The sequence below is a fragment of the Vreelandella profundi genome, assembly GCF_019722725.1.
GTDB lineage: Bacteria > Pseudomonadota > Gammaproteobacteria > Pseudomonadales > Halomonadaceae > Vreelandella > Vreelandella profundi.
Genome location: NZ_CP077941.1, coordinates 3105050 through 3219535 on the forward strand (window position 1 = coordinate 3105050; position 114486 = coordinate 3219535).

Consider the following 114486-nt stretch of genomic DNA (forward strand, 5'->3'; position numbering starts at 1 on the left):
ACACTTTTGCGCAACCTATATGAAAAAACTGCCAGTTTCCTGGGTTACAGGTATTGGTCAGAACTTTTGCCAGACGATAAGCAGACCTATTTTAACCGTATTATTCAGTTTACCAGTCACTCAACATTGTCGAATGAGGTTATAGCTGAGCCCAGTGGGCCAGAAAAGAATACGGTAGCCTTACTACTGAAGCACTTGGTGAACAACTACGGCTTTTGGCAGCAGGAAGAAGAAGCGCATGGATAAAAATACTTTAAGTCTGCAGGATCAAACTTCCGACTTTCTGCTCTACACCGCGCCCAGTGGAGCGGTTAAAGTTGAGGTGCTGCTTAGTAACGAGACGATTTGGCTGACTCAAGAGCGCATGGCCGCCTTGTTCGGTGTTCAGCGCCCCGCCATTACCAAGCACCTTAAGAACATCTTTGACAGCGGAGAGTTACAAGAAGACGTGGTGGTTTCCATTTTGGAACATACCACTGAACACGGCGCCATTGCGGGCAAAACCCAAACCAAGCAGGTGAAATACTACAACCTCGACGCCGTTATTTCTGTTGGGTACCGAGTTAACTCGACGCAGGCCACCCAATTCCGCATCTGGGCAACAAAGCTGATTAAAGAATACATCATCAAAGGCTTTGCCATGGATGATGAGCGCCTCAAGAATGGCCGCTATTTTGGCAAGGACTACTTCAAGGAGCTATTGGAGCGGGTGCGCTCTATACGCGCGAGCGAGCGGCGCGTTTATCAGCAGATCACTGATATTTTTGCTGAATGTAGCATCGATTATGATCCTAAATCGAAAACCACCCAGCAGTTCTATGCCCACGTTCAGGATAAGTTTCATTTTGCCATTACCGGCCATACCGCAGCCGAGATCATTGCGCTGAAAGCAGATGCCAGCAAACCCTTGATGGGCATGAGCACTTATAAAAATGCACCGGATGGGCGAGTATTAAAGTCGGATACAATCGTCGCGAAAAACTACTTGAGTGAAAATGAAATAAAACAGCTGGAGCGCGCCGTATCTGCGTTTTTTGATTATATTGAGGGCATCATTGAACGGCGCAATACTTTTACGATGGAGCGCTTTGCTGAGAGTGTCGATAAATTCCTAACATTCAATGAGTATGAAATTCTTGAAGGCTATGGAACAGTGTCTCGCAAGCATGCAGAGCAAAAGGCTCATGCTGAATACGACCAATTCAATAAGCAGCAGCGTATTGAGTCGGACTTCGACCGAGAGATCAAACAGCGGCTGAGTAGGCAGGATAAAGACGCATGAGCTACCAGCCGCCTTTCACCATCACCAGCGAAATCCTGAATTTGGTGGCCGACATCAGCCAGCAAGTCGGTCGACTGGATGCCAGTGCGCTGAATGCTTCGCCGCAGTTACGCAAGCAGAACCGCATCAAAACCCTGGCAGGCACGCTGGCGATTGAAGGCAATACCCTCACCGAAGAGCAGATCACGGCGATGATTGAGGGTAAGTCGGTGCTGGGCAGCGTGCGTGAGCTGGCAGAAGTAAAAGGGGCCATTGCTGCCTATGATGCCCTGCCCACTTGGCAACCAGGCAACTTAGATCATCTGCTGACGGCACACGGCTTGATGATGTCGGAGATTCTGACCAACGCAGGGCGTTTTCGCGACAAGGCGGTAGGCATTCAAAAAGGCAAGGAGGTGCATCATGTGGCACCTCCCGCCCACCAGGTATCAGGCTTAATGGCGGATTTAGCCCAATGGTTGAAGCAGGCTAAGGATCATCCGCTGATTACCAGCAGTGTGTTTCATTACGAATTTGAGTTCATTCACCCCTTCAGTGATGGCAATGGGCGAATGGGGCGTTTGTGGCAAACTTTGATTCTGTCGCAGTGGCATCCGTTGTTTTTGTCTCTACCGCTGGAAAGTGTGATAAAAGATCACCAGCAGCAGTATTACCAGGCACTGGAAGACGCTGACCAGCATGCCGATAGCACACTCTTTATCCACTTCATGCTCTCGGTGATTGCCCAAACCCTGGCACAAAACGCCCCTGTAAACGTCTCTGTAAACGCCCCTGTAAATATCGATGGGCTGAAAACGCCCGAGGCTATCTTGCGTTTATTGCATGATGACAACCAACTCACCCGCCAAGAGCTTGCCGAGCGGATCGGCAAAGATGTTCGCACCATCGCCCGTGCCATCGCCAAACTGCAGCAAGCGGGCACGTTAACTCGAATTGGCTCGGACAAAGCCGGACACTGGGAGATCCACCTGTGACAACGTACACGCCCATCGCTGAATCCAACAATTTCATTGTCTTGGAAAGATACAGCAAGGATTGGAAGGTGGCCGAGAGCTACCAGAGTGAAGATGCCCTGGAGCAGGAGCTGATTCAGGATCTGGTCAATCAGGGCTATGAGTACCTGCCCGGCCTCAATAGCGCTAATGCGCTGTTAGCCAACGTGCGTGTGCAGCTGCAGGCGTTAAATCAGGTGGCGTTTTCAGAAAGCGAATGGCAGCGTTTTGTCGAAACCTACCTGGATAAACCCAGCGACAGCAGTGTGGATAAAAGCCGTAAGATTCACGACGACTACATTCACGATTTTACCTTCGATGATGGCCGCATCCAGAATATCTACTTGGTCGATAAGAAGACCATTGCCCGCAATAAGGTGCAGGTGATCAAGCAGTTTTCACAAACCGGCAGCCACGCCAACCGCTATGATGTCACCCTTTTGGTCAACGGCTTGCCCTTGATGCAGGTGGAACTGAAAAAACGCGGAGTGGCGATCCGCGAGGCCTTTAATCAGGTGCATCGCTACAGCAAGGAGAGCTTTAACAGCGAGCACTCCCTGTTCAAGTATTTGCAGTTGTTTGTGATTAGCAATGGCACCGACAGCCGCTACTTTGCTAACACCACAAAGCGCAATAAAAACAGTTTCGACTTCACCATGAACTGGGCGCAGGCAGATAACACCCTGATCAAAGACCTGAAGGACGTTACAGCGACTTTTTTACAGAAGAACACCCTGCTGAATGTTCTCCTGCACTATTCGGTGTTTGATATCGACAACACCCTACTGGTCATGCGCCCTTATCAGATTGCCGCCACCGAGCGAATTCTGTGGAAGGTGAGAAGCTCGTTTGAAGCCAAAAACTGGAGTACGCCTGAAAGCGGCGGGTATATTTGGCATACCACCGGCTCGGGCAAAACCCTAACCAGCTTTAAAGCGGCACGCTTGGCCACTGAGCTGGAATTTATCGACAAGGTGTTTTTCGTGGTAGACAGGAAAGACCTGGACTACCAAACCATGAAGGAGTACCAGCGCTTTTCCCCCGACAGCGTGAACGGCTCAGACAACACGGCAGGGCTGAAGAGGAACATTGAGAAAGACGATAACAAGATCATCGTCACCACTATCCAAAAGCTCAACAACCTGATGAAGAGCGAAGCCAGCCTGCCCATCTATAAAAAGCAGGTGGTGTTCATTTTTGACGAGTGTCACCGCAGCCAGTTTGGTGAGGCACAGAAAAACCTGAAAAAGAAATTCAAGCGGTTCTACCAGTTTGGTTTTACCGGTACGCCCATTTTCCCGCAAAACGCGTTAGGTGCTGACACCACCGCCAGTGTGTTTGGCCGCGAGCTGCACTCTTATGTCATCACCGATGCCATTCGGGATGAAAAAGTGCTCAAGTTCAAGGTGGATTACAACGATGTGCGACCCAAATTCAAGGCGTTAGAAACCGAGCAGGATGAGAAAAAGCTAAGCGCCGCCGAGAACAAGCAGGCGTTGCAACACCCGGATCGCATTCGGGAGATTTCTCGCTATATCCTGCATCACTACCGCCAGAAGACGCACCGTCTGCAAGGGAACCACCAGGGCTTTAACGCCATGTTCGCGGTGAGCAGCGTGGAAGCGGCCAAACTCTATTACCAGACGCTGAGTGAGCTTCAACGTGATAGTGACAGGCCGCTGAAAATTGCCACAATTTTTTCTTATACCGCCAATGAAGAGCAGGATGCCGTAGGCGATATTGTGGATGAAAGCTTTAATGTGTCGGCTATGAACGCCAGTGCCAAGGAATTTTTAAGTGCTGCCATCGACGACTACAACGTTTACTTCAAAACCACTTACAGCGTGGACAGCAACGGCTTTCAGAACTACTACCGCGACCTAGCCAAGCGGGTAAAAGCCAAGGAAATCGACCTGCTGATCGTGGTCGGCATGTTCCTGACTGGCTTTGATGCACCAACGCTGAACACCCTGTTTGTCGATAAGAACCTGCGCTATCACGGTTTGATGCAGGCATTCTCACGTACAAACCGCATTTATGATGCCACCAAGGCGTTTGGTAATATCGTCACCTTCCGCGATTTGGAAAAGGCCACGGTGGATGCCATCACCCTGTTTGGGGATAAAAACACCAAAAATGTGGTTTTAGAAAAGAGCTACAAGGAGTACATGGAAGGTTTTACCGACCTAGTGACAGGCCATGCAAGGCGCGGTTTTATGGAAGTGGTCGCCGACCTGGAGCACAACTTTCCTGATCCTGCTGCCATCGAAAAGGAAGCAGACAAAAAAGCTTTTGCTAAGGTCTTTGGCGAGTATCTGCGCGTAGAAAATGTGCTGCAAAACTACGACGAGTTTGCCAGCTTGAAAGCTTTGCAAAGCCTCGACACCAGCGATCAAGAGGCGGTTGAGGCCTTTAAAGCAGAACATTACTTGGACGATGAAAAACTGGCTGAACTGCAAAGCATTCGATTACCCGCCGAGCGTAAGATTCAGGATTATCGCTCGACCTACAACGACATCCGGGACTGGCAGCGCCGTCAAAAATCCGCCCAAGAAAAAGAAACATCCACCCTCGACTGGGATGATGTGGAGTTTGAGGTGGACCTGCTGAAGTCCCAAGAGATCAACCTGGATTACATCCTAGGGCTGATCTTTGAGCACAATAAAAAAACCAAAAGCAAAGCAGATTTGGTTCAAGAGGTGCGGCGAGTTATCCGTGCAAGCCTTGGCAATCGCGCTAAAGAAGACCTGGTCGTTGATTTCATCAACCAGACCGACCTGGATCAGATCGGTGAGAAAGCCAGTGTGATTGAGGCCTTCTTTACCTTTGCCCAGGCTGAACAGCACCGCGAGGCCGAAGAGCTGATTGATTCAGAGAATCTCAAGGCAGACGAAGCCCGGCGCTACATCACCACCTCGCTCAAGCGGGAATATGCCAGTGAGAAAGGCACCGAACTGAACAGCCTGTTACCGAAAATGAGCCCACTGAACCCACAGTACCTCACCAAAAAGCAGAGCGTGTTTCAGAAAATTGTGGCGTTTGTGGAGAAATTCAAAGGCGTAGGGGGGAGGGTTTGATAAGGCAGAACGCTATCTGTTACAGCGTGACGGTGTGGCTCATTGCGGGCTCCATTTCAGGAAAAGACGGCTATATTTTATTTAAAATATTGAAAAAAGATCTGCTGTTAAGCTTTACCAAGCCGGAGACGCAGCCCTCAAGTACGGAGCCGGGGCATGGATAACATCAGCCAGACCCAACAACTCGTCAGCGAGATCAATCGCCTGCATGCGGATTTTTCCAGAGATTATTTTGAAACCGGAAAAATCGCCAAACTCAATCTTTCCAGAACCATCCGACAGATTCCCGTCGCCCATATTTATCAATATCGCCTCACACTGCATGAAAGCATTAACGACTACCTGATGGCCGCCGATATAGACATCAGATACTTTTATCGCGTGAAAACCCGCGAAAGCATTGATGACATGATCGAGCGGTTTTCACACTGCGAAGATCAATATCCGGTGAATAACTGGCTGAATGATATTTTTGGTGCCCGGATTGTGCTCGCTCCTGATGACGTTAATACGGTGATGGAGCGGCTGGATGACTGGCAAGACGCGCTAGGGTTGAAGAACTGGTATTTGCGCGACAAGCCAGGTTACCGAGGCCTGCATGTTTACTTCAAAAACAAAAATAACTTTTACTTCCCGTGGGAACTGCAAATCTGGGACGCAGCCGATGTTCGTAGCAATATTGAAAACCACGAAAAATTCAAACGTCACTTTATGTAGTCAATGATCTGACATGAGCTACAAAACGCCCCAGCCTGAGCACCCCCAGTGTCAGGATAAGTGTCGCACCCTCTGATATTCTTTCTTAAACATTGATCAGGGGGTCAAAGGAGACACTCATGCCTCGCTATTCAGATGAACGTCGGCAAGCGGTGGTGGCCAAATTACTGCCGCCTCATGCCCTTTCACCCCATGAGATTGCAGCACAGGAAGGCATCTCATTAGCCACGGTTTATAAATGGCGTAAAGAAGCACGTATTAATGGAAAATGTTTACCAGATGCCTTGGGCAAAGGCGCTGATGGATGGTCTTCCCGTGATAAATTTAGCGCTGTTGTTGAGACGGCCTCAATGAATGCTCACGACGTGGCTGAGTATTGCCGCCGTCGCGGCCTCTATCCAGAACAATTGGAGCAATGGCGTTCTGACTGTGAACAGGCGGCCTGCTTGTCACAGTCAGAACGCCAGCGTGAGGCAGATGAGCTCAAACAGCAGCGCAAACATATTAAAGCACTGGAGAAAGAACTGGCTCGCAAGAACAGTGCGTTAGCCGAAACAGCGGCCTTGTTAACGCTGCGAAAAAAAGCAGCGGCGATCTGGGGGGACGAGGACGAATGATTAGCACCCCTGATCGCCGACATGCCATTGCGCTGATCGATAACGCCCGTGCTCACGGTGCACGTTTAGCAGCCGCCTGCCGTGAACTGGGCATGAGTGCTCGGACGTATCAACGCTGGACACGCGATGGTGAACTTCGCGAAGACCTGCGGCCTTTAGTTGAGCGGCCCACACCGGCGAATGCGCTCACGCCGATAGAGCAGCAGGAAATCCTCGACATTTGCCACCGGCCAGACTATGCCCACTTGCCGCCGGAACAGATCGTGGTAAGACTGTTCGATGAGGAAGCGCGCTACCTCGCCTCAGCTTCCACCTTCTATCGCGTGTTGCATAAACACAAAGAAGCGATCCATCGGGGCCGCGCCAAGTTGCCGAAGCGTCACGCCCGACCGACGACGTATCAGGCGACGGCGCCTAACTGCGTTTGGACGTGGGACGCGACCTGGCTGGGTGGCCCCATCAAAGGTGAGTATTACTATCTGGTCATGATGCTTGATATTTACAGCCGCAAAATCATCGGCTGGGAAGTCTTCCTCGCGGAATCAGCCCATAACTCCCGCACGGTGCTGGAACGTGCAGTGCTGGCCGAGCAGGTCGTCGATCAGCCCTTGGTACTTCATGCCGATAATGGCAGCCCGTTTAAGGGGGCCACGCTATTAGAGAAACTGCATGAGCTAGGCATCACCCCCTCGTTCAGTCGACCCCGGGTCAGCAACGATAACCCTTACTCAGAGTCGCTGTTCCGTACGTGCAAGTATCGTCCCTGTTATCCAACGAAGGGCTTCGCCCATGTTGATGCTGCACGGGAATGGGTAGCTGGCTTCGTTCAGTGGTACAACCACGAGCACCGCCACAGCGGAATCCGTCTCGTCACCCCCGCCCAACGGCACGCGGGTCAGGACACGGAAATACTGATTAAGCGCGATCAAATCAATCGAGCAGCGCGCAACGCCAACCCAGCGCGATGGAGCGGCAACACACGTAACTGGACACCCGTAAAGACAGTATCACTTAACCCAGAAAGAGAGCTGAGTGTGACGGTAAACGAACCAGAAAAGAAGGCTGCATAAATATAGTCAGAGACGACAACTTACTTGACGATTACCGAGCATTAATGCTGCCTAGTAATACATCAACCTTTCAAAAGCCGCGGGCCTGCTTGCCCGCGGCTTTTTATAGCGCGTCTTTTATAGGATGCTGTTTATAGAATATCTTGGCGGTTATACGTCTGGGCCAGTTCAATGAGGGCCGACACCTCACGGGCTGCCTCCGGCTCCATAATCAGGGCCTGGCCCATCAGCACGTTGCGGGCTTCAAGCTTGGCACGCAGGGCGGTGTCTTCAATCTCTTCAAAATCGGCATTATGGGCAAGTGAAAGTACCCGGCGGTGCATCTCGATGCCGCAGTAAGCCAGCGCGTCCAGGCGGATCTCATCAAGCAGCGCATCGCAGGCGTCATCGGCGCTATTGCCCTGCTCTTCAAATAACGCTTTCGGGAACAGAATCCCCGTCCGTTCGGTTTGCCATAGGTGGCGAAACTCGTCATCAAAGCTTGTGAAGCACGCCTCAATTACTTCAAGAATCCATGTCTGATAGCTTTCAAGCTCGCTTTCTTGACGGTGAGCAGGCTGGCTAAAGTAGGCCATCAGGAAGTTAGCCACCGCCATTCCCAGATCAAACGCCATCGGTCCGTATTGAGAGAACTCGGGGTCAATAACGCGTACGTCGGTATCGGTCGCCATAATCGAACCGGCGTGCAAATCACCGTGGAGCATGGTTTCGGTGTTGGCGGTGAATTTCATCAGCAGCCGCTGCACCTTGGCTTTTAGGCGAGCATTTCGGCGCAGTTCATCCACCACCGGTGAAAGCTCCGGCGTGTGGTGATTCATTTCAGCGGCGTAATAGGGGTCGGTAAACACCAGCGATTCGGTAATCGCGGGAATCGCCACGTTGCCAGAAAATAGACCTACATCCTGCTTTTTCTCAGGACTGCTGAGCGAAAGCTCTGAGCCACGAAACGCCGTGCGCGCGCAGAACTGGCCGATAGTGTCGCCAAGCTGCGCCACTCTCTCGCCAGCAATTAGCTTGCGCCGCAAAATCGTATGCGGATGAAGATACTCCATCACAAACAGCGCCTGAGGCTTATCGAAGTAGTAAACCTCTGGGGCAATGCCAGGTGCGCGCTTGGCCTGACGCACCAGCGCGTAATATTCAAAGTGAGCGCGATACGTCGGTAGCGGCCAGCTCTCGCCAACCATGCGAACATAGGGCAGTGCCTGCTTTACCACGACAATGCCGAGGCTTCCGGAGACAATAAACACTAGATTGAGATTGCCGTCGCCTACCTCGCGAATTTCCCAAGCGGCAGGCTCACCACCCACGCGACTGGCTACCGCGTCAATACTGCCGAGTCTTGTTGAAAGTGTTTCGACGCGAAGGGCGCGGTAATCTTGATCAAGTTCCAAAAGGTCAATCCTCACAATTTTTACACTGACTCATGCCTAAAAACAGTACTCGAATATAGCGTATTTACAAAGCGGCGCGACGCAGCAAGCCTATCGCCTAGTGATCAAGGCGTTGGCCTCCTGCTGACTAACGGCAATATTAACGCAACTGACTATCTTTACTACCTCGGCGGTTATAGCCACTGACGCTTGACTGCTTTTTATCAAGCTCTCCTTGGCAAGCGACACATAGCCTAACGCCCGGCATTGCCTGTCGGCGCGCGTCAGGAATGGGGTCGCCACATTCTTCGCAAATCTTCAGGCTGGCGCCGTGGGGTAGTTGGCTGCGTGCACGCTGTACCGCATCGTTCAAGGTGTTTTCAATCTGCTCCTGTTCGGCACCGTCTTTAGACCATCCGCCTGCCATAGCCGCATTCCTCGTCTCTATGATCACAATCTTCCAGCATAGCAGTCACGAAAGAGGAAAAGAGTCACATGGAAAGCATAGTGTCATTTTCTTGTAAGCAGATGGCCTTAATGTAAGGGCTCACTCAACGGAGAACCCTCATGCTGAAGCGTCCCTTAACGCTTTCTTTATCTACGGCAGCCCTCGTGGCCAGTTTGTTTGTTTCGACCCAAGCAGCCGCAGATAACACGCTAACGCTTTACACCAGCCAGCCCAACAGCGATGCCCAACAAACGGTGGATGCCTTTCAAGCGGCCTATCCCGACATTGAAGTGGAGTGGGTACGCGATGGCACTACGCGGCTGATGACGCGGCTGCGTTCGGAGCTTTCAGCGGGGGTAAGCAATCCAGATGTGCTGCTGATTGCCGACAGCATGACCATGGAGTCGCTCAAACAAGAAGGCCTTTTGCAGCCTTACTTAAGCGATGAGCGCCAGGCACATGACGCCGAGCTATACGACCCGGAGGGCTATTACTACGGCACCAAGCTGATCACCACGGGAATTGTGTATAACACCGGCGCTGAGCACCAGCCGCAAAGCTGGCAAGACCTATTGGGCCCCGATTATGAAGGGCTCGTCACCATGCCCAGCCCGCTTTACTCTGGCGCAGCGTTAATCCATATGGCGGCCATCAGCGCCAATCCGGCACTGGGGGCCGACTACTACGACGCGCTGCACGCCAATCGTACCGAAGCCCAGGGCGGCAATGGTGGCGTATTTAACGCCGTGGCCGCAGGCACCAAGCCCTACGGTATCGTGGTCGACTTCTTACCCATTCGTGAAGCGGCTAAAGGCTCGCCGGTCGCGTTTGTGTTCCCTGAAGAAGGCGTCAGCGCAGTGACTGAGCCAGTGGCGATTATGCAGGGTGCCAAGAATGTGGATGCCGCACAGAAGTTTGTGGATTTCGTGCTCTCCGAACAGGGCCAGGCACTGGTGAGCCAGCAGGGCTATCTGCCTGCGCGCAACGATGTAACGCCCCCCGAAGGCTTTCCTGCCCGCGACAGCATTACGCTGATGCCGGTGGATATTGAGCAGGCCCTGGAACAAGAAGCAGCGCTTAAACAGCGCTTTAGCGATTTATTCGGCGGGTGATCATGACTCCTGCCCTGACCTATAGCAGCCAGCACCGCTGGCTGCTTTCCAGCCTGCTAATCGGCATTGTGCTGCTCAGCCTAGTACCCAGCGTGCGCCTGCTGATAGAGGCTTTGAGCGACCTTGCTCAAGGCCGGCAGTCACCGCTATGGCAAGTACTCAACAGCGCCAGCACCTGGCGAGCCCTCTGGCACAGCCTGTATACCTCAGGGCTTGGCATGCTGATTGCGCTGGTGCTGGGCAGCCTGTTTGCGTTTGCCATCACGCTCACCAACGTGCGCGGTAAGTCTTGGCTGGTGTTCTGTTTCATGCTGCCCATGATGATTCCACCTCAGGTCACTGCGCTCAGCTGGTTACAGCTTTTTGGCCCGGCCAGCCCGCTATTAAAGAGCCTTGGCATGGCGCCGCCGCTCGGCAGCCCTCAACCGCTTTATTCGGCGGAAGGCATTGCCTTACTGCTAGGGATTCAAAGCGCTCCGCTGGTATTTCTGGCCCTGCGCACCAGCCTACTTTCGCTGCCCCGCGAGCTTATCGAAGCCGCGCGCATTAGCGGCGCAAAGCAAACTCAGGTGTGGGGCCATATTATCCTGCCCGTTACCCGCAGCGGCTTAGTGGCCGGGGGCTCAATGGCGTTTATTTCGAGCCTGGGTAACTTCGGCATTCCCGCCATGCTGGGCATTCCTGCCGGGTATTTTGTGCTGCCCACGCTGATCTACCAGCGTATGGCCAGTTTCGGCACTGGCGTACTGGCTGAAATGGCCGCCCTGTCACTGCTGATCGGGTTACTGGCGCTGGCCGGTGTAGCACTGCAGCAGCGCCTGATGAGCCGCAGCCGCTTTGGGTTAGGCGGCCATAGCGGCCGCTCGCATGATTTCACGCTTGGCCGCTGGCGCACGCTGGTAACTGCTACGCTGATCGGCATCTTGGTGGTTATTTTAGTCGCACCGCTACTCGCCCTTATCGCCAGCTCTCTGGTACCGGCCATGGGCGTGCCGCTTAACGCTGAGACCCTCACGTTAAATGCTTATGCCGACGTAATCGGTCGTCAGGGTGCAACGTGGCGGGCAGTCAACAATAGCCTATGGCTGGCGGGCAGCGCCGCCGTGGTGCTGATGCTGCTTAGTCTGCCGCTGGCGTATCGATTACAGCGCTTGCCTGAGCGCTTGCGTGGCGCGGTGCTCAGCGCGATTGAAATTCCCTACGCCCTTCCCGGCGTGGTGCTGGCGATTGCCTGCATTCTGCTGTTTGTACGCCCACTGCCAATTATTAATGTGGCGCTCTACGGCACGCTGGGGCTTATTTTCATCGCCTATTTGGCGCGCTTTTTGGTGGTTTGCCTCAAGCCCGTGGCCGCCAGCTTAGCGCAGCTTGACCCCTCGCTTGAAGAAGCCGCACAGCTAGCCGGCGCGGGCCCCTGGCGGCGGCTAGGCGGCATCGTGCTACCGCTGGTGGCACCCGCCGTGTTTGCCGGCGGGCTGCTGGTGTTTTTATTAGCAGTCAACGAACTCACCGTATCCGCGCTGCTTTGGAGCGCCGGTAACGAAACCCTCGGCGTGCTGATTTTCAATCTTGATGAAGGTGGCGAAAGCGTTCTGGCCTCCGCCGTTTCAGTGCTGGTGGTGATCATGGTTGCTGCATTAATGCTGGCACTTAGTTTGCTGGCCCCGCGGCTACCTAAAGGCGTTATTCCATGGCAGGGCTAATATGACAGGGCTAATATGGACAAAGCTAATATGACCGGGCTAACCATTGAGCGTGTCAGCAAACGCTTCGGCGAGCACACCGCCGTCGATGAACTATCCCTTGCGGTTGCCCCTGGTGAGTTTGTGGCGCTGCTCGGCCCCAGCGGCTGCGGCAAAACCACCATGCTGCGCATGCTGGCAGGCTTTGAGACGGTTAACGACGGCACTATTCGACTAGGCAACCGCACGTTGGCAGGCCCAAATATCCATATGCCGCCGGAACAACGCGATATGGCAATGGTGTTTCAATCCTATGCGCTGTGGCCGCATATGAGCGTCGCCGACAACGTCGGCTACCCAGTCAAACTTCGCGGCCTGCGCGGGGCGGCGTATCAGCAAAAGGTTCAGCAAGCCCTGGCCTTGGTAGAGCTTGAAGCCTACGCCGGGCGCACGCCCCAAGCTCTCAGCGGCGGCCAGCGCCAGCGAGTGGCCCTGGCTCGCTGCCTGGTTAGCGACCCATCCGTAGTGCTGCTGGATGAGCCACTGGCCAACCTTGACCGCCACCTGCGCGCCACCATGGAACACAGCTTTCGCGACTTTCATCAGCGCACTGGCGCCACCCTGGTTTACGTCACGCATGACCAAACCGAAGCGATGGCGCTGGCCGACAAAATTGCCGTCATGAAAGCCGGAAAACTGGTGCAGTGGGGCGCGCCAGAAACGCTTTACCGGGAGCCACGCACGCCGTGGGTAGCGGGGTTTATCGGCCAAGGGAGCCAGCTAAAAGTTGCCGCCGGAAGTCCCGGCAAACGCCTAGAAAGCACTGCCTTAATGCGCGGCCTGAGCGCCGTTGCATCGGAGCGCACTCAAACGGTACTGGTGCGCCCTGAGCATATTCAGATCAGCCCTTCTACTGCTACGGCAGATCAACTGCCCGCTCAGGTTGAAAGCATTATTTTTCGTGGCGAGCGCTTTGAGCTCAGCCTGCGTCTGCCCAGCGGCGAAACGCTGCTGGCCTATCATCACAGCGCAGCTGAATTGGGTAGCCAGGTCGCCGTCACCCTTCTTCAAGGCTGGTGCCTGGAGCCCGACCAATGAGCGTCGACATCGACATTCTAAGCGGTTTAGGCGACAAAGGGCCGGCCGCTATCGTGGTCGAGGCAAACGGTAAACGCCTGCTGCTGGATGCAGGCGGAGCGCTCCACCCCGGCGACACCATTACCTGGGCCAACCATCTTGATGTAGACGCAGTGCTGATTAGTCACGACCATATCGATCATATTGGCGGCGTGGCCCACCTGCCTAGAGATGTGCCGCTGTACTGCACGCCGCTGGTCGCCCAGGCGCTGCCACCTGGCCGCACGTGGCGGCCATTGCCCGAGCGCGGCTCGCTAACCGTCGCAGGCATTGACGTCACCACAGGGCAAGCCGGCCACTCGCTCGGGGGCGTATGGCTGCACCTTGCGATTGGCAGCGGCGTATTTTACAGCGGCGATGCCTGCTTTGAGTCGCGGGTGTTCCCGTTCGATACGCCGCCCAAAGCCGCCACTGCACTGCTGGACGGCTCTTACGGCAGCTACGATGCCCCGCAAGCAGCATGCTATCAGCAGCTACGCCAGCAGATTCATCGCCCGCTCGCGCTCCCTGTACCCACCTCCGGTCGCGCGTTGGAGCTGGCGCTATGGCTTAGCCAGCTAGCCCTGCAACAGGGAATAAGTTTGGCGATTGATCCAGCAATACGCAGCGCCTTGGCAAGCCTGCTTGCCCAGCCAGCCACGCTAAGGCGCCCGGGCATCGATGCCGCCATTGACCGCGTTTTGACAGGCAAGAATGATCCAAATGCTACGCTTCAACTGATTAGCGATCGCGACGACACGCCAGAGCAATGGCCCCATCATCATCTACTGCATACCGGCTATTTGACGCCCGAGCGCTGCGCCCAGCTCGCCGCAGGCAAGATAAGCGCGCAGCGCTGGAATGTGCACCTGCGTGCCTCGCACCTGGTGGCACTCGCCGATCAGCTAGGCGCTACCCGGACCGTTCCGCTATTTACTCAGCTCACTGATAATGCGTTAAACGCCTGGAGCAGGCTGCTGGGTAAGCGTCTATGTACGACTCGCCACCTTAAAGCCGGTACGCGCCCAACCACGTTGTCATCATTAAGGAGTTTTGCATGTCCGCAGTAATTGTCGACGTTGACGGTACCCTTGCCGAGTTTCATCCCCACCAGGTCAGCGATTGGGTGCTGGGTAGCCAAAAACAGTGGGAGCCGTTCTTCGCCCATATGGCCGAAGCACCGGTGATTGATGCGGTTGCCAAGCTGGTCACTATTCTCAAGACGCAAGGCCAGCAGATTGTGATTTGCAGCGGCCGCCCGGATAGCCACCGCGAGCATACTCAGCGTTGGTTAGAGCGTCACGCCATCCCTTTTGATGCCATGTACCTGCGCCCAGAAGGCGATGACCATGTGGATGATGAAGAGGTGAAAACCGCGCTGCTCAAGCAAATGCGCGACGATGGGTTCGCCCCCTGGCTGGTGCTGGATGATCGTGATGCCGTGGTTGCCCAGTGGCGCGCGCTGGGCCTTACCTGCCTACAGTGCGCGCCGGGGGATTTCTGATCGAGTACGTAAAGTCAGCAGCTCGTTAAAATATATAGCTGCTGTTTTGCCTCTATCTTGATCATCTCCTTCCCCACCCGGCTTCTCCTGCTTTCTGCGTGCCCCAGCATTTAATGCTGGGGCACGAGCAAGCACAGCTTTGCAAGCCATATCATATGTTATAACATAACAATAAATCAGAACATCGTTGTCTCCTTGCCCCCTTGGCTAGAGGTGACGCTGGCCTAACAACCTTTTGTATTGAGAATTTTCATGAACCTCATTCGCTCAATGCTGCTGGCAGTGTCTGGAGTGTCTGCCAGCTATGCCATGGCTGATACAACGGACTACCCGCTGACGCTGAATAACTGCGGCAAGCAGATTAGCTTTTCAGCAGCGCCCAACGGTACGGTCACCATCGGCCAGTCGGCAACCGAAATCCTCTATGCGCTGGGGCTGGGCGATCAGGTATTGGCCACGTCTGTATGGTTTACGCCCGTATTACCGCAATTTAGTGAGCTTAACACCGCCATTGAACGCATCGCCGATAACGACCCAAGCTTTGAGTCAGTGGTTAACCAACGCCCCGAACTAGTCGCTGTGCAGTATGAATGGCATGTTGGCGCGACAGGCAGCGTAGGAACGCGTGAGCAGTTTGACGATCTGGGCATTGCTACATACATCATGCCTGCCGACTGCGATACCAAAGATAACACCACCGGCGGCGACGGCATGCGTACTGCGCCGTTTTCGCCGGCTCACATTTACAAGGGCATTGTCGAGCTCGCCGAAATCTTCAATGTGCAATCGGCTGGGGAAGCGCTGATTGAGAGCCTTGATACTCGTGAAGCAGACGCGGTTGCCGCCGCCGCCCAACTTGATCTACCGGATAACCTTTCTGCAGTGTTCTGGTTCTCCTCGCCCGATAATGGCGTTGCCCCCTTTGTCGCGGGGCAACTGGGCGCGCCCGGCTATATGATGAAATCACTAGGGATACACAACGTCATCCAGTCCGATGAGGAGTGGCCCACGGTAGACTGGGAGACTATTGCTCGAGCCAATCCGGACGTGATTGTCATCGCGCATATGGACCGCCGCCGCTATCCCGCTGACGATATCGACGCCAAGCGTGCATTTCTGGAAAGCGACCCTGTGACGCGTGAAATGCAAGCGGTTCAAAACGGCCATATCATCGAGATGGATGCCCACGCCATGAGCGCGACAATGCGCACTCTTTTCGGGCTTGAAACATTATCAGATGCCCTGTCGGGGATGACCTTCGAGCGATGAACAGGGCATCTGCGCTCACGACATGGCCGTGCCTTCAGGTGCGTGGCCTTTGGTGCTGGCTGGCGCCGCTGATTCTCTTCTCGGCGCTCATCGCCGGAACCGCCATTGGCGAGACGTCGATACCGGTAGAAACGGTCCTGAAGGTGCTTGCCAATCAGTTGTTGGGAGCTGGCTATCCCGTTGATCGAATCGATGCCGGGATTATCTGGAGTTATCGTCTAAGCCGCGCAGTCGTCGCGGCATGCTGTGGTGCCGGGCTGGCGCTGGCCGGTGTTGTGCTTCAGGCGCTGCTGCGCAATCCGCTGGCCGATCCCTACCTGATGGGAATTTCCGCAGGCGCATCGACCGGCGCCGTTTTGGTCGCCGTTGCTGGGTTTGGCGCAGGCGTTGTAACCCTCTCGGTGGGTGCCATGGTCGGAGCCATTGCGGCATTCGGGCTGGTGGTAGTGCTCGCCTACGCAGCGTCTGATAGCGCCGGTGGTGGAACACAAGCATCCAGCACAATCATTTTGGCCGGTATCGCCGGATCGAGCCTGTTTAACGCGTTGACGGCGTTTATCATTGCCAAGTCGGCCAGCGCGGAGCAGGCCCGCGGCATCATGTTTTGGCTGATGGGCAATCTTTCCGGCGTTCGCTGGGACAACGCCTTTCTTGCCGTACCCACCGCGCTTGGCGGCCTGTTGATCTGCCTCTGGTATCGGCGAACGCTGGATGCCTTTACCTTTGGCGTCGACAGTGCGGCATCCATGGGCATCGCCGTGCGCCGTGATCGGGGAATCCTGATCGCCACCGTCGCGCTGATAACCGCTGTGATGGTTTCCATGGTAGGTGCTATCGGCTTTGTGGGGTTGGTAATTCCTCATGCCATGCGATGTCTAACGGGGAGCCGGCACACCCGCCTAGTGCCCGCCTCTGCATTGGCGGGCGCGGTATTTCTGATCGGCGCTGACGTGGTGTCCCGAGTACTGGTTGCGGGGCAGGTACTCCCCATTGGGGTTGTCACGGCACTGGTCGGCGCGCCGATTTTCGCTTTAATACTGATTCGCGGAGCAAGATCACGATGAAGCTCGCCGCAGAAAATCTGAGCTGGACAGTTCAGGGACGCACGCTGCTGAAGGATGTCAGCTTTGAAATTGCCGCTGGTGAGACCTTTGGGCTGATCGGGCCGAACGGCTCTGGTAAAACGACGCTGCTACGTCTGTTTGCCGGCCTGCAAAAATCTAAAGTGGGTCGCGTACGAGTCGGCGAGCAAGATATGGGCCGCATGCGTCAGCGCGACATAGCGCGCTTGGTGGCGCTGGTCGAGCAGCAGGCCAACACCACTGAGCGCATCAGCGTTCACCAGGCCGTATCACTGGGTCGTACCCCCTTTCTTTCGCCGTTTCACCCCTGGTCTGATGAGGATGAAGCCATCATCTCGCGCGCGCTGGCGGATGTGGGTATGCAGTCGATGGCTGAGCGTCTTTGGCATACGCTTTCCGGCGGCGAGCGCCAGCGCGCCCACATTGCGCGAGCCCTGGCCCAACAGCCTAGCGTGCTACTGCTGGATGAGCCCACCAACCACCTGGATATTCGCCACCAGCTCGCCATTCTTCAGTTAGTCAGGCAACTTCCCATTACGGTGGTGATTGCTCTCCACGATCTAAACCAGGCCATGGACTGTGACCGTATTGGCGTTATAGAAAGCGGTCGACTGGTCGATTTGGGCACGCCTCGGCAAGTGCTGACGTGCCGTCGGCTGCGCCAAACCTTTGGCGTGCATGCCGACATTATTGAAGACCCCATTGGGCAAGGACAGATTATGCGTTTTCGCCAAGCAGTCTAGGGCTAAACACTATTTGTTGAGCTTCTTTCGCCGCTGTTCGGCTCGCTTAAGGGTAGAGATTTTCTCGGGCCGCTTCATGGATTTCCAGTGGCGGATCTCTTCAATGCTGCGCCCACAGCTGGAACACATGCCGCCTTTCAACTGGCAAGTGGATATGCAGGGACTGTCAATTTTTTTGGCCATTAGTGCCTCGCAGCGCGTGAGCGCAATCGGCGCTGCCAGTCGCCACCGTGGCTGCGTTGGCACGCCTGCTCGCTATCAAAGTCGATATGATGGGTAACGCTATCGAGTGCTACGCCAGCCTCGGCCAGGGCGTTAGCCGTAACATCATGTAGACGCTGTTTGTCATCCTTCAGCGCTGAAGCTAAGTGGGCGTCGGTATCAAATACCCAGATAACGACAAGGCTTGCGGGGAAGTGCTGGTAGTCAACGCAGTGGGTTAGCCAGACAAACCCTGCCACCTCCACTTTGGCCTGCTCGCAGGCATCGGTCAGCGAAGCGATTAGCTGCCGCTCCAGTTTGCCGCGTTCCCGTTTGGCAATCATAAGTTTTCCTGGTTGGTCGTGTGTATAGATCAGTAGTGCGAGCCGCTAGCCCGCTACCGGGAGACGCCCGGCAAAACCTGTCTCAGTGCCAAACGCTAGCCAGTTGCCATCCGACGACCAGCACATGGTGGTAATTGCCCCATTGCCTGGTGGTTTAACGACGACTTCCTGCTCGCGTAGGGGCTCTGCGATAGTGATTTGACCGTTATCGTAACCGATCGCGAGGATCGCGTGTTTGGGGTCTCCGGCGACGGCGGTGACTAAGGCGCTGGCCGATTCACCCGGCGTTATCGGCTCACGTCCTTTAGGCCCTTTGCGGCCCTTGAATGACCAGCAAGGCGCACAAGGACTACCGCTGGTGGCCAAATAGCGTCCGCCATTGAACCAGACCATGACTTTACCTTAGCGCTATAGCCACTCATAAAAAGGGCATCATTGTCCTCGAGTCGCCAGCCGCGCAGACACTCCTCCTGCATTGCAGAAATAACAAAGCGACTATCCGGGCTCCAGGTAACCGCCAGGTGCGAGCCGGGACACTTGAGTGACACCGGCGCTGATTCTGCCGAACGCGTGGAGCAGAGCGTTACGCCACCGTAATGGGCCACGGCCATGCGGTAACCGTTAGGCGCAAAGCAGATGCCGCCTATCGTACTCGGGAATTCACGCACCAGAGGCTGGCCTTTCTCGGCATACAAATTTAGCCGATTGCCTTCGGTGCAAGCCATCATCCCATTGGCGTGGCTGGCCACGTGGTCAATCCAGCAACCCTGGAAAGCAGCCATCTCATTGGCCGTGCCATCGGCGTCAATGCGCCTAAAGCACCCATCATCGCCGCCGCTCAAAAACCCCGCTTTCGGCGCGCTGGAAAGACTTAACACGGCGCCTTGATGGGCTTGGGTCTTGATAGGCTCATTATCCGCATTAGCGGGTAACAGACGCACGCTGCCATCACCGAGCGCAAAGGCTAGATTGTTCGCTTTATCAAAACAGGCGGATAGCACATACGCCGACCACTGCCACTGACACCCCAACTGCTCAAGGATCGAGGCCGGCTGACTCATGACAGCCTCTGGGTGGCGCTAACCTTTTGGATACAAGCCTCGAACCCGGCCCGCAGTTTTGCTTCATCCAAATCACGACCAATAAACACCAGACGGCTATGGCGCGGCTCACTGCTCGTCCACGGCTGTGTAAAGATCCCATTGGCCAGCATATGCACACTTTGAAAAACATAGCGTTTGGGCTGATCCAGCAGATGTAAGATCCCTTTGCAGCGCAGAATATTCACGCCATCAGTACGCAGCACTTCCGTGACCCAGGCATCAAACCGCTCGGGAAGCAGCGGTTGATTCGCCGTCAACGAGATACTCTTGACCTGCTCATCATGCTCATGGGCGTGCTCCTCGGTCAGAAACCCCGGTTCCAACGAGATGATTCTTTCCAGATCAAAGGCCCCGAGGTCGAGCACCTCAGAAAGGTCGACATCGCAATGGTTGGCCGTCACGACTTTTACATAGGGATTGATGTTACGAATCCGTGCGACGAGCGCCTGCTGCTCCTGCTCATCGATAAGATCGATCTTGTTGAGGATAATAACGTCGGCAAACGCCACCTGTTCAGCTGCTTCTGGACTATCGCTAAGCCGAGCGGGCAGGTGCTTGGCGTCAGTGACCGTGACCGTGACCACCGCATCCAGCGCCGTTTTGCTGCGCACATCGTCATCAACAAAAAAAGTCTGCGCTACAGGCGCAGGATCCGCCAGACCTGTCGTTTCAATGATGATCGCGTCAAAACGATCAATGCGCTTCATTAAACCTGAAATAATGCGTATCAAGTCACCGCGAACGGTGCAGCAGATACAGCCATTATTCATCTCAAAGACTTCTTCATCGGCGCCAACGACCAGATCGTGATCAATCCCCAGTTCACCAAACTCATTGACGATCACTGCATAGCGTTTGCCGTGATCCTCAGAGAGAATGCGGTTGAGTAGCGTTGTTTTGCCAGAGCCTAAATAGCCTGTCAGTACGGTAACCGGGACTTTTCCCATGATGAGCTCCTGCTTACTCGAAATTTATTATATGTTATAACATTTCTTTAAAATCAGCATAACCATCTTTTTAGAAGACCAAGGGAATCGATATGAAGAGCTGGTAGACGCGTTGTGAAAATAGTAAATAGAAGCGTCGAACGAAAGCGATAAGCAGATAACGCGCAACAAAGTGTAGTGTGCGTCGAGAGATTTTTAAGCGTTTGCCAACCTAGTTCGATATTGCCAGACCAGCACCGCCAACTATTCCTAAGCCAATTACCCGATCACGCATTGGTGCGGAGACGGTCTCTACCAGCGAAAGCGCCATATCAATCTCCGCAGTGACGCCTGCGCAGATGTAGTGACCGCTGCTTTCGATAGAGAGAATGCCCGTGCAACGCGCCATGTCGGCAAGGACGATTACCCCACCGATATGGACAAATCTAACCGATATGCTCTAGCGGCCCCTCCATGCGCCGCACGCTAGAAACGAAGTCGCTAAAGCGTTCGCCTTGAATCAACACATGGTCGCTTAATGCCCGCTGCGCGGCTGCCGGGTCACCTTTCTCAATCGCTTCTACGATGGTTTGATGCTCGCTCAGTGAGCTATGCACCCGCTGTCGCACCTGCAGCTGCAGGCGTCGATAGGGCTTTAGGCGTTGCTTTAACTGACGCGCTTCGCTGGCCAAAAAAGTATTGTGGCTGGCGGCGTAAATGCAGTCGTGAAAACCTTCATTTTCGTAATAATACTCGTCGCTATCACCAGCTAAGGCAGCCGCTTCGCATCGCCGATGCGCGTCACGTAGTGCCGTCAGTTCCTGATCGGTGATCCGGCGGGCAGCCAAACGGCCGCACATTCCTTCAAGCTCGGCCATGACTTCAAACATTTCGATCAACTGGTCGATACCGACTTTTGCCACAAAAGTGCCTTTCTTGGGTGACACCGTTACCAGCCCGCTGGCAACCAGCTGCTGAAAAGCCTCACGTACCGGCGTTCGAGAGACCTGAAACGCCTGCCCCAAGGCCTCAGGATCGAGCCGCTCTCCGGGGACGCGGCGGCCATTAATAATGTCATCTTCGAGAGAATCTCTCAGTCGCTGTGCGTTTGAACGCTTAATGCCCGTCATGTTTTACCTCCTGAATCGCGGCTTATTTCACGCATTTAAAAAGACCATATAGTTGACATTAGCACAGTTAACCGCTATTGAAATATATATCAGCTTGCCTGATGAACACACAAAAGCTTATCCAAAAACATAACAACAAGTGTTGGAGATGCCACATGAAACGCTATTTGATCCCTACCGCGGCTGCACTAGGTCTTGCTATCGCGGCTTCTCATGCCTCTGCGGATACCGTACTACGTGCCTCGCACCAATTCCCTGGTGGCCAGGGGGATGTACGCGATGAAATGGTTCAGCTCATGGCCCGCGAAGTGGCCGACGCAGATGTCGGGCTGACCATCGAAGTTTACCCTGGCCAATCGCTGTTTAAAGCTCGCGAACAGTGGGGAGCACTGGCGAGGGGCCGCTTGGATATCACGTCGCTACCGCTTGATTACGCCAGCGGCCGCCATCCGGAGTTCTCTGCCACGCTGATGCCAGGACTGGTACGTAACCAAGCGCATGCTCAGCGCCTGAACGACTCTGAATATATGCGGCTCATCAAAGACGTCATTTTAGAAGGCGGTGGGCGCGTACTTGCCGATGCCTGGCTATCTGGCGGCTTTGCCTCAAGCGAGCAATGCATAACCTCACCTGAAAGCGTAAGCGGGCAAAATATTCGTGCGGCGGGTCCTGCGTTTGAAGAGATGCTGGAAGAGGCAGGCGCATCAATTGCCTCAATGCCCTCCTCTGAGATTTATACCGCCATGCAAACCGGCGTGCTGGAGGCTGCCAACACGTCCTCCATGTCATTTATCTCCTTTCGCCTTTACGAGCAGGTTGAATGTTTGACCCAGCCAGGCGACTTCGCGCTGTGGTTTATGTACGAGCCGATTCTGATCTCTGAGCAAGTATGGCAGGGGCTTAACGAAGAGCAGCAAACGGCGTTAATGGAAGCTGGCAAATCGGCACAGAACTTCTTCGCTGAAGCCGCTACGGCGATTGATCAAGAAATGGTCGACCTCTACGAAGAAAATGGCGTTGAGGTTGTCAGCATGAGCGAAGAAGACTACAACGCTTGGCTTGATATCGCCCGCGAGACCTCCTACAAAAACTTTGCTGAGAACGTGCCTAATGGCCAGGCCATTATCGATGCGGCTCTCGCCGTTGAGTAAGCAACGGGTTAACGCCTAATAGCTCGGCCACTCCGCTAGGCGTGGCCGCCTTATGATGCTTGCTCAGCCGGATGAACAAATATGGCAACCACCACTCACGAACCCTCCTCACGCGGAGGCATTCTTGGCGGCTACATTCGCGCCATGGACGTGCTTTCTCGCGTTTCTGCCTACTTAGCCAGCGCAATGTTTATTGCTGGCGTGCTGGTTATCTGCCAGATGGTCTTTGTGCGCTACGTATTGGGAATGAGCACCAGCTGGCAGACCGAGTTCACCATTTTTTCGGTCACCGGGGCGATGTTAATGGGTAGCCCCTACGTCTTAATGACCGGCGGTCACGTCGCCATCACAATTGTACCCGATGCGCTGGGTGGCATTGCGCGCAAGGCGATGCGCCTAGTCGCCGCGCTATTTGGTTTAGGTTTTTGCGCCGCGCTCGCCTATGCCAGCTGGGTCTATGTTCTTGAAGCCGTTCACGGTGACTGGACCACCGGTTCGGTATGGAACCCGCCGCTATGGCCGGCACTGCTGCCAATGGCCGTCGGCGCGACCCTTTTATCACTTCAGTATGTAGCTGAAATTTTGCGTGGGGAGAGCTGAGCATGGATCCCATTACGTTAGGCATTATTGTCGCCATCGCGCTGATTGCGCTAATGGCCATCGGCACCCCTATTGCGTTTGCACTCGGCGGCGTTTCCCTGCTGGCGCTGCTTTATGACCGCGGTCTTTCTGAGCTTACCTACTTCGGCGAGACGTTTTTTGATCGCATTGCGGAATTTGGCTTCGTTGCCATTCCCATGTTCATTTTGATGGGCGCTGCGGTGGCGTCCTCGCCCACGGGGCGTGATCTGTATCGCTCGCTGGACCTATGGATGGGTAAGCTGCCCGGTGGCTTGGCCGTTTCAAATATCGGCGCATGTTCGATTTTTGCCGCCCTTTCAGGCTCGTCACCGGCGACCTGCGCGGCAATTGGCAAAATGGGCATTCCTGAAATGCGTAAGCGCGGCTACCCCGACGGCGTCGCGGCGGGCTGTATTGCCGCAGGCGGCACCTTGGGGATTTTGATTCCGCCGTCGGTCACCATGATCATCTACGGGATTTCCACCGAAACCTCGATCGGGCGACTGTTTATTGCCGGCGTGGTGCCGGGCTTTATGCTCGCAGGCCTGTTTATGATCTGGACCATGATCGCCTGCAAAAGAGCCGGGGGTTATAACAACCCAATGGCGGCGTCCGTTGATCGGTTAAAACAGAACGTTAAGGAGAATGTTGATACCAATCTGAAAGCGTTAGTCCGTGTTCTACCATTTCTAGGCGTAGTCGCGGGTATTTTGTTTGCCCTCTACGGCGGAGTGGCAACACCCTCAGAGGCAGCGGGTGTCGGGGCTTTCCTGTGTTTGGCGCTGGCAATACTTATCTACCGCATGTGGCAGCTAGGGCCCATCAAATTAATCATGCGCGACTCGCTGCGCGAAAGCGTGATGATCATGCTGGTCATTGCTACCGCTGAAGTGTTTGCCTACGCGCTTTCCTCGATGTTTATCACCCAAACCGTGGCGGCCGCGATTGCGGATCTGGAAGTAAACCGCTGGGCGCTCATGGGGGTGATTAACCTCTTCTTGCTGGTGGCAGGCTTCTTCCTACCGCCCGTCGCCGTGATCGTGATGACCGCGCCTATTTTATTGCCGATCATTTTGGCGGCCAACTTCGACCCCTATTGGTTTGCCGTGATTTTGACCATCAACCTGGAGATCGGTCTGATCACGCCACCGGTAGGCCTCAATCTATTCATTATTAAAGGCATCGCGCCGGATATCTCACTGCGCGACATTCTGATGGGGAGCTTGCCCTACGCGCTATGCATGGTGCTGGGTATCTTGCTGCTGTGCCTTTTCCCAGGCATCGCACTGTGGTTACCTAACTTGATCATGGGTTGAGGAGCGAATAATGAACATGACGTTTCTTCAGGAGCTGTTCAACAACATCACCCAGCGTGATGCTCTGTTGCGACGCCGCCAGCCTGAGACGCTAACGCCCGACCACCGCCAACTAGTCAAAGCCTGCCAAACGCTGCTTGAAAGCGATGGGGAAGCCTCCAGCATTGCCTTGGCAAGCCGCGCCTTAGCGATCTATCAACGTCTATCAGAGGCTGAAAAAAGCAGCTTTTTTGCCCGTCTAGCGGCTGACTTCGCGGCCGAGCCAGGCCCTATCGACGCAGCCTACGCAAGCTACCATAAGGCCCGTGACAATGACTCTCTGCAGCGGCTTTTCGAGGCCTGCGAACCGCGTCGCCAGGAGCTCTTCCGGCGTTTGAACCTGGCCAGCGACGGTACTTATGAGCTGGTTAAAATGCGCGAAGACTTACTAGGATTATTACGCGAACAGCCTGATCTAGCCGCGATTGACGATGATTTTGGCCATCTATTCGGCTCCTGGTTTAACCGCGGCTTTTTGATGCTCAAGCGCATTGATTGGAACACGCCGGCCTCGATTCTAGAGAAGATTATTCGCTACGAGGCAGTTCATGAAATTCAAGACTGGGACGATCTGCGTCGTCGTCTCGACGCTCGCGACCGGCGCTGCTTTGCCTTCTTCCACCCGGCGATTGGCGACGAGCCGCTTATCTTTGTCGAAGTCGCGCTGCATAAGGGCCTGCCGAGCCGTATTCAGCCCATCTTATCTGGAGAGATGTCTGGAGAGAGATCTGGCGCTAAAAAGGGACTCAACGACCCTGATGACGCCGATACCGCGGCGTTCTTTGGCATCAGTAACTGCCAAACGGGGCTACGCGGAATATCGTTTGGCAACTTTTTAATCAAGCAGGTGGTTCAGGAGCTTTCGCAGGAACTGCCGCAGCTTAAATACTTTGTGACGCTTTCACCGGTGCCCGGTTTCGCCCAATGGCTGCAAGCACAGCGTGACGATGAACAGCTGCCCCAGCCGCTGCGACAGTCACTCAAGGCGCTTGAAACACCGGCGTGGCATCAAGATAAAGCCCATGAAGAGCAGCTTAAAGCCGCGATTCGCCCGCTGGCCGCACGCTACCTGGTGGATGAGAAGAACAGCCACGGCCTACCGCTAAACCCGGTCGCGCGTTTTCACCTGGGCAACGGTGCTGAGCTGCACCGCATCAACTGGTTAGGCGACACGTCCGACAAGGGGTTTCAACAGAGCGCCGGCTTAATGGTCAACTATCTATATGTGCTGGACGATATCGAGCACAACCACGAAAACTATACCGCCAAGGCCACCGTTGCCTGCTCAAATGAGGTGCGCGACCTTGCTCGTCGCGCGCGCAAACTGGCTAAGGGAGAAACAACAAAATGAGCCATAACCTATTTACAACGTTTGCCGCCAAGATGCGCGAGCGTGCTGACGCCGATTTTATTACCACACGTGAAGGTCGCCACTACAGTTATGCCGATGCGCTGAACATGAGCGCGCAGCTTGCCGGCGCATTAACCGAGCTTGGCGTTAAACAAGGCGATCGTGTCGCCGTCCAGGTGGATAAAAGCCCGGAAGCGATCCTGCTTTATTTAGCCTGCCTGCGCATCGGCGGCGTTTATCTGCCCTTAAATACCGGCTACACCGGCGATGAAATTCGCTACTTTCTAAATGACGCCGAGCCTGCGCTGTTCGTTTGCCGGCCCAAGGCCGCTGATGAGGCGCGCACGCTTGCCACAGACACCGGCTGCCCGGCGGTAGCCACCCTGGGCAGCGCCGCAGACGGCACCCTGATGGAAGCCGCCCGCCAGGTAGCACCACGAGAAGATATTGTGACGCTCGGCGAGCGTGATCTAGCCGCTATTTTGTATACCTCAGGAACCACGGGCCGCTCGAAAGGCGCCATGCTCACGCATGAAAATCTGGCCTCTAATGCGCAAACTCTCTTAAAAGCATGGCGCTTCAGCGCGGATGATCGGTTGATTCACGCCCTTCCCATCTTTCACACCCATGGCCTATTCGTTGCCTGCAACGTCACCCTGATGGCGGGCGCCAGCATGCTGTTTCTGCCCAAATTCGATGCCGATGTCATCTTTGACGAGCTGCCCCAAGGCAGCGTGATGATGGGCGTTCCCACCTTCTATACCCGGCTAGTACAGGATGAGCGCCTGACCCCTGATGCTACTGCCAACATGCGGTTATTCGTCTCCGGTTCTGCCCCGCTAACCGCTGAAACGCATGAAGCCTTTGAGGCTAAAACCGGCCATGCGATTCTTGAGCGCTATGGCATGACCGAAACCAATATGAACCTTTCCAACCCTTATGAAGGCGCACGTCGCGCGGGCACCGTCGGCATGCCGTTACCCGGCGTGGAAATGCGCATTACCGACCGTGAGACCGGCGGTGAGGTGGCGCATGGAGAGATAGGCATGCTGCAAATTCGCGGTCCGAACGTGTTTATCGGCTACTGGCGGATGCCTGAGAAAACCCGTGAAGAGCTTCTAGATGACGGCTTTTTCATTACCGGCGACCTCGCCATGGTCGACGAACAAGGCTATGTGCATATCGTCGGCCGGGACAAAGACTTGGTGATTTCCGGTGGCTACAACGTCTACCCCAAAGAAGTCGAGCAAGTAATCGATGAGCTTGAGCAGGTCGCTGAGTCAGCGGTGATTGGCTTGCCACACCCTGATTTTGGCGAGGGCGTAACGGCGGTAGTCGTGCGCCAAAAAGGCGCAGGTGCTGAAGCAAACAAGCTTGAAGAAGCGGTGGTGATCCAGCATTTAGACGGACGGCTGGCCAAGTATAAGCAGCCCAAACGCGTATTTTTTGTCGATGAGCTACCGCGCAATACTATGGGTAAAGTGCAGAAAAATGAGCTGCGCAAGCAGTTCAACGACACCTATCGCTCGTCTTAACGGCCCGCCCTGAAAACATACTCTTGCCAGCCTTTTGCCCCGCCACGTGCGGGGCTTTTAGTAGGGCTCTTCTGGGAAAAGGAACCATTTGCTTCACTAAGTGTTAAGGTGAAACCACTTAACGAACGATGGAGCAAATCGCCTTGACTCAGCCTACCGTCACTAATGGTATAACCGCCGCCGAACTGTATCGTATAGTAAGCCAACCATCGTCCAGCAGCGACGACGCTGCAACGATCGAGTGGCCCCAGGCGACAATCAGCCTGGATGAAGCGAATCAGACGCTGATTTGGGAGCTTAACGATTACGGCAACTTGCCGATGACGCTTTCGCGCAGCGAAAATGAGTGGATCGCGATGGCCCCCATTGTGGCGGTAGAAAGCGTGACCAAAACCGCTGAGCTGAACGACGTGCTGCTGCGTCAGGGCATTTCGTTACCGTTAGCCTCTGTCGGCATTGTAGAAATCGACGGACAAGATGTTTATGTGGCCTACGGACAGCTGTTTGGCGACTCTAAGCTTGAGTCCATTTGCGCTGAGCTGCACGCCACGGCCGCTGCCGCTATGGACGTTGCTGAACTGATTCAAACGCACTTCGTCTAATACTGATTAATGTACCGTCGCCGCTATGGTTACTATTAATAGCGTTAATATCGATAGCGATGATTAATTATAGGGCGGCGGTGAGATAACGATATTTTTTTAATTTTTAAAGAGAGACTCTCTATGTTAAGCAAAATCATGACGGCCCTACGTGGCAAAGCGAATGAAACCGGTCAAACCGTGGTGGATTCACAGGCACTGCGCATTTTAGACCAAGAAATTCGCGACTCGGAAAACCACCTTAGCCAATCGAAAACTGAGCTCACCCGTTTAATGGGCCAGCGCCAGCTAAACAGTAACAAAGCGGACACCTTGGAAAGCAAAATTACCGAGCTGGAAAAAAGCGCTGAGGCCGCCCTCGATAAAGGTGAAGAAGAGCTGGCGGTGGAAGTCGCCGAGCGCATGGTTGCGCTGCAGGATGACCTGGAAGCAGAGCGCGCCATCGTCAGCGAATACGATGCCAGCATTGAAAAACTGCGCGGCGCGATTCGCGGCACCGACAATCAGCTGCGTCAGCTAAAGCAGCAGGTTAGCGTTGTGAAAGCCACTGAGTCGGCGCAAAAAGCCCAGTCTGCCGTCGCGGCTCGTCATTCCGGCCAAAACAGCGCTATGAGCAGCGCGATGGAATCACTTGAGCGTATCAAAGAGCGCCAGCAACTTAACTCAGCGCAAATGAGTGCGGCAGATGAAATGGCGGCGGAAGAGAGCGGAAGCTCGCTAGAGTCACGCCTAAAAGCGGCCGGCATTGGCGGTACGCAGCGTAAAGCAGACGACGTGTTAGCGCGCCTGAAAGCGAAGAAAAGCGCCGCTCAAGAGTAAGCTCATCGCTGATCCGACCAAGCTGCTGAGCAGCCATCTTCACTAACGAGGTAGGCCATGTTTGACACCCTCAAGGCACTTTTTCGCGCCAACACGCAAAAAGCCCACGAACCGGGCACGGACCGCTCGGTCGCCGCAGGGTTGCCCACCGGCATCAGTCAGGAAGACCTTGAAGGTCTGAGGCTGGACGGGCGCGTCAACATCAAGCTGATTGGCCTGCGTGCCCACCAGGATGCTCTGTTTCGCTGGGATGATGATGCCTATCATCATATTGCCGCCGTCGGGCACGTTGACCTGGGGCAAGGGGCGCACTTAGTGCGCTTCTACTTAGACAACGATACGTGGCTGCAGGCCAACATTGAGCATGGTCAGGTACTTGAATATAAGCTGTTCGACTTTTACCGTGTTGCTCACCTATCGGACGCCGAGTTTGACGGCGTCATCAACGGTGAAACCAAACAGCCAGACAGCATCGGCGCACAGACTGTCGCCCTTGATTCGACGGAGGATGAACCACGCACCTGCAGCTACGAGCGGGCCTGGGGAAACGGCGAAAGCCTGTGGTCACCGCCAGTGGTCTTTGAAGAACAGGTCATGACCACGGAAAGCATGGTCGCGCTTACGGTGATCCACCATGCCATGCTTTATGAGCGCACTATCCAAGACACTGAGCGCATGGAATATTTACTGCTAAGCGCTGAAAACGATGGTGAAGGCGGCTATATGCTGGTGCAAAACGTCGGTGTCGATGTGGCCTCTGTCGATATCGATGCGGTGTAATCCGCTCGATGATTTTACAACGTAAACAAGCCTCTCGAAGGGAATAAGTACCATGGTAAATTATCTCTACGGCCTGCCGTCCTTTTTGGCATACCTAGCGACCGCGATCATTCTGCTAGCCGCCTTTATGTACTGCTACAGTCGTATTACGCCACACAATGAGTGGGCGCTGATCCGGGCAGGCAATGCCGCCGCGGCCTCTGCTTATGGCGGCTCTATTTTAGGTTTTACCATTCCGCTATATGGCGCAATGGCGCACTCGATTAACTTTATCGATTTTGTGCTTTGGGGCGTCGTGGCCTTTATCGTCCAGCTGGCAACCTTCTTCGCGGTTAAGCTATTTTTGCGTAAGCAGGGTGAAAGTCTTTCCCAGCACATCACCGAAGGCCACCAGGCTTACGGGATTTTAATGGCCAGCGTGGCCGTGGCAGTCGGCTTGCTCAATGCCGCTTCGATGACCTGGTAATAATGGCATAGCAAAGGAGAAAGCCGGTATGTCTACACAAGATCGCACCCCGCATTTGCCACGTCGCAAGCGTAGTGGTCGCCTTACCTTAGCGATGATGGGTGCCAGCGCGTTTGGTCTCACCGCCTGTGGTCAGCCGCCTCAAGAAGAACAAATCACTGAGGTCGACTTCGATGAGCCGAAAAGCTTCCAGAGCGTCGAGGAGTGCGTTGCAGAGAATGTTTATACGCGCAGTGCCTGCGAAGATTCCTACAAGGCTTCCTTAGAAGCGGTGCCGCGCTATAACACGCTTGAAGAATGTGAAGCGGAAAACGGCGAAGGCGCTTGTGCTGCCCCCACTGAAGAACAGTCCCAAGCCGCCACGGGCAGCACGGGCGGCAGCTGGTTTATGCCCGCCATGATGGGTTATATGGTTGGCAGCATGATGTCCAACACCAGCCGTGGCCGCTCCTTTGAGCGGGTTTACCAAGAGCCGGTATACCGCAACCGCCAGAACCAGGGCAACTGGAACACCGCTTCTAACCAGGCCACGCAGCGCGTATCTCAGCGCAACGAGTCAATGCGTAGCTCGGTGGCCCAGAACCGCCGAGCCGCATCTCAGCGCAGTGGCTTTGGCTCGCGCTCTTCGGCGCGGGGTGGCTGGGGCTCCTAGCCATCAGCGGATACGACTATGCTACGAATTGATATCCCTGAACGCAAAGAATGGAAAGCCCTGGCCCAAGAGCTGGGGTTTCATTTCCATACGATTGATGGGGAGCCCTACTGGAAAGAAGACGCCTACTATCAATTCACCATGGAACAGGTGGAAAGAGATATAGAGGCGCCTACTGAAGCGCTGCATGAGATGTGCATGGAGCTGGTCGATAAAGTCTGCCACTCCAATGCCCTCATGCAGCGTTTGGCGCTGCCTGAACACATGTGGGACAGCATCCATAACTCATGGAAATCCGGCCAGCCGCATCTGTATGGGCGGATGGACTTTGCCTACTCCGGCGACGGCCCGGCCAAGCTGCTGGAACTCAATTACGACACGCCCACCTCGCTTTACGAAGCCGGCTTTTTTCAGTGGGTGTGGCTTGAGCAGGCGATTGCTCAAGGCATCCTGCCGCGCCACGCGGATCAGTACAACTCGATTCAAGAACGGCTGATCAATGCCATGGCACATCTTGGCGATCGCCTTGAAGCGCGCACGCTGTATTTTTCCTGCATCAAAGATAACGCCGAAGAGCGTGCCACCGTGCACTATTTACAGGATGTGGCCGTACAGGCGGGCCTGAACGCACCGTTTATCTTCACCGAAGATATCGGCCTACAGGCCGGTGCCGAGCACTTTGTTGATTTAGATGACCAGCCTATCCACGCGCTCTTCAAACTCTACCCGTGGGAAGAGATGGCCGATGATGCCTTTGGCGAGGCAATTCCGCAGTTGAACACACACTGGTTTGAGCCTCCCTGGAAAGCCATCCTTTCTAACAAAGGAATTTTGCCGCTTTTATGGGAGCATTTTGAAGGCCATCCCAACCTGCTACCGGCGTTTTTCGAGAATGCCAGCAGCCCACCGCTGCCAGCGGGCTGGGTGCGCAAGCCGTTTTTCTCCCGTGAAGGCAGTAACGTGGAACTAATTACCCCAGCCGGCCAGCGTGAAGCCGTGGGCGGCCCGTATACCGACAGCCCTTGGATTCGCCAGGCGTACCATCCGATGCCTCGCTTTGGTGACAACCACGCGTTAATTGGCAGCTGGGTCGTCGGCGATCGCGCCTGCGGCATGGGGATACGCGAAGACGTAGGGCGCATCACCAAAGACTCCTCCTGCTTTGTGCCCCACGCGATCGTTTAGCCTATTTACTAAGCGCCCATCAGCCATAAGCAGCTAATCACATCGCCTTCGACTATTTCGCTATGCGCGGGAATCACCGCAAACGCATCGGCATTGATGCACGACGAGAGCACGCCTGAGTTCTGATCATCAAAGGCCGTTGCCGTCACTCCGTGGGGCGTAAACTGCAGCGTGACGCGCATGTAGTGCTCGCGCGGGCCGGTTGAGGTAGCAAAGTTAGCGCTGGCGGTGATGGTAGGCAGCTGGCTTAGCGCCGGACAGCCCAGCAGTGTGCCTAGCAACGGGCGTAGAAACAGCCAAGCCCCCACAAATCCCGACACCGGATTGCCCGGCAGGCCAACAAAGCGTGCCTGGCTGCCATCACGGCGAGGCAAGCGGCCTAGCGCTAAGGGCTTGCCTGGGCGTATCGCCAGCTTCCACATATCGAGTTGACCAATCGCCTCCAGCGCAGCCTTTACGTGGTCTTCTTCGCCAACGCTCACGCCGCCAGTGGTGACCACAAGATCTGCCTCAGCGGCTTCGGTTAACAGCGCCACGGTGCGGGCATAGTTATCCGGCACGCTGATCGTACTCACCACCTCAGCACCAAAGTTCTCTAACAGGCGCTTCAGCATGGGCCGATTAGAGTTATAGAGCTGCCCCGGTTTCAGCGGCGTGCCGGGGTCGATAATTTCATCACCGGTCGACAGCAAGGCCACCCGAGGGCGGCGCCGTACGCTGACCTGCGTAATGCCCTGCCCTGCCAAATGGCCGAGCACGGCGGCTTCCAGCCGCTCTCCGGCATTGAGCAATACACTGCCTTGGCGCACATCACGCCCTTGAAGGCGAACGTTGTCACCGCTGGGAATATCGGCCGGCATCAGTGCGCGCTCACCATCAACCTCTACCCGCTCTTGCATCACCACGCAGTCAGCGTCGGGAGGAATCTCGCCGCCGGTAAAAATACGCGCGCAGCTACCCGGCGTAAGCGTTTGAGCCGGGGTGCCGGCGGCAATACGCTGGCTAACGGGCAGCCACTTTCCGGCATCGGCGGCACGCAGTGCATAACCATCCATCGCGCTGTTATCAAACGGCGGCACGTCTAACTGCGCGATGACTTCCTCAGCCAGCACTCGACCGGCGGCGGCTTCCAGCGCGACACTCTCGATCGCGATGGGCCGCACGTCGGCGAGTAGTGCGGTAAGCGCGGCGTCTATCGGCTGCAAATCAGCCATGTTGACCTCGACCTGGAATGACGAGGTTGGCGAAGTTGCAGGGCTTGTGTCGGCTATCCAGCTGTTCAGCCAGAATGCCATCCCAGCCGGTGCGGCAGGCGCCGGTCGAGCCGGGTAAACAAAATACCACCGTCGCGTTTGCCAGGCCGCCTAAGCAGCGGCTTTGGATGGTGGAGCTGCCAATTTCATCACCACTGAGCTGACGAAAGCGCTCGCCAAAGCCTTCAATGCGCTTGTCTAACAATACTGAGATGGCTTCCGGGGTTGAATCACGGCCGGTAAAGCCGGTGCCGCCGGTAGTGATCACCACCTGCACGTTGGCACTGGCGATCCACTCTGCGACCACCGCACGAATACGGTAAACGTCGTCTGGCACAATGCGCTTTTCCGCCAGGGTATGCCCTGCGCTAGTGAGGCGTTCAACAAGCGATTGGCCGCTGCGATCCGTCTCTTCCGTTCGGGTATCCGAGACGGTGAGTACTGCTATGTTTAAAGGCACCATGGATTCCATTCGCCTACTCCTGGCTATTTTTCTTGGCTTGACGCGCATCAAGCGCGGCCAGCTGTTCAGGCGTTGCCTTTGCCTGGTGGTGATCTTTCCACTCGCTGTAGGGCATGCCGTAGACGTACTCGCGCGCGGCCTCCAACTCAAGCGATTCGCCGCGCTCGTCGGCGGCGCTAACCATCCACTTGGAAAGACAGTTACGGCAGAAGTCCGCCAGAATCATCAGGTCGATGTTCTGCACATCCTTGTTGTCGTCCAGGTGGCGCAGCAGGCGGCGAAAGGCGGCTGCTTCAAGTTCGGTACGGGTGGCCTGATCCAATTCATTAAACGCTGACATTGCCGTTCCTCTCGTTAAAAGTGGCGTAAGGTGCAGCATAACAAAAGACACCGCCCAATGGCGGTGTCTCAGATACTGCGCATGCTTCTCAGCTGGTTCGCGTTGCCGAGGGTTCGCCGCTGCCGCCCGATGACTTAAGCGCCGCAACCTCTTCTTCTGAAACCGTCTGATCCTTGACCTCTTCGTACCACAGGTTGTGGTGCTCCTTGGCCCAGGTTTCATCCACGTAGCCCGTGGTCATGCCTTCTAACGCGCCTTCCGTACCCAGCGTGCCGATATAGATATGCCCCAGAGAAACCGCCGTTAGCCCCAGCGCGCCCACTGCGTGGATAATGTTCGCCCACTGCATGGTATCGCGCCCCTGATTGAAGTTGGGGAAATCGAGCACAAAGCCACTGGCAATCACCAGCAGTCCGACACTGGCTAATATCCAGTACCAGGCTTTTTCACCCCCGTTGGCAAACCCGGCATCGACGTGTTGTTTACCTACCATACCGCCGCCCTTTTTGAGCCATTCCCAGTCGTGCTTTTTGGGAATGTTCTCTTTAATCAGACTGACCAGCAGTATCACCAGCAGGATACCAAAGATGGGCCCCAGGTAGTTGTGCAGCACTTTCGTGGCCGCAATCATCCAGGCCCACACCCCATCGCCAAACAGCGGACGAATCACAAACTTGCCAAACAGCAGTGTCATTCCCGTCAGCGCCAGAACAATAAATAGCGTGGCTACTGTCCAGTGCAGCGCGCGCTTCATCAGCGTCCAGCGCAATAGCAGGCGACCGGTACGCGGTGCCTCAAGCTCCTTACGTCCGACAATGAAGTAGAACAGCGCGATCAGCGCCGCCATGCCAAACACGGCAATCAAACCAAACGGCGACACCCAGCGGTTACGGATCTGCCGCCAGGTTTCACCGCTTGCATTGATCAAGCTGTAGTTGCTGTCAAAACGTGAGTCGCGGTAGTTAGGCCCGGTCTCGCCGCTGCGCACCTGGCGCCACTGATCGGCGGTAATGCCCGGGGCGGCGGTGCTCATTTCACGGTCAGGGTCCGCCTGTGCTACCGCTACCTGCGTAAAACCAAGGCTAAGCAACAGTGCAAGCGCCACCAGCATAAAGCGCCACATGCCCAGGGCAACAAGCCCGTTATCTGAGCGCGACACCCCGCCGGGCGCCTGTGCAGTCAACTGGTTCATGACACGTCTCCTTACCCTTTACGGGCAGCATCATAGGCCAGGTTGTCGGCACTGGCCTGGGGGTTGTTAGACCAGGCACCGTCTTTGTGGCCGCGCTGCACCACACGCTGGCGGAAGATATCAGCGACGTCTTGTGCATCACCGGCCAGCAGCGCTTTGGTGGAACACATTTCCGCACATAGCGGCAGCTTACCTTCCGCGATGCGGTTAGAGCCGTACTTCTCGTACTCTTCTTCTTTGCTATCGGCAGGGCCGCCGGCGCAGAAGGTGCACTTGTCCATCTTACCGCGCTCGCCAAAGGCATCCTGCTGAGGAAACTGCGGCGCGCCAAACGGGCAGGCGTATAGGCAGTAGCCGCAGCCAATGCACAGATCTTTGTCGTGCAGCACGATGCCGTCATCGGTTTTATAGAAGCAGTCGGTAGGGCAAACGGCCATGCAGGGTGCATCGTCACAGTGCATGCAGGCGACAGAGATCGACATTTCGTTCGCTTCGCCGTCATTGAGCGTGACCACACGGCGGCGCTGAATGCCCCACTCAACATCGTTGGCATTCTTACAGGCGGTGACGCAGCCGTTGCATTCAATGCAGCGCTCGGCGTCACACATAAATTTCATTTGAGCCATGTTGTTCTCCTAATGCCGGGGCGAGATTCCTCGCGCCCCGGCATGCTGTCAGGTCGGGGCTTGTTTTCTAGATCAGGCGCGCTCAATGCGGCAAATGGTGCACTTGGTCTCTTGCATCAGCGTTACCGGGTCGTAACCGTAGGTGGTGGCAGTATTAGCCGCCTCGCCAATGATGTAGGGATCAGATCCATCCGGATAACGATCGCGCAGGCTTTCACCTTGGAACATGCCGCCAAAGTGGAACGGAATAAACGCAACGTTACGGTCAACGCGAGGAGTGACCAGCGCTTTGACTTTTATCCGCCCTCCTTCAGCCCCTTCGACCCAAACGTCATCGCCATCTTTAACGCTAAGGTCATTGGCATTCGCCGGGTTGATTTCGACGAACATCTCCTGCTGCAGCTCGGCAAGCCACGACATGGAACGCGTTTCATCGCCGCCACCCTCGTATTCCACCAGCCGTCCGGAGGTGAGAATAATGGGATATTCGCTGGCGTTGTCGCGATCCTGGATCGTTTTGTACAGGGTCGGCAAGCGCATGATCGAGTCAAAATCGTCCCACGTAGGGAAACGATCAACCAAATCACGCCGCGTGGTGTACAACGGTTCGCGATGCTTCGGCACCTGGTCAGGGAAAGTCCAGACCACGGCGCGCGCCTTGGCATTGCCGTACGGCGCGCAGCCATGCTCAATGACCACACGCTGAATACCGCCGGAAAGATCGGTTTTCCAGTTCTTGCCTTCCGCCGCCAGTTTTTCGTCGGCGGTCAGGTCATCCCACCAGCCCAAATCTTTAAGCAGCTGGTCGTTGAACTCAGGGTAGCCATCGTCGATATCGCCACCCACCGGCGCCGAGCCTTCGGCCAGAAGATTCACGCCGTCACGCTCAATACCAAAACGCGCTCGGAAACCCATGCCGCCTTCCATCACCGGTATGCTGGTGTCGTAAAGGTTGGGCGAACCGGGATGACCGAATTCCGGCGTGCCCCAGCAAGGCCACGGCAGTCCGTAATACTCGCCATCGATCGGGCCACCCTGCGCGCGCAGATTCTCAAAGCTAAAGGTGTGCCAGTTTTTCTGGTGCTCTTTGAGACGCTCAGGGCTTTGGCCTGTGTAGCCTACCGTCCACATACCGCGGTTAATTTCACGCAGGATATCGTCGATCAGCGGCTCGTCGCCGTTCATCTGGTAGTTTTTTACCAGCTCGTTGCCAATTCCCAGTTTGCGGGCAAATAAGTACATGATTTCGTGATCGGGCTTGGATTCAAACAGCGGTTCGATCACGCGGTCACGCCACTGAATAGAGCGGTTCGTGGCGGTAACGCTGCCGGTCGTTTCAAACTGACTGGCGGCAGGCAGCAGATAAACGCCGTCGCTGCGATCATGCATTACCGATGCCACGGTGGGATAAGGGTCAACAATGACCATCATTTCCAGCTTGCGCATCGCCTGCTGCATTTCGACGCCGCGTGTTTGAGAGTTTACCGCGTGCCCCCAATAGAACATCGCTTTCAATGCAGTACGCTGAGAGATGTTTTCATCGTCTTCAAGCACACCGTCGACCCAGCGCGAGACGGTGATGCCGCTGGTGTACATCGGCTGGCCATCGGCATATTCGCTGTCGTCAAAGCGACCTTTGATCCACTCGTAGTCGAGATCCCATACCTTCGCCCAGTGCTGCCACGCCCCTTCCGCCAAGCCGTAGTAGCCCGGCAGCGAGTCAGAGCCTAAGCCCAGGTCGGTCGCGCCCTGCACATTATCGTGGCCGCGCAGAATATTGGCGCCGCCGCCTGACACACCTATATTGCCGAGCGCCAGCTCTAAAATGCAGTAAGCGCGGGTATTGTTGTTGCCAGTGGTGTGCTGCGTGCCGCCCATACACCACACGACGCAGCCAGGACGGTTGTCAGACAGCCGCTTGGCCACGTCAAACATGTCGGCTTCGGAAACACCCGTCACGTCTTCAACCACGTTGGGTGGGAAGTTGGCGACTTCGGCGCGCACTTCATCCATGCCGTAAACGCGCTGGTTGATGTACTCGTTATCTTCCCAGCCGTTGTCGAAAATGTGCCACAGCAGGCCCCAGATATAGGCCACATCTGACCCCGGACGCAGGCGCACGTACTTGTTGGCTTTAGCCGCCGTGCGGGTAAAGCGCGGGTCTGCCACGATGATGTCGCAGTTGTTGCGCTCTTTCGCGATCAGGATGTGCTGCATCGCTACCGGATGAGCTTCGCTAGGGTTCGAGCCTATAAACAGCATCGACTTGCTGTTGTGCATGTCGTTGAGCGAATTGGTCATCGCTCCGTAGCCCCAGGTATTCGCCACGCCCGCCACGGTGGTGGAGTGACAGATACGCGCCTGGTGATCGGTGTTGTTGGTGCCCCACAGCGAGGCAAGCTTACGCATCAGGTAGGCTTGTTCATTACTAAACTTGGCCGATCCCAGCCAGTAAACGCTGTCAGGGCCATGCGCTTCGCGTAGCTCAAGCAGCTTGTCGCCAATTTCGTCAATGGCGTCGTCCCAGCTCATGCGCTCCCACTCGCCCGCCACTAGCTTCATGGGATACTTGAGGCGCCGCGTGGAGTGGCCGTGTTGGCGCAGTGAGGCGCCTTTTGCACAGTGCGCCCCGCGGTTGATCGGATGATCGAATGCCGGCTCCTGTTTGGTCCAGATACCTTCCTGCACTTCCGCATAGACGCCACAGCCCACCGAACAGTGCGAGCAGATGGTGCGCTTTGTTTCTACGGGTGAGTCCAGCACGGGCGTTTTATCAGCGGACTCGGCGCGGCGCATCATCGGCGCGCCCATAAAGCCAACCGCGGCCACGCCGCCCGTTGCAGCACCGCTGCGTTTAAGGAACTGACGGCGTGAAATACCCAGCCCGGGGGCTTTGGGGGCGTCTGTTTTGCGAGTTAAGCGCATGGCAAATCTCCTGGCATTCTGCCGTCAATCACGCAGCGAGGCGTAATACGCACGAACGTGGTCGGTCTCACGGTAGTTAACCGTTTGTTTTTCTTTTTCCGCCGGGGCGCTATCAGCCTGAGCTAAGGTGACATGACCGACGGCGGCCGCGGCACCAGCGGCGGCGGCTCCTAACCCAACCGTTTTCATAAACCGGCGGCGCTCAGAATTGTGGGGGGTGTGCATGGGTTTCTCCTCTCGCCTATGTTTTATGCTGGTTTTTTTATACGCGGCTATCGCCGACGGTCTATCCACGTTTGCGTTCAATAATGCGCACCGGAGCGTGATCAGCGTCAATGCTTAGACTCGCCCTCTCGCTTTCCACATAAGCGCTGCCTAACGTTCCCAGCGCTGCATAAAAAGCGGTGTCTACCTGCCCTAGGTCGTCAAAGCAGCTGGCTGCCCAGGGGGCGATGTGCTGACTAAAAAAATACGCCTGTTCATGGCTCTCAGACTCAATCAGCATCGCCATAACTTCGCATAGCGCCGCCAGATGATCTTCAGGATCTCGGGTGTGCTCACTGCGTTCAAAGCCAAGCGCCCTGAGGTCTTGGCGCAGCGCCACTAGCGCGGCTTCCATCAACTCACCATTGCGATACCACGAGGCGTACGGCACGACGTCACCTTGAATGACGCCCACCAGATGACGAAAGTGAGCGCGCTGCAGCGGCGCTACGCCATCGCCGCTCTTATCCATGGCGGCTGCCGCATCTGCCAAAGCTTGCCAGCGCTTTGCAAGCGGGCTGCCATCTTGCTCAATCGCCAGCTCAGCCAGCCACGCCAGCATGTCGGCATCCGGTGCTTGGCGCAGCAAGGTGGCCAACAGCCGATAGATATCGGCACGTAGCGCATCCGCTTCGTTCAGTGCGGGCAATCCATCCGTCATCGGCTTATACCTTCAGTTGCGCGTCAGGATCGCGAATCATGGTTTTCCAAACATCCTTCACCCGGCAGTCTTCGCACATTTCCAGGCGGCTCATCGCCTCGCCGGCAAAGTAGGGATGATGGGCAAGCTTCTGTTTAATCGCCGCGACCGTGCTCACGGTGGCAAACGGTTTGCCGCAGTTGATGCATTCAAAGGCCGCTTCTTCATGGCAGATATGCCGCGTTTCACGGGCGCCATCTGCTAAAAAGCCGGGCATCAGCGTAATCGCATTTTCCGGACACGCCTGCTCGCAAAGACCGCACTGCACGCAGTCCGCTTCAAGAAAGCTAAGGGCGGGCGTATTGCCGCCAGATTTTAACGCGGGCGTAGGGCAGTTGCTGACACAGGCATGGCACAGCGTACAGGCGTCGCGGTCGACCTGAATCGCGCCGTAGGCAGCGCCTGTCGGCATCGTCGCTCGCGCCCCGCTGGGGCTACCCAGCTCGGTAAGGCGCGCCAACACGCGGTTCAAACGCGCGCGCTTTTCGGGCTCAGGCAGCAATAGCGGCGCATCTGTCAGGGGTGGAAGCGTCGGCAGTGCATCCCGCGCAGCGCCATCGGCAACGCCGATCAGCTGTACGCGAGCGCGGTCGTGCCCCAAGGCATCTAGCACGGCGTGCGCTTGAGCAATCTGGTCATTCAAAAAAGTGCTTAAGCGGGCGGGCATACTAGGATGCAGCTGGATACGCACCTCGGCGGCACCCGCCGCCAGCGCGGTTAGCCACTGGTCGTGTCCCGCCGCCCCCAGTTCTTCCAACGGGGCATCAATCACATGGCCTGCAGGCACCGCGCCGGTTGCGCGCTCAGCGTCTTGCGAATCATGAGTCAGAAAACGCAGCACCGGCACCTGGCCACCGGCATCGCGATAGGCCGCGAGCCACATAGACAGCGTATCCTGCTGGCGGCGTGTTTCTGGCATGCGAAATTCGATCGCCCCCGTGGGGCAGGCGCTGGTGCAGCTGCCCACGCCTTGGCAAAGGTAGGGATCAATTTCAATATGGGATTCGATACGCCCTTGAATGCTGGAAATCGCATCCGCCGGGCAGACATCCAAGCAGCGGGTACAGCCAATATTGCCACTTGTGGAGTGGGCACATAGATCGCTGTTGACCTGAAAGTAGCGCGGCTTATCGAACTCACCGACCAGCCCGACAAAATTTTCAAGTGATTCGCTGCGCTGCTCAATGTCCTGCCAAGACATCACCACATAGCCAGGTGACGGAAGCTCCGCACGCTGGGAATGAGCCGTCGCAGCAAGATCGAGCACAAGGTCAAATCCGTCGCGTTCAATCAGTGCCCGAGCAAGGTCCAGCGGCGCAACGCCGTCATCTAACCGGGCGCTAAACGCCCCCAAGTAGCCGCTGATTCGCAGCTGGCTGAGCTGCTCGGGCGTGAGCATTTGCGTGACAAACGGCTCACTGGCCCCCATTAGCGCGGCTGTTTCGCTCTCAGGCCCATTCTCCACAGGCCCAGTAACCAGCAGCGTAAGCGATGCAAGGCCGCGCCTCTGAAGCGCGCGGGCGGCCGGATACACGTCGGCAGCCGCGCCTATCAGCAGCGCATGGCCACGGCTGTGATAGGTCACATTAGCAGGCGTTAAATTAGCTGGCCAAGAAATACGGCGGCGTACCGTTTCTCGAGCCTCGGCATTGCGCTGGTCGTCTATCGACGCCAGTTGGATTCGTTGATTCATGCATTCTCACGGTCAGTGAATAATTCTTATTATAATTTTGAGTAATATTGTTTAATCATTATGGCATAGCGTTTCGTTGACGCTAAGCTGAGCCTAGGCGTAACACGGCATTTAGCCAACTTAATTACGATTAACGCTGGCAGTAACGAGGGATAAAAACCATCCTAGTCAATTGATTTAATAGTTATTAATTAGCGATTTTAGATTTTCTTTTGAGGCTCAAAAATTAAATCAGACTGGTCGTCTAGAAGGGGCTTTTCTACAGCGCCTTCGCTTGCGCTGCCGGGCATGGAAGATTCGTCTTCAGGCGCGAGAGAGTGATCATTGGGCTGCTCGCTGGCCACCTGCTCTTTTGGTGGCTCAACGGGTGCATCATCCAGCGGCTTATCAAGCGTCTCTTCTACTTTATGGGTCCAGCGGCGCAGCTTGCTGGCAAGCCCGTCGGCCATGGGCTTGAGCTGCTGTCGATAGTCAGCGTCATAGTCATCTAACCCATCGCGCACGTTATAATTACCGGTGGCCCAAAGGCGCTTCAAAGCGCGCCGTCGCAAGGCTCCGCTGACGCCCGGCAGCATAAAGGCACTAAAGTCGCTGCCGACGTCCAAGGTATCGGGGTCTGGCAGGGTGTGGTCAAGGCTGCCAGGCGCCGGTTCGCGCTCGGGCTCTTGCGCTTCCAGTGCCGATGCCGACGGTTGATCATCCGTGGCGTACGGCTGATCGGCGTCGCTATGAAGCGCGTCAGCTGGCTCTACGGTGATTTCATTGGCAGGCTCGGTGGCTGGCACTGCGTCTGGCGAGGCACTGCTTTGCTTTTGAGCATTGCGCTTTAGGCGCGACCAGCGTTCCAGGCGACTCATCGCGGCGGCTCATTGGCAGGCATCTCTTTTGCGCGCCCTGCCCCTTTGCGTTTTTTCTTGCGCACCTCGACAGGCGCCTCACCGTGGCGAGCAAGATAGCTCTCCATCCACACCTGAATCGCCATCGGCATCAAGGCTTCCAGCACCTGCTGCTCGCCATCCATCCAGCCAGCTGCAACATCTTGGCTGGCCGTTATTGCATCGGGGTGCGGCGTTTGCCCGGTAAAGCCCGCGCGGACAAACAGACGCGGCGCGCTAGCGGTTAGATTGAAGCGATACGCCGCGCGCTCGGTCATCGAAAGCTGCAGCTGAAGCGTGACCGGCCCCTGATCGCCCAGAGCAAGTTCCGCAATGCGCCACTGCGTTAGGCTAAAGCGCTTTACCTGCTTGGTTTCGGCAATCAACGTAATACTGATGGGGCGTAAATTATCACTCATGGCATTAGCACCCTGAAACTGGAGTAGACAGAACTTGAATAGACGGAGCTTGAATAGATGGAGCTTGAATGGGTAGACAAGTAAGCATCCCCAGCGCCATCATCGTCAACCCTGACGTTTTGCGAGAACTATTTTTCAAAAGCTTTTTTCAAGAGCTTTTTTCAAGAGTTATTTTCAAGAACTATTTTAGCGAGGTTCATGGATGCCTGCCCTTCAGTTAAGCCGAGCCCGCTTACCGGCCACCACCGAGATTAGCGTCGTTGACGAATATGGCGATACGCGTCAGCAGGCGATTGCCGCTGAACGGGCGCTTACCGTGTATCTCAATAAGCGCGAAATTGTCACGCTGATGACCCTGGGTGACGACCCCGAAGCGCTGGTGGTCGGCTATTTACGCAATCAAGGCTTACTACGGGCTGCCGAGGACTTGACCGCGGTGCAGGTCGACTGGGCAGTAGAAGCCGCCGTGGTGGTTACACGCCACCTGCCTGAAGATCTGGAAGCGCGTTTAAGCACGCGCACGGTCACCACCGGCTGCGGCCAGGGCACGGTGTTTGGTAAACTGTTGGATCAAACCGCGCTGATGGCGCTGCCCGATACGAAGCTGGCACAATCGACGCTTTATCAGCTGCTGCAAAATCTCAACGCCTATAATGAAACGTACCGTAGCGCTGGCGCCGTTCACGGCTGCGCTCTCTGCGCTCAAACCAAGGTGCTCGATTTTGTCGAAGACGTTGGTCGACACAACGCCGTGGATACCCTGGCGGGGCGTCAATGGCTACAGCAAGCGGATAGTGCCGATGCGGATATTTTTTACACCACGGGGCGGCTGACATCAGAAATGGTGCTGAAGGTGGCGCAGATGGGCATTAGCGTACTGGTATCGCGTTCAGGCGTAACGCAAAAAGGCGTTGAGCTGGCCGAGCGTTTTGGCGTGATGCTTATCGCCCGCGCCAAAGGCCGCCATTTTCAATCGATCAACACCCAGAATCGCCTAACCCTGGACGCCATTCCTGAGCGACCGCCTGCAGTACATTCATCAAAACAGGCACGCTCATCAAAGCAGGCACATTCATCAACACAGGCACGCTCATGATCCCTACCCAAGAAATAACTGGCATGATTCTAGCCGGCGGCGAAGGACGTAGAATGGGGGGCCGCGATAAAGGGCTTGAGCCTTTTGCAGGCTTGCCGCTTGTCGCTCATGCGGTTAAACGTCTTGAGGGCCAGGTAGGCGAACTGTTGATTAACGCCAATCGCAATGCCGATGCTTACCGCTTCTTTGCTGATCGTGTGATTGCGGATCTTGTTATGGACGGCGCCGACGGCGGCTTCAAAGGCCCGCTTATGGGGATTTATAGCGGCTTGCGCGCGGCCAAAACGCCTTGGCTACTGATTGCTCCCTGCGACTCTCCCGCCCTGCCGGACAACCTGGTGGCACGTTTGATGGCAGGCATTGGCGATCATGATATCGGCGTGGCCTTTGACGGTGAGCGGCTGCACCCCGTAGTGGCACTGCTGCGTACGTCACTCGCCGATGATTTAGCCCTTGTGCTGGCCGAAGGCGAGCGCAAAATCGACCGCTGGTATGCGCGTCATAGCTGGTGCAAGGTCGACATGTCCGACTGCCCTGACGCCTTTGCCAATCTTAATACCGAGGAAGAAAAGCTGCACCTTGAAAAAGTTCTGCTGTCTACGACGGACAAGGGGGCAACATGACGCTCTCCTGCTTTGATCTCGGCGAGAAAATGCTCAGCGTGGATGAAGCCCGTCAAGCGCTCGCCACGCTGATTGAGCGCCCGTTAGGCAGCGAACAGGTTCCTCTGGCACAGGCCCATGGCCGTCGCCTGGCCACCGAGGTGCTGGCAACTATTAACGTGCCGCAAAATACCAATGCGGCGATGGACGGCGTGGCGCTGGCCTTGGCGAGAGAAGGTGTTGGCCCCAAGCAAACCCACTGGCCCCTGGCCGGTGAAGTGTTAGCAGGCCAGTATCGCAGCGAAATGGTACCTGCCGGCCACTGTGTACGCATTACCACCGGCGCCCCATTGCCGCCGGGCACCGACACCGTGGTAATGAGTGAACAGCTGCGCGAACAGTCAGATGAACAGCCTGAGCATGCGATCATTGAGTCGCCTGAGCGTCTCAAATACGGCCAGCATGTACGCCAAGCCGGTGAAGACATGGCGATTGGCGATACGGCACTCCCGGCAGGTTCGCGACTAGACGCCGCCAAGCTGGGCTTATTAGCGTCGCTGGGCTACGCCACGCTAACCGTGTGCCAACGCCCGAAGGTGGCCATCTTCTCTACCGGCAATGAGGTTACCGCCCCCGGCGAGCCCATTGCCCAAGCCTGTGTTTATGACGCGAATCGTTTTACGCTGATCGGCATGCTCGCCGAGTACGGCGCTGACGTGATTGATCTCGGCATTTTGCCGGACGAGCTGGGCGCCATCCAAACGGCTCTGGAGCAGGCCGCCCAGCAAAGCGATTTAGTGATCACCAGCGGCGGCGTATCGGTGGGTCAGGCTGACTTTACTCGCACCGCGTTGCAGCAGCTGGGGCGTCTAGCGTTCTGGCGCGTAGCGCTTCGTCCTGGCCGGCCAATGGCCTGCGGCTGGCTGGGCGAACAGCACACGCCGTTCGTCGGCCTGCCCGGCAACCCAGTGGCGGTCATGGTAACCTTTCTACAGTTTGTGACGCCGCTGCTGGATCAACTTCAAGGGCTGCCTGCGTCACCGCCCCATCGCCTTTATGCGATTGCTGACCATCAATTAAAAAGCCGCTTAAAGCGCACTGACTTTATTCGCGGCGTTTACCATACTGATGGAGAAGGACAGTTACACGTATGCAGTACCGGCGCCCAGGGTTCGGGTATTTTAACCTCGATGGTGGCTGCTAATTGCTTGATTGAGCTTGCCGACGACCAAGACGGCGCTCAACCAGGCGAGGTAGTCAGCATACAACCACTAACGGGATGGCTATGACCGAGCAACGAACGACTCAGCAACGTGTTGGCCACTCATATTCTGACCAGCCACTGATTGATGATTTTGGCCGGCGTATTAGCTACGTGCGTATTTCGGTCACCGACCGCTGCGATTTCCGCTGCGTGTACTGCATGAGCGAAGAAATGACGTTTCTGCCTCGTGCCCAGGTACTGACGCTGGAAGAGATTGCCATGGTGGCCCGCGCCTTCACCGAGCTGGGGGTTGAAAAAATTCGCCTTACCGGTGGCGAACCGCTGGTTCGCAGCGGCATTGATAAACTGGTCGATGAGATCGGCGCCATGCCTGGCCTGACCGACTTCACCATGACGACAAACGGTGCCAGCCTGCGCAAGCACGCCAAACAGCTTTACGCCAGTGGCCTGCGGCGTCTCAATATCAGCCTGGATTCACTGGTTCCAGAACGCTTCAAGCAGCTGACTCGCACAGGCGATCTCGCCAAAGTGATTGACGGCATTCACGCCGCTCAGGAAGCCGGGTTTAAGCGCATTAAGCTCAACGCGGTGATCTTAAAAGGCCGCAATGACGATGAAGTGATCGACCTGGTCACCTTTGCCCGCAAAGAAGGCCTCGACATTAGCTTTATCGAAGAAATGCCGCTGGGCGATGTCTCCGATCACTCACGGGCGGAGACGTTCTATTCCAGCGACGACGTGCAGGCGATGATTGAATCCCGCTATCCGCTGATGGCCACGGCCGAAACCACGCCGGGCCCTTCGCGCTACTTTAAGATGCTCGACAGCGAAAGCCGCGTTGGATTTATCTCACCGCATAGCCACAACTTTTGTGATACCTGCAACCGCGTACGGGTCACCGTGGAAGGACGTCTGCTGCTTTGCTTAGGCAATGAGCATTCCGTGGACCTTCGCGCCGTGCTGCGCCGCTATCCAGGCAATATGCAGATACTTAAGCAGGCCATCATTGATGCTTTGCCGCTTAAGCCGGAGCGCCATCACTTCACCACCGATGGCGATGTGCAGGTGGTACGCTTTATGAATATGACGGGAGGTTAGGCTTTGTCAGCGTTAACGAAAGTGCCGGTGCATATCATTACTGGCTTTCTAGGCAGCGGCAAAACCACGCTTATCCACAGCCTGATTGAGCAGAAGCCTGTGGATGAAAAATGGGCGATTTTAGTCAACGAGTTTGGTCAAATCGGCATCGACCAGGCTATGTTTGATGCCCGCGATGATGTCGTTGTTAAAGGCCTGCCTGGCGGCTGTTTATGCTGTCAATTGGCGTTTGTCCTGCAAGCGGCTTTGGTGAATTTGTTAGCACGCAGCAAGCCCGACCGAGTCATCATTGAGCCTTCTGGCCTTGGGCACCCCGCTGGCCTGCTGGACTTGCTGCGCGGTGAGGCCTTTAACGACGTGGTCGACGTGCGCGACATTATTGCCACTCTCGATCCGCGCCGCCTGGATGACGCCCGCGCTCGCCAGCACGACACCTTCCGCGACCAGCTCGATATGGCCGACGCCGTGGCGCTGACGATGCTCGACCAGAGCACCTCGGACCAGCTAGCCGCTGCCCATGCGTTTGTCGCCGAGCGCTGGCCACCGCGCAAATGGGTGCAGGAAACCGTACAGGGCGAGCTTTCACTCACGCTGCTAACCCAGAGTAGCAGTGCCACCGTTCGCGGCCAGGAAATGCCGGGCAGCCATCAGCAGCTCGCAGCAATGCCCAGCCTTGCGGGTTCGTTTTTTGATTTCCCGCCGCCTCCGGGCAAGCCCCAACGTGAAACCGGTACGTCGCTAGGCTATACCAGTACGGGGCTGCGCTGGCATCCCAGCGAGTGTTTTGACCTGGACAGCCTCGCCGCCCACCTAGGGGAACTGCCAAGGGAGGCGCGCATTAAGGGCGTTTTTCATACCGACAATGGCTGGAAGCGCCTTAACCGTGCAGACGGCACCCTCAGTATTGAAAGCAGCGCATGGCGGCAAGATTCTCGACTGGAAGTAATTCTTCCCGACACGCTGGCCGCCCCTAGCCTGGACCTCGAACCCTACCTATGCGCTCTGCCCGCCAGTTAATAAGCGGATATCTACGCCGAGCATTTAGATTTTTTCAATCCGCCTTTCCATTTCCTCTACGGTTACCGGGCGCCCAAACAGGTAGCCCTGGTAAACGTGGCAGCCGTGAGCCAATAGCCACGCCTGCTGTGCCTCTGTCTCCACCCCTTCCGCAATGACTTCTAAATTTAAACTCTCCGCCAGGGCAATCGTACTTTCCACAATGGCCGCGTTCGCCTGGCTATCCAGTACCTGTTGAACAAACGACTGGTCGATTTTCAATTGATCCAGCGGCAGCTGAGCCAAATATGCCAATGACGAATAGCCGGTGCCAAAATCATCCAGCGAAAAGCGCACGCCCTGCGCCTTTAAGGCGAGCATTTTATTTCGAGTATCATCCTGGGCCGTCACAAAAAGTGACTCAGTCACTTCTAGCTTTAAGCGGCTAAGCGGCGCTTGAGTGCGCGCAAACACCCCTTCTACGCGAGATAAAAAGTGCTCATCGCGAAACTGTAGCGGGCTAAGGTTGACCGATATCGTCAACTTGCTTAAACGCGGATGCGCTACCCAGTGAACTAGTTGCTGGCAGGCATTTTCCAGCACCCACTCACCCACGTCATTAATCAATTCAGTGCTTTCTAGCATTGGAATAAATTCACACGGAGACACCATGCCGCGCTCAGGATGCTGCCAGCGTAATAGCGCCTCTACACCAATGATCGTGCCGTGAGAATTGACCTGGGGTTGGTAGTAAAGCAGCCACTGCAGATTTTCTTGCGCTTGGTATAAATCTGCCTCTAGCTTCACATGGGCCAACAGCGCTGCCTGCATGGCGGGGTCAAAAAAGCACAGCGTGTGGCGGCCATTGTCTTTGGCTTTAAAGAGCGCCAGATCCGCCTGCTGCAAATACTCATCGACGCTATGTTTATCGCTCTCCATCACCGCAATACCGATACTGGCCGTGATCGTAACGCTCTCTTCACCCAGCACGATGGGCTCATTGAGTACCGCCAATAATTTATGTCCAATACGCTCAGCAAGCTCCGTGATTTGAGTGCGATTACTCTCAGCACCTTCAATTAACACCGCAAATTCGTCGGCTCCTAAGCGTGCGAGCGTATCCGTATCGCGCAGCATTTGGCTCATCCGCTGGGCGACGCTCTGCAATAACTGATCTCCTTGATAGTGTCCAAGTGTGTCATTAACTTGCTTAAAATTATCAATATCAATAAATAACAATGCGACGCAGTGCTGATGGCGCTGAAGCGCTTTGAGCGCAGTCTCCATACGATCTAGGAACAGGCGGCGGTTCGCCAGCCCCGTTAACGAATCATAAAATGCCAGCTGATGAATCTCCTGCTCAGCGGCTTTGCGCTCGCTAATATCGCTCATCGTGGTCACATAATGCGTCAACACGCCGACGTTGCTATAAACCGCGCTCACCGTAAGCCATTCAGGAAATAGCTCGCCATTCTTGCGCTGGTTCCATATCTCGCCTTCCCAGTTGCCGGTTTTGAGCACTTGCTTCCATAAGCGCCGATAAAACGCTGCGTTATGTAGCCCGGAACTAAAGATGCGCGGCGTTTTGCCGACGATTTCGGCTTCGCTGTAACCGGTAATGCGTGTGAACGTGTCATTCACCTTAAGGATTAAGCCCTGGGCATCAGTAATTAAAATGCCTAAGTGTGTGTGAAAAGCGGCAGCGGCAATCTGCGTTTCCGCGCGCGCCTGTTCACGCTCTTCAATGCGCTGGCGTAATTGATCCGCTAGCGTTAAACGGCTTAAATAATGACGCGCGCCCCAAGCCCCTAGCAGCGCCATCACGCCCACGATTATCATAAGTATCCACATCCGCTGGCGCCAACCCGCCAGCAGCTCATGCAGGTCAATACCGACGACGACCAGCAGAGGACATTCACCGACTCTGTGCATATTGAACAGCCGCTCACGATGATCAATGAGTGACGTCGCCTTTAGTGAAAAAATAGGCTCTCCGCTAGCTATCCACTGCGTCATGGCGGGGCTACTGAACTGACTGCCGATAGGTAATGACCCATCTAATAATGGATATCTAGCGACCAACTTTAAATCGGTATCAACTAAGGTAATGCTCTCGCCATCGTATCCACCCATTTGTTCAATGGCATCGGTAAACACTGTAGGGACGATGCGTGAGATGACTGCGCCATTGAACTCGCCACTGGGACTTTCCAATCGTCGACCATGGTATAGGTAGAAGCGCTGATCACCAGTCGACAAATTGAGAGGGGTCATGGCTTCCCGCTGCGCGCCCTGCGCTAGAGCGTTAAAAACAGCCGTTTCGCTGATATTAAAACCTGTATTCCACTTTCCACCACCGCTTACCAATAAGCGCCCCCGTGCGTCAAAAACAGCTACTTCATCAATCATAGGCACATACTGAATGAGATTTCCTAGCGCTTGCTGAAGCCCCTGAGCATTATCGCTATTAGGCATCCCCTGTACAGCGAGCAGCTCGGTTAACCCGAAAAGAGCTTGCTCACTTTGGGCAAACACGCCTTGTGCCCACTCCGTAACGACATTGGCACGGGCGTTAATGCGCGATTCAGCCGCGGCTATTTCTTGTTTATATTGTTCACTCAGCAGCCAACCGAAAAGCACCACCATGACACTAAGCGCCAGCACATAGAGTGCTATCACATGTCGGCGCTGTTGACGGTAGGTATCGGTCGTTTTCAGCACATCGTCTTTTGCATCAATCGGGATGACAGGCATCGCGCAGGGGCCTTATCTAGGTATGCCATCAGAACACCTAGTACAGTGTAAGAAAAATCAGAGACGCTATACCCCACTCACAACAAATAGCTTTTACATGTATATCATTTTTCATCGTAGTTGATTCGTTAAAAAAGCGTGACACTATATATCAATTATTTAGATATCCAGGGACTGTGATGGCAACGCTAGGTCAAATGAGCGACTACGAAATACGCTTAATTCGTATTTTTAAAACGGTTGTCGAGTGCGGCGGCTTTACCGCGGCTGAAACGACGCTTGGCATTAGCCGCTCGGCGATTAGCCAGCACATGAATGACCTGGAAGGTCGGCTAGGATTTTCGCTCTGCCAGCGAGGACGCGGGGGGTTTAGCTTAACCGAAGAAGGGAAAGAGATTTATCAGGCAGGGCTTACGCTGCTCACTGCGCTGGAAACCTTTAAAAGCGACGTCAATGCCCTGCATCAAACGATTAAAGGCGAGCTTAATATTGGCATTACCGATAATTTGGTCACGTTACCGGCCATGCATGTCACCAATGCGCTGGCCGAGCTGAGTGCACCGGCGCATGATGTCACGCTGCATATTCATATGGAGCCTTCCGATGCGGTGATTCGAGGCGTGATGGATGGCCATCTTCACGTTGGCGTCGTGCCTGCGGTGAATCTACCGACCAGCTTAGAAACTCGGCACCTCTACGACGAGCCTTCGTATCTTTACTGCGCAGCGAAGCATCCTCTTTTTTCTGAGCCTGACGATGATGCTGCCAATATTGCCCAATACCCGGCTATTTCGCCGCGCTATCCGCTACCTGCAGCAGCGCGCGAGGCCCATGAGGCGCTTTGCCTGCGCGCCTCAGCATCAGACCGTGAAGGGGCGGCCTTTTTGATTCTTACCGGACGTTTCATCGGTTTTCTACCCGAGCACGTGGCGGCCCAGTGGGTGGCCGCCGGCAAGATGCGGGCGCTACATGCAAGCACCCAGCACTACCGCATTCCTTTTGTGCTCATCACCCGCCACGACCGGCGCCCTAATCGCGTAGTGGATGCGTTTTTAAGTTTTATTAAAAACGCAGAGTGAGAAAAAAACCGTACGCTTTATGAACGCTGCTCTGCTGCGTCACGCGCCATGACGGGCACGGGCCCGACCTGTGGGGACGATGCCAACGCGTGACTCGCCACGTAGTAAACAATCGCTCCCAGCGCTGAGCCTGTGAACCAACCGTAGTCATAAAACCAGTTCATGGTGCCTGTGACTAGCGACATTAACGTGAGCAGCACCGGCACGCCAAAAGCAATAAAGCCTGCGATATTTACCGCTGGATAGGCATGGTTATCCATATAAAGACTGGGTATATCCAGACGCTGCTTTTTAATCAGGAAATAATCCACTGCCATAATCCCGGCAATGGGCCCCAACAGACTGGAATAGCCAAGCAGCCAGTTCGAATACATCTGCTCAAGGGAAACACCTTGAGAGATCATTCCTGCTTTTTGCAAAAGATCGTAGCCCATCAGCAGCACGCCCACCGCGCCGGTCATCAATACGCCGCGGGTTTGATTAATAAATTTGGGCGCAATGTTCTGGAAATCATTGGTGGGCGAAACAATATTCGAGGCGGTATTGGTAGAAATGGTAGCGATAATGATCAGCAGCATCGCCATCACTACCCAGAAGGGGCTGTCGATATAGCCAATTAAGCGCACCGGATCGGCAACGGTTTGGCCCACTAATGTCTCAGAAGCGGCGGTCAACACCACCCCGAGTGCCGCAAAGAAGAACATCGTCAGCGGCAGGCCGATGACTTGACCAACAATTTGGTCTTTTTGGCTTTTCGCAAAGCGGCTGAAATCGGGGATATTAAGCGATAGCGTGGCCCAAAAGCCGACCATGGCGGTCAAACCCGCGAAAAAATAGCCGTAAACCGACGCCCCTTCAGGGCGCGATGGCGGCTGCGCGAGAAGCTCGGTCATCGACATATTCGGCCATGCCCACATCATTAGCCCGATACCCACCGCAAGCAGCAGTGGAGCGGCCAATGTTTCCAGCCATTTGATCGATTCAGCCCCGCGAATAACTACGTAAAGGTTCATCGCACCAAAGACAAAAAAGCCAATAACCTCACCGATACCACCCAGTGCTGCCCAAGCAGGCACCAGCTCTGAAAGCAGCAGGTGAATCGCCAGGCCGCCAAACATCGTTTGAATACCAAACCAGCCACAGCCCACCAACGCCCGCACCAGACAGGGCACGTTAGAGCCTAAAATGCCGAAGGAGGAACGCAACACCACGGGGAAAGGAATACCAAACTTGGTACCCGGAAAGGCGTTCAACGTCAGCGGAATCAGTACGATGATATTCGCCAAGAGAATAGCGAATAACGCCTCGCCCACGCTTAAGCCAAAGTAGGCGGTTAATACGCCGCCCAGTGTGTAGGTGGGCACGCAGATCGACATGCCGACCCACAGGGCGGCGATATTCCATTTGCTCCAGGTGCGCTCGCTGGCCTGGGTCGGTGCAATATCGTCATTAAAGCGCGAGCTGTTGCGTACATCGCTCCCTACCTCAAGCTCAATCAGACCATCTCGATCAATCATCTGAGAGGTTGTTTCTGGCATTTTTGTATCTCCTCAGCACTGCGTTGTCCAACCTAGGCGATGCCTGAACACCAGCGACAGCGGCTAACGTCAGGCAAACCTTACTTCCCACGGTCAGTGAAACGTCCTAGACGAGATTCAAAGCAATAAGCGTGCCTAGCTAAGCGAGCATGCCAGTTAACTCATTGATTAAAAAGCTGCCTTGGTGGACAACAATATTATTATTAGCTTTTTATCTTTGACGATGTTGTTCCTCTAACAAACGTCGACTAGACAAAGCTAGATCAAAAAAAATATTTGCACCAACTTTAAACATCACGGCGTTTAAAATAAGACTTAAAAAATACATAAACAATTGATTTAAAACAGTTAATAAAAAACTCCAAAACGGTGCGCACGCTCACCAAAAGAGCGAATCCTTCCATTTAAAGAAATAAAGTCAAACAAACTCAAAGAGTTAACCCTAATTTAAAAAACAATGAATGATGGCTTGCTAAAACCACCAAGCCAGCGATACTTTTAATAAAAGCTGTCTTGATTGTCAGCTTTATTAGATAACGCTTAAGACCTAAACAAACGCTTTACACCAACAATCAGAGGGAGCGTCTAATGCAGAAGATGAAAATCGGCTTAATTCAAATGGGCTTGAAAACCAGCACCGAGCTTTCGCCCGAGGCCATTCGCGATGCGATGAACGAAGCCCATCTACCGATGATTCAGCAAGCCGCCGACCAGGGCGTGCAGGTGCTGTGCTTTCAGGAAGTCTTTAATCAGCCGTACTTTTGCCCTAGCCAAGACGGCAAATGGTACGCCGCCGCCGAGCGCGTTCCCGAAGGCCCTACCTGCCAGATGATGCAAAAACTGGCCGCCGAGCATCGCATGGTGATTATTGTTCCGATCTATGAAGAAACCGAGACCGGCGTTTACTACAACACCGCCGCCGTGTTCGATGCCGATGGCAGCTACCTGGGCAAATATCACAAAACGCATATTCCTCAAGTCGCCGGCTTTTGGGAGAAGTTCTTCTTCAAACCAGGGCAATCCAACTGGCCGGTGTTTGATACCGCCTACGGCAAAATTGGCGTGTATATCTGCTACGACCGTCACTTCCCCGAAGGCTGGCGGGCGCTGGCGCTCAACGGCGCTGAAGTAATTTTCAACCCTTCCGCCACCGTGGCAGGGCTTTCTCAATACCTGTGGGAGCTAGAGCAGCCGGCCTCCGCGGCTGCCAACGGCTGCTTTATTGCCGCCATCAACCGCGTCGGCACGGAAGCGCCGTGGAACATCGGCGATTTCTACGGTTCCAGCTACATCGTCAATCCTCGCGGCAAAATCGAAGCCCAGGCTAGCGAGAGCGAAGACGAGCTGCTAGTGCACGAGATTGATTTAGATATGGTGCGAGAGGCCCGTAACAACTGGCAGTTTTTTCGCGATCGCCGCCCCGAGACCTACACCCGCCTCACCGACGGCGAGTAGCCCTACTTAATAAATTCTTACAAGGAGTGAACAATGAGCTTATTAATCAAGGGCGGCACGGTGGTCACCCACGCCGATACTTACCGGGCCGACGTGCTGTGTGTAGACGGCAAGATTCATGCGATTGGTACTGATTTAGACGTCCCTGAAGGCTGCGAGATTGTTGACGCCAGCGACCAGCTGGTGATGCCCGGTGGCATTGACCCCCATACCCATATGCAGATGCCGTTTATGGGCGCGGTGGCCAGCGAGGATTTTTACACCGGCACCGCCGCTGCCATGGCAGGCGGCACCACCACGATTATCGACTTTGTCATCCCCAGCCCCGGCCAATCGCTGCTGGAAGCCTTCGAAACCTGGCAAGGCTGGGCAGAAAAAGCCGCCACTGACTTCGCGTTCCACGTGGCCATTACTTGGTGGGATGAAAGCGTTAAAGAGGAAATGGGCACTCTGGTGCGCGAGCATGGCGTTAACAGTTTCAAGCATTTTATGGCCTATAAAGGCGCCATTATGGCCACCGATGACATTCTGGTGGAAAGCTTTTCGCGCTGTTTAGAGCTAGGCGCCATTCCCACGGTACACGCCGAAAACGGCGAGCTGGTGTACCACATGCAGCAAAAATTGCTCGCTCAAGGCATTACGGGGCCGGAGGCGCACCCGCTTTCTCGCCCGCCTCAAGTAGAAGGCGAAGCCGCCAGCCGCGCGATTCGTATTGCCAGCACGCTAGGCGCGCCGGTTTACCTGGTGCATGTTTCTACGAAAGATGCGGTGGATGAAATTGCCTACGCCCGCCAGCAGGGTCATCAGGTGTTTGGCGAGTGTTTGGCAGGCCATTTGCTGATTGATGACAGCGTCTACCAACACGCGGACTGGGCAACCGCAGCGGCCCACGTGATGAGCCCCCCCTTCCGGCCTAAAGGCCACCAGGAAGCACTTTGGCACGGCCTGCAGTCCGGCAATCTACAAACGACCGCCACCGACCACTGCTGTTTCTGCGAGGAGCAAAAAGCGGCCGGCAAGGATGACTTCACCAAAATACCCAACGGCACCGCCGGTGTCGAAGACCGGCTGGCGGTGCTTTGGGATGAAGGCGTTAACACCGGCCGACTTTCGCCCCAGGAATTTGTCGCCATCACCTCGACCAACACCGCCAAGATTTTCAATCTCTACCCACGCAAGGGTGCCATTCAAGTCGGTGCCGACGCCGATATCGTGGTGTGGGATCCCAACGGCACCCGCACCATCTCCGCCAAAACCCATCACCAGAACGTCGACTTCAACATCTTCGAGGGTAAAACAGTCCGCGGTATCGCCCGCCACACGATTAGCCAAGGGAAATGGGTATGGCGGGATGGCGAGCTACACGCTGAACGCGGTGCGGGCCGCTACCTAAAACGCCCCGCCTACCCCGGTGTATTCGAGCTGCTGGCCAAACGTGCGGAGTTGAATACACCGGTTGCCGTAAAGCGCTAAAAGTCAGCCAATAAAAAGCAAAAAAGCCGAAAGAATGGGAGTAACACCGTGACCAATCCACTGGACTACCTGCCCAGCGCAAAAGAGGTCGGCACCTACGACCCACAAACGCTGGCTAACAACTTTAGCGATCTTCATCCGCCGCTCACCCAGCGCCAGGCGATAATCGAAAGCCAGCGCTGTCTCTACTGCTATGACGCGCCCTGCGTTGAGGCGTGCCCGTCGGATATCGACATCCCCAGCTTTATTCGCCAAATCAGTGACAGCAATATCAACGGCGCGGCTGAAACGATTCTGGAAGCTAATATTCTGGGCGGCAGCTGTGCTCGCGTGTGCCCCACTGAGATACTCTGCGAGCGTAGCTGCGTGCGCAATCACGATGCCGAGTGCCAGCCCGTATTAATTGGTCTTTTACAGCGTCATGCCACCGATCACATGCAGTTCGAACACCACCCGTTCAAGCGCGCGGCCACCACCGGTCGTCATATCGCCGTGGTAGGCGCCGGGCCGGCAGGTTTATCCTGTGCGCACCGTTTAGCCATGTTAGGCCATCAGGTAACGATCTTTGAAGCTGAACAAAAACCCGGCGGGCTGAACGAGTACGGCATTGCCCGCTATAAAATGACCGATGACTTTGCGCACAAGGAAGTCGCTTTTTTACTCGAGATTGGCGGCATCGACATCCAGTACGGCCAGCGCCTGGGCGACAATCTCGAACTGGCCACGCTCCATCAGCAATACGATAGCGTGTTTCTCGGCTTAGGCCTGAGTGCCAGCCGCGCTTTAGGTCTCACCGGCGAAGAAGCACCCGGTTTAATGCCCGCGGTTGAGTACATAAAAACGTTGCGCCAAGCCACTGATCTGGGCAGCCTGCCCGTCTCCAAACGCTGCATCGTCATCGGCGCGGGCAATACCGCCATTGATATGGCCACCCAAATGGCTCGCTTAGGCGCCACCGAGGTCACGCTGGTGTACCGCCGCGGCGTTGACGCGATGTCGGCTACCGATCACGAACAGGACATCGCCAAGGCCAACGGCGTGCGCTTAGTGACCTGGGCACAGCCCGATGAAATTTTGCTGGATACCCAAGGGCGGGTCGCGGGAATGCGCTTTGCCAACACCGTTGAGCAAGCGGGCCGCCTCACATCGACGGGCGAAACGTTTGAGATTGCCGCCGATGCAATTTTCACGGCGATTGGTCAAGGTTTTGAAGGCAAAAGCCTACGCGACACCACCGCTAGCGAACTTGATCGAGACGGCGAGCGCATCCATGTCGATGAGATGTTTCGCACCTCTTTACCCAATGTTTATGCGGGCGGCGACTGCGTAAAACCCGGCCAGGACCTCACCGTTCAAGCCGTGCAGCACGGCAAATTGGCCGCTCACGCCATTCATCAAGCGCTTGCCGCTAAGCAGGAGGCCGCATGAACACGACACCTTTCACTTCCCTCTCTTTTCCAGGCAAGAAAAACAGCGGCGATAGGATCGTTAACGGCGTCGATTTATCGGTTAACTTTGCGGGCATTAAAGCCCCCAACCCGTTCTGGCTGGCCTCCGCCCCGCCTACCGACAAAGCTTACAACGTCGTACGCGCCTATGAGGCGGGCTGGGGCGGCGTAGTATGGAAAACCCTCGGTGAAGAGCCGGCGGCGGTCAACGTTTCTTCGCGCTATTCAGCGCATTACGGCAAAAATCGCGAGGTGATCGGCTTTAACAACATTGAGCTGATTACCGACCGTTCGCTGGAGATCAACCTGCAAGAGATCACTCAGGTGAAGAAGGATTGGCCCGACCGGGCGCTGATCGTTTCCATCATGGTGCCGTGTAATGAAGAGGCCTGGGCGTATATTTTGCCGCTTGTGGAAGCGACCGGCGCAGACGGCATCGAACTTAATCTGGGCTGCCCCCACGGCATGCCGGAGCGCGGCATGGGCGCAGCGGTAGGCCAAAACCCGGATCTAATCGAGAAAGTCACCTACTGGTGCAAGAAGCACTACTCCAAACCGGTGATTGTGAAGCTGACGCCCAACATTACCGATATTCGCGTGGGCGCCCAGGCAGCGCTGCGCGGCGGTGCTGATGCGGTATCGTTGATCAACACCATTAACTCCATTACCAGCATTGACCTTGATGCCATGGTCGCCAAGCCGACGGTGGGCCATCAAAGCACTCACGGTGGCTACTGCGGCAGTGCCGTGAAGCCTATCGCCATGAACATGGTGGCTGAAATTGCCCGCGACCCGGCGACCCCCACGCTGCCCATTTCCGGCATTGGCGGTATTTCAAACTGGCGGGATGCGGCGGAGTTTATCGCCCTGGGCGCGGGCAGCGTTCAGGTATGTACCGCGGCAATGCTCAACGGTTTTCGGATTGTAGAAGAGATGAAGGACGGCCTTTCGCGTTGGATGGGGGAAAAAGGCTACGACTCGATTGAGGCGTTTTCCCGCAAGGCGATACCGCAAACCACTGACTGGAAACATCTGGATATTAACTTCAAAACCATTGCCCAGATCGACCAGGACTTGTGCATTGAGTGCGGCCGTTGCTATATCGCCTGCGAAGACACGTCGCATCAGTCGATTGCTAAGCTAGTCGAGCAAGACGGTGCCCGCCGCTACGAGGTGATTGAAGATGAATGCGTGGGCTGCAACCTGTGCCAGATCACCTGCCCGGTAGAAAACTGTATCACCATGGTGCCTCAAGAAACCGGCCAACCCTTCCTGGCCTGGGATAACGATCCGCGCAACCCTTTCCAGGTCGCAAGCTAAAGCAACTCACGTTACCCAGCGCCACCGCCAGCATCGTTCAAGGGCGGTGGCACTTATTGCAACACTCCGTTCCTTCAACAAATAGCGACAAAGTACGGCATTCTTGAGAAAATGAGAAACTATCGCATATGCAATTTTTTCTTATAAATTTTCTCATAAAGGAAGCCTGATGATGTCTCCGCTTTTCTCTCCAGCTTTTACAAAAACGCTCGCGGCAACGCTGCTTTGCTCAGTTGCCGCCGCCGCTACTGCCGATCAGCGCATTGCCACATTTGATCTAGGCAGCCTAGACACACTGGATGCGCTAGGCGCCAGTGAGCAGGTAGTCGGCATTCCCAAGCAGATCCTGCCTGATTATTTATCGACCTATAGCGGCGATGCATATATCGACTTAGGCGGACTAAAAAGTCCCGACCTTGAAGCCATTGCACAAAGCGAACCGAGCTTGATTCTTTATACCGGCCGCCAAAGCGACTGGGAAGCCGAGTTGGCAGAGATCGCTCCGCTGCTGAATACCAGCTTACAAAATGATGATTACCTGGCATCCTTCGATGAAAATGTTCGCCAGGTTGCCAGTAAGATAGACGCCGAAGCGCGCGCCGAAGAAGCCCTTGAAGCGCTACACGCCAGCATTGAAACTCAGCGCGAAGCGTTAAGTGACGCCCCTCGCACGCTGGTGGTAACACACAACGGCGGCCACTTGATGCTTAATCAACATCCGATAGTGCATGAGGTATTGGGCGTTGCAGCCCTTGAGATGCCCGATAGCGTGACCAGTGAAACGCGCGGCACTCGTACCTTCACGCCGCTTACCCCTGACGCGATTGCCGAGATTGCCCCAGACGTGGTGCTGGTGATTGACCGCAGCGCGGCGATTGGCGAAGAGCCCGCTGACGCAGAAGCACTCGCGCAAGCGCTTGACGCCGCTGGAGCCGACACGAAAATCGTACTCCTCACGCCCGCTCTCTGGTATCTCTCCGGTGGTGGCCTGCAGAGCCTAGCGATGCAGATCGACGAAGTTGTGGAAGCGCTAAACCAGCAGATATAACATTATTAGTGCCCCGATTCCCGCTACTCCTAATGCCTCCAGCGCACCTATAAATTCGTCATCTATGCTCACGTGGGCGCCAAGCCCACGTGTTCCACGCGCGTAAAACCTCAAAAGCTGCGCAGTGGCCCCGGTCAGGGCGCTGAATATTGCCAGGATTGCCTCAACCGGCCCGCTGATAAACAGCCAAGGCAGCGAAGCTAGTAGAATAACGAAGCTAATACTCGTGGATATAGAAAGCTGCCAATAATAACGAGCATCATCACCCTCATCACTACTCTGGCCACGTATCAGACTCGCGAGCTTTGGCCATCGCTGCCCCAGCAAGAACAATCTGGACCTAGCTAAAAGCGTCGTATGCATGTCGATATATCCCATCTCGAAGAGAGTGGAGACATCATGCTGCCTAAATACTTAACGATCACTTAAGCACCGTTAACTATTCACTACGCTCTAGTTACTACGCTCTATTAACTAGTATATTAACTGCTAACGGCGTGCGACTCACGACATGGCTGGCTGATGTCTAGCCCCTGCTGATAAACATCAGTCGTTACGTCAAGTAAGCCAAGCACGCTGTGAAAAAAATTGTCATGTGATGCGGGATTTGCCGCGACCTGGCCCAAACACGTCGTATCTATCTGTTGGCGCCTTGCCATTGCAGGAGAAAGCCACCACACCATAGGCACTCTCGTTTGCTCATCCGGTGCGATCGAATAGGGAATACCGTGTAGATACAGGCCTTTTTCGCCCAGTGACTCGCCATGATCAGAGACATAAATCATGGCAGCCTCATAGCCTGACTGCTCAGATAAGGTGTCGATCACCTGGCTCAGCACGCTATCGGTATAGCGCAGCGAATTATCGTAGCTATTGGTAATAGATGCCTGCGAACACTGTGACAAATCAGAAGTCATGCATGTGGGCGTGTAATACTCAAACGCGGACGGATAGCGCTGGTAATAACTCGGCCCATGATTGCCTAGCTGATGCAGCACAACAACCTTACTATTACTTGGCACCGTCTCAATCTGACGGCTTAGCGCCTCAACCAGTGCTTCATCCAAGCAGCGTCCTTCATCACACAGCGCAGGATAATCATCGGATGCCAGCGTTGTGGACGTGACGCCATCACAAACGCCTTTACAGCCTGACTGATTATCTAGCCACGTGACGTCCAGGCCTGCGTGTTTTAACACATCCAGCAATGACTCATGCTGCTGGGCGTAGGCCTTGTCATAGTTATCGTGGCCACGTTCGGAAAACATGCAGGGCAAGGACGCCGCCGTACTTGTCCCGCATGAAACCATGTTAGGAAAATTAACCAGCGCCGCCTGCTGATCCAACATAGGCGTTGTTTGGCGTTCATAGCCGTTTAGGCCCCAGTTTGCCGCTCGTACCGTTTCACCTACCACGATCACTAGCAGCATCGGCTTTTCTCCCGGGTGGGCCACCATCGTGGCATCAATGCCTACCGGAAGCCGTGGTGTATCCGTAATGGGGCCGCTACTGGCCAGCACTTGCGCCATGGAAACAATATAATTACCTGGCGTCACTAAATACCGCAGCGCCTTATCGTTACGCATGAGTGAAGAAAGCCCTTGATACGCCATAAAAACAGAAACTATCAGAAACACTAAACCCATCAACATATAGCTAAGATGCCGAACAATAGACGTTGCCAGCGATGTTTTTATTATTTGAACGCGCCAGATAATGGCAATGGGAAACACGCCAAAGGTTAGCAAATGCATAAAGAAACCGGCGGTAAAAAGCTCTCGTGCTTCCTGCATATCGGTCTGCAGCACATTATCTATCATTGATGTGTCAAAATAGGTGCCGTAGTTGCCTGTAAAATAGCTGACACAAGAGGCAATTATTACCAGTATAGAAAGCAGCAACTTAACCGATAATCGAAATGCCAAAACAACAAACACAACATATTGCAAGCTCGTTAACACAACAAAAAGGCCAGCAACATTACCCCATGAGCGCCAGTCATTCAGGGCATAATCACTGAATACTTCCTGCCAAAAAGAAAGGTTATAAAAAAGAGTAAAAAGCAAGACGACCGCTAGCGTTAGCGCTTCAGGACTCAAACGTGGGCGATAGTTAATCACCTGCTTACTTCTTTGGCCTGCCAATACTATATATTTATTCATAGCGCATGCCCGGTAGGTTGATATTTATGACGCAATGCGCTGCCAGTCAACATCACGTGAGCCATTGCAAAACTGACCGTCCAACAAATCATCACTGTCCATAGGTCATGAGAAAGGAAATGAGCGCCTCGCAACTGTTGTCCAACGCCGAAGATGCCTCCCATCGCCAGCCCGAAAGCAAGGCCTTTCCACCGCCATTCGGGCTTTATTGCCGCGAAGAAAAAGTACAGCGAAATCCATGCATAGCCCGCGCTGGCATGCCCTGCAGGAAAGCAAGCCGAAGCAGCCATGAAAGCAGGACGTTTGTCTAGCAGGCCCACAAAGTTGGCGGCACCGCCATAGCGGGACAAATCCCAGGGGCATTCCATGCTGATGGTATGCTTCAACACTGACACGGCTAATGTTGACAGCAACGTGGCCAAAAAAAGATAAAGCAAAGGACGGCGAAGATTCCGCCACTCTGTGCGTAAAACACTGATGGATAATAAGCACAGCACGGCAATACCAAGACAAAGACTTAACGTTTTACCGCCTTGATGAATAACGTCCTGAGCGATGAAACTGCTTTGAAGACTCCAACGATGGTCTTCTAACGCATAGATAATATCAGCTACTTTAAAGTCAACGTCGACCATACTGAACACAGACATGAAAACAAAAAATAAAAGCCACGAAAAACCTATCCTGGCAGGAAAGCTTATCCGATCAAGACGCACAGCCATACTCCTACCGTCATCATAATAGCCATAAGCACGGCGGATGCGCCCATATCTTTAGCGCGGCCGCTTAGCACATTATGCTCAAGCCCAATGCGGTCTATCGTCGCTTCAATCGCTGAATTAAGAAGTTCAACAATAAGCACAAAGGAAAGCGATGCAAACAGCAATGCTTTTTCAACCGAGCTGATATCAAACATAAATATCAACGGATAAAGAACAGCGCTTAGCAAAACTTCTTGCCTAAAGGCTGCCTCGTTAGTCCAGCAAAAATGGATACCCGACATGGCATTAACAAACGCACGAAAAATTCGTTTATATCCACTGCCGTTAGCTTTAGAAGATGTAACTGACGTTTCCAAAGAACAATCTCCGAAAATAAACATGCTTACAAAATCGATCAGCATTCATTAAGCAGCTTGCCACTGAGTGAAGCGTGGGCTGTCCGGCAGAACAGTTGCTATTGATTGAATAGCGCGCAGCACCGTACTTACATCCGGTTGCCATAGCATGGTGTCGTACGGCTCTCGTGGTATGAACGCCAGAGATCCTCGTACACGCACAAGTGAAATCGTTGGTACATCGAGAGCAGCGGCTAAGTGCATAGGCCCTGAGTCTGGCGTTACCAGTACGCAAGCTCGCTCCAACATGGCGGCAAACTCACGTATCGGGCGTGGCTGACACAGAACACCCTGTTTAGAAGTGGCTAATCGCTGTTGAAGTGCCTGTGAAAACCTAAACTCTTCAGGGCCCAGAAAAACCACGTAATGTCGCTCTAACGTTTCTAACGCGTCCAGCAACGTCAGCCAGTATGTTAACGGCCACCGCTTCTTTTGGTGCCCTCCTACAAATAAAGCAACGAAATCTTTGTCGCTCCGAGGGCTCTGCTTTAATACAAAAAGTTCGCTTAGCTGCACTAAGGCATGTTCGCGCTCTTGTGGCGCTAGCTGTAACAGAGGCCGATTACGGCAATCGACACCCAGCGCCTTCGCCAAACTGGTAACGGCATCGTAGGTATGGGTGCCGCCTGCTTCTGCTTCAACGCTATACCGGCGATGCTTACCTTTTCCCGCGCCCATGCTGTACCGTGCATGAATGAACCGCGTCGCGATAAAGCCCGTTGTTGACCCGGCGCTTACTTGTACCGCCAGGTCGTAGCGTTTTGACCGCAGCAGGCGCAATAATGACAGGCACTGCCAAGGCCTTAGAATGGCGGTTCGCGACAAAGAATAAAAATTATCGACAGGACGTTGCTGAAGCAGAGGTAGTGTTTTATCTGTTGCCAGATAGTCAATGCGTGCTGAGGGGAACCGCTCCCGGAGCGCATCAATAACAGGCGTGCTAATGAGTGCATTTCCGAGACGAAAATTGGGACGAATAATCAAAATGCTGTTGATGTCTTTCAAACTATCAACGGTTTCTGCTGCTGGTGCTTTGAGCGTATGACGCAGGCCAGCAAGCAATAAACGCTTAAAACACTTTTCTAGTTTCCGTGCCTGTGTTTTTAAAAAGGGATTTGTTCTAATACGTGTGAGTAACAACATATAACGGCACTCCATAAAGTCTAGATGACGCTGAATGGAAGTAAAAAAGTTTACTCATTCATAGGCGGCTAGCTTGAGCGCAATAACTTAACGAACAGTTAAGCGTTGAAAATGGCACATAAAATAATTTTTATTTGGTGAAAATAGATAGTGTTAAGGAAGGCTTAAGTTTCGAAAGCGACTATATGCGCACAGGCTATAGAGGAAGACACATGCGGTTACTGTTGATCGAGGATGATCCGCTACTAGGTGACGGTATTAAGACGGCTCTGGAGCGAGAGGGCTATACCGTCGACTGGTTTAAAAATGGGCATGAATCGATTAGCGCCATTAGTAGCGAGGCATTCAGCGTTATCGTTTTGGACCTTGGGTTACCCGATATGGACGGCATGCAAGTTCTTCACCTTCTGCGCAAGCAGTCAACGCTGCCCATTCTTATTCTGACTGCGCGCGACGCCATCGAGGATCGTATTCGTGGGTTAGATGCGGGCGCTGATGACTACGTCCTAAAGCCGTTTGATTTGCATGAATTATTAGCGCGATTACGGGTAATAACGCGGCGTTCTGAAGGGCGTGCTTCTCAGGCACTAACGGTAGGCAAACTGTGTATCGACGAAGCGCAGCACTGCGTACACTGGCACGGCGAAGAGGTAAAGCTGGGGCGACGAGAATATGCGTTGCTCTTAGAGCTTGCACGCCATGCCGACAGAGTTTTATCTCGACCACGTCTGGAAAGCCTGCTCTACGGCTGGGAAGATGAAGTGGAATCTAATGCTGTTGAGGTGCACATCCACCATTTGCGTAAAAAGCTCACAAAGCATCTGATCATTAATGTGCGTGGTATCGGCTACCGCCTTGATAGCAGCGCAACATGACTTCTATTCGGCGTTATTTAGTACTCGCGTTAGCACTCGCTTTAGCGGTTGCCGGAGGAATCGCGGTGACGGCAGCCTACTTAATTACTGATCATGAGTTAGAAGAAATACTCGACACGCAGCTAAGTTTGCATAGCCGCATTGTGGCGGGACAACTTAATCCTGATGCTTCAGCCGACGACTATGCTCGCATGGCGTCACGCATGAGCCTTCCAGGGCATGCTGCTCAGCTGTACCAAGACGGCAAGGCAGTGGAATCACCCGCCATCGATAGCGCCTCGGCCAAGCTTTATCATGAAGAGGAGCTAAAGCTCGTTCTAGGTTTCTGGAATGCTGATGGCTCACCCAGCCTGTTAGGCGGCAGGTGGAATGATGCCGGCCCTTTTCCTTCGCCCAGCCAAGAAGGCTATCGTTGGGAAGCATACGATGGACAGCGCTGGCGAGTTTTCAGCATGTTCGACGTTGCTAGCGATACCTGGATTAGTATGGGTTTACAAAGTACCTTTCATGATGCAGTGGTTGAGCGCATTACCTGGAACAACCTATTGCCGATGTTGGCTCTATTCCCCATCTTATTATGGTTTATCAGCCGTATTATCCGGCGTGGTCTTAGTCCGATCAGCGCTCTTTCCGGCCAAGTTAAGCAGCGCAATGCGCGTGATTTACGTCAACTTGACGGTCATGTCCCGAAAGAACTGAAAGGCCTTCATCAATCCTTAAACGGCTTCATTACCAGGCTCGCAGAAACACTCGAACGCGAACGACGCTTTACGGCTGATGCCGCTCATGAAATGCGCACGCCGCTCGCGGCGTTACGTATTCATCTGGATAACGCTCAGGCTGGCGAGCAACAATCATTACAAAAAGCCTATATTGGTGTTGAACGACTTCAACGAGTGGTGGAGCAGCTACTTATCTTGGCGCGCCTGGATCGATTAACGACCAGCCCATCAACCGCTATTGATCTCTACCCTCTCGTTGCCGAATTAATCGCCGAGCTATGGCCGCTGGTGGAGGCCAAGCAGCAACACTTGGCGTTAAAGGGTCTAACGCGTTTAGAAATATATGCTGATAAAACAGAGGTCGAAATTCTGTTTCGTAATCTCTTAGATAACGCACTTCGCTACACACCAGCGGGAGGCTCTATCGAAGTGGAGCTAGTGTATTCAAATTCATCGCCACACCTTATTGTCCGCGATACGGGGCCGGGGCTTGCTGAGCACTTACTCGATAAAGTCACTGAGCGGTTTCGCAGAGCCACTGATCAGAGCATTACAGGTAGCGGGCTAGGATTATCAATTGTGGCCGAGCTGACAAAGCGCCAGCACGCTCGACTCGTACTTACTAACAGCCCTTCTCATGGCTTAGAAGCCATGGTTATATGGGAGCGTGATGCAAGTCTTTAAACGCAGCGGCCACTAGCACTAAGGAATCGACGCTTTGGCACGGCTTTTGCTTCGTATATAGCCAGCAGCTAACAGGCTGTGGACTTACTTCGGGGTACACCGCCATGAACCACTCTGACTATCCGCTCAGCGAAGTTCCTACCCATGCCCGTAAAGGGCTATTTTCAACCGCCATGATTTTGTTGGGTTTCACCTTCTTCACCGCCACCATGTGGGCTGGCGGCACGCTGGGCCAAGCCTTTCCTATTGGCCAGCTGCTATGGATCATCCTGATAGGCAATTTACTGCTGGGTGCTTATGCAGCAACGCTTGCTTATATCGCCTGTAAAAGCGGGCTTAACTCCGTCCTAATGGGGCGCTTCTGCTTTGGCGAGAAAGGCAGCAAACTCTCCGACTTCATTCTTGGTTTCACTCAAATTGGCTGGTACGCCTGGGGCACCGCTACGATTGCGTTAGTGTTAGTACGCACCACTGGGATGCCTGAATGGTTGGAAATCCCCTTAATGGTGCTATTTGGGTTGGGTTTCTGCGTAACCGCCATGATCGGCTACAAAGGAATGGACTGGCTTTCGCGTTTCGCGGTGCCGGCGATGATGCTGTTTATTTTGATGAGCCTATTCACCGGGCTGGTTGATGTAAGAGGCATCGCGGGATTAAGTCAGCAAACGCCGACGGAAAGCATGAGCATAGCAGCCGCCATTACCGTCATTATCGGAACGTTTATCAGTGGCGGCACCCAGGCCACCAACTGGAGTCGTTTCGCTAAAACCCCCAAAACTGCCGTCATTGCGACCTTAGCGGCATTTTTTATCGGCAATGGCTTAATGGTACTCACCGGTGCGCTGGGCACCATGATTTATCAGCAGGCGGATATCGTCGATGTGCTGATCGCCCAAGGATTTGTCACCATCGCGGTACTCATGCTGTTTCTGAATATTTGGACCACTCAGGACAACACGATCTATAACTTCGCCGTCGCAGGCTGCAATTTGCTGCGTACCGAGAAACGTCGTTTGGTGACGGTAGGCGGTGCGGTCATTGGAACCGTATTAGCCGTCGGCGGAATGTATAACCTCCTCATCCCCTTTTTGGTTCTGCTTGGCACCTTTATTCCGCCGATGGGCGGCGTGATCATGGCGGATTTCTGGCTCAAACATAAAGGTCACTATCCCTCGCTCGATAAAGCTCGGCTCCCCGACTTCAATCGCCGTGGGCTTGCGGCCTACGCGCTAGGTGCCGGGGCAGCCTATTTCTCACCACTACTGCCGCCGTTGGTGGGAGTTGTAGTGGCAGCAGGAAGCTACGCCGTGCTGCTTCGTTTAAACCACGCTACGCTGAGCGATAGCCTCCCCTCGACAGCTAAGCCATGAGTGAGTTCTTTTATGCAAATCATTAACGCCCGCCTACGCCAGCGCCCCGAGCTATACCGCCTTGAAATAGACAACGGTTCGTTTAGCGCAATTACTGCCCAAGATGCACCGCAAATGCCAAGTGAAGGGCAGATAGATGCTGGCGGCAAACTTATTTGCGCACCGTTTATCGAGCCCCATATCCATTTGGACGCGGCTCTTACGGCGGGCGAGCCCAACTGGAATCAAAGCGGCACGCTGTTTGAAGGCATTGAGCGCTGGGGCGAACGAAAACCCATGCTCACAGAGGCGGATATTCGCGAGCGCGTGCTAAAAACGCTTAACTTACTGGTTGGCAACGGCGTTCAGTTTGTGCGCACCCATGCCGACACCAGCGACCCTAGCTTAGTAGGAATAAAAACGCTGTGCGCCTTGCGCGATGAGCTGAAGGACAAAATCGACATTCAGGTAGTGGCCTTCCCTCAGGATGGGCTACTTTCTTACCCCGGCGGCGACAGGCTGATGGAAGAGGCGCTGGAGATAGGCGCTGACGTGGTGGGCGGCATTCCCCACTTTGAATATACCCGTGAGCTTGGCGTCGCCTCGATGAAGCGGGTGATTGAACTAGCGATTAAATATGACCGCTTGGTGGACGTGCACTGCGATGAAATTGATGACCCCAACTCACGCTTTCTCGAAGTGCTCGCCTGCGAAGCACTGTTTAACGATTTAGGCAGCCGCGTTACCGCCAGCCACACCACGGCGATGCACTCTTACGACAACGCCTACTGCTCTAAACTGTTTTTGCTACTCAAGCGTTCGGGTATCAACTTTATTTCCTGCCCGACCGAAAGTATTCACCTGCAGGGTCGCTTCGATACCTACCCGAAACGACGCGGCGTGACCCGCGTAAAAGAGTTAAACGCAGCGGGCATTAACGTCTGCTTTGCCGAAGACTCTATCTTTGACCCCTGGTACTCGCTGGGTAACGGTAAACTTTTGCGCACGCTGGATTTCGGCCTGCATATCTGCCAGATGATGGGCTACCAAGACTTTAGCCAAGCGCTGTCATTGATTACTGATAACAGCGCCCGCACGATGAATATTGAAGACCGCTATGGCATAGAAGTGGGCAAGCCCGCCAGCTTCAACCTGCTGGAGGGCGAGGACGACTACAGCGTGCTACGCACTCAAGGCGAAGTACTGCTTTCAGTCCGCCACGGTAAGATCATCATGCAGCGTGAACCGGCTAAGGTCATCACCCCACCGTGGCTTGGTTAAGACAACTCCATAATGATTACTTGATGTCTAATAGGTAGCCGTAAAACGCCGTATTGCGCTGCCAGCCCAACGATTCATAAAGATGTTGGGCTCGCTCGTTCTCCACCTGCGTCATCAATATCAGGCGTGGCACGCCATGATCGCGAGCAAGCTGGGTAGCGGCATTCATCAGCGCCCTACCGGTACCTTTCTCGCGGCAATCGGGTGATACAAACAGATCATTTAACGTCCAGCGCGCATTCAAGCCTACCGTAGAAACACCGGGGTAAAGCTGCACGAAGCCAGAGAGCGTGCCTTCACTGGTTTCACTTACCAAAATGAAGGAATCGCCTAATCCCATCCGTTGGTTTAAAAATTCACGAGCGGCCTGTATATCACTCGGCTGCTGATAAAACTGACGATAGCCATCCAAAAGCTCGGTTAAGGCATCCTGGTCATTAATGTTTGCTGCACGAACGATAGTCATCAGGAATCTTCCTTAGATAGCATGCCTGCGTATTCTCTAGGTGCCTACTTATAGTAATGTAGCGACTTAAACACTTATTCATACACCAAACAACAGTAGAACACGATGTTCTCAACGGGGTTAATGTGGCTCAACCGCTCTCTTCGCAAGCAGGCTCACACGCATCGCGATGCAAAGCATGGAGCGTACACGCATTTACGGCAAGTGGAGTGCTACTTGGCACGATGGCGTTGCTGTCGCTGATCGACAACGATCCGATCGCCTGCCTGCTCTGGTTAGGCGCTGCGATGATGGTGGATGGTGTCGATGGCGCACTCGCCCGTAAATACGAAGTGAAGGCCATCCTGCCCCATTTCGACGGTTCGACCCTAGATATGGTGATCGATTACCTGACCTGGGCCTTTATTCCCGCCCTGTTTATCTACTTCTTTGTTGAATTGCCGTCTTATTTTGCGCTGCTGTCGGTGTTCATCATTCTGCTGTCGTCGATGTTCTGTTTCTGCAACGTGGGCATGAAAAGTCAGGATAATTACTTCGTGGGTTTTCCTGCAGCCTGGAATATCGCCGCCGCCTATTTCTATATTCTCGATCTCTCACCGTTCATCACGTTTGCCACGGTCGTATTGCTAGCCATCCTCACCGTGACAAAAATGAAGTTTCTGCATCCTTTCCGGGTGCGTCTGTTTATGCCGCTTAATATCGCCGTCACGCTAATGTGGTGTGCATGCGTCACGTCGCTGTTGCTCTCCAGCCCCGAGCAGCCGGCCTGGGCGTTCTGGGGATGGGCCATTGCATCCGCTTATTTCATCGGCATGTGCCTATGGCGTACCGCTCAAGAATGGTTTGATTGAACCAAGCGCTCAGCGGCAACAAGGAGGAGGCAATATGTCACTGACCCCACGTCAGCAGGAGAGATTCAAGAGCCTGGCAGCAGAGATTGAAGGGATCGATATTGAAATCTACGAGCGCTTCGGACGCGATCCGTTGAAGCCGATCATCGGGCTTGGCAAGCCGAACCTGCGCATCGGCTTTTTCGGACGCGACCCTGGCCGCGATGAGGTGCGTCATGGCGAGCCCTTTATCGGTGCCGGTGGCCAGTTAGTCAGAAAAGCGCTTTACGAACAGCTCTACGGCGAGAAAATGCCGGATTTTGAAACATCAAAAGCGGTGGGTGAGCACTTTTTCTGGATTAACACCGTGCCCTACAAGCCCGTGGGCAATAAGGCGTGGTCGATGAAGGTCAAGCGCCACTTTCACGGGCTTATGAACGAGGTTCTGATCTCACGCTGGGAAGGACGGACGCTGATTACGCTAGGGCGCGAAGCCTTCTTGTGGTTCGGTATCGACCGCTCAAAAGAGGAGCGCGATAGACTGGAAGCCTTCTGGAAGCAAGAGAATCGCTTTGAAAGCAGTATTGAGGTGACGCTGGAGGATGACCGGGGCGAAGCGCAAACCTTTACACTCTACCCACTGCCGCACCCTTCCCCGCTCAATCAAACCTGGTATGCCCGCTTTCCAGGGCTACTGAAACAACGTTTGGAGCAATTGGAGGTACGCCTGAACAATCTCGCCGTGTAAGGGCGAGCGCTCGAGAATGGTTTGATTAACAGGTGAACGCTGATGGTTAACGAGTTTATCGCCCCCGATGGGCGCCCACGCTGCGCATGGTGTGGCGGTGCGCCCGAGTTTCTTCCCTACCATGACAATGAATGGGGATTTCCGATCGACAACGACCAGCGGCTGTTTGAGAAGCTGTGCTTGGAAAGTTTTCAATCAGGCTTGAGCTGGCGCACCATTCTTAACAAGCGCGAGAACTTTCGCGCGGCCTTTTTTCATTTCGACATTTATCAAGTCGCCCGCTTTAACGAAGACGACGTGCAGCGCTTGCTGCAGGACGCAGGCATTATCCGCCACCGCGGAAAAATCGAAGCCGTCATTAATAACGCGCAGCGCGCATTGGAAATGATTGAACAGGAGGGGTCGCTTGCCGCGTTTTTCTGGGGGTTTGAGCCATCATCAGATGCGTTAACAGAACCGCAGACACAAACGACCTCGTCAGCATCTACAGCGCTAGCCAAGTCTCTCAAAAAGCGTGGCTGGAAGTTTGTGGGCCCAACAACCGCGTTCGCGTTTATGCAGGCGATGGGGCTCATTAATGACCATTCCACAATGTGCGTCACACGCCGCCAAGCAGCGCTTGCCCGCGAGTCATTTACACGACCGTCAAGAAACCACAATCCCGCCGATTAGCTATACAAAGCGGCGGGATTGCCGGTCACGTTATGAGTAACCGTTGATTGTCGTTAGATTCAGATCATTAGGGCATCAAAACGCTATCGATAACGTGAATGACGCCGTTAGACTGAGCCACATCAATAACGGTAATGTTAGCGCCGTTACCTTGGGCATCCATGACCATCAGGTTATTGCCGTTACGCACCACGGTAAGGTATTCGCCCTGTACTGTTTGGAACGCGACGGTGCCATCTTTCTCCATCACTTCTTCCCACAGCGCGTCGCGATTGAGATTGCCAGGCACCACATGGTAGGTAAGAACTGTTTGGAGTTGCTCTATATTTTCTGGTTGTAGCAAAGCCTCTACTGTCCCGGCAGGCAGAGCCGCGAAGGCTTCATCCGTTGGGGCAAATACAGTAAAGGGACCTTCGCCCTGTAGCACATCGACCAGCTCAGCCGCCTGCACTGCTGCAACTAATGTTTTATGATCACCAGAGTTAACGGCGTTCTCAATGATATTACGCTCAGGAAGCATACTAGCGCCGCCCACCGTCGTTGCGCCATGGTCAGCCATCGCGGCGCCTGTCCATAAAGCCGTCGCACAAAGGCTTGCAGCAAGAAGTTTAAGTTTCATATTGGCATCTCCTGATTGTAATTAAAGGCCTCGTTAATGCAGGCTCAGTAAGGTTTACGTGCCTAATATCAATATGGATGCATCGTTACCCATAATAATTTTATGCTGATCGCCACTAGTACGCTTGCCTTCAACGCGCGACTCGCCAAGACTGGTGGATCGGTTCGTTCTGCAGAGATGCCTGAATGTTAGACGCGACTCAACGTCATCAATACCTGATTGACCAGCTCAATGGCTGTGCGCATGGCAATCGCCAGGCCCTCGAACGCCTCTATCGTGCCTCATCGTCGCATCTGTATGCGCAGTTGCTGCGTATAGTCAGAAACGAGAGCGCTGCACAGGACTGCCTACAACATGTATTTATCAAGATATGGCACGCTGCCGACCAATATGATGAAACGCGGGCTAAACCGATGACGTGGCTGTCAACGATGACTCGCAACATTGGTATTGACTGGTTGCGACGCCAAAAACCACAGGATGCAACCGCTAATGAGCCGTTGCTGGAAACACTGTTTGGCACCGATGACCCTGAAGACGACAGCATGAGCGCACAGCAGAACAGCAAGCTTCAAGACTGTTTAGACACGCTTAGCCGCCAGCAGCGCCAGGTGATGGAAATGGCCTTCTTTCAGGGGCTAACCCACAGCGAACTGGCCGACTCCTTAGCCCAGCCACTGGGTAGCGTTAAAAGCTGGATTCGCCGTGGACTCGAGAGGTTAAAAACATGTCTGACCAGTGGGATTTAACCAGCCCTGAGGAACGCCATCTAGCCGCTGGCGAGTACGTGCTGGGAGTGCTGAACAGCGACCAGAAGGCACGCTTTGAAGCGCTGCTGGCTGTCAGCCATGACGTGCGTAATGACGTAGACGACTGGCGCGAGCATCTACAGCTGTTTAATGAGCGCCTTGATCCTAAAACGCCACCAAAAGAGATTTGGCAGCGCATTACCCATGCGACGGGGACGCGTACCACTCCGTGGTGGCAGCGTTTAGGCGCTTGGCAGGCGATGGCTGCCAGTTTTGGGTTAATCGCTGTCGCGCTGGGCCTTCTGTGGCAACAAGCTGAGCTGACTTCGCCGCCTGAAGGAGAAGCGGTGTTCGTGGTTCAGGACGAGTCGCGCACGCCAGGCTGGATTATTAGCGCTACCCAGGGGGGTGAGTTAATAGTACAAGCGATTCAACCAACTCAAGTCGGCAACGAGCAGACCGGCGAGCTGTGGTTGATTGCCGATGGCACACCTATTTCGCTAGGCCTGCTACCTGAGCAAGGCAGCCGACGCCTCCAACCCAGCGCTGAGCTGCGCGCACAGTTATTTAATGCCGACTTAGCAGTCAGCGTTGAACCCCAAGGGGGCGCTCCCGAAGGCCAGCCAACCGGGCCGATTATCGATCATGGCCGTTTGACACCTGTGGCGGGAAGCACCATTATTTTTTGATAATACAGCCACTTTTATTGGTTCCAAAAGAGCCTATTCGCATGAAACCAAAAATCAGCTTGATCACTCTTGGTGTACAAGACCTGCAACGCGCCATACGCTTCTACCGTGAAGGTTTGGGACTGCCTGAGCACGAGACAGAAAGCGATGGGGTCGCATTTTTCAAGCTCGAAGGGGCTTGGTTATCACTTTTCCCGCGTAAAGAGCTGGCGAAGGATATCGGCATTCAAGATGACTCGCCCAGTGGTTTTAGCGGTATCACCCTTGCGCACAATGTCGCCAGCCAAGACGCAGTTGATCAGGTGCTTAAACAAGCGGTTGCCGCAGGTGCCGAGCTAATCAAGCCTGCTGAAGAAGTGTTCTGGGGTGGCTATTCAGGCTACTTCCGCGACCCAGAAGGTCATTATTGGGAAGTCGCCTACAACCCATTTATGGATTTGACGTAACGCTACCGTCATCGCCCGAGCGTTGATAAGTCCAGAAGCACTTTCTGGCTAGTCGGGCGAAGCGCGCTCTCAACTGCTTGCCTCCATTCCTGACCTGGGAACACTTGATAATCAGGCATCTCAAATTGGGTTAACAGCTCCCAAACAGTCAAAAATTTTTGCTGCCAAGTTTCTGCGGACATTCTGGCCAAGCTATCGCGTAGGTGAAACCTTTTATAGTGAGCGCAAGGTTTGGAATCCAATTGAATTGCCTGCCCCGTCAATAGCCCATAAGCGATAAAACTCGTTCCCGGTGCCATCCGTTGCAATATTTTTGCCGCAATTGGCCCTCCTAAAGCGTCAAACACCATGTCTGACTCACGAGCTATATATGAGATCTGCGATGCGTCTTGGATAGATACCGGTTTGATACCGAGCTGTTCCAGACGAGCAACCCGACTCTCAGAGCGGTATATGCCGACGACTTCCCTAGCGCCATGCTGATATGCCCATGCCCCAAGATAGTCAGCGCAATTGGAACCCGCTCCACTGAGAAGTACACGCTTTCCCTCGACAGGCCAGTTTCCAAGCATGGTCAGGGCAGCCAAGGGGTTAATGTAAGCTCGTGCGGCAACGGCGTCAGGAATGAATTTGGGGACGGGGATTGCGAGTGCCGCATCACAATCTAGAACTGTCTGCCAAGTACCTTCGCTTCTTAATGGAAGCACTCGCTTTCCGATCAGAGAGGCATACTGTTTAGGTGCATCAATAACGCGCCCCACTCCTTCGTAGCCAGCGACAGCGGGTAGCATTATACGATGCGAGTACGCACCGCTAATTGGAATCAAATCAGATGGATTCACGGGAGCACATAACATCTTCACTCTGAGCTTGCCCTCGCCCTTGGGTGGAACTTCCGCTGTTTCCATGTGCAATGTTTCAAGCGGCTTTCCGAATGACCGGTAGGTAAGAGCATGACGATGCATGGACACCTCGAATGATGAATTAATCTAGGAAGTACCCACCGCATGCAACTGGGCTTCTTCTACCATTTCGGTGGCAAACTCGCCCACCGTACGCACGGCCGCTTCGATTTCAGGAGTTAGCGTAAACGCATAGTTCAAGCGCAGACACTGGCGAAATTTTCCAGAAGCTGAAAACAGTGACCCTGGTGCCACGTGAATTGCACGCTGGGCTAATCGCTCGTTAAGCTTCACGCAGTCCACCGCAGCGGGTAGCTCCACCCATAGCAAAAAGCCCCCCTGTGGATAGCTGATGCCCGCCCCCTTCGGGAAATAGCGCTGAACCCAGCTAATCATAATATCTCGCTGGCGCTGATACTGACGGGTGACATAGCGAAGATGGCGCTCGTAATGCCCTTTGGCGACAAACTCCGCCACCGCCAGCTGCGGTAACGTGGCCGACGCGCCGGTGGAGACATACTTCATATGCAGCGCCTGATCACGATAACGGCCCGGCGCGAGCCAGCCCACCCGCAGCCCTGGCCCTACCGTTTTAGAAAAGCCGCTGCACAGCATCACGCGCCCATCGTCGTCGAACGACTTCACCGTACACGGCCTCGGGTTGGTATAGGCGAGATCACCGTAGATATCATCTTCGATAATCGCCACATCAAACCGCTGGGCTAGCTGAAAAAGCGCCCGCTTTCGCGCCTCGGGCATGGTGTAGCCCAATGGATTATTGTGGGTCGGCGTCACCTGTATTGCACGGATAGGCCACTGCTCTAGCGCCATTTCCAATGCTTCTAAGCTGATACCGGTTTGCGGGTCAGTGGGGATTTCCAGCGCTTTTAAGCCAATGGCCTTGAGAATTTGCATGGTGCCGTAAAAGCTTGGGGAATCCACCGCGACCACATCGCCTGGCTGGGTTAAGGTGCGTAGCGCTATAGACAGCGCCTCTTGGCACCCGGTAGTCACTATCACGTCGTCAGGGTGCAGTAGGCAACCAGAGGTAACGCCCAGCCGAGCCACCTGCTGACGCAGCTCGGGGCTGCCGCTCAGCTTGTCGTAATTGAATCCCATTAAGTCATTATGGCGGTGCAGGCTGGCAAGAATTTTTGACAGCGGCCCGCAGCGTCTCATACTCAAGGTTCGGCACGCCACGCCCAAGCAACAGCCGCGCATCATCGCGCTGAGTGGCAACGAGTTCCAGCACCTGATCCCATTGAGAAACGTCCAACGGACGTTGCGCGGGTCGCGACATGGACGGCAGAACTGACGGCACCCTGCTCGGCAACACGAAATAACCCGATTTAGGCCGTGACTCAATCAGCGCCGCATCCATCAATTGCCGATACGCCTCCTGAGCAGTGGAAATACTAACGCTCAACTCTTTGCAGACCGCGCGAATTGAAGGCAAGCGATCGCCCACACGGTAAATGCCGTGCTCAATGCGCTCCTGCAATACATTGGCAACCTCTTCATAACGCGTCATGGCAGTGCCTCATCCCCATCGCGACAACAATACAGATTGCTATTTATAGCGCATACAGAGTGACAAAACACTTCATCTGTATCTTGATAATATAAATTTCTATATCTGTATCTTGATAGCGACGCTGAGTAACCTGATCAAGCATATCGCATTCAAGGGGCATCGCCATGCTACGCATCAATCTTACCCAGCTTCGCTACCAATTAAGCACCACGTTTCGCCAATACCATCAGCGTCGTCGCAGCCGCCGCCAACTGCTGACACTTGATGACCGGCTGCTAAAAGATATCGGCATTACTCGGGAGCAGGCGCAAAAAGAAGGCCATCAAGCATTTTGGAAACGCTCACCTTAGAGGGAGAACGGCATGAAAACTGTTGAGTACTATTTACTGGATGTATTTACCGACCAACCGTTTACCGGCAATCCATTGGCCGTCTTTCTGGAGACCGATGGGCTGGCGACCAACACTATGCAGGCGCTGGCCAACGAGCTTAATCTTTCTGAGACGGTGTTTTTATGCACTGCCACGGATACAAACGTCTATCCGATGCGGATATTCACCCCGACCAATGAGCTGCCTTTTGCAGGCCATCCCACGGTAGGCACCGCACACCTGCTTGCGGAGCTGAAGCTAGTGAACCGAGCGCAAGGCGTTGTATTACAGCCTCCCGTCGGCAAACTGGCGGTGAGCTATAAACAAGGTAGAGCAACCTTTACCACCGCCAAGCCAGCTGCAGTCACAGGCTGCACATTTGATCGTATCACTGCTGTTGAGCTACTTGGTCTGAGTATTCACCAGGTTATTGGTAATCCGGTGACATCCTCCTGCGGGCTGCCTTATCACTTGATTGAACTGACCGACATAGCAGCGTTAGAGAGCGTACACATCGCTACAGCCACCTGGGCAAGTGCTGTCGCACCTAGCAGTGCAGAGCAGATTTATCTGTATGTGATTGAACAACACGACGGGGCAGAGACGGTTGTTTACAGTCGCATGTTCTGTATGCACGCCAGTATCTGCGAAGACCCCGCTACCGGTAGCGCCGCAGCTGCCTTAACAGGTTATTTAGCTTCTCTTCAGCCAAATCCTCTGCGCTTGAAAATTCATCAAGGCGTTGAAATGGGGCGACCCAGCGTTATTTACACTGCCGCCAATGGCGAGATCAATCACGGCCTTGTGACGGTGGGCGGTAACGCAACGGTGGTGGGTAAGGGCATGCTTTATCTAGAGCGCTAATCGCTATAAAAGAACAGCCATACCGAGCACCGTTATAAAGGCATTCGACTACTCTGTAATGCGAAGATAACTACTTACCAATAATGACCGTTCCCGACCCGGTGGTTACGACATTACCGTGGGCACCAACACTGCTTAGAACCGCGGCCGGTTTACCGTTGACGAACACGGTGGGCGAAACTTCGTGAGTAATAGGACTGCCACAAGCAGATTTATCGTCTAATCTTGCGGCAGACAACCCATCGTAAAAAACATCAGGCGATCCACTTACCAACGGATTTTTGCCGTGCCCCGGTATAGGACACGCGGTAAGGTCAGTAATACGTGCTGCTGGCTTTCCACCCATCATGTAGCTCCTTAAGCGTATGCCGTTTTAAACATCTCAATAAGACGATTATTTAATATTAAGTAATATTCATCAAGTTTGCCTATCCTCACTTAAGGCCTACGGTTCACACTTAACAAGCATCAAGCAACCGTCACTTCTTTGGAAAGATAGACATCCTGAATCGCATGCAGCAGCTCAACGCCTTCCTGCATCGGTTTCTGGAATGCCTTACGCCCAGAAATCAGGCCCATTCCCCCCGCACGCTTGTTAATAACCGCCGTGCGTACTGCATCGCCAAGATCAGAGTGTCCTTTGGAGCCACCGCCGGAATTAATCAAACCCGCACGCCCCATAAAGCAGTTGGCTACCTGATAGCGTGCCAGATCAATGGGATGGTCAGTCGTCAGCTCGCTATACACTTTATCGTGGGTATGCCCGAAGCCAACCGCGTTGTAGCCGCCGTTATTCTCAGGCAGTTTCTGTTTGACGATATCCGCTTTAAGGGTGGCGGCCATGTGATTGGCTTGACTGGTGAGGTCAGCAGAGGCGTGATAATCGTTGCTACCCTGTTTGAACTCAGGATTACGCAGATAAGCCCATAATACCGTCACCATCCCCAACTGGTGGGCGCGCTCGAAAGCTTCGCTAATCTCCATGATTTGCCGACGACTCTCGTGAGAGCCAAAGTATATTGTCGCCCCCACTGCCACGCAGCCCATGTCGTGGGCCTGCTCCACATCGGCAAATAGCGTCTGATCGTATATCGCCGGGTAGCTCAAGGTTTCGTTATGATTGAGCTTTAACATCATTGGAATCTTATGGGCATAACGTCGCGCTACGGAAGAGAGAACGCCTAGCGTTGAGGCCACACCGTTGCAGCCCCCTTCGAGGGCCAGCTCAACGATATTAGCCGGGTCGAAATAGCGCGGGTTAGGCGCGAAAGAGGCGCCTGCCGAGTGCTCAATGCCCTGATCTACCGGCAGCAGGCTGAGATAGCCAGTGCGTGCTAAGCGGCCATGATTAAAGAAGCTCTGCATATTACGCAATACCGCCGGGCTGCGGTCGCTATCGGCCATCACACGATCAATAAAATCAGGGCCAGGAAGATGCAGGTCCTCTCGACGAACCCCCTGGCACGTATGGTTAAGCAAGCTATCGGCGTCACTGCCTAGTAGAGCGGCGATGTCGGTCATGGTGAACTCCTTGATACTTGTTTGTAACAAAAGGTAAGCGAAAGCCAAATACTGCATCAATAGCGCCTATCGCTTCAATAAAGCCTATTCCTTCAATAGAACATAGGGGAAGCAGCACAGCAATCAGGCGACGCTAGGTTTCCCTGCGGTTGACAAAGCTACGACTAAAGAATGAGAATACAATCACGAATGAGTTTTAGTCGCAAATAAGACCAAGCTTGTTAACTTTGTGCCCTCACCTGGAAACACCCTCACAATGCCCGCCTCTTCGCCGCTTGCTGCTCCGTTGGCATCCACCTATCGGCGCTTTATTGTTACTCGTTTGCTGATTGTCGCGGGATTAGCCATCGCGTTAGCAATATCGCTGCTCGCTGATATCGCCAGTGGCCCAGCGCATATTCCGCTTAATGATTTAATCGCACTGCTATTGGATGCCCATGCTCAGGGGCCGATTCAGCAAGCCATTGTCTGGGAAATCCGCCTCCCTGCCGCACTCATGGCAGTGCTGGTAGGCGCAGCGCTGGGGTTGGCAGGGGCAGAAATGCAAACGGTGCTGAATAACCCGCTGGCCAGCCCGTTCACGCTGGGCGTTGGTGCGGCGGCCACCCTAGGTGCTTCGCTAGTCATTGTTTTTAATCTCACCTTGTTTGGTTTAAACACTCACTACGCCACCGCTTTAATGGCATTTATGTTCGCGGCGGCGTCGATGTTGACCATCAATGCTTTATCGCGTCTCTACGGCGCCAGCCGTGAGATTATCGTGTTATTCGGTATTGCGTTGGTGTTCGTACTCAACGCACTGGTCGCACTTTTGCAGCTCATCGCGAGTCCCGATGCGCTACAGCAACTAGTGTTCTGGACGATGGGCAGCCTCTCACGCGCTTCTTGGGACACGGTGGCCATCGTGGCAGTGGTATTAGCTATTTGCATGCCTTTCTCGTTGCGCAGCGCCTGGGCGATGACGGCACTGCGCTCGGGTGATGAACATGCGCGCAGCTTCGGGATTGCGGTTGAGCGTTTGCGACTTATCTCACTACTTAGAGTGAGCCTGCTCGCCGCTGCAGCAGTCGCGTTTGTGGGCACCATTGGCTTTATTGGGCTTGTCGGCCCGCATATGGCACGCCTGGCATTGGGTGAAGATCATCGCTTTTACTTACCGGGCAGCGCTTTGGCGGGGGCGCTGGTGCTGTCGCTAGCATCTATCGCCAGTAAAACGCTGGTCGATGGGCTGGTGCTGCCTGTGGGCTTGGTAACCTCGCTGGTAGGCATCCCCTTCTTTATGGCGCTAATCATGCTGCAGGGGCGCGCGCGATGAAAGCAGGCTTTACGCTCAGCAACGTCACGACCGGCTACCGCAAACGACGCGTTTTCGAGCAGCTAAGCTTGCCCACACTGCCACCCGGTTCGCTGGTCGCAGTGCTGGGGCCCAATGCGGTGGGTAAATCGACCCTGTTAAAAGCCATCGCGGGCTTACAGCCAGCCAGCGGACGTATGCAGCTTAACGACATCGACCTCACCACCCTCAGTGGCGCCGCGCGAATGCGTCATGTGGGCTATCTGCCGCAAACGCTCCCTCAGGCCACCACGTTAGTGGCCTACGAAGCGGTGCTGAGCGCCTGTCGCGCCGTGCGTCCCGACCTAAGCCGTACAGAGATAGACACGTTAATCGAGCGCGTTTTCGATGCGCTGGCCATTCGCCCGTTAGCGTTGCGCCCGTTGAGCGAGCTCTCCGGCGGGCAGCGTCAGATGGTTGGCCTAGCTCAGGCGATCGCCCGCCAGCCCGCGCTATTACTGCTAGATGAGCCCACCAGCGCACTAGATTTGCGCTGGCAGCTGGCGCTGATTGATACCGTGCGCTCGGTGATAGCGGAGCGTCAGGCAGTCTGCCTAATGGCTATTCACGATATCAACCTCGCCCTACGCTTTTGTGATCAAGTGCTGCTATTTGGTAACGGGGGGCTACTGGCTGCAGGCGATCCTCACGAGGTGATCACCCCCGACGTGCTGCACACCGCCTATGGGGTCGAGTCACGGGTCGAGCGATGCTCGCTGGGGCGGCCACTTGTGCTCAGTGATCGCGTCAGCGAGCCGTTGTGATGTTTATCAGCAACCATAATTTAGGATAAGCCGATGCGCCGCTTGGTTATTAATCTGTTGTGCTGGATGAGCCTGTTAAGCGCTGCTGCTTGCTGGGCAGCCGACTCACAGTCGGACGCTTCTAAAGACTTTCCTAAAACACTGACTGACCTCGCCGGCCGTCAGGTGACGCTGTCAGCAGCGCCAACACGCTTGTTCCTTACCCAGCCACGCCAACTTTACGCCTTGGCAGCACTGCTAGATGACCCAACACCGCGCTTAGCGGGCTGGGCCTATCCGCTGTCGGTATTTGACTCCGCCATGGCTCAACGCTTTACCACCCAGTGGCCTGCGCTTGATCAACTGCCCGCTCTTTCAAGCGCGCCGACACCTCAGCTCGATAGCGAAGCGCTGCTTAATCTGGCCCCAGACTTAGTGCTGTTTGATCTCTCGCGCGCTAGCAGCTTCGAAGGTTCTCCGCTGGCGCAGCTACTAGACGAGCTAGGTATTGCCTATCTGTTTATCGACTTTAACCGCCACCCGCTGGAGAACACGCCCAAAAGCCTTGCGCTTTTAGGCGAGGCATTGAATGCGATGCCCCGGGCCGGCGCGATGATTGCCCTGATTGAACAACGCTTGGCACGTATCGACCAGGGCTTGGCAGATCTGACGCTGGCGGAACAGCCCCCCGACGCCCCCACCGTCCTAATCAATGTCGCCCCTGGAGTGAAAGTTGACTGCTGCCGTACCAATCTACGCACCGGGCTAGCCGACTTAGTGGCCCGAGCAGGTGGCGAGAATATCGCTGATGCATTAATCCCCGGCGCATCGGCAACGCTGAGCAACGAGTGGGTGCTCAGCCACCCACCCGACGTCATCCTCAATACCGCGGGGCAGTGGGCAGCGAGTGATGGCGTGCGCGTTGGGCTTGATATCAGTGCTGATGATATTAGCCAGGATTTGCGGCATCTAAGCCAATCGCTTCCCGGCTGGGAGCATCTTAACGCCGTTCAGAATGGACAGCTGTATGCGCTATGGCATGGTTTTCATCAGGGCCCCTTCGCCATTGTAGCGCTTGAACGTATCGTCCAATGGCTCTATCCCGAACACTTCACTGACCTGGATCCGGCCGCCACCTTCGATGCGCTACTGCCTATCACGCCAGCGCTAAGTCACGAGGATCACTTCTGGGGCGCACTCAACGCCCAATAATCCTTGGCCCACCACCCACTCTGACAATAACAGGATCTGTATCAACCATGCTCCGCTCCCGAACCTTTGCACTGTTTTCGCCACTGCTACTGCTGAACCCACTGCCCGATGTCTATGCACAACAGGTCTACGCGCAACAGGTCTACGCGCAACAGGTCTACGAACAACAGGCCAATGAGACCGCGCCAGAAACACTGGTCGTCACCTCAGATCGGCTCACTGACGTGGCACCGCAGAGCTATCGTGCTCAGCGCTCAAGCCTTGCCAGCAAACAGCCAGTCTCGTTTTTAGAAGAGGCCCGCGCCGTGGAGACCGTCACCGCCCAGGTGATGGCCGACCATGATATCGACAGCTTGGACGAAGCAATGGCGATGGTTGCAGGGGTGACCGAAGGCAATAATATGGGGGGCACCGAGGACGGCTATATCAAACGCGGCTTCGGCAGCAACAGCGATGGTTCGATTCTGATCGACGGCATTCGCCAACCGCGCGGCACCTTTTCTATGGCGACGGTGGATCATGTCGAAGTGCTCAAGGGGCCCGCCTCGCTCTTTCAAGGCCAGCAAGACCCTGGCGGAGTGATCAACCTGGTCACCAAACGCCCTGAGTACGTGTGGCAGCGCGAGATCAGCGCCGAAGCCACCTCCCTGGGTGGCGGCAATGCCAGCGTTGATGTCACCGGGCCACTGGCGAATACCGGCCTGGCGTTCCGGTTTATTGTCCATCATGAAGATGAAGACTCATCGCGCGTTTTTGGTAATGATCGACGCACGATTATTGCCCCTTCGCTGCGCTGGGAAGGCCGCGACAGCCGCGCGCAGATCGCGTATGAGTATCGCGACTACGACTTGGATCTGGATCGCGGCACGGTAATGATCGACGGAGAACCCGCCAAGGTACCTAGTAACCGCCGTTTCGACGAAGCCTGGTCACGGGTCTTCGGTCACGACGAAGCCGTCACCGCCTGGTGGGAACAGGATATTAACCACGACTGGTCAACACGGCTCACCTACGGCTGGAACCGCCGGCAGTACAACGACGGCCAACCGCGAGTACTCAGCGTTAACGAGCAGAGCGGTGCACTAACACGTCGTGCAGATGCGAATGAAGGTTATGACCGCCGCGTACAGTACACCGCCTGGGATACTACCGGCACCGCCACTCTGGCAGGCATGCGCCATGATCTCACCGTGGGCATTGACCACGAACGCCGCCGCGACTATTTAGCAGAGGTATATCGCAGCGACTCCGTCACCGATCAAAATATATTCGACATTCGCTATGGTGGCCTGAACCTGGATAGCGATAGCCTTAACGCCTCACGCAGCAACCGCTTGGATGAGGTTAATACCACCGGCGTTTATCTCAATGATCGCTGGCACTTCAACGACCGCTGGACGCTGGGGTTAGGCGGACGCTATACCCACTACGAGCAGTTTGGGGGCCGTGGTCAGGACTTCATCACCGAGACGGATACCAGCGACGATATTTTCCTGCCCTCAGTCAGCCTGCTGCATCGCCTGACCCAGGATACGTCCGTTTATGCCAGCTACAGCGAAGCGTTTGTGCCCAATGGGGCAGACAGCGATACCGGACAGGCGCTGGCCCCTGAACACAGTATGGGCAGCGAAATCGGCGTGAAGCACCTATGGAACGATCAGTTCTCGTTGGCCGTTGCGCTGTTCGATATCCGTAAGGAAAATGTTGCCGTCTCCGACAACGGTGTGACCCGCACGGTAGGCGAAGCGGGCTCACGGGGTGTGGAGCTAACGGTTTCAGGCCAGTTAACCGATCAACTTTCACTACTAGGCGCTTACGCCTATACCGACACCGAAGTACTCAAAGATACCCAAGACACCCAGGGCAACCGGCTGACCAACGCTGCACGCCACACCGTCAGCCTCTACTTGGCGCACGACTTAACAACCGCGCCTGGACTGGGCAACTGGCGCTTAGGTGGCGGGGTTCGCTATGTGGGTGAGCGTGAAGGTGATGCTGACAACAGCTTCCAACTAGACGCCTACACCGTCGCTGATGCGTTTATCGGCTGGGACACTCCGTGGCTAGGCGATAACCTGCACCTGCAAGTCAATGCCAAGAACCTGTTCGACACCACTTACTATCCTTCAAGCGGGGGCAACACACGGGTAGTGGTCGGCGACCCCCTAGAAGTCAGCCTACAGGCGTCGGTTAGGTTTTGAAGCCTGGGTAAATAATGGCTGATTTGGCACTATGATTGCTTATACATTAAGGTTTAACGCTGTATACAGTTAGCGGTAACAGCTGATATGAAGCGTTAGCCGTTGTGCCTTCTCATTTTTCAAGGAGCTCGCTATGTCCCGCCCTCTGACTACGCCTCTCAATATTCTCGTTATCGGTGCGGGCATTGGCGGGCTTAGCACCGCTCTCGCTTTCCAGCGGCAAGGGCATCAGGTCACGGTGGTTGAACGCGTAGCAACGATGAGGCCTGTAGGCGCTGCGCTTTCGATATGGTCTAACGGCGTGAAAGTCATGCATCAACTTGGCCTTGGTAACGCCATTGAAAGCTTAAGTGGCAACATCACCCAGATGCGCTATCTCACGCATGACGGTCAATCCTTAACCGATTTTAGCCTGGTACCGCTATTTGAAGAGATTGAGCAGCGTGCATGCCCTATTTCCCGCGCCGCCCTACAACAAATGCTGCTAGATGCGGTAGGCACCGAGCATGTGCAGTTTGGCCGCCGCTGTCATGATTACACGCTAACGCAAGACGGTGTATCTGCGCATTTTGACGATGACGAAAGCCTGCACGCCGACTTATTAGTCGTCGCGGAAGGTACCCATTCAAAGCTACGCAGCAAAGTCGTGGGGCATCCCGTTGAGCGCCAATACGTGGGTTATGTGAACTGGAATGTACGCGTGCCCGTTGATGATGCCTTGGCACCGCAGAGTCACTGGGATCAGTATGTCGGCGACGCGAAGCGTGTCTCGTTTATGCCCATGGGTAACGGGGGCAATGCCGAAGGCGCGCAGGAATTCTATTGTTTTCTTGATGTGCCGCTCCCCGCAGGCACCACCAACGACCCCAGCCACTATCGCGATGAATTACGCGCACACTTTGCAGGCTGGGCTGCGCCGGTGCAGGCACTTATTGAACGCTTCGACCCTGCGCGCATGGCGCGTGTGGAAATCTACGATATCCCCCCGCTTGATTCACTGACCGCACCGCGTGTTGCCCTTCTAGGGGATGCCGCTCATGGCATGGCACCCGACCTTGGCCAAGGCGGCTGCCAAGCCATGGAAGACGCCTGGGTGCTGGCTAACGTCGTGCAGCGAGCACTTGAAGAACATGCCGATACCCCATCAGCCATTGCCAGCGCCTTGAAGCAGTACGACGTACAACGCGTTAGCCGAGTGGGTGAGATCGTCCAGCGCGCCCGCAAGCGCGCGGAGATGATTCATGGGCACGACGCCGCCCAAACGCAAGCCTGGTACGACGAACTCAAGCACGAGGATGGTCAAGCCATTCTTAAAGGGTTGAAGACAACGGTTACCAGCGGGCCACTTGGCTAGTGCAATGCTAACGTTCAATAGGTGCTGGCTTGCCATCAGCGCTTAGATAGGTACCGGTCGTCTGACTAACCGACTTTATCCTCTTAGGAGATATACCCATGCCACTTTCTACCTGGCTGCTGTTTGTTGCCATGGCGCTGGTCAGCATTGCGAGCCCTGGGCCCGCTTTTTTAGTCGCGGTGCGTAATGGCATGGCCGGTGGAACTAAGCGTGTCGCGCTTTCCTCGCTGGGGAATATCATTGGTCTGCTAATGCTGGCAAGCGCAGCCGTGTTGGGGTTAGGCGTGATATTAAACGCCTCAGAAATGCTGTTTAGTCTGCTGAAGTTTGGCGGCGCTGCTTACTTAATATATCTGGGCATTCGCCAGTGGCGCAGCCAACGCTCACTGGCGGTACCGTCCACCGCTGCCAAGCCCACTCCCCAATGGCGCATTTTCAGCGAAGGCCTGCTGGTCGCCATGAGCAACCCAAAAGCGATCCTGTTTTTCACCGCTTTGTTTCCACAGTTCTTAGATACACAGCGCGCACTGCTTCCACAATTTTCCATGATGGTATGCACCTTTATGGTGCTTTCATTCGCCACCTTAATGGCCTACGGCGGGCTCTCGAAACATCTCACTCGCTGGCTGAGCAATACACGCCGCGTAAAGTGGGTCAATCGCATCATGGGCAGTGCTTTTATCGGTTTAGGCGTATCGATTTTACGTATGCGCCAGCCCATCTAATCGCCGGCCAATACTCATACCGTCAGCCCAATCCCTCTTAAAATCATCGTAGTCACTGACTGCACGGCTTTTTCAAACTGCAGGTCGTCTAGCGGTTGGTCATCGTTGAGTAGGTAGATTTGGTAGTCAAAGTCGGCGTAGTGCTGAGTGGACGCCCAGATCATATAGAGTAGATAGGAAGGCTCGACAGGGTGGATCTGGCCTGACGCGACCCACTCACTAATTTTCGACTCTTTGAGCTTTGCCCATTCGTAAAGGTTGTCGCGCAGGCGCTCTTTAAGGATCGGTGCGCCCTGCATGACTTCGGCCGCCCATACTTTGGAGCCGTGGGCGCGATTGCGGGAGTGGGTCATCTTGGCGCGAATGTAAGTAGAAAGCACCACGCGAGGATCATCGTAGAGTTCAAAGCAGAGCGCATCCTGCTTCCATATTTCCAGCAGCTCTAGCAATACCTCCTGGTAAAGCGCTTTTTTAGTGGCGAAGTAGTAGTGCACGTTGGACTTGGGAATATCAGCCAGCTGTGCGATTTCTCCCATGGAGGCACCGGCATAGCCTTTTTCAGCGAACAGTTGCTCCGCGGCCTGGAGAATCTTCTTAACGTTGGTCTGGCGAATTTCGTCCTGGGTTCTTGCCACGCTGCACTCGTCCCTTACGTCGAAGATAGGCACAAAAAAGCACCGCCGGAGAGCGGCGGTGCTGAGAAGATCTCCTATTTACGCTATAACGTCAACTCTGATTGGCGGGGAATGAGAACTCCGCTCGCGTCGCTTCGCTAACGGAAGGCCAGCGTTGAGAAACGGCTTTTCGACGCGTGTAAAAGCGTACTGAGTCAGGCCCATAGGCGTGAAGATCGCCAAATAGCGAGCGCTTCCAGCCACCAAAGCTATGGTAAGCCACCGGTACAGGCAGCGGGACGTTAACACCGACCATGCCCACCTCAATACCGTCGGTAAAGCGTCGTGCGGCTTCACCGTCGCGGGTAAACAGGCAGGTACCGTTGCCGTATTCATGGTCATTAATTAGCTGCATGGCATCATCTAGGCTACCGACCCGCATGACGCAAAGCACTGGCCCGAAGATCTCTTCCTGATAAATACGCATATCAGCCGTGACATTATCGAACAGGCAGCCGCCAACAAAATATCCCTGTTCATGGCCTGATATCGTTAGGTCACGCCCATCAGCTACCAGCGTTGCACCTGATTTTACGCCCTCGTCGATAAAGCCCAGCACTTTGTCACGATGCTCTGCAGTCACTAGCGGGCCCATATCCAGCCCTTTCTCAGTGCCGGGGCCAATCTTCAGCTGCGCGATTTTTGGCAGCATGGTTTCGACCAAACGATTAGCCGTTTCATCACCAACACATACGGCAACTGAGATCGCCATGCAACGCTCGCCGCAGCTACCGTAAGCCGCGCCCATTAACGTATTAGCGGCGTTTTCCAAATCGGCATCGGGCAACACGACGGCATGATTTTTCGCACCGCCCAGCGCTTGAACGCGTTTACCAGCGGCCGCGCCACGGGTGTAAATAGCCTCAGCCACCGGCGTCGAACCCACAAACGAAATAGCCTTCACGGCCTTAGCATCCAAGAGCGTTTCCACCGCTTCGCGACCACCGTGAATCACGCTCATCACGCCTTTCGGTAGCCCTGCTTCTTGAAGCAGTTCAGCCACGGCCATTGAGGAAGATGGGTCTTTTTCCGACGGTTTGAGAATGAAGCAGTTGCCACAGGCAATTGCCATCGGATACATCCATAGCGGCACCATGGCCGGGAAGTTAAACGGGGTGATACCCGCAACGACGCCCAACGGTTGGAAATTAGACCACGCATCGATGCCAGGCCCTGCGTTGTGGGAATACTCACCTTTTAACAGTTCAGGCACGCCGCAGGCGTACTCAACGTTTTCAATGCCACGTTTGAGTTCACCCATGGCATCTTCTGGCGTTTTGCCGTGCTCTTCGCTAACCAATTGCACGATGCGGTCGGCGTGCTCTTCGAGCAGTTGCTTAAAGCGGTACATAACTTGCGCGCGCTTGGCCGGTGGCGTATCACGCCAGGCGGGAAACGCTGCCTGAGCGGCATCAATGGCCTTTTCAACATCGGCTGCAGAGCCGTCAGACACTTGGCGAATGACAGCTCCCGTTGAAGGATTGGTAACGTCCAGCGTGCGCTGGCCCTTCACTAACTCACCGTTAATCAGGTGGGAAATAACGCTCATTTTTATACTCCGAAATCGGTTTTATCAAAAAATAGGCTATGCCAACGAATCCAGGGTGGTCGCAACGGCGTCGAACAGGCGCTCTAGCTCGGCATCAGTGGTGCCAAAGGGAGGGCCAAATTGCAGCGTATCGCCGCCATAACGCACGTAAAAACCTGCCTTCCAAAGTGCCATATGCGCATCGCGCGGTCGAATCGTTGGGTCACCGTCACGAGGCGTTAGCTGGATCGCCCCGGCTAAGCCGTAATTGCGGATATCGACAACGTGGTTGCGGCCCTTGAGAGCATGCAATTTCTGCTCAAAAGTGGGCGCAATGGCGCTAACCTGGGCAGGGAAATTTTCACGCTCCATTAAATCAAGTGCGGCTAGCGCCGCCGCACAGGCCACCGGGTGAGCGCTGTAAGTGTAGCCGTGCGTAAACTCAACGGCATGTTGCGGCCCACCCACGTGCATAAAGGTGTCAAAAATCTCGCGTGATGCGATCACTGCACCCATGGGCACAGCGCCGTTAGTGATCTGTTTAGCGACGTTCATGATATCTGGCGTCACGCCAAAGGCCTGGGCACCGGTGGTCGCACCGCTACGCCCAAAGGCGGTAATCACTTCGTCAAAAATCAGCAGAATATCGTTAGCGGTGCAGATCTTGCGCAAACGATCCAGGTAGCCTTTGGGTGGCACAATTACGCCCGCCGAGCCGGACATGGGCTCAACAATCACCGCCGCAATCGTCGAGGCGTCGTGTAGGGCTATTTGATCGAGCAGCGCATCGGCAAGCTCAGCCCCCGTTTCTGCTTGGCCACGGGTGTAGGCGTGGCCCGCTTGCAGCGTGTGCGGCAGATGTGTGACATCCATCAACTGTCCGTAGTGCTTTCGATTGCCACCGATACCGCCAAGGCTTGTGCCACCGATATTAACGCCGTGATAGCCCTTAGCTCGGCCAATCAGGCGCGTTTTCTCAGGCTTGCCTTTAAGCCGCCAATAGGCTTTGGCCATCTTGACCGAGGTATCGGCCGCCTCGGAGCCAGAGTTGGTAAAAAACACGTGATCAAGCCCGGTAGGCATAAGGCTGGCGACTTTTTCCGCTAGTTTAAACGCCAGCGGGTGGCCAAGTTGAAAGCCTGGGGCAAAGTCGAGAGTGCCTAGCTGTGCCGCGACGGCTTTTTGAATTTCTTCACGATTATGGCCCGCGCCGCAGGTCCATAGCCCTGACAGCGAATCGAATAATTTGCGGCCTTGGTCATCGATGTAATAACGCCCTTCCGCCCCCGTGATAATGCGTGGGTTAGCGTGAAAATCACGGTTCGCGCTGAACGGCATCCAGAAATGCTGGTTAAGCGCACTGTTTGAGGCGCCCTGCTCTGACGGGAGTTCTGAAGAGTGCTCTGAAGGCAGTTCTGAAGAATACTCTGAAATTTGCGGTGTCGTTTTGCTTTTTATTCCAAACATGGTGTCCAGCTCCATCACATTAAGACGTTGCCTGAGCATGCGCCACTGACCATGTTTATAAAATTACGCGTTCCTGTTGTTCACGTTAGGGAATCTATACGTAACAACCGATTGTTTATCTCTACGCTGGCATGTAGTGAAGCAATAAAACATATAGTGAAGTAATAAAAATAGATTATTAATAAAAAGTGCCGCCAGCCGTATCTGTGCTAACTCATAAAGGAATGCCCATGAAATCTCTTACTGAACCAAGAACGGCTACCCACATGCTACGCACTGACAGTGATCGCCTTTGGCAGGCGCTCATGGAGATGGCCACGCTAGGCGCCACCGTCAAAGGTGGCGTTAATCGTCAAGCACTCACCGACCTGGATCGTCAGGGGCGCGATCTCTTTATCCAGTGGTGCAGAGCGGAAGGCTGCTCTATTCGTATTGATAATATCGGCAATATCTTTGCACGCCGAGAAGGCAGCGATCCCAGCGCCAAAACCGTGATGGCGGGTAGCCACCTGGATAGCCAGCCGACCGGCGGCAAGTATGACGGCTGCGTCGGCGTGCTGTCAGGTCTGGAAGTAATTCGCACCCTTAACCAGCATAACATCACCACTCAGTCCCCTATCGAAGTCGTCGCCTGGACGAACGAAGAAGGCTGCCGCTTCCCTCCTTGCATGATGGGCTCAGGCGTATTTACTGGCGAGCTTGAGTTTGATGCCATGATGGCGCGCACCGACGCTGATGGCGTGACGGTTAGCGATGCTCTGGACGCCATTCATTATCGTGGCAGTGATGAGGTGTCACCAAGCGAGATCAAAGCCTACTTTGAACCGCACATTGAGCAAGGGCCAATTCTCGAAGACACCGACACCACCATTGGCGTGGTTATCGGTGGATTAGGGCAGAAGTGGTTCGACTTAACGCTGACCGGGCTTGAAGCCCACGCGGGCCCTACGCCGATGAATCTTCGTCGGGATGCCATGATGGGGGCCGCAGAAGTCACTCAGGCACTCAACCGAATTGCCTTTGATCACCAACCCCACGGGCGCGGCACGGTGGGTTGTATGACGCTACACCCAGGTTCGCGCAACGTGATCCCCGGCCAGGTCAAAATGACCCTTGATATGCGCCACTGGGAGCCGGAAGCACTTATCACGATGAGCCAAGCGGTTGCCGCCGCCGTTGAAGATATTTGCCAACGCCATGGATTGGAGTACGAGTTAACCCCTACGGCGGATTTTGCACCAGAGCACTTTAATCAAGAATGTGTGGATGCTGTTCGCCAAGCGGCCGAAAAGCTCAACCTTTCACACATGGATATCATCAGCGGTGCAGGTCACGATGCGATGTTTGTGGGTCGCGTTGCCCCCGCTGCAATGATCTTTATTCCCTGCAAAGATGGCATTAGCCACAACGAGGCCGAAAGCGCCACCCTGCAGGATGTTCACGATGGCTGTAATGTGCTGCTACACGCAATGTTAGAGGCGGCGGGTACTGCCTAAGCCTTATTAAGCTACCGCATGAAAAGCGTCGCACGCGGTAGCACGCGCCCTACAGCACCACTTCATAGCCCTCAAACTTTGGCGGCCCAAGGTAAATCCCTTCAGGCGCTTTAGCACCCGCGTGGGCCTTGCGAAATGCGTCTGACTGGGTCCACGCGCGGAAAGCCTCTTCAGACTCCCAAGCGGTATGAGAAATGAAAACGGTGTGGTCTTCCTGGCTTTCGCCGCGCAGCATGTTGAACTGCTGGAAGCCTGGCACTTCATCAAGGTGAGAATCACGGTTGCGCCACACCTCTAGAAAATCTTCTTCACGGCCTGGGGCAATACGAAAACGGTTCATCGCGATATACATGATGGCTCTCCTGTTGGACGGAACCTGCTCGATTGGTGACGCAAACAATAGCTTGATGGTAACGTCACAGGCAAATGGCGAATAGGCTTAGCGGCGGATAGCCCTCAACGGTCAGGCTCCAGTATGAGTAAGGCAAGTCTTCAGGTCGTTTGGTTCAAACGCGATTTACGTCTGCATGATCACGCGCCGCTTTCTAACGCCGCCGCGGCTGGCCCCGTGCTGCCCGTATTTGCTATTGAGCCGGAGCAGTGGCAAGCGCCAGACAGCGCGCTGCGCCATTGGCAGTTTGCCGCTGATTCGCTGGTAGATCTTTCAAACGCACTCGAAACACTGAGCCTGCCGCTGTGTATTTGGCAAGGCGATATGGTCGATTTGCTGAACGCCCTGAAAACCCATTACGGCGAGTTTGTGCTTCATTCACATGAAGAGACCGGCAACGCCTGGAGTTTTGCCCGCGATCTCCGCGTCAAGGCATGGTGTCAGCAGCACGGCTCACCCTGGCATGAAGCACGCCAGCACGGCGTAGTGCGTGGTTTAAAATCCCGAGTAGATGACCGCAGTGCATGGGAAAAACAGTGGGAAACGTTAATGACGGCGCCCACCGCCACTGCCCCGCAAAGCGCCCAGGCGGCTGAGAACTGGCAAGCCTTTCACCATATTGACGTCGAACAGCTTCACGACCTGACGCTGGGGTTTGATACCACGCCCTGCCCAGAGCGACAGCCGGGCGGTCGCAGTGAAGGGCGCGCCCTGTGGCGCAGCTTTGTGGCACAGCGCGGGCGGCGCTATCGCGGCTCCATTTCTAAACCACTGCTGGCCTGGGAATTTGGCTCACGGCTTTCGCCGCACTTGGCCTGGGGTACGCTCTCCATGCGCGAAGTGGTGCAGTCACTGCGACGCCAGCGCAAAAAGCATGCTGAAGATACCCAGTGGTCGCGCTCGCTGCGCGCCTTTGCCTCTCGGCTTCACTGGCACTGCCACTTTATTCAGAAGCTTGAAAGCGAGCCGAGCATGGAGTCGCAAACCCTACACCCGGCGCTAAGCGGCCTGCGGGAACGCGACTCAGACCATCCCAATCTCATTGCCTGGAAGCGCGGCCAAACCGGCGTGCCGCTGGTGGATGCCTGCATGCGCAGCCTAATCGCTACCGGGTGGATCAACTTTCGCATGCGCGCGATGCTAATCTCCCACGCCACCTTTGGCCTCGGGCTGCATTGGGTTGAGCCCGCCCTGCACCTGGCGCGGCTGTTTATCGATTTTGAGCCGGGCATTCACTATCCCCAGGTGCAGATGCAGGCAGGCGCTACGGGCATCAACGCGCTGCGGGTATACAACCCTATTAAGCAGGCGGAGGATAACGACCCCAGCGGTGAGTTTATCGCTCGCTGGGTGCCTGAATTAACGACGCTGCCGATCGAATGGCGCGCCAAGCCCTGGGAGTTACCCGAAAGCTTGCGCCAACGGTTCGGCTTTCAGCCCGGCATAAACTACCCCATCCCTCACGACTTTGAAGCCGAAGCAAGGCACTGGAAAAAGCTGCTGTATGAACTTCGCCGCACCCCAGACGCAAGAGAAGCCAGCCAAGCTATTGTGGATAAACTCGCCAGCCAGCGCCGTCCTTCAAAGCAGCGCGCTAAAAAAGCAAAACCCGCCAATCGCCAGCAGCTTTCTCTGTTTGACGAGGGCGGGTTGGAGGAATAGGTAGCCGTTACGCTTAGCTATAACTCTATTTGTCGATCAGCACACCGGCCTAATATCTCTAAACCCACGTTCAACTCTTCAAACTAACGCAAAGCTTTGCGGCAATTTTGGAGCCGTGAAGCGGTGGAAAATCAGTTGCCGTGCGGCCGATTGTTAAATCATTATGCGTACGCTACTCTGTACATGAACAACATTCTGTACAGGAGAAACCTATGGATGCCATTAGCTACACAGCCGCTAGAACCAACCTAGCAAAAACTATGGAGCAAGTCTGTGAAGACCATTCTCCTATGATCATCACACGGAGCAAGTCACAATCTGTGGTAATGATATCTCTTGATGACTATGAGGCACTGCAAGAGACTGCACACCTTCTTCGCACACCAAAAAACGCCCGTCGTTTGTTGGAGTCCATTGACGAGCTAGAGCAAGGCAGTGGTCAAGAAAAGGAACTTCTTGAATGAAACTCATCTTCTCCGAGAACGCCTGGGAGGACTATCTGTACTGGCAGAAAACTGACAAAAAGATTCTGAACCGAATCAACAAGCTGATAAAGGAGACCAAACGAGAACCGTTCGAGGGTGTTGGCAAACCGGAAGCCCTCAAACACAGCCTTTCTGGTTACTGGTCCCGCCGAATTAACGAAGAACACCGCATCGTTTATAAGGTCACGGATGACGCATTGCTCATTGCACAGCTTCGGCACCACTACTGATTTAACGCTTTTCTCACGAGCGGACGCGAAGCGGCTGTCTCGTGCAGAAACTTGTTAACCCCTAAGCGCGAGGTCTTCACGAATGACCTCAGGATGACGGAAGGCAATTTCTATAAGTGCTTGAGCTGGTCCCGATGGCTTACGACGCCCTTGCTCCCACTCCTGCAATGTGCGAGCAGAAATGTGTAGCACCTCAGCAAACTGAAGCTGTGTCAGACCAGTCTTGCTCCGAGCCTCTACCACCTCATTGGGCGCTGCCAGACTAACCCGTGCAGACTTGCTCGCTTTCATCTCTTTGACTGATTGGAGCAACTTGTTGCCAAGCTCTTCTGCAGTCAGGGCCTCATTACTCATTTTCAAGCACCTCTCGAATCGACCTCAGGATATGCGCGGGGATGTTTTCGCGAACAGCCTTCTTGTAGATAACTAAAAGCCAAATTTCGCCATTTGCCAGTCTAGTAAAGTAGACAACTCGTACGCCACCGCGTTTCCCGGAACCAGCAACTGACCAACGAACTTTTCTACAACCGCCGCTGCCAGGAATCGGATCGCCAACCTCTGGGTTAGCTGCAAGCCAAGAAAAGAAACTGTTACGCTCATCCTCCGACCAGATTTTGTCGACGTCTGCTTTGAACGTGGGTGTTTCGATGACCGTGTACATAGGGAGCATGATACGTCATTGACGTATTCATGAAAAGAGGTTTTTAAAAAGGGTTAACGCCGGCCACAGCGGTGAGTTGAACTGGCGCTTTTTCGCGGCTCTTTGCAAAAAAAGTGACAGCTTGACGAGTCTATTGCTGGCCCTTGTTACACGACTGCATAATTAGAGACCTCAATTAAATTTGCGTCAGGATCTCTGAAGTATGCCGAATGAATTGTACCTAAAGCGCCTGTTCTAGAAACTGGGCCTTCGATTACTTTAACACCTTTACTCTCAATATCTTTTATTGCTTCGGTGATAGGCGTATCTATGATAAAGCATAAACTTTCTGAACTCGCCTTAACATTTAATGCCTTGGATTCAAATTCATTTCCTAATTGATGGAGATTAATTTTTTGCTGACCAAAACTTAAGGCCTTGCGGCCTTCACCGAATTCAATTTCCTTCATACCCATAACAGATGTATAAAACTGAACTGTCACATCAATATTTTTTACAGTAAGAACTAGATGATCAATTCTGTTTACTTCCACAATGCATAATCCCTTTCACCGTGTAAAGCCGCAATGTGCGGATTTTTAAAGTGGAGGCGGAGCCGGGGCTTTAAATATACCGAACCATTGCCTTGTTATAAGCTTAATCTTTCCATTCCCTGCTTAGATCAACAGCGCTCCATCTCGAAGATGCATTTCTAAGCTTGCTGTAATTAATTGCATCATCACCTAAAACCATTTGCGTTTTATAACGGTTTTCCTCGCTTGGGCCTTTTCCACTATCCTTAGACCAGTATATCCAGGTATCAAAGTATGGGCGATCTCGATCTTCTGTGACATCTGGTCGCAAACGTATTATTTCGTTCGGCGGAGGGTTTCTTTCTACTATCGCTTTAACTGGAATCACTGCATTGAGTTTTTCAAGAAACTCCTTTGGTATCAATTTATTACCAGAGCCCCTGCCAGCATTCAACAACTTTGCAAGTTCACCATAAAATTCATCAAAAAAAGGTGCTATCCAATATCCAGTTTTTACTTGCAACAAGAAGAATTTAGGGTTTAATCCTCTGGATGTTAATGAAAGCGTAAAATTAGGCTTGTCTCTCGTTGAGAATAAGCAATCAAAGCTAATTGCGCCTAAAGTCACCTGAAACTGCTGCATGTCGCTGCGAATAGCGATCATGCTTTTGTGCAGTTCCTGTAGTGAAGTCATCTTCATACGAGCTCCTTATACACAATACTATACTCAACGACTGGGTGGCTTATAACGCCTCACTCACCGGAATTTTAGGAGCGCAGCGAGTAAAATTTCCGAGTGCAGTGACTTGTTAGCATTACATTTAAAACTTAATCAGCATCTAAAATTTCTGTCAAGTAAGCTGCGCCATGCTTTTTACACCAAAAGCTCTTTAAAACCATTGCCTTGTCAAAAGAGAACTTATCATCATTGCTAATATCCACTTCTTCCCATAAATACACAGGATCGCCACATTCGCATGAGTACAATGCTTTCGTTGATTTTAATTTTGAGTGGTATTTATCGGAAACATGGATTTCATTGCTATCGGACAGGCTGGCCAGCTTAGAAGCCATATTAACTGTTTTACCCGCCCACACTTCATTATGCATATCCCCTCTCGAAACACTTTTACGAAGACCTATTTTACTTACCAATAATGTAGCTTGATGGATACCAATATGAACACCTGTATCAACATTAGTTTTGTTAGCTACTTTTGCCATAAATTCTTCTTTTATAAAAGTCTTGAAAGTAACAGCGGACGCAAATGCTGCGTGTACTTTATTCGAGTTAAACAAAGCAAAAACACCATCACCTTTAATATCTATATAAGAAGCCCCGAACTCTTTAAATAACCTAACAGCTGTACCCGTGAAAAGAGTATATGCTCTGCCAGTAGTTCCGGCATGATGCGAAGCGCTCAGTTTTGTTGAGTTCTTCATATCTACAAAAACACATATAACATCCTTTATTTTTAACCATTTTGCAGAGCCCTCGCCGGGAATATCCACTACATTAGGTATTTCATTAACTTCTTCAGTGAAGACGCGTACATTAAACTTATCTACTTGTTTTCTTATTATTTCTTTTATGTTATCGGGCAATTGATCTTTGCTTATCATTCTTTACTCCATGAAGTTTATTATTCCAAAAGATAACAAAAATAAGACAACTGCCGATATCGTAAAGATAGCTGATAACTTAAACCGCTTATATTTATCAAATGCTATTTCTGAGTTTGTAACTATCTGTTTACTTAAATCAACCTCAAACTCGGTAAACGTAGTTTTTTCTTCTTCGTAACCCAGTTTCTTTGCGAGTAATTTAAGATAATCCCTGGCATCATATTTTGCTGAGTGAGCGAAATATAGACAGTTGTCAGACGGACTGGGTTTTTCAGGTTTAAACCAACGCTGTTGCAAAATTGGTAGAAATGAAATAATGCAAATTAGGGTAGAGACAGCAACAAGAGAATAACCTGTCATATTAAGCCAGTACGATATCTTTGGAACGAAATCTACGGCGCTCAATACTCGTGTGACTCCCCAAATCATACCACCATTCAGTAAAAGCAATGATGCGTTTTTTTGCTCAGCAAATTTCAGCCATTCATTAACGTTTTTAAAAACTCCATCCAACTTTAAATGATAGTCTTCATTCATCTGTTCTACCTCAGTGCTTTTAGACTTCATGCTGACTCCGCAGTAATGCTAACGCCAAAATTAAGCGGCGACCCGACAGGGGCGTCCGGTGGACGGCCGCAGGCCGGGAACGAACTTGAATGATTGGTTATGTGTATAATTGTTGTCATCAGTGTCCGGTACTACTTGGAACTAACAGCAAGACGCGCTCCCAAGGTTACAAATAGAGCCCCAAGTCCCCGATCCATCCATAATCCAACTCGTCGATTTCTCTTTAAATATGCGCCTAGTCGCGACCCTGCCATAATGAGGGGCGGCTCAATAAAAGCTGCTACAACGATTATCAGACTTCCGTGAAGAAACAGTTGGGCGCCAACAGAGCCCGCCCCCTCGACGACAAATTGTGGTAAGAACGCGAGGAAAAAGATGGCCACTTTCGGGTTGAGAGCAGAAACTAATGCCCCCTGCCAAAAAATCGAATGCGTACTTGGGTTGCCTGATTGTCCATCTGAGATAAACGAATCACCGCGGGATAACAGCATGCCAATCCCAAGCCATATCAAATACGCAGCACCCAGCCATTTAACAATTGAGAAAGCCAAAGCTGAAGTTGCGAGGATTGCTGAAAGCCCTAGCGCGGCCATAGCCACGTGCAGCGACGCGCCCGCCCAAATGCCAAACATTCCCGCAAAACCCTGCCGACGCCCATTGCGTAATGTTTGGCCTAGAATAAAAGCAATATCGGGCCCTGGCGAAAGGTTCAAAAGCACAGCGGCAGACAAAAAAGTTACCCAGTGAACAGCAGTGTATTCGAACATTTTATTTCTCCCGTATAGCTAGATGGCCACGTACACATAACAGGTATTAGACAGCGCATCCTATGATTGGATAAACGCGCCGACATTATTGTCCGAAAAATGCAGCCGGCTATATTTTCCCAACTCTTTGATCCTTATTTTTATTAATTTAAATTAGGCTGCATATCCAAAACTCGCGCTTCTGCTGCATTTGTCGGCACATCAATTACCAAACCAAATCCAGCTTAGCACAGGGTGCTTAGGGCGACTGATTATCTTAGGTCTAGGCTTTCAACGCCCATAAAAAACCCGCCAATCGCCAGCAGCTTTCGCTGTTTGACGAGGGCGGGCCAGAGCATGACAGCGCTTAGCGTGTCGGCGACTTGCCACTTAGGCGAATCACTTTCCCCATGGTCAATCCCTGCACGACAATCGAGAAGACCACCACGCAGTAGGTCAGCGTCAGCACCAGGTTACGCAGCTCACTTTCCGGCAGCGAAAGCGCCATGGCCACCGAAATGCCGCCGCGCAGTCCACCCCAGGTGAGAATCCGGATCACGCCCGGTGACTGGCTTGTCACTCGGCTCAGCGGGCCCATGATGATAGACACGCAGAAGCCCCGCGTGGCCAGAACGATAGGGATCGCCAAAGCACCCGCTAGCAGCCAGGCACGTTCAATGGGCAGGATAAGCAGCTCCAGACCAATCAGCAAAAAGAGCACCACGTTTAGAATCTCGTCGATCAGTTCCCAAAAGGTATCCACGTTTTCGCGAGTTTTGTCCGACATGGCGAACAGCCACCCGTGATTGCCCACAAACAGCCCAGCGACTACCACGGCGATAGGCGCGGATAGATGCAGGCTATCCGCCAGGGCATAAAGCCCCATGGCCAAGGCTAGTGTGAGCAGCACCTCAACCTGGTAGTTATCAACGCGTTTGAGCATCTGATAGGTCAGGTATCCCGCTATTGAGGCCAATAGCAGCGCCCCGCCCACTTCCTTGAGCAGCAGCATACCGATCGCAGCCGCATCGATAGGAGACGCTAGATGCGACCCCTCCGCGGCGGCCGCGTCCAGTCCGGAAAGCTGCAAAAGCACCAGAAACACCACCACGCCCAGGCCGTCATTGAACAGCGACTCCCCCGCTATCTGGCTCTCAAGCTGTTCAGAGACGCCGACGGATTTCATGATGGCGACCACCGCGATAGGATCGGTCGGTGAAATCAAGGCGCCAAACAGCAGGGCATGCAGGAAGGGAATGCTTAGTCCCATCCAATCCAGTACTAGCCAGGTCAAGGTGCCGACGATGAAGGTGGACATCAAAGTACCCACGACGGCGAGTAGCGCAATGGGTAGCCATTCTTTTCTCAGGTTATCGAGCTTGACATGGATAGCGGCAGCAAACAGCAGAAAGGCCAGCATCCCATGCAGTACTACCTGGTTAAAGTCGATACGCGCCACCAGGGCCGTCGCCTCGTCACGTAGCCCATCGCTGTAGGGGCTGACCACGATCAGGATAAGTGAGGCGACCAGCGCCACCAGCATGACGCCAATGGTCGTCGGCAGCTTGATGTAGCGATAATTGAAATAACTCGATACGGCGGCGAGCGTGATCAATATGCTCATCAAAGAGAATATGCTCATCCAAGCTCCTGATTGAAACGACGAAGGTGTATGTAGGAAGCGCGGCGGTAGCATCGCTCGCTTCGCTTTGAGGGCCGGCGCTCCGGCATATTTTTAGTGAGCCAATGCGACTCTAAAATGCGAAACCCGCCATCGCCATCAGCGAACGCTGTTGGCGATGGCGGGCTATCAATACCGACCCCAGTTTATCAGCTAAGCGCTTCCAGCGATGCCTCGATAATGCTCAACCCTTCCTCCAACACCACAGACGATACCGTCAGCGGCACCAGAATACGGATGCTGTTGCCGTAGAAGCCGCAGGAAAGCAGGATCAAGCCTTTCTCGCGGGCTTTGGCACATAGCGCGCCGGTCATCTGAGTATCTGGCTTGCCGTCGCTATCGAGCAGTTCAAATGCCGCCATAGCGCCGAGCTGGCGGCCGTGGGCTACCGCGGGGAAGCGCGCTTCCCACACGCCAAAGCGCTCGGCCAGCATCTTGCCCATCTGCTCGCTGCGGGCCAGAATATTTTCCTCTTCGATCACCTCAATCACCGCCAGCGCCGCCGCGCAGGAGAGCGGGTTGCCGCTGTAGGTGCCGCCTAGCGAGTTGGGGCCAGAAGCGTCCATCACCTTGGCAGTGCCTACGACGGCAGAAAGCGGCATGCCGTTTGCCAGGCTCTTGGCGGTGGTGAGAATATCCGCCTCGATGCCGCTATGTTCCAGGGCAAACAATTTGCCGGTGCGGGCAAAGCCGGACTGCACTTCGTCGGCAATCAGCAAAATGCCGTGCTCGTCACACAGGGCGCGCAGCGCTTTCAGATAGCCCGGTGAGGCGATGTAGAAACCGCCTTCGCCCTGTACCGGCTCGATCACGATCGCCGCCGTACGATGGGGGGCGATATCGGTTTTGAACAGCGTGCGAATAGCCTCAAGCGAGGCCTCTTCGCTGATGCCGTGCAGCGGGTTCGGGAACGGTGCGCGGAACACGTCGCCCGGCATCGGGCCGAAGTCATTCTTGTAGGGCAGCACTTTGCCGGTCATCGCCAACGTCATCATGGTCCGGCCATGGAAGGCGCCATCAAACGTGATAATGCCGGTGCGCCCAGTGGCAGCGCGGGCAATTTTGACGGCGTTTTCCAGCGCTTCGGCACCGGTATTGACTAGCATCGCCTTGCGCTCGGGGCCACGCACCGGGGTCAGTTCACAGAGCTTTTGGCACAGCTGCACGTAGGGTGCGTAGGAGATCACCGCCGCGCTGGTGTGCATCACTTTTTTCAGCTGCGCTTCGACCGCTGCGACGATTTTTGGGTGGCGATGGCCTAGATTAAGAACACCGATGCCGCCAGCGAAGTCGATCCAACGTTGGCCGTCGGCGTCCCACAGCTCGGCATTTTCCGCATATTCGGCGAAGGCCGTATTGGCGGTCGCCGCGCCGTTGGCCACATAGCGGTTTTTCAGTTCGTTCAGTTCTTGGTTGGTCATCATTGCTCTCTTTATAAACCGCCAACACAGACGTATTTCAGTTCGGTAAATTCATCAAGACCGTGGTGAGAGCCTTCGCGGCCCAGCCCGGACTCTTTTACGCCGCCGAAGGGCGCAAGCTCTGTGGAGATCAAGCCTTCATTGACGCCCACCATGCCGTACTCCAGCTGCTCCATGGTGTGCCAGATACGGCGATAATCCGTGGCGTAGAAGTATGCTGCCAGGCCGAACGGCGTATCATTGGCCATCTGGATAGCGTCTTCGTCGCGCGTAAAACGGAACACTGGCGCAACGGGGCCGAAGGTTTCCTCGTCGGCCACCGCCATGGCGGTGGTGACATCCGCCAGTACCGTGGGCGTAAAGAATCGCTCGCCGGCGGCGTGGGGCTGGCCACCGCACATAAGGCGCGCGCCGTGGCTTATCGCATCATCGACATGGCGCTGTACTTTCTCGACCGCCGCCTGATTGATCAGCGGGCCAATCACGTTGCCGTCGGCTAAACCATCGCCCACGCTAAGTGCCTTAACGCGCTCGGTCAGCCTGCTGACAAAGGCATCATAGATGCCGTCCTGGACTAAAAATCGATTGGTACAGACACAGGTTTGCCCGGCGTTGCGAAATTTAGACGCAATGGCGCCGTCAACGGCGGCGTCCACATCGGCATCGTCAAAGACGATGAACGGCGCGTTGCCGCCCAGCTCCATAGCGGTTTTCTTCACCGTGCTGGCACACTGAGCCAGCAGGCGCTTGCCCACTGGCGTGGAGCCGGTGAACGAGACCTTGCGCACCCGCGGGTCGGTCGTCAGCACTTCGCCTATCGCTACCGGTTTAGAAGCAGTGATGACGTTGATAGTACCCACGGGCAGGCCTGCTTCCAGTGCCAGATACGCGGCAGCAAGCGCGGTCAGCGGCGTGGCTTCAGCAGGTTTGATCACTACCGTGCAGCCCGCAGCCAGGGCTGGCGCGCACTTACGGGTAATCATCGCCAGCGGGAAGTTCCAGGGCGTAATCGCGGCGACCACGCCGACCGGCTCGCGCAGCACCAGCAGGCGCTTGTCGGCGCCGTGGCTGGGCAAGGTTTCCCCCGCCATGCGCTTGGCTTCTTCAGCAAAGAACTCAATAAACGAGGCGCCATAAATCACTTCGCCCTTGGCTTCTGCCAGCGGCTTGCCCTGCTCTAACGTCATCAAGCGAGCAAGGTCATCGGCGTGCTCAATGATCAGCTCAAACCAGCGGCGCAGCAGCGCTGAGCGTTGTTTCACTGGGGTGGCGCGCCAGGCAGTGCCAGCGTTGTAGGCGGCTGCCACGGCGTCACGGGTATCGTCGGCGCCCATTTCGGCCACGCGGGCAATCGTTTCGCCGGTGGCGGGGTTATCGACGGCAAAGGTTTGCTGGCCGATGCGCCACTCACCGCCCACCAGGGCAGGAACTGCATCGTGCAACCACTGTTCGATAAAGCTCATACATTACTCCTAGGTAACGAGGTAAAAGGCTTACAGATCCATCTTCATATGGCGGTCGCTGTAATCACGGCCGTAGGTGCGCAAGGCATGGATATACAGCACGATGCCTAGCGCTGCCCAACCGGCAAAGATGGTCCATTCAGCACCGCTCAACGCTGCCGGGCTACCCGGCAGATAAAGACATGCCATGCCAAAGGAAAGGATGACGGCGAAGATGCCGCATAGTTTGCCGTTACTCACCTTGAAGGGGCGCGGCATATCCGGCTCGCGCACTCGCAGCACCACAAACGAAATGGCAACAAACAAATAGGCGATCACAATGCCTAAACCACCGGCGTTAACGATCCACACCAGCGCTGGGCGGCCAAAAAACGGCGCCAGACAAGAGAGAAACCCCATCATGAAGATGGCATTGGTGGGTGTTCTATAGCGAGGGTGTAGCTTGGCGAATGGCGACGGCAGCATGCCCGCTTTAGCAAGCGCATAAATGGCGCGCGAGCCGCCAATGTAGAAGGCGTTCCAGCTGGTGATAATGCCTGCAATGCCGGCCATCACCATAAGATTACTTGCCCAGGCTGCGTTGAACAGTGAGCCCATGGCGTCCGGCACGCTGAGCGAGCTGGCCCCTAGTTCGTCGCTATTGAGCGCAAGGCTGGTGGCCAAAATAATCAGCGCGTACCACACTACGGCCAAAATGACCGACATCATCAGCACGTTGCCAATGGCTTTATAGGGCAGATTAATCTCTTCCGCCGCTTGAGGAATAACGTCAAAGCCCACAAACAGAAACGGCACCATGACCAGCACGGCGACGATGCCCGCGAAGACGCCGGTGTCGGCCTGCGTAAAGAGCGGCAGCATATTGATCGTTTCGCCTTCAAACAGCGAACCGGTCACAAACATGACGCCCACCAACAAAATCAACCCGGTGACTACCTTTTGCAGCAGCGCCGCAGTGGTTACACCGAAGTAGTTAATCACCATCATGGCCAGCGAACCGCCCACGCCTACCGCTACCCAGGTGGCTTTCACTTCCCATCCGGCAATCGTCCAAAGATGACCGACTGCGTAGTTAGGCGCTAAGTGCTCGATCACCGTTGGCAGTGCGACGGCTTCAAAGGCGACCACGCTTAAGTAGCCTAAAATAATCGCCCAGGTGCATAAAAACGAAGGCAGATGACCCAGCGCACGGTAGCTATACACATGCTCACCGCCGACTTTGGGCATGGCAGAAGCAAGCTCTGCATAGGTAAGGCCCACCAATACAATGGCTAAGCCACCGATAATAAACGCTATAATGGCGCCTACGCTGCCTGCCGATTGAATCGCGGTGCCGGTAAGTACAATCCAGCCCCAGCCAATCATCGCGCCGAAAGCCAGCGCTAACACATCGCCACGGGCAAGTACTCGGACTAAGCCGTCCTGCTCTGATGAAGGTGTGGTCATTGTCAGTGTCCTGTGAGTTATTAGAGTGGGTTATTAGAGTGAATTATTGGATGTTGTTGTGGGCGCTCGGAGGCGCAGTATCCTGATCCTGTTTCAAAGGACTTGCCTAACAGAATAGCAACACGCTAGCAGGCGGCGAGGAAAAGGCGAATGCACCACTTTTGCGTTCAACTAGACCACTTCTTGCACGCACCAAAAGAGTGCGGAATATAGCTAATGCTTTCGTCTAAACACCTAGCAACAGCGGGCTCAGAGGGGAAAAGGAGGCGTCGATATGGATCGAAGGCAGGTCATGCACCAGCTTGAACAACTTTATGCACTCCAACCCGAGCGGTTAAGTAAGCAGGTGCGTATTGAGCAGGCGCTACGCCAAGCCATTACTCAACAATGGCCTTCTGGGCTGCGGCTGCCCTCCCATCGCCAGTTAGCGGATGCTCTCGGCGTTGCCCGTCAAACGCTGGCGCTAGCGGTGCGAACGCTTCTGGAAGAAGCTCTGCTTAAAACCGCCCATGGGCAAGGCACCTGGACCTGCAGGCCCGTTACGGCGATCACGCCGCCCACTGGCAATACACCGCTTTCTGTACGTGCCAGGCGAGTGCTCGATGGCCCCGGCGCCAGCATGATTCAAAGCGGCGCGTTTGTACCCGGTATACCTGACATTGCGCAGTTTCCGATGCGTAAGTGGCGACAGCTCTACTCAAGCGTAACGGTGCCGCAAAATGCCCTGCTGCTGTCCTACTCCACCGGTGGCTATGGCCCGCTAAAACGGGCAATACGTGATTTCCTAGCCCGCTGGCGCAATTTTAGCTGCGACATTGAGCAGATCATTATTACCGACGGCACCCATAACGGCATCGAACTCTGCGCCATGGCGCTGGCTGATGTGGGCGACACCGTTGCCATGGAATCGCCCTGCTATTGGGGGGCGCGCAATGTGTTTACCGCGACCGGTTTAGAGATTGAGATGTTGGCGTGGCAGCCCGGCCAGGGGCACGCGCTGCCAGCGTCGCCGGGGCCTGTAAAGCTTGCTTATCTCACCGGTTCACACCACTACCCGCTCAGCGTGCCCACCAGCGCGGTCGACAAACAACGCTTATGTGATGCGCTAACGCCGGCTTATATTATCGAAGATGACTACGAGTTTAATCGTGACGATCACGCTAACCTGCTCTTTGACCCGCACTCTGAACGCCACTTGCTGGTCGGCTCGTTTTCCAAGATGATGTTTCCGGGTCTTCGCCTAGGCTATTTAGTCGTACCGCGGCATTTAGCCGGGCCCATGAATCGCCTGCGTAGCGAGCTGTTCCGTGAAGGCCGCATGCTGGATCAGGCTGTGCTTGCGCAGTTTATATTTGACGGCGATTTAGATGCCTGGTGTCGGCGCATTCAGCGCGACTATTTAGGACGCCAACAGGTGCTGCATGACCAGCTGTGCTCGCTGCCTCATGTGCGCAGCGTTTCGCCACCCACTAGCGCTATCAGTTTATGTCTTGAATTTGAGCCGCATATCAACGATGTGCAGATTGCCCAAACGCTGTTAAAAGAGCATTTGATTGTGCGCCCCTTAAGCCCGGTATGCACAAAAGGCGACCTGCGTTCGGGGCTGGTCATGGGGGTAGGCATGCTGTCGGGAGAAACCCTGGCAAGTGAAGCACAGCGGCTGCGCCGTTGTTTAGAGGCGCTGCTGCGCTAAGCACCGACGCGTGCCTGTTAATGACTACAAACCGATTGGTAAGAACGACTTTATCAGCACTTATCCACAAGGACTTTTCATGCGCCGCCCTGTTGATGGTTTCATCGCTCATCCCTCACCTGCCGTTGCTAGGCTACGTTTGTGGGCAGTGCTAGGTTTTTTGCTGCTGCTCTCTGGTTGTGCCACCTTTGCGCCCAGCCCGCCTGAGGATCAAAGCAATATCTGCGAAATATTCCGCGAACAGCCGAGCTGGTACGACTACGCGCAGGAATCAGAGCAGCGCTGGGGCACGCCTATCGCGACTCAAATGTCGTTTATTCAGCAGGAGTCCTCGTTTCGCAGCCATATTCGGCCTGACCGCAAATACTACCTAGGCTTTATCCCTGGCCCGCGCCCCTCTTCCGCTAAAGGCTATGCCCAGGCCCAAGACCCGGTTTGGGAAGAGTATGAAGACCAAGCGGGCAGTCTGTTTGCCCGTCGTACGCACATGAAGCACGCCACCGATTTTATTGGTTGGTATAACCGTCGCTCTCAGCAGCAGGCCGGCATCTCGCTCAATAATCCTGAACATCTTTATTACGCCTATCACGAAGGCGCAGGCGGCTATCAGCGCGGCAGCTATCGCGGCAAGCCGCAAGTACTGCGCGCAGGCAGCCAAGTCGCGGCACGCGCGAGTCGCTATCAGGCTCAGCTCAACGCCTGCGAAGCAGAGTTCCAATGCCGCAAGTTTTATCAAGTCTGGCCGTTCTGCCGTAGCTGAGGAGCCTAACGATGACATTAGCTATTGGCGCGACCTTCGTTTGTGTCGTTTTTTTCACCTCAATGCTCTCTGGCGTATTCGGGATGGCGGGCGGCTTGGTGCTGCTGTGGTTTCTGCTGCTGGTCTTTCCCGCAGGCACTGCGATGGCCGTGCACGGCGTTATACAGCTCACCGCTAATGCTTCACGCGCTTGGCTTTCGCGGCGCTTTATCGTCTGGCGCATCGTTGCCTTGATGGCACTTGGCGTGCTGAGTGCTGCAGGCCTGTTGCTACTGTTCAGCTACAGCCCGAATGCCGCCACCGTATCGTTACTCATTGGCATAATGCCTATTTTGGTATGGATGCCCAAGCGCTGGTTCCATTTGGACGCCAACCGTGCCAGCCACGCGGTGTGCTGTGGTATCGCCTCCGGCGGGCTGACGATTGCGGCAGGGGTTTCGGGGCCGCTGATTGATATTTTCTTTGTACGCTCTCGCATGGATCGGCGACAAGTCGTGGCCACTAAAGCGATGATTCAAGTCGTTGCCCACAGTATCAAAATCCTCTTTTACCTAGGCTCTGCCCTGGCGCTTAGCGCCGGTGAGTGGAGTATTATTCTACTCGCCGCGCCGTTCGCTATTTTCGGCACTCACACGGGCAACCGCATTTTACATCGCCTGACCGATGCTAACTTCCGCACTTGGACCCGCTGGATCGTGACCGGCATTGGGGTTTTCTACTTCCTTCAGGGGGTATTCCTGCTCACCCGCTAGCGTTGAGGCCCTCAAAAGCACGCATGGGATAGCGACCTATACTGACCTTATCTAATGATGGAGGTGCTATGGATTACTACCAGTACCGCGAAGCGCTGGCCGAGACGCTGGCGCAAAGTGAACTGCCCTTTTCAGCGTCGGAATATCAAACGCGGCTAGAAAAGGTGCGCTTGGCCATGGCACACCGCCAACTGGGTGCATTGCTGCTCACCGACCCTGCCGACATTAACTACCTGACCGGCTATCACACCTTTGAGGTCTCGGTGTATGCGTGCTTAGTCTGCACGCAGGAACGCCTCGTACTACAGGTCGCCTCAATCGAAACGGGCGCGGCGGTTGTGACGGCGCGGGTGGATGAGATCATCGGCTACCGCTGGGAAAATCTGGACGAAATCATCTCACCCTTGGCGGATCTGCTCGCACCGCATCAGAACATTGGGATTGATAGCTGGAGTGCGGGGCTGCGCTTTGGCGTTTTTGATGCCCTCACGCAGACGATTGGTCGTGACAGGTTTAGCGAAGCAGGCGAGCTACTTGATAACATCCGCCTAGTGAAAAGCTCAGTTGAACTTGAAGCGCTGCAAGAAAGCGCGCGGATAACCGATTTAGGTCTAGAGGCCGCGATACAAAGCATTCGCCCCGGCATGACCGATAACGATATCGCAGCAGTGGGTGCCAAGGCGTTGCTGGAAAACGGCAGTGAGTTTATGAGCCTGCAGCCGATTGTCACCAGCGGGCATCGTATCGGCGTGATTCACGTCAATCATAAAAGGCGTGTTATTCAGCCGAACGAGCCGGTCTTTTTAGAGTTTGGGGCGGCCTTTCAACGCTACACAGCGCCGATGATGCGCACCGCCGTCACTGGCACTGCAAGCCCTGCCCTGGCGGCGACCAGAGATCTATGCCATTCACTGTTCGAATCGCTGTGTGCCAGCATGCGCCCCGGCAATACCTTCGATCAGGCGGCGCAGACGGCCGATGCACTGCTCGCTCCTCAGCGTGATAAGTTCTTCTTCTCCGGCGTGTTTGGCTATTCCGTCGGGGCACAGTTTCCGCCTAGCTGGGTCGAAGGCACCGGCTATATCGCCAAAGGCCAGATGCGTCCTTTTGAAGCCAACATGGTGTTTCACCTGCCGCTCTGCCTACGAGTACCCGGCCAGTGGGGCGTCGGGTTAAGCGACACCGTTGTGGTGACTGAGCAAGGCGCCAAGCCGCTCACCCATAATGACTGGCAGCTGTTTGAAGCACGCTGAGGCTTTCGTACTCAAACACCAGCGTGCTAAAAATCAGCATTTTAAAAAACCAGCACCGAAACCATGACATTGACAGGCGAAGGGCGTAGCGCTATCGTCAACAAAGATGCAAATGAGAAACACTTATTTTTGCATTTAATCATTGGGCCCAGGCCCTTTATAAGGAGCCACGTGAAGGGTCAATGAGATGACGAGTGAGCAGCGACAGCTTCGCCAGACAGTCATGTTTTTGCGCACCTCTTTTGAAGCGGTACAGCATTCTATTGCTGGCCGCTTAGAAGACCCGCTGCCTTGCTGGATGGATACCAGCATGCTTTCCATGCTGGCGCGGGAGCTCTCACGCTGCGGCCATCAGTCGAAACCGCTATTTTCTGCGTTGACAACAGAACAGCTTTATATTGCCTCCCAGCAGTGCGAGCTGCTGCTCAAGCAGTGCCCTGGCGTACTGAGCAGCGCTGTCTGCTATCGTCAGCTAGCCGCCATCAGGCTGTCGCTGTCGAACGCATTACAGCATATTGATACGCCCACCAAACGCCGGTGGCTCTGGCAACGCAACTAAGCAGAGCCGTTTATTTTAGGCACTCCATGCGTTTTTAACTGGAATCAACACTCTGCCAGTATACGTTTCCATACCCCCTTGATTTATCATGCGTCACGCTAAGTAAGGCGCCAGTAAGCGCTCACGCTAAGACTCATCTCATTAAGGGTACTTCCATGGTTGCAAAAAATGCTGCGCCAGCCTCTTCTGGCTCGCCTAAAAAATGGTATCAGGCAGTTCCTGACCCCATGGTGCTTATCTTTCTTATCCTCGTGGCGACGTATTTACTGACGTTTATTATTCCCGCTGGCGAATTTGAGCGCGTCACGCAAAACGGCCGAACGATGGTGGTCCCCGGCTCATTTACCTATTTGGAAAATGTAGCCAACATTCCACTTTTTAATATTTTTGTGGCCATTCCTGAAGGGCTTGTCGCTGCCTCGCGCTACCTATTTATCGTCTTCATCGCGGGCGGGCTCTTTCATATTATGCAAAAAACCGGTGCATTAGAGAATGCCATTGGCGTAGCGGTTAACCGCGTAGGCGTTGAGCGACGTAACATCATCATCGTGGTCGGCACCTTTATTTACGGTTTTTTTGGCGTCGCCGTTGGCTTTGAAAACAACATTGCCTTAGTGCCGATTGCCATACTAATTGCCAGCGCGATTGGCTGCTCAAGCCTGGTGGGTGTTGCAATGGCCGTTGGGGGCATTGGTATTGGCTTTGCGCTGTCGCCTATTAACCCTTATACCGTGGGCGTTGCTCAAGGTATCGCCGAGCTACCGACGTTCTCAGCCGCTTGGCTGCGTACGCTATTGGTAGTGTCATCGCTGGGCCTGCTCTCGCTGTATATCTGCAAGCGCGTCGTCAACATGGAGTTTGACGAGCCTGACAATGCCGAATCGCTTAGCAAACCGCTCAGCGAATATAGCCTGACTAAGCGCGACATTTTGACGATGGTCGTGTTTGTGGGTGGCTTGGTCGCCATGCTGGTAGGAGTCTTCACCCGCGGCTGGTACATCAATGAAATTGCCGGCGTTTTCCTGATTCTGGCGATCCTCATTGGGGCGATTAACGGCCTGTCTGCGAATGGCATTGTTAAACAGCTGATGGAAGGTGCCGCTAGCGTCACTGCCGGAGCGCTGGTGATTGGGGTGGCGGCATCTATTCAGGTGATTCTTGAGCAAGCGCTAATTATCGACACCATTGTTAATGCGTTAAGTACGCTGATCGACGGCATTCCGTCGGTATTTGCTGCCATTATGGCCAGCGTAGTACAGGGCGTTATCAACCTGTTTATTCCTTCTGGTTCCGGCCAGGCGCTCGTCACTATGCCAATTCTTATTCCTGTTGCTGATCTCGTTGGCATGAGCCGCCAGCTGATGATTACTGCGTTTCAGATTGGTGACGGCTTAACCAACCTCATTATTCCTACGTCAGGCGGTACGCTGGCCATGCTGGCACTCGGGCGTGTGTCATACGCTCAGTGGCTAAAAGCGATTCTGCCCTTTATGGTGATGGTGTACGGTCTGGCGTGGGTCGCGCTAATCATCGGTCATTTAGTAGGTTACTAAGCGCAGCAGACTGCCAAAAAAGATTCGATTGGCGTTAACTAGTAAACTGGTCTATTCTGCGCCTTACTTGTTTATCATAGCGTTCCAAAGGAGCTTATTTGATGGCTTTCGAAACACTCTTTACGCCCATTCAGCTGGGCAGCCTGTCTCTTCCTAACCGCATTATCATGGCGCCGCTGACTCGTTCACGTACCCCGGACAGCGTACCCGGCAAGATGCAGGAAGCGTACTACGGCCAACGCGCGGGCGCAGGGTTGATCATCAGCGAAGCCACCAACATTTCTCCCACCGCCCGTGGCTATGTTTATACGCCAGGCATATGGACTGATGCCCAAGAAGCCGGTTGGAAAGGTGTGGTCAGCGCGGTGCACGCTAAAGGCGGCCGCATTGCACTTCAGCTATGGCACGTTGGTCGTGTTTCACACGAAATGGTTCAACCGGACGGCCAGCAGCCGGTTGCGCCCAGCGCGCTGAAAGGCGAAGGCGCCCAGTGCTTCGTCGAGTTTGAAGACGGCACTGCGGGCCAGCACCCCACCAGCACACCGCGTGCGCTGGAAACCGATGAGATCTCGGGCATTGTCGACGACTACCGCCAAGCGGCTGAGCGCGCTAAGCGTGCTGGTTTCGACATGGTGGAAGTCCACGCTGCCAACGCCTACCTACTCAATCAGTTCCTAGCGACCGGTTCTAACAAGCGTACCGACCAATACGGCGGCTCGCTGGAAAACCGTGCCCGTTTCCCGCTGGAAGTTGTCGATGCGGTGGTTGAGGTATTTGGCGGTGATCGGGTGGGCATCCGCATGACGCCATTTATCGAACTGTTCGGCCTGACCGACGATGAGCCGGAAGCCATGGCGTTTTACATGGCAGAACAGCTTTCCAAGCGTGGGCTTGCCTATCTACATCTAAACGAACCCAACTGGGCCGGTGGCGATATCACTTTCCCAGACGGTTTCCGTGAGCAGATGCGCGAGCGCTTTAGCGGCAGCTTGATTTACTGCGGCAACTACGATGCAGAGCGCGCGGAAAAGCGCATTGGCGAAGATACCACTGATGCTGTTGCCTTTGGCCGCCCGTATATTGCCAACCCTGATCTGCCGGAACGCTTTCGCGTTAACGCATCGCTCACCCAGCCGAACCATGAAACGTTCTACGGCGGTGACGAAAAGGGTTACACCGACTATCCGTTTATGGATAACGGCTATGACCGTCAGAGCTAAATCAGCATGCGCTTAGTGCACGGCTAAACGGTTATGAGAGAAAAGCATCACTGCTGGGAGAATATAGCAATTTCTATGTAATTTTATCAATTCCTGGCTGAAAGCCCCATGAAGGTTGTCTTCATGGGGTATTCTGGTTTTTACACAGTGTGTATTTTTGTGTGTAAAATAGAAGTAGTAGAGATTGCTCTTGCCATCTCGGTATAGACTTGGCCGTCTTCATACGGTTATAAGCGGTCTTTCAGCAAATTTTAATATAATGCCGGAGGCGAGCAAGTTTTTGTGGCGTTAGCTGAAGCGGCAACAGAAATATTGTCTCTCCTTGGCAGCATTGTTACCACCTAATCCAGCAGCACATATCTAACGTCACTTATATAAACTGAATGAGATGAAACAAAGGCCCTAGCAGCATCCACCTCCGATATCGCACTAGAAACACTAAAATTAACGGATTCTGAACCTTCTTCCTGATGATTTCGAATTCCTATTAAGTGATCAGTATATTCGTCGGAGAAGCAGAGTATTCGGCTATTAAATGGTTTGACGAGGTTGTCAAAAACATAGCTGGAGTCCGCAAGCATATTCCTTGACCTATTCCCCTTGAATAGTTCCATACGGAAATGAACCTGTTTAATAGTTCTCAAGCTTCGATTTTGTACTCGAACTGCAATAGGATTGGACGGCGAACATTGCTTTGCTATCCCCTCTCTGTCAATAGATGCCTCTATGTTCTGGCCATATAGAATAGCAAGCACGCCCAGTGAAGTTGCGGAGATAACAAAAATCCCACTTATCAGTTTCTCCACACCCCTTTTCTTTACTAACATCGATAGCGCCTATATTTGCGATAAATGGGAGCACAGTGAAAATTCATCCGCAACATGCGCTTGTTATACGACTGTTTCACATAACGCGCTCTGCTCGATTATGAGGCTCTTCATGAACCCAAACCTCAATTTCTGTGCCTGCTATTTCAGTGAGCAAATCCGTCGCCCTTTTCCGTGCATTGCCATTTTCCGGGCTGCCATAGATGTAAAGTATTGCCCTCTCATACTCGGCATGATCACGGAAATTTCTTAAAGTTTCGATGTCCGCACGAATTGCCTTATTGTCAGCATGAACCGGTTTAACTTCAATGACC

Annotated in this window: 111 protein-coding genes and 1 pseudogene (2 of these 112 only partly in view); 65 read left to right on the forward strand and 47 right to left on the reverse strand. The window is 54.3% G+C overall.

The genetic code is table 11. The features are described 5' to 3' along the window. From KUO20_RS14170 to KUO20_RS14195, 6 genes are all read left to right on the forward strand, one after another. Positions 1-246, forward strand: partial view of an ATP-binding protein gene (locus KUO20_RS14170; protein ID WP_235040480.1) — the end only. The gene continues 882 nt to the left of window position 1, outside the view; the window shows 246 of its 1128 coding nt (coding positions 883-1128); the start codon falls outside the window, past its left edge; it ends in the stop codon at positions 244-246. Next, positions 239-1282 (forward strand): virulence RhuM family protein, encoded by a 1044-nt coding sequence (locus tag KUO20_RS14175; protein WP_235040481.1) that lies wholly within the window; start codon positions 239-241, stop codon positions 1280-1282. The genes KUO20_RS14170 and KUO20_RS14175 overlap by 8 nt, the downstream gene beginning before the upstream one ends. Beyond that, complete coding sequence (locus KUO20_RS14180; protein WP_235040482.1) at positions 1279-2256, forward strand: Fic family protein; 978 nt, start codon at positions 1279-1281, stop codon at positions 2254-2256. The genes KUO20_RS14175 and KUO20_RS14180 overlap by 4 nt, the downstream gene beginning before the upstream one ends. Beyond that, positions 2253-5351 carry a type I restriction endonuclease subunit R gene (locus KUO20_RS14185; RefSeq protein ID WP_235040483.1) on the forward strand — a complete coding sequence of 1033 codons (3099 nt, stop codon included), beginning with the start codon at positions 2253-2255 and terminating at the stop codon, positions 5349-5351. Before KUO20_RS14180 ends, KUO20_RS14185 begins: the two co-directional genes overlap by 4 nt. Before the next feature lie 156 nt (positions 5352-5507). Next, positions 5508-6068, forward strand: coding sequence for a nucleotidyltransferase family protein (locus KUO20_RS14190; RefSeq protein WP_235040484.1), 561 nt, complete (start codon positions 5508-5510; stop codon positions 6066-6068). A gap of 119 nt (positions 6069-6187) precedes the next feature. After that, positions 6188-7755 (forward strand): IS3 family transposase gene (locus tag KUO20_RS14195; protein WP_235040485.1). Its coding sequence is split into 2 segments (ribosomal slippage): positions 6188-6653 and positions 6653-7755, totalling 1569 coding nucleotides; the frame shifts between segments, so codons are not numbered across the junction. A gap of 131 nt (positions 7756-7886) precedes the next feature. Here the strand turns inward: KUO20_RS14195 and mtnK are convergent. Together mtnK and KUO20_RS14205 are read right to left on the reverse strand one after the other, a co-directional pair. Continuing rightward, entirely contained in the window at positions 7887-9149 is a 1263-nt protein-coding gene (gene mtnK / locus KUO20_RS14200) for an S-methyl-5-thioribose kinase (protein WP_235040486.1), read from the reverse strand. 139 nt (positions 9150-9288) lie between these two features. Further along, on the reverse strand, positions 9289-9555 hold the full coding sequence (locus KUO20_RS14205) for a DksA/TraR family C4-type zinc finger protein (protein ID WP_235040487.1): 267 nt from the start codon (positions 9553-9555) through the stop codon (positions 9289-9291). 140 nt (positions 9556-9695) lie between these two features. Between KUO20_RS14205 and KUO20_RS14210 the strand changes: the two genes are divergently transcribed. The 8 genes from KUO20_RS14210 to KUO20_RS14245 all read left to right on the forward strand — a co-directional run bounded on the left by KUO20_RS14210 (position 9696) and on the right by KUO20_RS14245 (position 18084). After that, entirely contained in the window at positions 9696-10688 is a 993-nt protein-coding gene (locus KUO20_RS14210) for an ABC transporter substrate-binding protein (protein WP_235040488.1), read from the forward strand. Positions 10689-10690: 2 nt separating this feature from the next. Beyond that, entirely contained in the window at positions 10691-12391 is a 1701-nt protein-coding gene (locus KUO20_RS14215; RefSeq protein WP_235040489.1) for an ABC transporter permease, read from the forward strand. Between the two features lie 30 nt (positions 12392-12421). After that, on the forward strand, positions 12422-13468 hold the full coding sequence (locus KUO20_RS14220) for an ABC transporter ATP-binding protein (protein WP_235042490.1): 1047 nt from the start codon (positions 12422-12424) through the stop codon (positions 13466-13468). Then, complete coding sequence (locus tag KUO20_RS14225; protein ID WP_235040490.1) at positions 13465-14556, forward strand: MBL fold metallo-hydrolase; 1092 nt, start codon at positions 13465-13467, stop codon at positions 14554-14556. Before KUO20_RS14220 ends, KUO20_RS14225 begins: the two co-directional genes overlap by 4 nt. Continuing rightward, positions 14544-14990 carry a phosphatase domain-containing protein gene (locus tag KUO20_RS14230; RefSeq protein WP_235040491.1) on the forward strand — a complete coding sequence of 149 codons (447 nt, stop codon included), beginning with the start codon at positions 14544-14546 and terminating at the stop codon, positions 14988-14990. Before KUO20_RS14225 ends, KUO20_RS14230 begins: the two co-directional genes overlap by 13 nt. A 252-nt stretch (positions 14991-15242) precedes the next feature. Beyond that, on the forward strand, positions 15243-16259 hold the full coding sequence (locus KUO20_RS14235; RefSeq protein WP_235040492.1) for an ABC transporter substrate-binding protein: 1017 nt from the start codon (positions 15243-15245) through the stop codon (positions 16257-16259). After that, positions 16256-17323 carry a FecCD family ABC transporter permease gene (locus tag KUO20_RS14240; protein WP_235040493.1) on the forward strand — a complete coding sequence of 356 codons (1068 nt, stop codon included), beginning with the start codon at positions 16256-16258 and terminating at the stop codon, positions 17321-17323. Before KUO20_RS14235 ends, KUO20_RS14240 begins: the two co-directional genes overlap by 4 nt. Further along, positions 17320-18084 (forward strand): ABC transporter ATP-binding protein, encoded by a 765-nt coding sequence (locus KUO20_RS14245; protein WP_235040494.1) that lies wholly within the window; start codon positions 17320-17322, stop codon positions 18082-18084. The genes KUO20_RS14240 and KUO20_RS14245 overlap by 4 nt, the downstream gene beginning before the upstream one ends. 9 nt (positions 18085-18093) lie before the next feature. Here the strand turns inward: KUO20_RS14245 and KUO20_RS14250 are convergent, their stop codons facing one another. The 6 genes from KUO20_RS14250 to KUO20_RS14275 form a co-directional block, all read right to left on the reverse strand. Continuing rightward, positions 18094-18267: a DUF1289 domain-containing protein gene (locus tag KUO20_RS14250; RefSeq protein WP_273543277.1), complete on the reverse strand. Its 174-nt coding sequence runs from the start codon at positions 18265-18267 to the stop codon at positions 18094-18096. Further along, entirely contained in the window at positions 18267-18629 is a 363-nt protein-coding gene (locus KUO20_RS14255; RefSeq protein ID WP_235040495.1) for a hypothetical protein, read from the reverse strand. The genes KUO20_RS14250 and KUO20_RS14255 overlap by 1 nt, the downstream gene beginning before the upstream one ends. A 287-nt stretch (positions 18630-18916) precedes the next feature. Beyond that, positions 18917-19690 carry a WD40 repeat domain-containing protein gene (locus KUO20_RS14260; protein WP_235040496.1) on the reverse strand — a complete coding sequence of 258 codons (774 nt, stop codon included), beginning with the start codon at positions 19688-19690 and terminating at the stop codon, positions 18917-18919. Further along, the gene (locus KUO20_RS14265; protein WP_235040497.1) at positions 19687-20679 is read right to left on the reverse strand and encodes a CobW family GTP-binding protein; all 993 of its coding nucleotides are present in this window, start codon (positions 20677-20679) and stop codon (positions 19687-19689) included. The genes KUO20_RS14260 and KUO20_RS14265 overlap by 4 nt, the downstream gene beginning before the upstream one ends. A gap of 211 nt (positions 20680-20890) precedes the next feature. Next, entirely contained in the window at positions 20891-21067 is a 177-nt protein-coding gene (locus KUO20_RS14270; RefSeq protein ID WP_235040498.1) for a hypothetical protein, read from the reverse strand. A gap of 37 nt (positions 21068-21104) precedes the next feature. Further along, positions 21105-21788, reverse strand: a complete 684-nt coding sequence (locus KUO20_RS14275) for a GntR family transcriptional regulator (protein WP_235040499.1) — start codon at positions 21786-21788, stop codon at positions 21105-21107. A 155-nt stretch (positions 21789-21943) separates the two neighbouring features. Here KUO20_RS14275 and dctP point away from each other — a divergent pair, with 155 nt between their 5' ends. From dctP to KUO20_RS14330, 11 genes are all read left to right on the forward strand, one after another. Continuing rightward, positions 21944-22939 (forward strand): TRAP transporter substrate-binding protein DctP, encoded by a 996-nt coding sequence (gene dctP, locus KUO20_RS14280; RefSeq protein ID WP_235040500.1) that lies wholly within the window; start codon positions 21944-21946, stop codon positions 22937-22939. Positions 22940-23020: 81 nt separating this feature from the next. Then, positions 23021-23539: a TRAP transporter small permease subunit gene (locus KUO20_RS14285; RefSeq protein ID WP_235040501.1), complete on the forward strand. Its 519-nt coding sequence runs from the start codon at positions 23021-23023 to the stop codon at positions 23537-23539. Between the two features lie 2 nt (positions 23540-23541). After that, the gene (locus KUO20_RS14290; RefSeq protein ID WP_235040502.1) at positions 23542-24876 is read left to right on the forward strand and encodes a TRAP transporter large permease; all 1335 of its coding nucleotides are present in this window, start codon (positions 23542-23544) and stop codon (positions 24874-24876) included. A gap of 10 nt (positions 24877-24886) precedes the next feature. Beyond that, positions 24887-26266 (forward strand): malonyl-CoA decarboxylase, encoded by a 1380-nt coding sequence (locus tag KUO20_RS14295; protein WP_235040503.1) that lies wholly within the window; start codon positions 24887-24889, stop codon positions 26264-26266. Then, positions 26263-27801, forward strand: coding sequence for a malonate--CoA ligase (locus KUO20_RS14300; protein ID WP_235040504.1), 1539 nt, complete (start codon positions 26263-26265; stop codon positions 27799-27801). The genes KUO20_RS14295 and KUO20_RS14300 overlap by 4 nt, the downstream gene beginning before the upstream one ends. Before the next feature lie 143 nt (positions 27802-27944). After that, complete coding sequence (locus KUO20_RS14305; RefSeq protein ID WP_235040505.1) at positions 27945-28403, forward strand: DUF2170 family protein; 459 nt, start codon at positions 27945-27947, stop codon at positions 28401-28403. Positions 28404-28526: 123 nt separating this feature from the next. After that, on the forward strand, positions 28527-29222 hold the full coding sequence (locus tag KUO20_RS14310; protein WP_235040506.1) for a PspA/IM30 family protein: 696 nt from the start codon (positions 28527-28529) through the stop codon (positions 29220-29222). A 57-nt stretch (positions 29223-29279) separates the two neighbouring features. Then, complete coding sequence (locus KUO20_RS14315; RefSeq protein WP_235040507.1) at positions 29280-30002, forward strand: DUF2491 family protein; 723 nt, start codon at positions 29280-29282, stop codon at positions 30000-30002. A gap of 52 nt (positions 30003-30054) precedes the next feature. Next, complete coding sequence (locus tag KUO20_RS14320) at positions 30055-30468, forward strand: DUF350 domain-containing protein (protein WP_235040508.1); 414 nt, start codon at positions 30055-30057, stop codon at positions 30466-30468. Between the two features lie 28 nt (positions 30469-30496). Beyond that, on the forward strand, positions 30497-31120 hold the full coding sequence (locus KUO20_RS14325; RefSeq protein ID WP_235040509.1) for a DUF1190 domain-containing protein: 624 nt from the start codon (positions 30497-30499) through the stop codon (positions 31118-31120). An 18-nt stretch (positions 31121-31138) separates the two neighbouring features. Further along, positions 31139-32305, forward strand: coding sequence for a glutathionylspermidine synthase family protein (locus KUO20_RS14330; protein ID WP_235040510.1), 1167 nt, complete (start codon positions 31139-31141; stop codon positions 32303-32305). Between the two features lie 8 nt (positions 32306-32313). Here the strand turns inward: KUO20_RS14330 and KUO20_RS14335 are convergent, their stop codons facing one another. From KUO20_RS14335 to KUO20_RS14385, 11 genes are all read right to left on the reverse strand, one after another. Next, positions 32314-33519, reverse strand: a complete 1206-nt coding sequence (locus KUO20_RS14335; protein ID WP_235040511.1) for a molybdopterin molybdotransferase MoeA — start codon at positions 33517-33519, stop codon at positions 32314-32316. After that, positions 33512-34030 (reverse strand): molybdenum cofactor biosynthesis protein B, encoded by a 519-nt coding sequence (gene moaB, locus KUO20_RS14340; RefSeq protein ID WP_235040512.1) that lies wholly within the window; start codon positions 34028-34030, stop codon positions 33512-33514. Before moaB ends, KUO20_RS14335 begins: the two co-directional genes overlap by 8 nt. 4 nt (positions 34031-34034) lie before the next feature. After that, the gene (locus KUO20_RS14345) at positions 34035-34361 is read right to left on the reverse strand and encodes a DUF1244 domain-containing protein (RefSeq protein ID WP_235040513.1); all 327 of its coding nucleotides are present in this window, start codon (positions 34359-34361) and stop codon (positions 34035-34037) included. An 88-nt stretch (positions 34362-34449) separates the two neighbouring features. Then, positions 34450-35553, reverse strand: coding sequence for a formate dehydrogenase subunit gamma (locus KUO20_RS14350; RefSeq protein ID WP_235040514.1), 1104 nt, complete (start codon positions 35551-35553; stop codon positions 34450-34452). An 11-nt stretch (positions 35554-35564) separates the two neighbouring features. Beyond that, the gene (gene fdh3B / locus KUO20_RS14355; protein ID WP_235040515.1) at positions 35565-36179 is read right to left on the reverse strand and encodes a formate dehydrogenase FDH3 subunit beta; all 615 of its coding nucleotides are present in this window, start codon (positions 36177-36179) and stop codon (positions 35565-35567) included. Between the two features lie 72 nt (positions 36180-36251). After that, positions 36252-39104 (reverse strand): molybdopterin-dependent oxidoreductase, encoded by a 2853-nt coding sequence (locus KUO20_RS14360; RefSeq protein ID WP_235040516.1) that lies wholly within the window; start codon positions 39102-39104, stop codon positions 36252-36254. Positions 39105-39128: 24 nt separating this feature from the next. Beyond that, positions 39129-39329 (reverse strand): twin-arginine translocation signal domain-containing protein, encoded by a 201-nt coding sequence (locus KUO20_RS14365; RefSeq protein ID WP_235040517.1) that lies wholly within the window; start codon positions 39327-39329, stop codon positions 39129-39131. A gap of 61 nt (positions 39330-39390) precedes the next feature. After that, positions 39391-40029 carry a TorD/DmsD family molecular chaperone gene (locus KUO20_RS14370; protein WP_235040518.1) on the reverse strand — a complete coding sequence of 213 codons (639 nt, stop codon included), beginning with the start codon at positions 40027-40029 and terminating at the stop codon, positions 39391-39393. Between the two features lie 4 nt (positions 40030-40033). After that, positions 40034-41761, reverse strand: coding sequence for a 4Fe-4S binding protein (locus tag KUO20_RS14375; RefSeq protein WP_235040519.1), 1728 nt, complete (start codon positions 41759-41761; stop codon positions 40034-40036). Between the two features lie 200 nt (positions 41762-41961). Then, positions 41962-42618, reverse strand: a complete 657-nt coding sequence (locus KUO20_RS14380) for a DUF3306 domain-containing protein (protein WP_235040520.1) — start codon at positions 42616-42618, stop codon at positions 41962-41964. Then, entirely contained in the window at positions 42615-43055 is a 441-nt protein-coding gene (locus KUO20_RS14385) for a DUF3305 domain-containing protein (protein WP_235040521.1), read from the reverse strand. Before KUO20_RS14385 ends, KUO20_RS14380 begins: the two co-directional genes overlap by 4 nt. 202 nt (positions 43056-43257) lie before the next feature. Here KUO20_RS14385 and KUO20_RS14390 point away from each other — a divergent pair, with 202 nt between their 5' ends. The 5 genes from KUO20_RS14390 to KUO20_RS14410 are packed head-to-tail and all read left to right on the forward strand — an operon-like array spanning position 43258 to position 48093. Further along, a complete protein-coding gene (locus tag KUO20_RS14390; protein WP_235040522.1) occupies positions 43258-44151 on the forward strand; it encodes a formate dehydrogenase accessory sulfurtransferase FdhD in 894 nt (297 codons plus the stop codon). Next, positions 44148-44774, forward strand: coding sequence for a molybdenum cofactor guanylyltransferase MobA (gene mobA, locus KUO20_RS14395; RefSeq protein ID WP_235040523.1), 627 nt, complete (start codon positions 44148-44150; stop codon positions 44772-44774). The genes KUO20_RS14390 and mobA overlap by 4 nt, the downstream gene beginning before the upstream one ends. Beyond that, the gene (moeA, locus tag KUO20_RS14400; RefSeq protein WP_235040524.1) at positions 44771-46042 is read left to right on the forward strand and encodes a molybdopterin molybdotransferase MoeA; all 1272 of its coding nucleotides are present in this window, start codon (positions 44771-44773) and stop codon (positions 46040-46042) included. Before mobA ends, moeA begins: the two co-directional genes overlap by 4 nt. Then, entirely contained in the window at positions 46039-47076 is a 1038-nt protein-coding gene (gene moaA / locus KUO20_RS14405) for a GTP 3',8-cyclase MoaA (RefSeq protein ID WP_235040525.1), read from the forward strand. Before moeA ends, moaA begins: the two co-directional genes overlap by 4 nt. 3 nt (positions 47077-47079) lie before the next feature. Then, a complete protein-coding gene (locus tag KUO20_RS14410) occupies positions 47080-48093 on the forward strand; it encodes a CobW family GTP-binding protein (protein WP_235040526.1) in 1014 nt (337 codons plus the stop codon). Positions 48094-48117: 24 nt separating this feature from the next. Here the strand turns inward: KUO20_RS14410 and KUO20_RS14415 are convergent, their stop codons facing one another. Further along, positions 48118-50826: a bifunctional diguanylate cyclase/phosphodiesterase gene (locus KUO20_RS14415; RefSeq protein WP_235040527.1), complete on the reverse strand. Its 2709-nt coding sequence runs from the start codon at positions 50824-50826 to the stop codon at positions 48118-48120. Positions 50827-51005: 179 nt separating this feature from the next. On the opposite strand from KUO20_RS14415, the gene KUO20_RS14420 reads away from it, so the two are divergent. Next, positions 51006-51905, forward strand: a complete 900-nt coding sequence (locus KUO20_RS14420) for a LysR family transcriptional regulator (protein WP_235040528.1) — start codon at positions 51006-51008, stop codon at positions 51903-51905. A 17-nt stretch (positions 51906-51922) separates the two neighbouring features. Here KUO20_RS14420 and KUO20_RS14425 read toward each other — a convergent pair whose 3' ends face one another. Further along, complete coding sequence (locus KUO20_RS14425) at positions 51923-53443, reverse strand: NCS1 family nucleobase:cation symporter-1 (protein WP_235040529.1); 1521 nt, start codon at positions 53441-53443, stop codon at positions 51923-51925. A gap of 588 nt (positions 53444-54031) precedes the next feature. On the opposite strand from KUO20_RS14425, the gene KUO20_RS14430 reads away from it, so the two are divergent. The 5 genes from KUO20_RS14430 to KUO20_RS14450 all read left to right on the forward strand — a co-directional run bounded on the left by KUO20_RS14430 (position 54032) and on the right by KUO20_RS14450 (position 60187). Further along, positions 54032-54898, forward strand: coding sequence for a nitrilase-related carbon-nitrogen hydrolase (locus tag KUO20_RS14430; protein WP_235040530.1), 867 nt, complete (start codon positions 54032-54034; stop codon positions 54896-54898). A 33-nt stretch (positions 54899-54931) separates the two neighbouring features. After that, a complete protein-coding gene (gene hydA / locus KUO20_RS14435; RefSeq protein ID WP_235040531.1) occupies positions 54932-56371 on the forward strand; it encodes a dihydropyrimidinase in 1440 nt (479 codons plus the stop codon). Positions 56372-56419: 48 nt separating this feature from the next. Continuing rightward, positions 56420-57799: an NAD(P)-dependent oxidoreductase gene (locus KUO20_RS14440; RefSeq protein ID WP_235040532.1), complete on the forward strand. Its 1380-nt coding sequence runs from the start codon at positions 56420-56422 to the stop codon at positions 57797-57799. Then, positions 57796-59139 (forward strand): NAD-dependent dihydropyrimidine dehydrogenase subunit PreA, encoded by a 1344-nt coding sequence (gene preA / locus KUO20_RS14445; protein WP_235040533.1) that lies wholly within the window; start codon positions 57796-57798, stop codon positions 59137-59139. Before KUO20_RS14440 ends, preA begins: the two co-directional genes overlap by 4 nt. A gap of 169 nt (positions 59140-59308) precedes the next feature. Further along, positions 59309-60187 (forward strand): ABC transporter substrate-binding protein, encoded by an 879-nt coding sequence (locus KUO20_RS14450; RefSeq protein WP_235040534.1) that lies wholly within the window; start codon positions 59309-59311, stop codon positions 60185-60187. A 482-nt stretch (positions 60188-60669) separates the two neighbouring features. Here KUO20_RS14450 and KUO20_RS14455 read toward each other — a convergent pair whose 3' ends face one another. From KUO20_RS14455 to KUO20_RS14470, 4 genes are read right to left on the reverse strand one after another with little or no spacing between them, the layout of a single operon-like run. Continuing rightward, complete coding sequence (locus KUO20_RS14455) at positions 60670-62349, reverse strand: phosphoethanolamine transferase (RefSeq protein WP_235040535.1); 1680 nt, start codon at positions 62347-62349, stop codon at positions 60670-60672. Continuing rightward, entirely contained in the window at positions 62346-63071 is a 726-nt protein-coding gene (locus KUO20_RS14460; RefSeq protein WP_235040536.1) for a phosphatase PAP2 family protein, read from the reverse strand. The genes KUO20_RS14455 and KUO20_RS14460 overlap by 4 nt, the downstream gene beginning before the upstream one ends. Beyond that, positions 63047-63472 (reverse strand): diacylglycerol kinase, encoded by a 426-nt coding sequence (locus tag KUO20_RS14465; RefSeq protein ID WP_235040537.1) that lies wholly within the window; start codon positions 63470-63472, stop codon positions 63047-63049. Before KUO20_RS14465 ends, KUO20_RS14460 begins: the two co-directional genes overlap by 25 nt. Before the next feature lie 3 nt (positions 63473-63475). Then, positions 63476-64609, reverse strand: a complete 1134-nt coding sequence (locus KUO20_RS14470; protein WP_235040538.1) for a glycosyltransferase family 9 protein — start codon at positions 64607-64609, stop codon at positions 63476-63478. A gap of 212 nt (positions 64610-64821) precedes the next feature. Between KUO20_RS14470 and KUO20_RS14475 the strand changes: the two genes are divergently transcribed. The 4 genes from KUO20_RS14475 to codA all read left to right on the forward strand — a co-directional run bounded on the left by KUO20_RS14475 (position 64822) and on the right by codA (position 69520). Then, positions 64822-65484 carry a response regulator gene (locus tag KUO20_RS14475; protein ID WP_235040539.1) on the forward strand — a complete coding sequence of 221 codons (663 nt, stop codon included), beginning with the start codon at positions 64822-64824 and terminating at the stop codon, positions 65482-65484. Further along, complete coding sequence (locus KUO20_RS14480; RefSeq protein WP_235040540.1) at positions 65481-66890, forward strand: ATP-binding protein; 1410 nt, start codon at positions 65481-65483, stop codon at positions 66888-66890. The genes KUO20_RS14475 and KUO20_RS14480 overlap by 4 nt, the downstream gene beginning before the upstream one ends. 104 nt (positions 66891-66994) lie before the next feature. Then, on the forward strand, positions 66995-68260 hold the full coding sequence (codB, locus tag KUO20_RS14485; RefSeq protein WP_235040541.1) for a cytosine permease: 1266 nt from the start codon (positions 66995-66997) through the stop codon (positions 68258-68260). Between the two features lie 12 nt (positions 68261-68272). Continuing rightward, complete coding sequence (codA, locus tag KUO20_RS14490) at positions 68273-69520, forward strand: cytosine deaminase (RefSeq protein ID WP_235040542.1); 1248 nt, start codon at positions 68273-68275, stop codon at positions 69518-69520. A gap of 16 nt (positions 69521-69536) precedes the next feature. On the opposite strand, the gene KUO20_RS14495 is transcribed toward codA, so the two are convergent. Further along, a complete protein-coding gene (locus KUO20_RS14495) occupies positions 69537-69986 on the reverse strand; it encodes a GNAT family N-acetyltransferase (protein WP_235040543.1) in 450 nt (149 codons plus the stop codon). A gap of 125 nt (positions 69987-70111) precedes the next feature. Between KUO20_RS14495 and pcsA the strand changes: the two genes are divergently transcribed. The 3 genes from pcsA to KUO20_RS14510 are packed head-to-tail and all read left to right on the forward strand — an operon-like array spanning position 70112 to position 72236. Then, a complete protein-coding gene (pcsA, locus tag KUO20_RS14500; protein ID WP_337926494.1) occupies positions 70112-70837 on the forward strand; it encodes a phosphatidylcholine synthase in 726 nt (241 codons plus the stop codon). Between the two features lie 34 nt (positions 70838-70871). After that, positions 70872-71564 carry a uracil-DNA glycosylase family protein gene (locus KUO20_RS14505; protein ID WP_235040545.1) on the forward strand — a complete coding sequence of 231 codons (693 nt, stop codon included), beginning with the start codon at positions 70872-70874 and terminating at the stop codon, positions 71562-71564. A 42-nt stretch (positions 71565-71606) separates the two neighbouring features. Beyond that, positions 71607-72236 carry a DNA-3-methyladenine glycosylase I gene (locus KUO20_RS14510; protein WP_235040546.1) on the forward strand — a complete coding sequence of 210 codons (630 nt, stop codon included), beginning with the start codon at positions 71607-71609 and terminating at the stop codon, positions 72234-72236. Positions 72237-72303: 67 nt separating this feature from the next. Here the strand turns inward: KUO20_RS14510 and KUO20_RS14515 are convergent, their stop codons facing one another. Further along, positions 72304-72855: a fasciclin domain-containing protein gene (locus tag KUO20_RS14515; protein ID WP_235040547.1), complete on the reverse strand. Its 552-nt coding sequence runs from the start codon at positions 72853-72855 to the stop codon at positions 72304-72306. 185 nt (positions 72856-73040) lie between these two features. Here KUO20_RS14515 and KUO20_RS14520 point away from each other — a divergent pair, with 185 nt between their 5' ends. From KUO20_RS14520 to KUO20_RS14530, 3 genes are read left to right on the forward strand one after another with little or no spacing between them, the layout of a single operon-like run. Continuing rightward, positions 73041-73604, forward strand: a complete 564-nt coding sequence (locus KUO20_RS14520) for an RNA polymerase sigma factor (RefSeq protein WP_235040548.1) — start codon at positions 73041-73043, stop codon at positions 73602-73604. Beyond that, a complete protein-coding gene (locus KUO20_RS14525; RefSeq protein ID WP_235040549.1) occupies positions 73583-74293 on the forward strand; it encodes an anti-sigma factor in 711 nt (236 codons plus the stop codon). The genes KUO20_RS14520 and KUO20_RS14525 overlap by 22 nt, the downstream gene beginning before the upstream one ends. A 41-nt stretch (positions 74294-74334) precedes the next feature. Continuing rightward, positions 74335-74739 (forward strand): VOC family protein, encoded by a 405-nt coding sequence (locus tag KUO20_RS14530; RefSeq protein ID WP_235040550.1) that lies wholly within the window; start codon positions 74335-74337, stop codon positions 74737-74739. A gap of 8 nt (positions 74740-74747) precedes the next feature. On the opposite strand, the gene KUO20_RS14535 is transcribed toward KUO20_RS14530, so the two are convergent. Then, positions 74748-75704, reverse strand: a complete 957-nt coding sequence (locus KUO20_RS14535; RefSeq protein ID WP_235040551.1) for a zinc-dependent alcohol dehydrogenase family protein — start codon at positions 75702-75704, stop codon at positions 74748-74750. Positions 75705-75728: 24 nt separating this feature from the next. After that, a pseudogene (locus tag KUO20_RS14540) lies at positions 75729-77172 on the reverse strand (aminotransferase-like domain-containing protein). 167 nt (positions 77173-77339) lie between these two features. Between KUO20_RS14540 and KUO20_RS14545 the strand changes: the two are divergent. Together KUO20_RS14545 and KUO20_RS14550 are read left to right on the forward strand one after the other, a co-directional pair. After that, complete coding sequence (locus KUO20_RS14545; RefSeq protein ID WP_235040552.1) at positions 77340-77525, forward strand: DUF1127 domain-containing protein; 186 nt, start codon at positions 77340-77342, stop codon at positions 77523-77525. A gap of 12 nt (positions 77526-77537) precedes the next feature. Continuing rightward, positions 77538-78410, forward strand: a complete 873-nt coding sequence (locus KUO20_RS14550; protein WP_235040553.1) for a PhzF family phenazine biosynthesis protein — start codon at positions 77538-77540, stop codon at positions 78408-78410. A gap of 70 nt (positions 78411-78480) precedes the next feature. Here the strand turns inward: KUO20_RS14550 and KUO20_RS14555 are convergent, their stop codons facing one another. Then, positions 78481-78759 carry a PAAR domain-containing protein gene (locus tag KUO20_RS14555; RefSeq protein ID WP_337926495.1) on the reverse strand — a complete coding sequence of 93 codons (279 nt, stop codon included), beginning with the start codon at positions 78757-78759 and terminating at the stop codon, positions 78481-78483. 119 nt (positions 78760-78878) lie between these two features. Next, positions 78879-79931, reverse strand: coding sequence for a class I fructose-bisphosphate aldolase (locus KUO20_RS14560; protein WP_235040554.1), 1053 nt, complete (start codon positions 79929-79931; stop codon positions 78879-78881). Between the two features lie 256 nt (positions 79932-80187). On the opposite strand from KUO20_RS14560, the gene KUO20_RS14565 reads away from it, so the two are divergent. The 6 genes from KUO20_RS14565 to KUO20_RS14590 all read left to right on the forward strand — a co-directional run bounded on the left by KUO20_RS14565 (position 80188) and on the right by KUO20_RS14590 (position 87499). Continuing rightward, positions 80188-81246 (forward strand): FecCD family ABC transporter permease, encoded by a 1059-nt coding sequence (locus KUO20_RS14565; protein ID WP_235040555.1) that lies wholly within the window; start codon positions 80188-80190, stop codon positions 81244-81246. Beyond that, positions 81243-82028: an ABC transporter ATP-binding protein gene (locus KUO20_RS14570; protein WP_096277632.1), complete on the forward strand. Its 786-nt coding sequence runs from the start codon at positions 81243-81245 to the stop codon at positions 82026-82028. Before KUO20_RS14565 ends, KUO20_RS14570 begins: the two co-directional genes overlap by 4 nt. 33 nt (positions 82029-82061) lie before the next feature. After that, entirely contained in the window at positions 82062-83219 is a 1158-nt protein-coding gene (locus KUO20_RS14575) for an ABC transporter substrate-binding protein (RefSeq protein ID WP_235040556.1), read from the forward strand. 47 nt (positions 83220-83266) lie between these two features. Continuing rightward, the gene (locus tag KUO20_RS14580; RefSeq protein WP_235040557.1) at positions 83267-85420 is read left to right on the forward strand and encodes a TonB-dependent siderophore receptor; all 2154 of its coding nucleotides are present in this window, start codon (positions 83267-83269) and stop codon (positions 85418-85420) included. 133 nt (positions 85421-85553) lie between these two features. Further along, a complete protein-coding gene (gene hpxO, locus KUO20_RS14585; RefSeq protein ID WP_235040558.1) occupies positions 85554-86774 on the forward strand; it encodes an FAD-dependent urate hydroxylase HpxO in 1221 nt (406 codons plus the stop codon). Between the two features lie 98 nt (positions 86775-86872). After that, positions 86873-87499 carry a LysE family translocator gene (locus KUO20_RS14590; RefSeq protein WP_235040559.1) on the forward strand — a complete coding sequence of 209 codons (627 nt, stop codon included), beginning with the start codon at positions 86873-86875 and terminating at the stop codon, positions 87497-87499. Positions 87500-87513: 14 nt separating this feature from the next. Here the strand turns inward: KUO20_RS14590 and KUO20_RS14595 are convergent, their stop codons facing one another. From KUO20_RS14595 to aptA, 3 genes are all read right to left on the reverse strand, one after another. Beyond that, positions 87514-88134, reverse strand: coding sequence for a TetR/AcrR family transcriptional regulator (locus KUO20_RS14595; protein WP_235040560.1), 621 nt, complete (start codon positions 88132-88134; stop codon positions 87514-87516). Between the two features lie 91 nt (positions 88135-88225). Beyond that, a complete protein-coding gene (locus tag KUO20_RS14600) occupies positions 88226-89722 on the reverse strand; it encodes a CoA-acylating methylmalonate-semialdehyde dehydrogenase (RefSeq protein ID WP_235040561.1) in 1497 nt (498 codons plus the stop codon). Positions 89723-89758: 36 nt separating this feature from the next. Beyond that, complete coding sequence (gene aptA, locus KUO20_RS14605; RefSeq protein WP_273543278.1) at positions 89759-91168, reverse strand: omega-aminotransferase AptA; 1410 nt, start codon at positions 91166-91168, stop codon at positions 89759-89761. A 230-nt stretch (positions 91169-91398) separates the two neighbouring features. Here aptA and KUO20_RS14610 point away from each other — a divergent pair, with 230 nt between their 5' ends. Further along, on the forward strand, positions 91399-92664 hold the full coding sequence (locus KUO20_RS14610; protein WP_235040562.1) for a Zn-dependent hydrolase: 1266 nt from the start codon (positions 91399-91401) through the stop codon (positions 92662-92664). Positions 92665-92713: 49 nt separating this feature from the next. Here the strand turns inward: KUO20_RS14610 and hmuQ are convergent, their stop codons facing one another. Continuing rightward, positions 92714-93016 carry a heme-degrading protein HmuQ gene (hmuQ, locus tag KUO20_RS14615; RefSeq protein ID WP_235040563.1) on the reverse strand — a complete coding sequence of 101 codons (303 nt, stop codon included), beginning with the start codon at positions 93014-93016 and terminating at the stop codon, positions 92714-92716. A 123-nt stretch (positions 93017-93139) separates the two neighbouring features. Here hmuQ and KUO20_RS14620 point away from each other — a divergent pair, with 123 nt between their 5' ends. From KUO20_RS14620 to KUO20_RS14630, 3 genes are all read left to right on the forward strand, one after another. After that, on the forward strand, positions 93140-94717 hold the full coding sequence (locus tag KUO20_RS14620; RefSeq protein ID WP_235040564.1) for a cryptochrome/deoxyribodipyrimidine photo-lyase family protein: 1578 nt from the start codon (positions 93140-93142) through the stop codon (positions 94715-94717). Positions 94718-94929: 212 nt separating this feature from the next. Beyond that, a complete protein-coding gene (locus tag KUO20_RS14625; protein WP_235040565.1) occupies positions 94930-95181 on the forward strand; it encodes a type II toxin-antitoxin system Phd/YefM family antitoxin in 252 nt (83 codons plus the stop codon). Continuing rightward, the gene (locus tag KUO20_RS14630; protein ID WP_096277600.1) at positions 95178-95432 is read left to right on the forward strand and encodes a Txe/YoeB family addiction module toxin; all 255 of its coding nucleotides are present in this window, start codon (positions 95178-95180) and stop codon (positions 95430-95432) included. The genes KUO20_RS14625 and KUO20_RS14630 overlap by 4 nt, the downstream gene beginning before the upstream one ends. 54 nt (positions 95433-95486) lie before the next feature. Here KUO20_RS14630 and KUO20_RS14635 read toward each other — a convergent pair whose 3' ends face one another. The 11 genes from KUO20_RS14635 to KUO20_RS14685 all read right to left on the reverse strand — a co-directional run bounded on the left by KUO20_RS14635 (position 95487) and on the right by KUO20_RS14685 (position 105555). Next, positions 95487-95786 carry a helix-turn-helix domain-containing protein gene (locus tag KUO20_RS14635; RefSeq protein ID WP_235040566.1) on the reverse strand — a complete coding sequence of 100 codons (300 nt, stop codon included), beginning with the start codon at positions 95784-95786 and terminating at the stop codon, positions 95487-95489. Next, positions 95779-96102, reverse strand: coding sequence for a transcriptional regulator (locus tag KUO20_RS14640; protein WP_235040567.1), 324 nt, complete (start codon positions 96100-96102; stop codon positions 95779-95781). The genes KUO20_RS14635 and KUO20_RS14640 overlap by 8 nt, the downstream gene beginning before the upstream one ends. A 137-nt stretch (positions 96103-96239) precedes the next feature. Then, entirely contained in the window at positions 96240-96626 is a 387-nt protein-coding gene (locus KUO20_RS14645) for a VOC family protein (protein ID WP_235040568.1), read from the reverse strand. A gap of 103 nt (positions 96627-96729) precedes the next feature. Then, positions 96730-97305, reverse strand: coding sequence for a DUF6037 family protein (locus KUO20_RS14650; RefSeq protein WP_235040569.1), 576 nt, complete (start codon positions 97303-97305; stop codon positions 96730-96732). Positions 97306-97433: 128 nt separating this feature from the next. Further along, entirely contained in the window at positions 97434-98228 is a 795-nt protein-coding gene (locus KUO20_RS14655) for an adenylate/guanylate cyclase domain-containing protein (protein ID WP_235040570.1), read from the reverse strand. A gap of 3 nt (positions 98229-98231) precedes the next feature. Beyond that, positions 98232-98798, reverse strand: coding sequence for a Pycsar system effector family protein (locus tag KUO20_RS14660; RefSeq protein ID WP_235040571.1), 567 nt, complete (start codon positions 98796-98798; stop codon positions 98232-98234). A 131-nt stretch (positions 98799-98929) separates the two neighbouring features. Then, positions 98930-99565 (reverse strand): LysE family translocator, encoded by a 636-nt coding sequence (locus tag KUO20_RS14665; protein ID WP_235040572.1) that lies wholly within the window; start codon positions 99563-99565, stop codon positions 98930-98932. Positions 99566-99911: 346 nt separating this feature from the next. Next, a complete protein-coding gene (locus KUO20_RS14670) occupies positions 99912-101186 on the reverse strand; it encodes a cation:proton antiporter (protein WP_235040573.1) in 1275 nt (424 codons plus the stop codon). A 188-nt stretch (positions 101187-101374) separates the two neighbouring features. Continuing rightward, positions 101375-102646 (reverse strand): 4-aminobutyrate--2-oxoglutarate transaminase, encoded by a 1272-nt coding sequence (gene gabT / locus KUO20_RS14675; protein ID WP_235040574.1) that lies wholly within the window; start codon positions 102644-102646, stop codon positions 101375-101377. Between the two features lie 11 nt (positions 102647-102657). Continuing rightward, positions 102658-104109, reverse strand: coding sequence for an NAD-dependent succinate-semialdehyde dehydrogenase (locus KUO20_RS14680; RefSeq protein WP_235040575.1), 1452 nt, complete (start codon positions 104107-104109; stop codon positions 102658-102660). Between the two features lie 30 nt (positions 104110-104139). Continuing rightward, positions 104140-105555, reverse strand: a complete 1416-nt coding sequence (locus tag KUO20_RS14685; protein ID WP_235040576.1) for an APC family permease — start codon at positions 105553-105555, stop codon at positions 104140-104142. 274 nt (positions 105556-105829) lie between these two features. Between KUO20_RS14685 and KUO20_RS14690 the strand changes: the two genes are divergently transcribed. The 7 genes from KUO20_RS14690 to KUO20_RS14720 all read left to right on the forward strand — a co-directional run bounded on the left by KUO20_RS14690 (position 105830) and on the right by KUO20_RS14720 (position 113345). Further along, a complete protein-coding gene (locus KUO20_RS14690) occupies positions 105830-107248 on the forward strand; it encodes an aminotransferase-like domain-containing protein (protein WP_235040577.1) in 1419 nt (472 codons plus the stop codon). 79 nt (positions 107249-107327) lie between these two features. After that, entirely contained in the window at positions 107328-108008 is a 681-nt protein-coding gene (locus KUO20_RS14695; protein WP_235040578.1) for a transglycosylase SLT domain-containing protein, read from the forward strand. Positions 108009-108019: 11 nt separating this feature from the next. Next, positions 108020-108760, forward strand: a complete 741-nt coding sequence (locus KUO20_RS14700) for a sulfite exporter TauE/SafE family protein (protein ID WP_235040579.1) — start codon at positions 108020-108022, stop codon at positions 108758-108760. A gap of 68 nt (positions 108761-108828) precedes the next feature. Then, positions 108829-110013 carry a M24 family metallopeptidase gene (locus tag KUO20_RS14705; protein ID WP_235040580.1) on the forward strand — a complete coding sequence of 395 codons (1185 nt, stop codon included), beginning with the start codon at positions 108829-108831 and terminating at the stop codon, positions 110011-110013. A gap of 187 nt (positions 110014-110200) precedes the next feature. Then, a complete protein-coding gene (locus tag KUO20_RS14710) occupies positions 110201-110572 on the forward strand; it encodes a hypothetical protein (protein WP_235040581.1) in 372 nt (123 codons plus the stop codon). 155 nt (positions 110573-110727) lie between these two features. Beyond that, entirely contained in the window at positions 110728-112125 is a 1398-nt protein-coding gene (locus KUO20_RS14715) for a YfcC family protein (protein ID WP_235040582.1), read from the forward strand. A gap of 101 nt (positions 112126-112226) precedes the next feature. After that, complete coding sequence (locus KUO20_RS14720; RefSeq protein WP_235040583.1) at positions 112227-113345, forward strand: alkene reductase; 1119 nt, start codon at positions 112227-112229, stop codon at positions 113343-113345. 903 nt (positions 113346-114248) lie between these two features. Here the strand turns inward: KUO20_RS14720 and KUO20_RS14725 are convergent. Then, on the reverse strand, positions 114249-114486 hold the final stretch of the coding sequence (locus KUO20_RS14725; RefSeq protein WP_235040584.1) for a hypothetical protein. 281 nt of this gene lie beyond the right edge of the window; the window shows 238 of its 519 coding nt (coding positions 282-519); its start codon lies beyond the right edge, outside the window — the gene reads right to left on this strand; its stop codon occupies positions 114249-114251.

Excerpts from the sequence above, each read along its gene's own strand:
- KUO20_RS14175 (WP_235040481.1), top strand. The coding sequence starts at position 239 with ATGGATAAAAATACTTTAAGTCTGCAGGATCAAACTTCCGACTTTCTG.
- KUO20_RS14180 (WP_235040482.1), top strand. The coding sequence starts at position 1,279 with ATGAGCTACCAGCCGCCTTTCACCATCACCAGCGAAATCCTGAATTTG.
- KUO20_RS14190 (WP_235040484.1), top strand. The coding sequence starts at position 5,508 with ATGGATAACATCAGCCAGACCCAACAACTCGTCAGCGAGATCAATCGC.
- KUO20_RS14205 (WP_235040487.1), bottom strand. The coding sequence starts at position 9,555 with ATGGCAGGCGGATGGTCTAAAGACGGTGCCGAACAGGAGCAGATTGAA.
- KUO20_RS14210 (WP_235040488.1), top strand. The coding sequence starts at position 9,696 with ATGCTGAAGCGTCCCTTAACGCTTTCTTTATCTACGGCAGCCCTCGTG.
- KUO20_RS14215 (WP_235040489.1), top strand. The coding sequence starts at position 10,691 with ATGACTCCTGCCCTGACCTATAGCAGCCAGCACCGCTGGCTGCTTTCC.
- KUO20_RS14220 (WP_235042490.1), top strand. The coding sequence starts at position 12,422 with ATGACCGGGCTAACCATTGAGCGTGTCAGCAAACGCTTCGGCGAGCAC.
- KUO20_RS14225 (WP_235040490.1), top strand. The coding sequence starts at position 13,465 with ATGAGCGTCGACATCGACATTCTAAGCGGTTTAGGCGACAAAGGGCCG.
- KUO20_RS14230 (WP_235040491.1), top strand. The coding sequence starts at position 14,544 with ATGTCCGCAGTAATTGTCGACGTTGACGGTACCCTTGCCGAGTTTCAT.
- KUO20_RS14235 (WP_235040492.1), top strand. The coding sequence starts at position 15,243 with ATGAACCTCATTCGCTCAATGCTGCTGGCAGTGTCTGGAGTGTCTGCC.
- KUO20_RS14240 (WP_235040493.1), top strand. The coding sequence starts at position 16,256 with ATGAACAGGGCATCTGCGCTCACGACATGGCCGTGCCTTCAGGTGCGT.
- KUO20_RS14245 (WP_235040494.1), top strand. The coding sequence starts at position 17,320 with ATGAAGCTCGCCGCAGAAAATCTGAGCTGGACAGTTCAGGGACGCACG.
- KUO20_RS14250 (WP_273543277.1), bottom strand. The coding sequence starts at position 18,267 with ATGGCCAAAAAAATTGACAGTCCCTGCATATCCACTTGCCAGTTGAAA.
- KUO20_RS14255 (WP_235040495.1), bottom strand. The coding sequence starts at position 18,629 with ATGATTGCCAAACGGGAACGCGGCAAACTGGAGCGGCAGCTAATCGCT.
- KUO20_RS14260 (WP_235040496.1), bottom strand. The coding sequence starts at position 19,690 with ATGAGTCAGCCGGCCTCGATCCTTGAGCAGTTGGGGTGTCAGTGGCAG.
- KUO20_RS14265 (WP_235040497.1), bottom strand. The coding sequence starts at position 20,679 with ATGGGAAAAGTCCCGGTTACCGTACTGACAGGCTATTTAGGCTCTGGC.
- KUO20_RS14270 (WP_235040498.1), bottom strand. The coding sequence starts at position 21,067 with ATGGCGCGTTGCACGGGCATTCTCTCTATCGAAAGCAGCGGTCACTAC.
- KUO20_RS14275 (WP_235040499.1), bottom strand. The coding sequence starts at position 21,788 with ATGACGGGCATTAAGCGTTCAAACGCACAGCGACTGAGAGATTCTCTC.
- dctP (WP_235040500.1), top strand. The coding sequence starts at position 21,944 with ATGAAACGCTATTTGATCCCTACCGCGGCTGCACTAGGTCTTGCTATC.
- KUO20_RS14285 (WP_235040501.1), top strand. The coding sequence starts at position 23,021 with ATGGCAACCACCACTCACGAACCCTCCTCACGCGGAGGCATTCTTGGC.
- KUO20_RS14290 (WP_235040502.1), top strand. The coding sequence starts at position 23,542 with ATGGATCCCATTACGTTAGGCATTATTGTCGCCATCGCGCTGATTGCG.
- KUO20_RS14295 (WP_235040503.1), top strand. The coding sequence starts at position 24,887 with ATGAACATGACGTTTCTTCAGGAGCTGTTCAACAACATCACCCAGCGT.
- KUO20_RS14300 (WP_235040504.1), top strand. The coding sequence starts at position 26,263 with ATGAGCCATAACCTATTTACAACGTTTGCCGCCAAGATGCGCGAGCGT.
- KUO20_RS14310 (WP_235040506.1), top strand. The coding sequence starts at position 28,527 with ATGTTAAGCAAAATCATGACGGCCCTACGTGGCAAAGCGAATGAAACC.
- KUO20_RS14315 (WP_235040507.1), top strand. The coding sequence starts at position 29,280 with ATGTTTGACACCCTCAAGGCACTTTTTCGCGCCAACACGCAAAAAGCC.
- KUO20_RS14320 (WP_235040508.1), top strand. The coding sequence starts at position 30,055 with ATGGTAAATTATCTCTACGGCCTGCCGTCCTTTTTGGCATACCTAGCG.
- KUO20_RS14325 (WP_235040509.1), top strand. The coding sequence starts at position 30,497 with ATGTCTACACAAGATCGCACCCCGCATTTGCCACGTCGCAAGCGTAGT.
- KUO20_RS14330 (WP_235040510.1), top strand. The coding sequence starts at position 31,139 with ATGCTACGAATTGATATCCCTGAACGCAAAGAATGGAAAGCCCTGGCC.
- KUO20_RS14335 (WP_235040511.1), bottom strand. The coding sequence starts at position 33,519 with ATGGCTGATTTGCAGCCGATAGACGCCGCGCTTACCGCACTACTCGCC.
- moaB (WP_235040512.1), bottom strand. The coding sequence starts at position 34,030 with ATGGAATCCATGGTGCCTTTAAACATAGCAGTACTCACCGTCTCGGAT.
- KUO20_RS14345 (WP_235040513.1), bottom strand. The coding sequence starts at position 34,361 with ATGTCAGCGTTTAATGAATTGGATCAGGCCACCCGTACCGAACTTGAA.
- KUO20_RS14350 (WP_235040514.1), bottom strand. The coding sequence starts at position 35,553 with ATGAACCAGTTGACTGCACAGGCGCCCGGCGGGGTGTCGCGCTCAGAT.
- fdh3B (WP_235040515.1), bottom strand. The coding sequence starts at position 36,179 with ATGGCTCAAATGAAATTTATGTGTGACGCCGAGCGCTGCATTGAATGC.
- KUO20_RS14360 (WP_235040516.1), bottom strand. The coding sequence starts at position 39,104 with ATGCGCTTAACTCGCAAAACAGACGCCCCCAAAGCCCCCGGGCTGGGT.
- KUO20_RS14365 (WP_235040517.1), bottom strand. The coding sequence starts at position 39,329 with ATGCACACCCCCCACAATTCTGAGCGCCGCCGGTTTATGAAAACGGTT.
- KUO20_RS14370 (WP_235040518.1), bottom strand. The coding sequence starts at position 40,029 with ATGACGGATGGATTGCCCGCACTGAACGAAGCGGATGCGCTACGTGCC.
- KUO20_RS14375 (WP_235040519.1), bottom strand. The coding sequence starts at position 41,761 with ATGAATCAACGAATCCAACTGGCGTCGATAGACGACCAGCGCAATGCC.
- KUO20_RS14380 (WP_235040520.1), bottom strand. The coding sequence starts at position 42,618 with ATGAGTCGCCTGGAACGCTGGTCGCGCCTAAAGCGCAATGCTCAAAAG.
- KUO20_RS14385 (WP_235040521.1), bottom strand. The coding sequence starts at position 43,055 with ATGAGTGATAATTTACGCCCCATCAGTATTACGTTGATTGCCGAAACC.
- KUO20_RS14390 (WP_235040522.1), top strand. The coding sequence starts at position 43,258 with ATGCCTGCCCTTCAGTTAAGCCGAGCCCGCTTACCGGCCACCACCGAG.
- mobA (WP_235040523.1), top strand. The coding sequence starts at position 44,148 with ATGATCCCTACCCAAGAAATAACTGGCATGATTCTAGCCGGCGGCGAA.
- moeA (WP_235040524.1), top strand. The coding sequence starts at position 44,771 with ATGACGCTCTCCTGCTTTGATCTCGGCGAGAAAATGCTCAGCGTGGAT.
- moaA (WP_235040525.1), top strand. The coding sequence starts at position 46,039 with ATGACCGAGCAACGAACGACTCAGCAACGTGTTGGCCACTCATATTCT.
- KUO20_RS14415 (WP_235040527.1), bottom strand. The coding sequence starts at position 50,826 with ATGCCTGTCATCCCGATTGATGCAAAAGACGATGTGCTGAAAACGACC.
- KUO20_RS14420 (WP_235040528.1), top strand. The coding sequence starts at position 51,006 with ATGGCAACGCTAGGTCAAATGAGCGACTACGAAATACGCTTAATTCGT.
- KUO20_RS14425 (WP_235040529.1), bottom strand. The coding sequence starts at position 53,443 with ATGCCAGAAACAACCTCTCAGATGATTGATCGAGATGGTCTGATTGAG.
- KUO20_RS14430 (WP_235040530.1), top strand. The coding sequence starts at position 54,032 with ATGCAGAAGATGAAAATCGGCTTAATTCAAATGGGCTTGAAAACCAGC.
- hydA (WP_235040531.1), top strand. The coding sequence starts at position 54,932 with ATGAGCTTATTAATCAAGGGCGGCACGGTGGTCACCCACGCCGATACT.
- preA (WP_235040533.1), top strand. The coding sequence starts at position 57,796 with ATGAACACGACACCTTTCACTTCCCTCTCTTTTCCAGGCAAGAAAAAC.
- KUO20_RS14450 (WP_235040534.1), top strand. The coding sequence starts at position 59,309 with ATGATGTCTCCGCTTTTCTCTCCAGCTTTTACAAAAACGCTCGCGGCA.
- KUO20_RS14455 (WP_235040535.1), bottom strand. The coding sequence starts at position 62,349 with ATGAATAAATATATAGTATTGGCAGGCCAAAGAAGTAAGCAGGTGATT.
- KUO20_RS14460 (WP_235040536.1), bottom strand. The coding sequence starts at position 63,071 with ATGGCTGTGCGTCTTGATCGGATAAGCTTTCCTGCCAGGATAGGTTTT.
- KUO20_RS14465 (WP_235040537.1), bottom strand. The coding sequence starts at position 63,472 with ATGCTGATCGATTTTGTAAGCATGTTTATTTTCGGAGATTGTTCTTTG.
- KUO20_RS14470 (WP_235040538.1), bottom strand. The coding sequence starts at position 64,609 with ATGTTGTTACTCACACGTATTAGAACAAATCCCTTTTTAAAAACACAG.
- KUO20_RS14475 (WP_235040539.1), top strand. The coding sequence starts at position 64,822 with ATGCGGTTACTGTTGATCGAGGATGATCCGCTACTAGGTGACGGTATT.
- KUO20_RS14480 (WP_235040540.1), top strand. The coding sequence starts at position 65,481 with ATGACTTCTATTCGGCGTTATTTAGTACTCGCGTTAGCACTCGCTTTA.
- codB (WP_235040541.1), top strand. The coding sequence starts at position 66,995 with ATGAACCACTCTGACTATCCGCTCAGCGAAGTTCCTACCCATGCCCGT.
- codA (WP_235040542.1), top strand. The coding sequence starts at position 68,273 with ATGCAAATCATTAACGCCCGCCTACGCCAGCGCCCCGAGCTATACCGC.
- KUO20_RS14495 (WP_235040543.1), bottom strand. The coding sequence starts at position 69,986 with ATGACTATCGTTCGTGCAGCAAACATTAATGACCAGGATGCCTTAACC.
- KUO20_RS14505 (WP_235040545.1), top strand. The coding sequence starts at position 70,872 with ATGTCACTGACCCCACGTCAGCAGGAGAGATTCAAGAGCCTGGCAGCA.
- KUO20_RS14510 (WP_235040546.1), top strand. The coding sequence starts at position 71,607 with ATGGTTAACGAGTTTATCGCCCCCGATGGGCGCCCACGCTGCGCATGG.
- KUO20_RS14515 (WP_235040547.1), bottom strand. The coding sequence starts at position 72,855 with ATGAAACTTAAACTTCTTGCTGCAAGCCTTTGTGCGACGGCTTTATGG.
- KUO20_RS14520 (WP_235040548.1), top strand. The coding sequence starts at position 73,041 with ATGTTAGACGCGACTCAACGTCATCAATACCTGATTGACCAGCTCAAT.
- KUO20_RS14525 (WP_235040549.1), top strand. The coding sequence starts at position 73,583 with ATGTCTGACCAGTGGGATTTAACCAGCCCTGAGGAACGCCATCTAGCC.
- KUO20_RS14530 (WP_235040550.1), top strand. The coding sequence starts at position 74,335 with ATGAAACCAAAAATCAGCTTGATCACTCTTGGTGTACAAGACCTGCAA.
- KUO20_RS14535 (WP_235040551.1), bottom strand. The coding sequence starts at position 75,704 with ATGCATCGTCATGCTCTTACCTACCGGTCATTCGGAAAGCCGCTTGAA.
- KUO20_RS14545 (WP_235040552.1), top strand. The coding sequence starts at position 77,340 with ATGCTACGCATCAATCTTACCCAGCTTCGCTACCAATTAAGCACCACG.
- KUO20_RS14550 (WP_235040553.1), top strand. The coding sequence starts at position 77,538 with ATGAAAACTGTTGAGTACTATTTACTGGATGTATTTACCGACCAACCG.
- KUO20_RS14555 (WP_337926495.1), bottom strand. The coding sequence starts at position 78,759 with ATGATGGGTGGAAAGCCAGCAGCACGTATTACTGACCTTACCGCGTGT.
- KUO20_RS14560 (WP_235040554.1), bottom strand. The coding sequence starts at position 79,931 with ATGACCGACATCGCCGCTCTACTAGGCAGTGACGCCGATAGCTTGCTT.
- KUO20_RS14565 (WP_235040555.1), top strand. The coding sequence starts at position 80,188 with ATGCCCGCCTCTTCGCCGCTTGCTGCTCCGTTGGCATCCACCTATCGG.
- KUO20_RS14570 (WP_096277632.1), top strand. The coding sequence starts at position 81,243 with ATGAAAGCAGGCTTTACGCTCAGCAACGTCACGACCGGCTACCGCAAA.
- KUO20_RS14575 (WP_235040556.1), top strand. The coding sequence starts at position 82,062 with ATGCGCCGCTTGGTTATTAATCTGTTGTGCTGGATGAGCCTGTTAAGC.
- KUO20_RS14580 (WP_235040557.1), top strand. The coding sequence starts at position 83,267 with ATGCTCCGCTCCCGAACCTTTGCACTGTTTTCGCCACTGCTACTGCTG.
- hpxO (WP_235040558.1), top strand. The coding sequence starts at position 85,554 with ATGTCCCGCCCTCTGACTACGCCTCTCAATATTCTCGTTATCGGTGCG.
- KUO20_RS14590 (WP_235040559.1), top strand. The coding sequence starts at position 86,873 with ATGCCACTTTCTACCTGGCTGCTGTTTGTTGCCATGGCGCTGGTCAGC.
- KUO20_RS14600 (WP_235040561.1), bottom strand. The coding sequence starts at position 89,722 with ATGAGCGTTATTTCCCACCTGATTAACGGTGAGTTAGTGAAGGGCCAG.
- aptA (WP_273543278.1), bottom strand. The coding sequence starts at position 91,168 with ATGTTTGGAATAAAAAGCAAAACGACACCGCAAATTTCAGAGTATTCT.
- KUO20_RS14610 (WP_235040562.1), top strand. The coding sequence starts at position 91,399 with ATGAAATCTCTTACTGAACCAAGAACGGCTACCCACATGCTACGCACT.
- hmuQ (WP_235040563.1), bottom strand. The coding sequence starts at position 93,016 with ATGTATATCGCGATGAACCGTTTTCGTATTGCCCCAGGCCGTGAAGAA.
- KUO20_RS14620 (WP_235040564.1), top strand. The coding sequence starts at position 93,140 with ATGAGTAAGGCAAGTCTTCAGGTCGTTTGGTTCAAACGCGATTTACGT.
- KUO20_RS14625 (WP_235040565.1), top strand. The coding sequence starts at position 94,930 with ATGGATGCCATTAGCTACACAGCCGCTAGAACCAACCTAGCAAAAACT.
- KUO20_RS14630 (WP_096277600.1), top strand. The coding sequence starts at position 95,178 with ATGAAACTCATCTTCTCCGAGAACGCCTGGGAGGACTATCTGTACTGG.
- KUO20_RS14635 (WP_235040566.1), bottom strand. The coding sequence starts at position 95,786 with ATGAGTAATGAGGCCCTGACTGCAGAAGAGCTTGGCAACAAGTTGCTC.
- KUO20_RS14640 (WP_235040567.1), bottom strand. The coding sequence starts at position 96,102 with ATGCTCCCTATGTACACGGTCATCGAAACACCCACGTTCAAAGCAGAC.
- KUO20_RS14650 (WP_235040569.1), bottom strand. The coding sequence starts at position 97,305 with ATGAAGATGACTTCACTACAGGAACTGCACAAAAGCATGATCGCTATT.
- KUO20_RS14655 (WP_235040570.1), bottom strand. The coding sequence starts at position 98,228 with ATGATAAGCAAAGATCAATTGCCCGATAACATAAAAGAAATAATAAGA.
- KUO20_RS14660 (WP_235040571.1), bottom strand. The coding sequence starts at position 98,798 with ATGAAGTCTAAAAGCACTGAGGTAGAACAGATGAATGAAGACTATCAT.
- KUO20_RS14665 (WP_235040572.1), bottom strand. The coding sequence starts at position 99,565 with ATGTTCGAATACACTGCTGTTCACTGGGTAACTTTTTTGTCTGCCGCT.
- KUO20_RS14670 (WP_235040573.1), bottom strand. The coding sequence starts at position 101,186 with ATGAGCATATTCTCTTTGATGAGCATATTGATCACGCTCGCCGCCGTA.
- gabT (WP_235040574.1), bottom strand. The coding sequence starts at position 102,646 with ATGACCAACCAAGAACTGAACGAACTGAAAAACCGCTATGTGGCCAAC.
- KUO20_RS14680 (WP_235040575.1), bottom strand. The coding sequence starts at position 104,109 with ATGAGCTTTATCGAACAGTGGTTGCACGATGCAGTTCCTGCCCTGGTG.
- KUO20_RS14685 (WP_235040576.1), bottom strand. The coding sequence starts at position 105,555 with ATGACCACACCTTCATCAGAGCAGGACGGCTTAGTCCGAGTACTTGCC.
- KUO20_RS14690 (WP_235040577.1), top strand. The coding sequence starts at position 105,830 with ATGGATCGAAGGCAGGTCATGCACCAGCTTGAACAACTTTATGCACTC.
- KUO20_RS14695 (WP_235040578.1), top strand. The coding sequence starts at position 107,328 with ATGCGCCGCCCTGTTGATGGTTTCATCGCTCATCCCTCACCTGCCGTT.
- KUO20_RS14700 (WP_235040579.1), top strand. The coding sequence starts at position 108,020 with ATGACATTAGCTATTGGCGCGACCTTCGTTTGTGTCGTTTTTTTCACC.
- KUO20_RS14705 (WP_235040580.1), top strand. The coding sequence starts at position 108,829 with ATGGATTACTACCAGTACCGCGAAGCGCTGGCCGAGACGCTGGCGCAA.
- KUO20_RS14710 (WP_235040581.1), top strand. The coding sequence starts at position 110,201 with ATGACGAGTGAGCAGCGACAGCTTCGCCAGACAGTCATGTTTTTGCGC.
- KUO20_RS14715 (WP_235040582.1), top strand. The coding sequence starts at position 110,728 with ATGGTTGCAAAAAATGCTGCGCCAGCCTCTTCTGGCTCGCCTAAAAAA.
- KUO20_RS14720 (WP_235040583.1), top strand. The coding sequence starts at position 112,227 with ATGGCTTTCGAAACACTCTTTACGCCCATTCAGCTGGGCAGCCTGTCT.